Raw genomic sequence first — 115,343 nt, 5'->3', positions numbered from 1 at the left:
TCTTTTTCGCTTTGCTCACCGTATCTTCTGGCGATGATTCTCGCTACTTCGCCTACTTCCTCCGTTAGCATGGCCATATTGGTAAGCTCGTTAAAATATCTTACGCCGATGGTTTTTATCCATTCATCGACCTGTTGTTGCAGTTGAGTGATTTCCATTACTGATAAGCTCCTAGAGTTGGGTTTGTCGTTCTCGGTACATTCACGATATCAAAAGGTACTGTTGCTGCTACTGCTGTATTGCCTTTTCCTATAGCCGGAGATGTGGATTTTACTCTTAAATTCATTTTTGCCGTAAAATAATTGACAAACTGAGGATCCGTATTTTTGATACTTTGCACCACATTGGTATTGTTATCAAAAGGGAAGCCGGCTTCCGATGTCCCTGAATATTTCAGGAGACAGTTCTGAATAAGATACTCAAACTGCTGTCCGGGAGTGGGTTCCACATGTACAGAATTATCTCTGTCCGAATAGATGATACTGTTTTTTATACTAAGCTGCTGTAAAGCCCCCTGTTCCGTTTGTCCCGCATCATTTTTCCATTCATTCGTTGCGAAGATTCCTTTTCTGTCAAAGCTTCCCATTGAGCTTGAATAGTTAGCGATGGTAGCATGTGTATAGCTGTGTTTTCCACCTCTGAAAATACCAATACAGGATAAACCACAGTTATTCATAACAAGATTGCTGGCATTCACTGTAGAACCTACAGCATAAATTCCGTATTCAAAGAAAGTATGAATGAACGAGTTGGTAATAGTAGCATTCGTTTGTCTCATATCCAACCCTCTTGTCCCTCCGAAAAGCCTTGTATGCTTCATATTAAGGGTAGAATTGGCTGCCATTCTGATAGAATTCCAGTTTTTAGAAATAGTATCATAATAAGAATCATTTCTGTCACCCCGAAGAATCACCTGATCGGTCTGTGTGCCGTTAATATTAAGAACAGCTCCGGAAGATACTTTCATTCCGCTGTTTTTGTGAAAATATACTTTCGTTCCCGGATTGATATCCAGGGTAATATTAGGATTGATTGTAAGATCTCCGTAAATGATCTTAGCTTTATTGTTATTCCAGGTCGTAGAGCTGGTGATCACATTAGGATTAGTTGGAGTCTGAATAAAGAACTCAGCATCCTGTACTACAGAGAAAAGAGTAACGTGCTGCTCACCGGCAGGACCTGAGAACAGTATCTTATCTTCAGCAATAGCTTCCGGGCCGGTTGCCTCCGGTGAAATTTCAACAAATATATAAAGACTGTCTTTCTTTCTTAAAGGAACATTCTTGAAATCATATCCAGGCTTTCCATCTACATTGATTCTATATAATGAAGAACCGCCTTTCTCAAGATTTACTCTTGGAATAAGAATGTCTTTGTCCTCATTATTATATACTTTTACAACATAGGTTTCTGAACGTACCTGATGATATACGGTATCACAAAATACAGTGTCTCTTGAAAAACTTAGCTGCTGCGAAGGACTGTCAAATGTGATATCATCCTTATTACATGATACTGCTGCAAGTAATATCCAGAAAGAAAAAGCCAGTAATAATTTGAATTTCATTGAAATTAAAGTTTAAGTAATTTCCAAATTTAACGAAAATACTTTAATTTTCTTATCAATAAAAAAAATTGAATTCAGTATTTGGAAATTAGAAAAAATGTTGTACTTTTGCAACCTAAAATTAGCAGAGAAATATCCATTACTATTTCGAAAGCAAACCTTAAAATTTTTTTAAAAATAGTATTATGAAAAACGGAATCCACCCAGAAAATTATAGACTTGTTGTTTTCAAAGATATGAGTAACGACGAGGTGTTTCTTTGCAAGTCTACTGCAGAAACAAAAGACACTATCGAGTACGAAGGAAAGGAGTATCCTCTGATCAAAATGGAAATCTCTTCAAGTTCTCACCCATTCTACACTGGTAAAGTAAAACTAGTTGACACTGCAGGTAGAGTTGATAAGTTCATGAACAAATACAAAAAATTCGCTAAGTAATTTTTGTATAACTAAAATATGAAAGTCTTCCAATAATTTGGGAGACTTTTTTTATGATTTTATTTTCAGAGCTTTAGTCCTGTTTGGGAGCTTCATCCCGCTATCCACTCATACTCCTCGCGCCACACTTTTCCCTCTTCAAACCCTCCAAATTGCCATCTTTGCTGCGGGGTAACCGTTACTATCGGGGCTAAGGAGATCGATGATCAATACATTTTGTAACATAAAAATATGATCAGCGAAAGTGATTCTTTTGCAAACCTATATTTCCTTACTTTCTTAAGGTAAAACCTCAGCATCACTTACTCTTTACATTCTAAAAAAATTATTCAATGGTATTGTTCAGGATTTACTGAACCTTGACGTCTTGGTTTTTAATATTACCTCTCTATCCTGACTTCTCACATCTTTTCGTATTTTTGTTCAGATAGAATTAAAATCTGAAAATTCACCCCGGACGAAAAACTCCACTGGAACTTTCAGCATGTAATGCCTAACCTTTAATCTCTAATTTCTAAAAAATGCAATTAGTATTTTCAGACGCACAATATTGGGAAGACTTTCTTCCGCTTACTTTTACCCGCCCGGTGGCTGCCATGCGATGCGGAATCCTTACCTTCTCCGAGAGATGGCAGAAAATTCTGGAAAACACAGAAGTATCTTATTTCACGGAAATGTACCTTCAGGATAAATTTAAAAGCCCTGAGGATAAAGAAAGCCTTTTTCTGGTTCCGAATTTCCTTCCTACAGAAACTGTTATTCAGCAGATCAAAGACCTTAAACCGGGAGAAGCATTGGTTTATGAAGATGAACTGATCGCAGCTAAAATCAATATGAAAGGTTTTTCTCTGAATCAGATTGAAAAAATGACAGACATCAAAGAGGAGCTTATTTTCTTTAAAAAGCCAAAAGATCTATTTACATACAACATTCATGCAGTGGATTTTGATTTTGACCTGGTTACCAAAGGACGCACTTCACAGGAGCTGTCTTCAACCAATGGTTTTCTGGGAGATAAGAAAGATCTGTTTATAGAGGAAGGTGCGGAGATTGAGTTTTCAACATTGAATACCAAAACCGGAAAAATCTATATTGGTAAAAATGCTGAAGTAATGGAAGGCTGCCATCTTCGGGGACCTATTACCCTTGGAGAAGATTCTAAATTTAATCTGGGATCTAAAATCTATGGAGCAACTACTATCGGCCCTCACTGTAAAGTAGGAGGAGAGGTTAATAATATTATTATTTTTGGATATACAAGTAAAGGGCACGAAGGGTTTATCGGGAATTCTGTCATAGGAGAATGGTGTAATTTCGGTGCTGATACCAACTCTTCCAATCTTAAAAATAATTACAGCCACGTTAAACTCTGGAACTACAGAACAAAAGTTTTCGAAGATACAGGGTTACAGTTTGCAGGGCTGATCATGGGAGACCATTCGAAAACAGCAATCAATACACAATTGAATACCGGAACTGTGATTGGAGTAGCCTCTAATGTTTTCAAGCCAGGTTTTCCCCCAAATCTTGTGGAAAACTTTTCATGGGGAGGATTGAAAGATGATGAAAGATTCAAGCTTGATAAAGCTTATGAAGTGGCAGAGCGAGCCATGGCAAGAAGAAAAGTGGCTTTAACAGATCAGGATAAGGCTATTCTGAAACATATTTTTGATACGTATTAATCTATATAAAACAAAAACTTCAATTTTTTTTTGAAGTTTTTTTATTTTTGATGTAATAGATTGGAAACGGCAGTTGTCTTACCTATAAGAAACAAAACTCATGACCCACGAAACTTTCAAGGATACGGTGTTTATTCTCAAAGACGAGATGTATCGTTTTGCGAAGCGATTCGTCATGAGCAGTGATGAAGCGGAAGATGTAGTACAGGATCTCATGATGAAGTTTTGGCAAAAGAGAGATGAGCTTGGGCAGTTTGGGAATTTTAAGTCCTATGCGCTGAAGTCCGTCCGGAACGAATGCCTGAACCGGCTGAAGCATCACGATGTAAAGATCGGTTTTGCGGATATGCAGCTGCATCGCTCGGAGCTCTACAGTATGGAAGTTGATAACCTTAAGGAACATATTGTAGGATTTATCAATCAGCTCCCGGAAAAACAGAAAATGGTTATCCATTTGAAAGATGTAGAAGAGTATGATATTTCTGAAATTTCTGAAATGCTGGAAATGGAAGAAAATGCGGTAAGGGTAAACCTTATGCGGGCAAGACAAAAAGTAAAAGAACAAATCTCACAACTGATGAGCTATGAAAAAAGATCAATTACAAGATAAATACGACCAGATCTTCCAGAATATAAAGGAAGAAAAAATGGACTGGAGCTTTGAAGATTTTCTTCAAAAGGCAGAAGGTGAAGAAACGGATAAGAATGCCGCCCCGATTATTCCTCTGGAAGAAAAGAAAAAACCTTCTTTCCCCAAATGGTTCTGGATGGCAGCCAGTGTAATGCTGCTCTTTGGTATCGGATTTTTCCTTAATAATAAAGATTCCTATACAGGTGTTCAGGACAAAGAAAAGTTGGTGAAAGATGAAATCTTAAAGCAAAAGTCCGGATTTATAGAAGAAAACAGAGATCATCAGGAGCAGGTAGCAGTAAACCATACTGATTCTATTTCCGGCGTAAAAAAAGATTCTCTTTTTCAGGATAATCAGGTAGCGGAAAAAGATGTGATGGATCAGATTCTGCCAAAACGGGGAAGGCTGAAAAAGGAAGCTAAACCGCGGTATGTGAGCAATTCTTCGTACAACAACAAAAAAATAAGTGATTCTACAGCTTACAATGACTCGTATGTTACGGTAAACGGTAAAAGGATCAGCAGTGAAAAAGAAGCTATAGATGTTGCCAAATATTCCTTTATGAAACTGGGAAATGAATTCAAAAAAACGGTAGCTTCTTCTCAGAAAAACGAAAACATTGACAGTGAATACTAAAAATCAGATCAATCTCATGAAAAAAATATTTTTTATAATAGCCATAATTCTGAACAGTTTTGCAACTTATTCTGCACAGACTGATAAACTGAACCAGCTTTTTCAGGATTTTGAGAAAAATGGCGGAGTTACTTCTATCAATATTAAAAAGCCGATGTTTAAGCTTTTGAATACTATTGATGTTAACGATGCATATGTTGGGAAAATAAAACCTATCCTAAACGAAGTGGATGGTCTTAAGATTCTGATCATTCCCAAAGCGACCTTTCCGGACGGTTTGAAAGGAGAAAACGCTGAGAATATAAAGCTCAACGAACAGAGATCAGAGAAAGTTAACAGAGCATTGAAATCGCTGAATTTCAATGAGCTGATGTCAATGAACAGCGATGGAACTTCCATGAAGTTTCTGGCTGAAGACGAAAAAGATAACTATCTAGAAAATCTGGTTTTTAACGTTGATTCTAAAGAAGAGAATATTATTTTTATCCTCAACGGAAAAATGAAGATGTCCGATGTTAACAAGATTATTAACTCAAGTGATATTACAGCGAGTTCTGTGAAAACTTCTTTGACGAATGATCTGACTTCAGACAATACTTCTTCTTACCTGAATGGAGACAGCCGAAATGTAGGAGAATTCTCAAAAATAGATGTGAGTGTTGGGGTGAATGTGATTTATAAACAGGAAAATACAAAAAGCGTAAAAGTCATTGCTGATGCTGATAAGCTTCAGAATGTCATCACTAAAGTAGAAAACGGAGTTTTAAAGATTTATGTAGACAACAAAGGAGCACGAAATCTTAGGTTTAAAAATCTGAATGTCAATGTTTCTTCACCTAATCTGAATGGAATTAAAACATCTTCAGGAAGTACTTTCACAGCTATTAATTCTGTTGAAGAAAATAACATGCTGATTGAAGCAGAATCGGGATCTATTGTTAAAGGAAAATTTGATATCAGAAACGCAGTATCAGTTACCGTAAATTCTGGTTCAGTAGTGAAGGCTGAAGTGATAGTTCCGAAATTAGCATTGGATATCTCCAGTGGAGCAAGCGTTAATTTATCAGGGCAGGCAGCATCTGCGGTCATTGATATTAACAGTGGTGCTTCCTGTAAAGCAGATGATCTCAGAATTGGGACAGCAGTGGCTGAATCCACCTCAGGAGCAAGTCTTTCTTTGCTTGTGACAGATAAACTGAAGGTAAATGTCTCTTCAGGAGCTTCTGTGAAGCTAAAAGGTGATCCGGAACTGGATGCTAAAGTAGATAAAGTTTCAGGAGGGAGCTTTAAGCAAACCAAATAAAACCAAAGCCAATGAAAACTCTTAAAAACATTTTCCTTATTATATTGACCATAGGGGTGCTTCAATCCTGTGTTGTCTCAGAAAAACCGAATATAGATTTCTTCACGAATTCGAAATATGATTTCAAAGGAGTTAAATTTATGAGTATCAATGTTCCGACGGCTCTGGCCAAATCTTATATCAAGAAAGCTTTAAAAGAGGATCGCGAAAATGAAGAAACTATCAATCTGGTAAAAAAAGCCTCCAAAATTAAGGTTCTTACTGTAGCCAACGGAAGCGAGAAAATGATTAATGATTATAACCAATATCTAAGTGATAATCATTACGAAGAATGGGCTACCATTAAACACGAAGGCGATAATATCAATATTCGCGTAAAACAGGATGGTGAAACAATAAAAAATATGTTGATTACCGTAGGCTCAAAGCAAAAAGAATTGGTATTTGTGGATGTGAAAGGAAACTTTACCACCAGCGATATTTCAAAAATGATCAATTCTGTTTCTGTAAACAACTGATTAAAGCCTCCCCATAACGATAACAAGTAGTTTCGAATATATTAACTTTATTTTGTGATGAACCGTTCTTTTTAAAAGAACGGTTTTTTCGATTTAAGTTATTGATTATTAATTTTTATTTAAACTATTGAAAAGGATTTTTATATCTCGTCAAAATAACCTAATTTTGCAAAGAAAGTAAAGATGTCTATTCATAACAAAATTGTAGAGACAGCCATCACTTTCGATGACGTTCTTCTAGTCCCTTCTTATTCAGAAGTTTTACCTAACCAGGTATCATTAAAATCAAGACTTACCGACAAAATCACGCTGAATGTTCCGATAGTTTCCGCTGCTATGGACACCGTTACAGAAGCTGATCTGGCTATTGCATTAGCAAGAGTTGGAGGTTTAGGTTTTATCCACAAAAATATGACGATTGCTGAGCAGGCTGCACAAGTTAATCGTGTAAAGCGTTCCGAGAACGGAATGATCTCTGATCCTGTCACTCTTTCAAAAGATCATACTTTAGCTGAAGCTAAGGAAACAATGGCCAAATATAAAATTTCTGGTCTTCCTGTAGTAGATACTGATAATGTACTGATCGGGATCATTACCAACAGAGATGTAAAATATCAGGAAAACCTTGAAATGAAGGTTGAGGAGATCATGACGAAAGAAAATCTGATCACTTCTGATAAAAATACGAACCTTGAGAAAGCAAAGGAAATTCTTCTTAAAAGCAGAGTTGAAAAACTTCCGATTGTAGATCAGAATAACAAACTTGTAGGTTTAATCACGATTAAAGATATTGACAATCAGCTGGAGTATCCCAATTCAAATAAAGATCAAAAAGGTCGTCTTATCGTAGGAGCCGGAGTAGGTGTAGGAGAAGATACTATGGACAGAATTGCGGCGCTAGTGAATGCTGGTGTTGATATTGTGGCTATTGATTCTGCTCACGGACATTCTAAAGGGGTTTTGGATAAAATTTCAGAAATCAGAAGAACATATCCCGATCTGGATATTGTGGGAGGAAATATTGTAACGGCAGAAGCAGCAAAAGATCTAATTGAAGCAGGAGCTAATGTTCTAAAAGTAGGTGTGGGGCCAGGTTCTATCTGTACAACCCGTGTGGTTGCAGGAGTGGGAGTTCCTCAGTTATCTGCTATTTATAACGTTTATGAGTATGCTAAATCTCAAAATGTAACCGTGATTGCTGATGGAGGAATTAAACTTTCCGGAGATATTGTAAAAGCTATCGCTAGTGGAGCAGGAGCAGTAATGCTAGGTTCACTGTTAGCAGGTACAGATGAAGCCCCGGGAGAAGAAATTATTTTCCAGGGAAGAAAATTCAAATCTTATCAGGGAATGGGAAGCCTTTCTGCAATGAAAAGAGGTGGAAAAGAAAGATACTTCCAGAGTGAAGCTAAGAAATTCGTTCCGGAAGGAATTGAAGGAAGAGTGCCTCATAAAGGAAAATTAGAAGATGTGATTTTCCAGTTAACAGGAGGTTTAAGAGCGGGTATGGGATATTGTGGAGCTAAAGATATTGAAGTTTTACAAAAAGATTCCAAATTGGTAATGATCACAGGAAGCGGATTGAAAGAATCTCACCCGCATGATGTAATTATTACACAGGAAGCTCCAAACTATTCTTTATAAGAATTAAAAAATTAAAATATAAATGGGACTGTCTTAAAGTTAAGACAGTCCCATTTTTTATATTAATATTCAGTAGTAAAAAAGCTTCCGGAAATTCCGAAAGCTTACTGTAGTTTATTTGCTTAATAGGTTTTATTTTTTAAGAAATTTAAATTCATGCTGCTGAAGATTTTTGGTGGTAATCCTTAATATATAGACTCCGGAAGTAAGTTGTGAAACATCAATCTTCGAATCAAAGATTTCAGATTTCACAAGACGTCCGTCCACATTATAGATTTCAAGTGTCCGTCCGTTATTTATCCCTGAAATACGGATGAAATCAGAAACGGGGTTCGGAAAGATCTGTATTTTATTTTGGGTGAATTCTGAAGTTGCCAATGTTGTAGTTTGTACGTCACCTGTCATAGTAGAATTGGCAGCTGTAAGACTCCCTCCACATACTCCGGTAGTTACCGTAGTATTTTCAATCCATGTTCCAACACTGTTGTTTGGAGGTAAGGGAAGAGAATTATTTGATGTAGAGTTATAATAAATTAAATAAGGACTGGTAAATGTTCCGTTTCCTTCATCTGCAAGAAACTCCCATCTTGTAAGGGTATTGTTCCATTGAATTTTAAATTCGCAGGTTCCCAATCCACCACAAGGCTGCTGTCCGTCAATAGGCGTTGTTATATAGATGTTCTTGTTAAAAGCATCCACTCCGGTTTTATTAAAAACAAAGTTTTGATCATCAAACAGATTATGGCAGCCGTTAAAATTTATAGTCTGCGCAAAAACTGTATTTCCGATGATAAGACCCGCAAGGTAAAGAAGTTTCATAACGTTTAATTTTGTACTGGGTAAACTCCGGTCAATGAAATAATACATTTCAGAGTAATAAACGGAGGTCTGTTTTCATGAGGCTGGTTTCCTCCCGTGTTGCTTAGCATGGTACTTTTCATAGTAGTATCAGTTGGTGCATCAGAATATTCCTTATCAAGTACTTTGGTATTGGCAGGGAGACTGCCCGTAGGTACGTTTTGATTTCCTTCTGCTGTTACAGCATTTACAGTATGGTTGTGTGCCGGCATCTGTGTTATATTTAAAGTTACACTTTCAGTTCCTCCGGTCTGTCCCATTGTATAAGTTGTAGGCCCTCCGGGAGCCTGGCCATTATGAACAAGCATTCTTCCTCTCATATCAGGTAAGGCAAATGTAGTAGTGCCATTTCCTCCATAGGTGGTACCTAAGAGCGAAAATAGAGCTGTATTTTGAGAAATTGGAAGTAACTGTCCATTACATTCTGCCCAGTTTTTTGGAACAAACATATAGGGTACAAAAGCAATCTGACCTAAAAATGGTTCTGATGCCTGAGCTTTTAAGGAAGGAGCAAGTATACTGCATACCAGCAAGGTACATGCAAAAAATAAGTGTTTCATGATAAAAGAATTTATTTATGTAAAATTAGAAAATATTTTACATAAATAGTTTATTAAAAGAAAAAACCTTTCAAATATGATGAAAGGTTAGATTTTATTAATTAAAATTCGAAACTTTATAGATTTTTTCTCTAAACCTATTTAGGGGTCGTTTGCAATGATTCGCTAATTTTTTAAATTGTCTTTAAAATCTTCAATTCGGTGATCAGTCAAAGCATTTCCTTTTTCAATCTTTTCCTTTGCATACAGCTTGAAGTCATTTTCTGTTTTTTCTAAAAGATAATCATAAGGCCCTACATGAGAAATTAGTTTTACCAAAACGGGAGAGATCTCAAGACAGATAAAAAGTCCCATAATAAAGGTGGCAGCCAATCCTATTATTGCAGAATTTTTACCAAGCTCATCCAATGCCTGAAGCCTAGCCGCAAATCCATTGAATTTATCTTCAAATGTTTCTGTAGACTTTCTCTCTGTTTCCAGATTGGTGTATACCTTCGAAATTTCCCTATCTAAATATTCAAGCCTTGGTGCTGCCTGTTTCTGATAATTCTCAAGATCTTGTCTGCGTTGTTCTTTTAATTCCTGTTTACGTTTAGCGTTCGGCCCGTAACCTTCTTTTCCACTGGTTAGCCCGGACTGTTTTCCTAATATTTCCTTTTCAAGTTCTACTGATGCAGAGTCATATGACTTCTGATACTGTGCTATCTTTCCGGATATCTGTTCTTTCTCAGTCTCAAAAGGGCCGCTCTGTTGTAGAATTCTTCCGCTCATTTCACCTTGCAGCTGCTTTTTATTCCGTTGGATAATGGTATTCAGCTGTTTATTGACTTCCTTTTCAAAGATTTTAAGCTCTAAAGGCTTAGAAATGATAATTCCTAAGAATGTAGCTAAAATTAAGCGGGGGATGGCCATGAGAATTTGATTCCACCATGTTCCTGTCTTTTTTATAGAAGAAACAATGTACCGGTCAAGATTAAAAATCATTAATCCCCACAGAACTCCAAAACCAGCTGCAATCCAGATATCATCAAATACAGTATACATAGCATAACCTGCCGACAGTGTAGCAAACACTGCTGTGAAAAGTACAATTCCTCCAATTCCTGCAAATTTATTCCATTCACTCGGAGTCTTTCTTAAAATATGGATGTTCCCGCCGGAACACACCATGAGAAACTTTTGGAACCAATTTATTCTGTGAGTTCCTTGATTTATAGTTTGTTGGTTTGTTTTCATACCTGAAAATTTATACAAATGTACTACTAAAAATCATACCAATGTAAAAGATAGTATTATGTTTTGCCAAGTAATTGTTTCCCAGTATTTATTTTCTTTCTAAAATATGAGTGTTTTACTATATTTTCTTTGAAAAAAGTAAGTGAAGGATTAGAAGGTGTTACAGATTTATCAATATAAATTTATCCAAAGACAAGAGTGAGCAATTGAAAATGAGACTTTAAAGAAAAAGTCAACCCCAAAATCAAATAGAATTTTCCACATATGATTGTGGTGTATTGCAGATAAGATCCATCGCAATTGAGGTGGGTCTTATCTTTTATAAAGCAATATTACTTTTCTTTATATAATTTTAAAATTTTTTTTTATTTCAATCTATCCGGATTCTGCTTCAGAAAGCTATCCCATCCGGAATACGACTTGGTATCAGCTATGGTTCCGGAATTAAAATGATGACATACCGCAACGGCAAGTCCATCGGAAGCATCTAAATATTTGGTGGGAAATTCTTTTAGATTAAGAAGATTTTTAAGCATTCCTGCAACCTGTTCTTTACTGGCATTTCCGTTTCCGGTGATGGCCATTTTGATCTTCTTTGGAGAATATTCTGTAATGGGAACATTTCTATAAAGACTGGCAGCCATAGCAACTCCCTGAGCACGTCCAAGCTTTAGCATACTCTGAACGTTTTTTCCAAAGAAGGGCGCTTCTAAAGCAACTTCATCGGGATGGAACTCATCAATTAAAGATAAAGTTCTTTCAAAAATATATTTGAGCTTTGTTTCGTGGTTGGGGTATTTCTTTAAGATCAGTTCATGGATGGATACCATCTCCATTTTACCTTTTTTAACGGAGATAATACCAAATCCCATGATCGTTGTTCCCGGGTCAATACCTAAAATTATTTTCTCTGAAATCATTGCCTCAAAGATAGGGCTTTCTAAGTTTTTTAAGAATGAAAAAATATAGGAAATACTTTTCACCCTTATTCAGTAAATTATAAATAGGCTAAAACCTTTTATGCTAGTCAATTGTATTTTTATGATAGCTCCAGTTTTTTCTCTGCAATGGAAATCCATTTTCCATCGTGGCGTAAAAGAGAAATCTTATCAACTATAAATTTAGTTTTGTATTCTTTGAATTTGTATTTTTCCCACGCCTTAAGGTAGTGTTCCCATGTGAGATCCCTATATCCTACGGTAATGTGTGGATGAAAAGAATAGGTAATGAAATTGAATTGTTGGTTTACCCGATGATACAGTTCTGTTAAATTCAGGTTATTCTGTGGCTCTACAAAAATCACGGGATTTTTTGGATTAGGAAAACTGCCAAAGCCATTTAGTTCAACTTCAAAAGGAAGAACTCCGGTATTGATTTTTTGAAATGCTGTCAGAACATCATCTTCAAGTTCAAATTCTCTTGAAAAAGGAGGGAATAGAGTAATATGGGCATCATTTTTCAAAGCTTTGGAGTTTCCATATTCCATTGCAAGGTCTTTTTTAAAGACTTTTATTTCTTCAATAATTTCCTCGGGAGGATAAATCGCTATGAAATAGAGCTTTTTCATATAACAATTTAAAAATTTTTAAACTAATTTTTAATACATAAGAAAATTATGCATATGTTTGCAATGTATTAAAATCATTTCATGAAAAAGAATAGTCTTTATAAAGGTACTTTACAGAATATTATTTTGAAATTGCTTTCAAAAGAGGCGAAGATGTACGGATACCAGATTACACAAAGAGCAAAAGAACTTACGGAAGGGGAACTTGAAATGACGGAAGGAGCATTGTATCCGTTATTGCACAAACTGGAGGGTGACGGAATAATTACTTCGGAAATACAAAAGATCAATGGCCGTGACCGTAAATATTATCTGTTGACTGAAAAAGGTAAAAAACAACAGGCAGAACAGGAGAGTGAAATGAAAAGTTATCTTGTCAATCTGCAAACCATCTTTAGCATATGATCAGCGAAGTACAGGAAGGGAGAATTACAGATTATCTTGTTTCTCAAAATCTTTCACTCGATATTCTCATAGAGATCAGAGATCATATGATTCAGCAGATCATAGACGTCCAGATTGAACTTAATCTTAATTTTGAGGAAGCCTTTACGAGAGTAAAAGAGTCCTGGAGCGGAGAGTTTAAAATGGTCAGTTATCAATTGTTTTTCCCGATGAAGATTCCATTATTGGCCAGGAGAATTATAAAAGAAAAATATAATACTTTTCTTAAAAAATCCTTAATGATCGCGTTGCTGTCGTTTGGGGTTAATCTGATGCTGATTTCTATGGCCAAAAGTGAATATGAGTATACGATTTTTTTCAGACTGCTTAATGGTGCCTTTTTATTGGCTGCAGGAAGTGCATGGATCTTAAATTTTAAGATCTGGAAATACATGAGAGCCGATTTTAAATATAAAGGGAAATGCTTTTATACCATGTATCAGCAGAATATAAGCTTAATGGTTATTTGCAGCCTTTCTATGATGCAGGTTGAAATGAAGAATGGCAATTACGTGTATCAGTTCTTTAAAGAACATAATCACAGTGAAATTTTACCGGTACTGCTCACTTTACTTATCCCTTTTATATTACAGGCAGGAGTTGTTTTTACCCTGTTCAATTTTTCTGAGCACAAAAAGAATCTGGTGAAAATGCAGAATTTTCTGACATCATCCGCTCAATAACAATAAGCAATACATTCAAATATAATTATATCAAAAATTATTATTCCATGATAACTACACTACAAGAAAAAGAGATAGTACATTATCTTTTATCCAAGAATTTAAGCAGAGATTTATTTTTTGAGATTAAAGATCATTTTTCAGAACAGATCTCAGGTCTTATTGATGACGGGCAGGTGGGATTTCAGGAAGCTTTCCTAAAAACCAAACTGAGCTGGAATCAGGAGCTTGAAATGGTAAGAGCAGACTTGCTTTCGTTCAGGAAAATAACCAGACTGGAAAAAGAAATACTTCAGAAAAGGTTTAGGAATATTACATGGTATGCACTTGTTTTTTCGTTAATTTTTTCAAGCGTTATCTTTATCCGTCCGGATATGTTTATGTATTTCCAGGTTTCTTTACTAGTAATAATGACAGGCTTGCTTGGGTATAATTTTATTTTCAGAAAAATGAGGCTGTTTGATTATATGCAGTTAAGTTTTCATCCATTGATTCTTAAAAATACAGCCGCCGGTATTATAATTTTTTCTTCGCTATACCTTTTTTACAATGATTTAACATTAGTAGGAAGTGAAGTGATGAAAATTTTCTTTTTATATGCTATCGCTGTTAAGATCCAGCTTCTTTATTTCAAAGCAAGAAAAACTAATGTCCTGATTTAAGCTGAGCCAGAATATTTTCAAGATTATCCGTAATCTTCTTTACTTCAATATGCGGTTTAAAAACCAGCCCTTTGCCTTTTCCTTCATCCGAGATATTAGACAGGATTATCACCGAAGTCTTCGTGTCAGGATAATAAATGTTTAAAGAAGGAGATCCTTTTACATATCCGCTGTGAAAGTAAGAATTGGGCTTGCCGATGTTAAGCATAATTCCATAAGCATAGCCCATTTTTCCAAAGATCGCATGACGTCTTTCTGCACTTTTTGCCATAAACTGCTGAAGCGTTTCAGGCTTTAAAATTTTTCCGCCATAAAGAGCGTTGTTCCATGTATGAAGGTCCTGAATGGTAGATAAGACCCCTCCTGCAGGGGTTCCAATGTCTTTTCCACCCAGTCTTTTGGGCATGTTCGGAACTTCCTGAAAATTGAAGGCAGTACCAAGGTAGGCACTGGCAAAATGAGTTCCTTTAAAAATATCTCCCGTCGAAGAATGAGTCATACCCGCTTTTTTAAAAAGTTCCAGAATATTGTCATCATATGATTTCCCGGAGGCTTTTTCGACAATCTTACCAAGTGTATTAAATCCGTCATTGGAATAAAAGAAATCGGAACCGCTTTTAAACATTAATTTTCCACCCGTCATATTAAGCCCTGAAGTATGGTTAAGGAGCTGATGAATCGTGATGTTTTCATATTCTTTGATCTGAAACTCCTTTATATATTTTGACACCTTATCTGTAACATTAAGTTTTCCCTGCTCCATCTGAAGTAAAACGAGTACAGCTGTGAATTGTTTGCTTATAGATCCGATAGCAAAAACCGTATTGCTGTCAATTTTTATTTTTCTTTTAAAATCAGAATAACCGTTTTCTTTTCTGTAAAGCGGCAATGAATCTTTAAAAACAGCAATGCTTCCATTGAAATTATATTTTTTAAATACAGAATCGATTTGCTGTTCCAAAAGTGTTTTTTGGAAGGCTGTTATGGTAGAATCAATAATCGCTTTTTTGTCAACCGGAGGCTGAGGGACTTCAGTTTTACAGGAAAACAAAAAAAGAAAAAGGGTGAGGAATACTAAATTTTTGATCACGGGTGTTTTATTTTTAATATTGTAATTCGTACTCTTAAATATATGAAATATTCAAGAGCCTTACAGGATGCAAAATGTATGCTAAGAAGCATAATTATTTCTCTTTTAAATCCGTTTAATGGCTGTTTCAGAAGTGTTCAACAGTAATAGATGTACTGGAAAGGATAAAAGAATATTCGAAAAAAAAGGTCGTATACATTGGTTATCTGATTGATAAGACAAGGGATGACTCTGAAAAATCAGATCAATTTAGCAAAGTTAGTGGCTCAATATTTTTATGCTGCGGATGCATGAATAAAAAGGAATCATGCATCCGTGATAAAAAAATAAGAGGTGATTTATTTAAAATGATGAAGGGTTACTTTGAAATAAGATCACAGAACCAGAAAATATATTCGTTATCTTCCTCTGCAGCTTCAGTTTTTGGTTTCGGATATGTTTTTTTTACAGTATCTCCGATTTCAAACTGAATAGGATTTTTAAAAATAGGTCCGTCAAAGGTGAATGTGTGAAACTCTCCGTTTTCTCCACATGGATCTACGTTTTCAGGAAGGTCATCAAGGAATTGCTGGTTAATAATCCTTCCTGCAAAGCTTTTATCAAGATAGCTGCCATTTACACAGGTTACGATAGTTTTAAAACCAAGACTCAAAAATTCACGAATGAGATATGATGTATTTTGTTTCCAAAGCGGAAATACAGCGTGCATACCAATTCTGCTTAACTGATCTTCTCTGTATTGACGAAGATCGTCGAGAAAGATATCTCCAAAAATAGAATGAGTGACACCCTGAGCTTGAACCTTAGCCATAGTTCCAGTCATAATATCCTGATATTCCTCCATAGAAGGTTCTTTGGGAAGTTCCATTTTAACCAAAGGAATTCCAAGAGCAGAAGCCTGCTGCTCCAGAAGAGATATATGTACGCCATGCATGGAAATCCTTTGAAATTCCTGATTGATGCTGGTGAGTAGGGTAGTGACCTCGTACTGATCTTCTTTTAGTGTTTTGTAAAGGGTAAGGGCGGAATCTTTTCCACTGCTCCAGTTGAATAGGGCTTTTGGTTTCATATAAAAATAAAAATCTCCCAAAAATAAGGAGTTTTCAAATGTTTTTTGATTGGAAGTTCTTTTTTCATGCTTATCAGTTTTTAATAATTTCAACTCTTGTCAAGGTTTTTGAATCTTGGCAACGGCTGAATAAAAATACAAAAAACCTCAAAGAAAACTCCTTGAGGTTGTTAATTTATATTTTTCCCGTCGTGAAACGGTTTATTTTTCAAATTGCCTGTCCGGCTATGGACTACATATTTCTTCTGTACTTACCACCCACTTCAAATAAAGCATTGGTGATCTGCCCAAGAGAACAATACTTCACCGCATCCATCATCACACCGAATAGGTTTTGTTGATTGATTGCAGCATATTGCAGTTTTCTAAGGGCTTCCTCAGATTTATTTTCATTAGATTTCTGGAAATTATGAAGCGTCTCAATCTGAACCTGCTTTTCTTCTTCAGTAGAACGGATAACCTCTCCCGGACGAACCGTTGGAGAACCGTCTTTCCCAAGGAAAGTGTTAACCCCGATAATAGGATATTCGCCTGTATGCTTCAGCCATTCATAATGCATAGATTCTTCCTGGATTTTAGAGCGCTGGTACATGGTTTCCATGGCTCCGAGAACACCGCCTCTTTCTGTAATTCTGTCGAATTCTGTATAAACAGCTTCCTCCACAAGATCCGTTAATTCTTCAATAATAAATGAACCTTGTAATGGATTTTCATTTTTAGCTAATCCTAATTCTTTATTGATAATCAACTGAATGGCCATTGCTCTTCTTACAGACTGCTCTGTAGGTGTGGTAATAGCTTCATCGTAAGCATTTGTATGAAGAGAATTACAGTTGTCGTAGATCGCATAAAGTGCCTGAAGCGTTGTTCTGATATCATTGAAATCAATTTCCTGAGCGTGTAGAGAACGTCCGGAAGTCTGGATGTGGTATTTCAACATCTGGCTTCTTTCGTCTGCTCCGTATTTTAACTTCATTGCTTTTGCCCAGATTCTTCTTGCTACACGTCCGATTACTGAATATTCAGGATCAATACCGTTGGAGAAGAAGAATGATAGGTTGGGTGCAAAATCATTGATATCCATTCCTCTTGATAAATAATATTCCACATAGGTGAAACCATTGGCCAGAGTAAATGCTAACTGAGAAACCGGGTTGGCTCCTGCTTCTGCAATGTGATATCCGGAAATAGAAACCGAGTAGAAGTTTCTTACTTTTTCTGTAATGAAATATTCCTGAACATCCCCCATAAGCCTTAGGGCGAATTCAGTAGAGAAAATACAGGTATTCTGAGCCTGGTCTTCTTTTAAAATATCAGCCTGAACGGTACCACGAACTGTCGCAATCGTTTTAGCCTTAATTTCAGCATAAGCTTCCGCAGGAATTACCTCATCTCCTGTAATTCCTAATAGTTTTAATCCTAAACCATTATTGGACGGAGGAAGTTCACCATTGTATTTTGGTCTCTCTAATCCTTTATCATCAAATTTTGCTTTTAAAACAGCTTCAACTTTAGATTCCAGCCCATGTTCAGCAATATATTTCTCAACATTCTGGTCGATGGCTGCATTCATGAAGAAAGCCAGAAGCATTGGGGCAGGTCCGTTGATGGTCATTGAAACTGAAGTCAATGCATTCACCAGATCAAATCCGGAATACAGTTTTTTGGCATCATCCAGTGTTGCAATAGAGACTCCTGCATTTCCGATTTTTCCATAAATATCCGGTGGTAAAGCGGGATCCTGACCATATAAAGTAACAGAGTCAAAAGCAGTAGATAAACGTTTTGCAGGCATTTCTGCAGAAACATAATGGAATCTCCTGTTGGTTCTTTCCGGACCTCCTTCTCCGGCAAACATCCTTGTAGGATCTTCACCTGTTCTTTTGAAAGGATAAATTCCTGCTGTAAAAGGGAATCCTCCCGGAAGGTTTTCCTGGCCTTTCCATTTGATCAGATCACCCCAATCTGTATATTTTGGTAAAGCAATTTTTGGAATTCTTAAATGGGATAATGATTCTGTAGAGGTCTCAACTTTAATTTCTTTTCCACGAACGAAATAAGAATAAAACTCTTCATGAAAGGCTTTTTTCGTATCGTCCCACGTTTTCAGGAAGTCAATATTTTCCTGTTGAAGATCTTTTTCTGCTTTTTGATATTCAGCATCTAAAATTTCATTGGAAAGGATATTCTTTACCCCTTCAATATGATACATTTTTCTAGCCAATTCAGCCTGTTTTTCAACAGTTGCATCATATATTCTGTTGTTTTCAACAATTTCGGACAGATAACGAACTCTTTTTGGAGGAATAATTGTTACTTCCTCAGTAATTTCCTGTTCAACAAATGTTTTTAGATTTAAATCGGAAAATTTATCGTTTACTTTTGAAATTAATCTGTTGTATAATTCTGTCGTTCCATGATCATTAAACTGAGATGCTTTTGTTGCATAAACAGGCATATCATCCAATGGGCTTTCCCATAATAAATGGTTTCTCTGGAACTGCTTTCTTACGGCCTGAAGAGCATCAAGAGCGCCACGTTTGTCAGATTTATTTAAAGCAACTAAATCAGCATAATCCAACATATCAATTTTTTCCAGCTGAGTGGAAGCTCCATATTCAGGAGTCATTACATACATGGAAACATCAGCAAAATCAGAAACCTCTGAACCTGATTGTCCAATACCTGAAGTTTCAAGAATAATTACATCAGGATGAGCCAGCTTAAGGACATTTAATGCTGAATGAATAAACGGAGAAACAGAAACATTGTTTTCTCTGGTTGCCATTGAACGCATATAAACTCTTGAATCATTGATCGCGTTCATACGAATTCTGTCACCTAAGAGGGCACCTCCTGTTTTCTTTTTAGAAGGGTCAATGGAGATGATAGCGATTTTCTTATCAGTATTGGAACGTAAAAAGCGTCTTACCAACTCGTCTGTTAAAGATGATTTTCCCGCTCCACCGGTACCTGTGATACCAATAATGGGAATATTTAAATCTTTTGATTTTTCGTCAATAGCCTTTACTAAATCAGGTTTTTCTTCTGAAAAGTTTTCAACAGCAGAAATGATTTTGGCAATACTTGTAGAGTTTTCAAAGCTGATGGAGTCCAGATCACCTGCTGTAACGTCTTTTCCTGTTGCAAAATCTGATCTTTTTACCAGATCATCAATCATTCCCTGCAGGCCAAGCTCACGGCCGTCATCCGGAGAATAAATTCTGTCGATCCCGTAATCCATCAGATCCTTAATCTCTTCGGGAAGAATTACACCGCCGCCGCCGCCAAAGATTTTAATCTGTGGTGAGTTTTTCTCTCTCAGCAGGTCGTAGATGTATTTGAAATATTCATTGTGACCTCCCTGATATGATGTCAGTGCAATAGCATTAGCATCTTCCTGGATCGCAGTATTCACAACTTCCTCTGCAGACTTATCATGTCCCAGGTGGATCACTTCGCATCCTGTTCCCTGAATGACACGACGCATAATATTGATTGCAGCATCATGCCCATCAAATAATGAGGCAGCTGTTACAATTCTTACCTTGTTGGTTGGAGTATATTTTTGGGTTTCCATAAAAATTCTAGAAAGTTTCTAAGTTCTCAAATATAATAATAAAAAAAGAACCTTGTGTTTGAATATATCGTATTGATTTTCATTTGTTTGTTTAAGCCTATTTAATTATATCTCCCCTTTTTTCGGTTTGAGAGTTCTGAGGTTTCAGAATTTAAAAGTCTCAGAGCTGCAGGGCACAATGAATCGCACCGTTTTTTTCCAATTTATCCTATCTTAAAATTCTAGAATTAATTTCTCTACTTTTGCAAAATATTTTACAGATATGCAAAAAGCTTTGATGTATTTCGGATTAGGAACTGTAGTAAGCTTCCTTATCAATTATTTCTTTTTAAGTTCGGAAAATATCGGACTGGATTTTTATTATGCCATTGCCTTCGGTTCTGCCTGGGGGACTGCTTATTATTTAGATTCTCCGGACTTTACACTGCCTCAGAAGCTAGGGTTGTCATTTGTAGCCATGGGAATTCTAGTCCTTGTTGGAACTTTAATTTTTAAGCTTGAATTGGCGATTCCGTCTATTCTTAAGTTTTCTACTGTTTTTGTCGCTTATTATTTATTTGCCAGCTTCAGAGGAAGCAAGTCCTTAAGAAAATAAAAAAGAGGATGTTTAAAAAACAGCTTTGTTGTATATTTTAATGAATCATCAGGAAGCTTATCAGAGCAAGCCCTACAACTAAAACCATAAAGGTAAAGAAATTAAGGGCAAACAGCATACTTCCAATGAAAAAGCTCACTATACCATGGGCATGGTAAACTCTTCGGTGTGCGATGAAGAAATAGGCTATAATGTATAGCAGCAGAGCAGACAATAGTACATATAGAAGAAGATTGATAAATCCAATATTTGACAGGCTGATCAGTTTAGCAATAAGGAATATGAGTAAAATATTCATTAAAAGGAATGAGAAATAATGGAGCGTAAAAATTCCATGATCGAAATACCACCACTTTTTCTTACTGTGGAAAATCCATAAAAAGAATGCAAACAGAGGGAGGTATATAAAAAGAGCCTTGGGTAAATTATGAAATGATTTTTCCATCATATTTTTGAGAATCTCCTCTTTTGTTATTCCCTTTTCTTTCAGTTCAAAGAACTTATGAGCGATCGGGACCTGAATAAAATCAAAAAATGAGGGACTTTTAGCTGTTGCAGAATCATAAGACTTCCTTGTTTTGTATGCCCCATAACCCATATTGTCATCAATTTTTTTGTCCATTTCGAACGTCTCTTGCAAATTCTCTATTTTAGCAGAATCTGGAAGGGCACTTATGCCTTTAATAGTCAGGGAGTCTTCTGCGGTCAGATTTTTTTTTGCTTTTATACTATCCAGCATTTGCTGAGTATCAATAGATGTTATTTTTTCGATAAACTTTCCTTTGCTGGAAGCTACGTCGTCTCTGTTGCCAAAGTTAACGTTGACCATTGGAAAAAGAGCAAATACAAAAAAGGTAACGAAACTGACAAAAATATATAGCTTTACCGGAGGTACAAATTTCTGTCTCTTACCTTCCAGATAAACATTGGTAAGCTTCCCCGGTTTAAACAGTAGATTTTTTACGGTTCCCCAAAACTGTCCGTCATAATGGGTGAAATCTTCAACGAAGTGGGTGAAAAGAAAATGGAAAGGCTGGCGTCTTTCGATATTTTCCTGTCCACACGCCGGGCAGTATCTTTCTTCGACCTGATGCCCGCAGTTTAAGCAGGTTTTATCTTCTCTGATTTTTCCGTGGCTCATAGTTCTGGGTTTGGCGCAAATATAATTATTTAATGAATAAATAAATTATATCAACAAACTTTTACGAAAATCTTTAAAGTAAAATTAATAAAAGAAAGAGCCGAGGGAATAAACTCTTTGCTTTATCATTTGTGTTTTTAGAATCTGTTAACGTTTTTTTTTCATCGGCACAACTATTTACAAGATGTATGCCAAAGGAATAAATAAGCTTAATATCTATTGATAGAGAGTCGGATAGCAGATATTATATAGATTAAATAAAATATGTTTTTGGGTTACAAAAATAAATTGTACCTTTGCACACCCTTTTAGGGGTAAATTATGTTTAATCTTTAACTAAAACGTGTGAATACATTAAGTTACAAAACTGTTTCAGCGAACAAAGCTACTGCTAATAAAGAATGGGTTGTGGTAGACGCTGAAGGACAGCCGTTAGGAAGACTAGCTTCTACGGTTGCAAAGATTTTGAGAGGTAAGCACAAAACGAATTTTACACCTCACGTAGATTGTGGTGATAACGTAATCGTTTTGAATGCTGGGAAAATTACACTTTCCGGAAACAAGTGGGCTGATAAGACTTATATCTGGCATACAGGATACCCTGGTGGACAGAAGTCTATGACTGCGGCTGAACTTCAAAAGAAAGATTCTTTAAAAGTATTAGAAAAGTCTGTAAAAGGTATGTTACCAAAAAACAGATTAGGATCTGCTATTCTTAAGAACCTTTATTTATATGAAGGAACTGAGCACAAACATGAAGCTCAACAGCCGAAAACAATTAATGTTAACGAATTTAAATAATTAATTATGTCTATAGTTCACAAAATCGGAAGAAGAAAAACTTCTGTAGCAAGAGTTTATGTAAGACCAGGTTCTGGAAACATTACAGTAAACGGTAAAGATGCTAAAGAATATTTCTCTACAGACGTGATGGTTTACAAATTAAACCAGCCGTTCATCCTTTCTGAGACTGTTGGTCAGTATGACGTTACCGTAAACGTATTCGGTGGTGGAAATACAGGTCAGGCAGAGGCTATCAGATTAGGTATTTCAAGAGCTTTATGCGAAATTAACGCAGAGTTCAGATTAGCATTGAAGCCAGCTGGTTTACTTACAAGAGACGCAAGAATGGTGGAAAGAAAGAAGCCAGGTCAGAAAAAAGCAAGAAAGAGATTCCAATTCTCAAAACGTTAATTTTCAGACTTCAGATTCAAGATCTCAAATTTCAGAATTTATTCAATTTGTTATCTTGTCTCTAAATCTATTGATCAAAACAAAAAAATTGCCCGTTACGTTTAGCATCCAAACGCTTCTCCCATCTAAAGAAGTTGTTGATTGTTTAAAAGACGGAAAGTAAACTAACAAAAACAGAAAACATGGCAAAAGCAAATGTAAAAGACCTTTTAGAGGCTGGCGTACACTTCGGTCACATGACTAGAAAGTGGAATCCAAATATGGCTCCATACATTTTTATGGAGAAAAACGGTATTCACATTGTAGACTTACATAAAACAGCAGTTAAATTGGATGAGGCGTGCAGCGCTTTAGAAAAATTAACTTCTGCAGGTAAAAAAGTTCTTTTCGTAGCTACTAAAAAGCAAGCGAAAGAAGTAGTTGCAAAACACGCTTCTGAACTTAATATGCCTTATATTACAGAAAGATGGCCGGGAGGTATGTTAACGAATTTCGTTACTATCAGAAAGGCTGTAAAGAAGATGAACTCTATCGACAAAATGAAAAAAGACGGTACGTTCGAAACTTTATCTAAAAAAGAAAGATTACAAGTTGACAGACAAAGAGCTAACTTAGAGAAGAACTTAGGTTCTATTTCTGACATGGTTAGACTTCCATCTGCTGTATTTGTAGTTGATATCTTAAGAGAACACATCGCGGTAACTGAAGCTAAGAAATTAGGTATTCCAGTTTTCGGTATCGTTGATACAAACTCTGACCCTAGAAAAGTTGACTTCGTTATCCCAGGAAACGATGATGCTTCTAAGTCTATTGATATGATCCTTAGCGTAGTTTCTGAATCTATCAAAGAAGGTCAGTCTCAAAGAAAAGCTGATAAAGAAAAATCTAAAGAAGAAGGAGAAAAGGTGTCTGCTGATACAGATGCTGATTTCGATGCAGAATAATTAAAGATTTTCTTTAATATAGGAAAAACGCTGGATTTAGGTCCAGCGTTTTTTTGTTGATATATACATAAGAACAAAAGTATTTTAAGGGATCAGGTGCAAAAGTTGGGGGCTAAGCAAAAAGGTTGGTTAATCTGAATAAAAAAAATGATCTGTCCTTCACCCCTCTGAGCTGCACCCTGAAGTTCTTGATTTTCGCGTTGAAAGATTCAGCCGCTGCGTTAGTGCTTCTTTTATCAAAATAATTTAGAATATCTCTGTAATGGTGCATTATGGTCTTTCTTAAGGTGGAAAAAGAGGTAAAACCTGCTTCTTCAACCTTTCTAAACCAATGCGCAAGTTTAGTCATAGCCACAGATTTTGTAATAGGCTGATTATAGATCTTTCTAAGGCCATCGGTTAATCCATACGCTTTTTCCAGATCAGGATATTGAGCAAAAAGGATGGAAGCTCTTTGCCTCTGGGACAGCGTCCATTTTTCCCGGCTCTTGTAAAGCAGATACCTGCTTCTTGCCAGAAGCTGTTTTCGGGAATCTCCATTTTCAAATACTTCTGTCTTTAAAATTTGCTCTTCAGAGGCTTCTTCAAGAGTCTTATTTTCCATTTCAAGGGCTTCCCAACGATGTTTGATCCTGATTTCCTGAAGGGCTTCCAGAGCAAGCTTTTGAACATGAAAGCGGTCGATCACCTGTACTGCATTAGGAAAGCATCTTTTAGCAATACGCTTCATGGAGCCCGCCATATCCAAAGTTATTTCCTTTACCTTCATCCGAAGTCTCCTGCTGATTTTTAAAAGATGCGCGATGACAAAATCACTCTGAGTCCCTTTTATAATTGCAACAATACTTCCTTTTCTCCCTTTGGCTCTTTTGGAGGTAAGAACGGTATACAGTTCTCCATCAGATAAAGCAACTTCGTCTAAGGACAGGGATGCTGAGAGATTTTCAGGATAAATGATCCAGTCTTCTGCGTGAGGTTTTTGTTCCCAGCTATAATATTCGCTGAGTTTATTCTTGTATTGTCTCTGGAAGGTCTTACCCTTGATACCAAAAAATTCTGCTATAACTTTGAGAGGAAGAGCTTTAGTGTCTGCTAATTTTTTTTAAGAAGACCGCAAATTCATTTGTCATGCGCGTTCCCTTAGCTACAACCTGCCAGTTTCTTTGAAGGATTTCTCCTGAAGACTTATCGGTCCATCTTCTTCTTTTCACGTGAAGCTTTACGATTTTACCCCTTAACGGGTAATCATCTACAATAATTTCAGGTAAAAAGCCTTTTGATTCCAGCAGTCTTTCTTTAAATTCCTCGGGAATACTGCTTTTTTCTTCAAAATAAATATGAAGTTCACCAGAATATTCTTCTGCTTTGAGGATATCAAAGTGTTCAACTAGAAATTCTGGAAGTAAAAATTTAAGAAGGTCGTAATCGCTTAGCATAAGACAAAGATACAACCACTAAACATTCCCCCCAACTTTTGAGACTGATCCATTTTAAGCCCTTATTGGGTCCTGATAATTTGTAATTTGAATATAACAGTTATAAAATAATAAAACCGCAGAATTCTGCGGTTTTATTTAGTTTGAAAGGGATATTGAATAGGAACTTGTTATATACTTTGTAGATTGATAAGTAGAATTACAAAGCATTCCGGATAATCTGTAATTTTGGTTTTTAGGAACCATTGTATATCCTATTTTTCCTGCTCCAATCGGAATCTTCTTGAAAAAATTGTTCCCGCTTATAGTGAGTACCATATTGCAGGGAGATTTATTGGTTACTGAAACAGAAGTTTTAGAATTACTTGGATCGTCACTATTAAAAAGATCAGTAAGAACTTCTGCAGTCTCAGGTTTGTAGGTTTTTATCAATTCGCTGTATTCTCTTTCTGTATTCGCCGGGCTGCCGGAATTATAAACAGGATATCTGTTCCTTACCGGATAACTTCCATAGTTGGCGTTACAGCTGATAAGAACATATGAAATTCCGGTAAGAACTAATAGCTTCTTCATACCTCTTTTATTTTTGTGATTTTATTTTCAATGATTTTCCAGATCTGAAAGCTTTGAAGTGCGTTCGATGTTTACCGGGATTATCTTTTATCAGTTTATTTTAAATTTGATATAAGTAATGGTTTTTCCTTTAGCGGAGAACAGTTCCTCATAATACGTCCTGATATCCCTTAAATGCTCTGTATTAGGATCATATTCCGGGGCTCCATAGATATCGTGGTGAGCGCTGACAATTTCGTATCCTGCTCCCTGTAAATATCCAAGAGTATAGCCATGCAGGAACTCTGAGTCGGTTTTTAAATGAACAATACCTCCAGGTTTCAGGAACTTTTTATAACGTGCTAAAAAGTCAGGATGTGTTAGTCTGTGTTTCGTTCTTTTATATTTGATTTGTGGATCCGGAAAGGTAATCCAGATTTCGTCTACTTCATTTTCTGCGAAGAAATAATCAACAAGTTCGATCTGTGTTCTTAGAAAGGCAACATTATTCATATTGTTGTCGACTGCTTCTTTAGCTCCAAACCAGAATCTTGCCCCTTTGATATCAATTCCGACAAAGTTCTTTTCAGGAAATGTTTTTGCAAGTCCTACAGAATATTCTCCTTTACCACAACCTAATTCCAGAACAATAGGATTGTTATTTTTAAAGAAATTTTCTCTCCATTTTCCTTTGAGTTCAAAGCCGTTTAAGGCGTCTTCTCTGGTAGGTTGGATTACATTTGGTAATACTTTGTTTTCTGCAAATCTTGCTAATTTATTCTTGCCCATTGAGTTATAAAATGAGTGCAAAAATAGTGAAAATTTATGGAGAATCTCTGCCTTTTGGAGGTAAAAGACAGATAACTAATTCGTTTATGATTGAGGCTATTGGCTTCCTAAAGCTACCATAATGGCTCTTTGTATCGTTTTTTGTGAGGCATATTGTGCTCCGCATACCAAACTGGAGAAAAGATACTGGCCTTTTTCTATAACAATGGAACCTTCACCCTGAGCAGGTACTGCCAGCCTGTATTTGGTAGTACCTACACCTTCCATTCTTACAATGATATTACAGTCTGATTTATTTTGAATCATGACAATGCACTCTTTGGCATTAGGATCATTATCAAATAAAGAATTGAGGATTTTTACTGTTTTGTTTTTATGTTCTACGGGAGAGACAGCCATGAGCATGTTGAATTCTTCTGCTTCAGCATTAGGAATTGCAGAATTTGCAGCAGTGTTTACAACAAATGTATTCTGGGCAGTACTTGGGGTATAAACAGGATTGTATTGTTTAGCTGCCAGCTCTGCTTTATATCTCGCAATCTGCTTCTGTTTGATAATCGCATTCATTTCCTCAAAAGAAATTTTTGTGGATGGTCTTCTTCTTAGTAAGGCAAGCATTTCCTGCATGTCTTTTACTTTCTGATCTGCCGGATGGGCATTCTTAATGTATTCTTTCATCATATCCATTACCCTGGGCTTCAGTACAGATCTCCGTGGATCATCCGGGTGGGCATCTCTTAAAAAAGCATTGATTTCGTAAATATTGTTGCTCTTCAGAATGTTACTGTAATCTTTTCCTTTTTTTTGGGCAGAAATGATAAAAAACAAAACCGAACAAAGTAATAAAAGTATTTTTTTCATTAATTAATATTAAGTTAGAATTGGTGTTTCTCATTTAATTTACGTTTTGCACTGGTTAGTTTTTATTAGGATAACGAAAGATAAGTATTTTTATTTTAAACACTTATTAGTGAGATAAATTTAATATATTTTTGAATATTATAGATATATATGCTGTAAAAATTGAATAATATATTTTTTTATGAATTGTAGTAAAGATCTGGGCTGAATTTTTATTGTTTCATAAAAAAAAATCCATGCGCGAAACATGGATTATTGTATAGTATGATTTACTTTTTATCGGAATTTTTAATTACTGCTTACAACTTCCTGAAGATGTGAGCTTCTAAGTCTCTTCTGATAGATCGGCAGATATTTTTCAATAGGAATCTTTACTGCTTCAAAGTTTCCTGCCAATACATAAGGTTGAATATTTTCTGAGGTGTAAACAAACTGAAGGAAATTATCAATTAAATTCTCAGGAATTTTAAATCTTAAAAAGTAATCCTTCCCTAAATAATTTTTAATCTGGGTGACAGAACTATTCATGTTTTCATAAGCTTTAAAACGCTGTTTTTTCTTTCTTTCCCCGGAAAGAAGATCATAGATGCTTTCCAGACTGAAGGTAAGTCCACCATCCCTAAATCCGGCAACAGGAAGCTCTGTAGGAGTTCCGTCTCCTTTAGGTTCAGGAAGTCCGATTACTTTTTTAAGGGCATATGCCTTATCTTCTTTTCGGAGTGAGTTTACATCATACCGAAGATTTCCGGTGGGTTTGAATCTGCTGAGTACAATTTCCTGAATTTCATAATAGGCAATCTTAAGCTCTACCAGGTTTTTCTGTGCAAGAAGCTGGGGAGTCATTTTAATGTCTTTTCTTTCAGTAACGATAGAGGTAAAACGAATTACATCTCCCGGATTGGCTGGAACATTAAAATTACCGTTAAAATCCGTAAGAACGGTTTTCTGAGTATTCAAATTGGTAACATATACCTGATTCAGGTATAAAATCGAATTATCTCTTAGAAATACCTCTCCGGAGTATGTTTGAGCATTAATTTTTGCCAGAAAAATCAATAGCAGTATAGTAAACAGTTTCTTCATATAATTTGGCAAAATTACATAGAAATAAAGCAATTTTTCAATAGTAAGATAATGAATTCAGGTTAAAGTTATATTAAACTTTAGGATTAAACTGTTAAGGAGTGTTATAAGTTTAATTTTTTTATGTAACTCTCCCCTGAAACAGCAATGCAATAGGAAGAAAAGAGCTTAAATAGGTTGAAAATCATTTTTGAAATCATTTAATTAAAAAATTATAAATAAACTGCCGATCCCTAAAAATCTATTTTTATTATTGTTTCAACTTTATGAATTTTTTCTTTCCATTTTTTCTTTTATCTGTGCTTTACCAACAGCCAGCTTGAATATTTTACTGAAAGGGAAGATCCATATTCTGTCCAGGTAATAAAATACCAGTAAGTAGCAGTAGGTACATAGCGTCCGCCTATTCTCCCATCCCATGTATATTGATTTTCAGGAGTCCCTCTGAATACTTCCGCCCCATATCTGTCAAAAATCCGGAATACAAGATTATCATTAGCCATCAAAGCTGAGTAATTAATAACTTCATTATATCCGTCCCCATTAGGAGTGATGGTGTTAATCAGGTTAATGATAGCAAATGGTTTTTTTACTTCTTCACACAGTTTAGAATCTCTTACAAATACATTATGAGGCCCTCTTGGCACATTGTAGAATACATTTGAACTTTGCCATACTACGCCGTCAAGAGAGTATTCATAAGGTGGTGTACCGCCGCTTGCTCCAACTTTTACAGTGGTGCCGTCAATCTCAATAGAAGTAATCATCGGACTCGGTAATTCTGTGACATTTACGTACTGCTTATAAACACAGCCGTTTGATGTCAGTTCTACCCAATAACTTCCTGCGGGAACATTTGTGATAGAAGGGGTTGTTTCTCCGGTACTCCATAAGTATCTTTCAAATCCAGGTCCTGCATCCAGTGTAGTATAGGTTTTTGGACAGATCGCCTGATCTTTTAGCAGGTCAGATTTTTTAGGAATTTTAATATTAATTTTTATAGAAGCTACTTCCGGACAGACTCCACTTTTTTCAAAACGAATATAATAGGTCTGGGAAGTTGTAATATTGACTGCTGCCGGAATGGCATTTACATTATTCTGAGCATCTGACAAGGTAGAATGAAATGTGTACGTGACATTCGGATCTAACGTAAACTGAGGAATAAACTGCGTCAGATTTACTGTTTTTATTCCATCCAGATCATCATCACATACGCTATCTGTAACCGTTTGCGTTAATAGTTGTATTCTTGCTCCAATACTGAATAGCAAAGGCTTAATAACTGAAGCACATCCATCAGGAGAATCAACTCTGATATAAATGGTAGTCGTAGCAGTATAGCTCCAGTTATTAGGAAGTGTGTTGGTATTTCCGGCGGTGGCATCCGCAAGATTTGCATAATATCTTACATTGGTAAAATAAGCAGGATTATTAAGGATAATACCGGTAATATTGGGCAGCACGATATTAACGGTTCCATCCAGATTATCATCACAAAAAATGCCATTATAGTTGTCCTGGATAATTGCTTTGTTGAATAAAGATAGGGTGATTTGAGCAATACTTTTACAGCCAATACTATTTTTTACAACAGCATATATGATGGTTCCATTAGGTGCTGTATAATTGTTTGGGGAAGTAATTAAGGCTGTCGGGTTTTCAGTCTGGGCATTTGCTAATGTCGGGTAATAGGAAATGGTAACTGGATTATTATTAGTTACATTGGCCGTGGTCAGATTAAATGTTCCCTGCCCGTTTATATCACACGCATTTAGTGTTACATTGGTTACAGTGAGTGCCTGGATCGTAATGTTCACTGTTATTGTTTCACAATCCGGGAAATCAGGATCGTTTCCGCAGAATGTATAAGTGAATGTATCATTTCCGGATGTACCGGGATTGGTAACAGTATAAGTAATAATTCCTGTCGCAGGGTTGATAACTGCTGTCCCCAGTGCAGGGGGAGTAGAAATGGCCACAGTAGCGGGAAGCGGGGTCTGGGATGAACTGCTGAATGCAGGAGTTATAACCTGTGTATTACAAACATTATAAGCGGCTGTGGTTAGCTTTGTACAATTCAGAACCTTGAATTGATCAGTAACTAAAGGTGCACAGGTTCCCATTGTAACTGAGCAAGTATAATAGCCGGATTGAGTTGGTGTTAAAGAAGAAGATGTGGCCCCATTGACAAGGATTCCGTTTCTGTACCATTGATAGGTATCATAAATAATAGGGTCTACTGTGAGAACTATTCCCGGAATACAGTCTCCACCTGATTTTAAAATCACAGGCTGTGTAGGAAATCCGGCGAAAAAGCCTCCATATCCCACAGCATCACTTCCGGCAGTGATTCCGGCAGTAATAGCTTTATCTGATACGATAGTGATTGTTCCGGTAACATTGGGAATTCCATAGGTAACCCAGTTATTGGTTCCTGTCATATCATAAGGTCCATATGCTGCAAGCGGCGTTGAACCGTTTACAGTAACATTCGCTCCTCTTTGTGTAATAAGATTAAGTTTTGTCGGAATATTGAGAATTCCGGTAGGGTTTCCATTTGAAAGAACAAAGTTTTCATCGATGAATCCAAGCTCGTTAATTTGTTTTGGAAGGTAGCAGTTCAGAGCTGGAATAAAATTGAATCCTCCGGTGGCTACCTCATTTCCTGTATTTGAGTCTCCTGCTAAAATCTGATAAACATAAGCATTTTTAGATGTTTTAATATATAGATTGTAATGTGATGTTCCGTGCAGACTGTATTTGGTATCAGGAATTACAAAGTATTTTCCAGTGTTGATAGTCGCTACAGGCAGTGGCTCGTTATTGACATAAATTTGAGTATTATCTTCCGTAGCAATTACGACGGCTCCTTCCATATTGGAGCCAATACTGCCGTTCCCTTTTACCAATGCAAATTCATTTCCGAGCCGGTTGACGGGAACCGCCTGATCCATCAAAATATCAGAGCTCGAGCTATAGTTGCCCGCATATTGTCCGTTAAAATTTCCGTTGGTGACATTCACCGGTTTGGTTGCTGTAATTTTTGCACCAATGAATCCGTCAAAATTTCCTGTAATATTTCCTATTCCATCAATGATATAAGACTGTCCTTTATTCAAAGTAAAAGTCATCGTCGGATTTGTAGTTCCGGTAGTCCCGTTGGAAAACTGAACGTTGGGGCTATATCCGGAAATAGTCACTGTAGTATTATCTTCTGTGGCCAAAACACTGGTCATAAAGTCCAGAATAGTATTACTTACCGTGATGGGTGCGGATGCAGCATAGAAATTTTTTCCGGTAGAAGGAATTCCTTTGGAAGTAATAATTTCTGCGTGGTTGTATACTGAAAATCTAAAATTGGCATAAAATGGGAATTCTGCCTTCAGATATAACCCTTTTGTAGTAGGAGTGAATAAGTCTGCCTGCTGGGTAGTAATGATATAATTTCTTAGTACATCGAATTTCTGTGGATTATTTTTGCTGATATTCACAGTTCCGATTAAAACATTGTTGTTATATATACTTACAGGGAAGGGGGTTGTTCTGCTTGTTGATAAATACAGCTTCTGGAAGGGGCTGGGAGCACCGCTTCTGTCTACCATCGGTGCAAACCAATGTTCTCTGTCTAATTGGGCGAAAAGAGAAGAGAAAATATAAAATATAAATAAAAAAGATAGAGTTTTCTTCATTCAGTATTAGTATTTGTCACAAATTTAATAATAAAAAGCATTAAATACTTGAAAATATAATAAAAAAACCACGATTTCAAAATCGTGGTTTTTAAAATGTATATTTAAAATATTAGTCTCTGTTTTTTACGAGAATCCAGCCTGTATACTTTATTGGAGTTTTGTCTTTATTGGACTCATTCCAGTTGATATGATACCAATAAGTTCCTGTTACAAGTTTTTTGTCGAAATGTTTTCCATCCCATCTGTAGTTGTTGAATTTATTTCCGGTAAATACCATATTTCCATATCTGTCATATACTACAAACGAAAGATTTTCTTTATAAGCCAACTCGCTGTAATCTATAAAGTCATTTACATTATCTCCGTTAGGAGTGATTGCATTTACAAGATTAGGAATTGTAATTTCTACAGAAGTAGGATTACAGTTGTAAGCATCTTTCACATAGAAGGTATGTTGTCCTCTTGATAATCCTGTAAAAGTATTTGAATCTTGCCAGTTAGCTGTTCCATCTACTGCATACTTGTAAGGTGGCTTACCTCCGCTTATAATTACTGTTGCACTATTATTGTTGATCTCGATTGTTTGAATTACCGGATCTTCAACTTTCTTAACTTTTACTACCTGCGTAAGGAAACATCCGTTTTTACCAAGAATTACAGAGTATTCTCCAACTCCGATATTTCTGATGCCCTGCGTGGTTGCCCCTGTGCTCCATTCATATGAATCATACCCAGAACCGGCATCCAGATCAGTCTTAGCATCCATACAGATATACTGATCTACCAGAATTGGTGATTTTTTGATTGGAAGTGGAACTAAAGTAATTTTTGCATTTGCAGTACATCCTTCGGCAGTGGTAACTTTCACATATACTACTCCGCCCGTTGCAGGGAAGTTGTCAGGTGTTGTTATTTCATTTATCCCGGCAGTCAGGTCATTTAATGTACGGTAGTATTTTTTTACCACTGCATTATAGTCAGTAACCTTAGCTTTGGTAAGATCGAAATAAGCATAAGGAGCTACATCATACCAGCAGGCTTTAATCGTCACATCCTGTACAATAAATGGTACTACAGTAAGGGTTAAAGTTACCTGTTCGCAATCTGTGAATAAAGGATCATTTCCACAGAATTTATAAACAATCTTATCTGATCCCAGGTATCCTGCATTTGGATTGTAAGTGATTGTACCATTTGGATTCACTACAGCTGTACCTTTAGTGGGAGGGGTTACAATCACTACAGTAGTTGCTACCGGAGTCTGAGTAGATGAAGTAAACGCCGGTGTAATAATTTTTGTAGAGCAGGCATTAAGTGCTTGCGTTGTTTCTTTTAAACAAGTTTGTACATTATAGATTGGAGTAGTAACAGGAGGACATGATCCCATTGTTACTTTTACCGTATAATTTCCAGATTGGGTTGGAGTGTAAGTGTAAGAAGTAGCTCCCGGAATAGCAACTCCGTTACGATACCATTGGTATGTTTCGTAGCTGTCATCTACTTCCAGAATAATACCAGGAACACATTCTCCTGTTTTTTTAGAAATTACAGGAATTGATGAAAATCCTGCAAAGTACCCTCCGTATCCTGCTGAACTATACCCTCCATTAATACCTGCTGTTACAGCTTTTGTAGAAGTAATGGTAAGGTTTCCGGTAACTCCGGTTAATGCATAAGTTACCCAGTTGGTATTTCCTGTCAGGGGATAAGGTCCCTGATCAGCTGTAGGAGGGGTATTATTTACCAATACAGTAGCACCTGCTTCGGTTAGAATATTTAATTTTATAATTAAATCACTTTGTGTAATACTTGCCCCATTGGTACCGAGAGGCATTTCGTTGATCTTTCCGATTTCATCAATTTTTCTGGGAAGAAAACAGTTTAAAGGCGGAATATAGTTAAATCCGTTGGTTGCTGCATTACTTAATATTCCGATAAATTGATACAGATACACATTCTTGGTTGTTGAGATAAACATATTAGAATGGTTTCCGGTACCGGCCTGAGTTACATAGCTTGTTTCATTAATTCTGTACCATTGGCCTGCATTCAGGGTTTGAACCGGCGTTGTTCCACCGTTTAAATAGATTTCTGTATTGTCCTCTGTAGCAATAATAAGACCTCCTTCCATATTTAAAGTAGGCTGAGTAGATCTGGTTTTAACCATTGCAAAGGTGTTCCCAAGCCTGTCAACCGGAACGGACTGGTCAAGAATTGGATCTGTTCCTGATGTTGTTGCTGAAAAATTACCGTTACAGCTACCATTGGTAAGGGTTACTGGTTTATCGGCAACTACCTTCGCACCAATAAATCCGGATTTATTAGCTGATACAGACCCTAATCCTGCAAATAGAAAAGATTGCCCCTTTTGTAAAGTAAAAGAATGGGTATTACCGGTAGGGTTTCCATTGATAAAGGTGACCCCGGCAGTAGCATTCCATGATACAGTTACGTTGGTATTATCTTCAGTAGCAAGAATACCTGCTGTGAAGTTATAAACACTATTGGTATCTGTATTTGGGCTGGTAGCAACATAAAACATTTTCCCGATTCCAGCTTTCCCTTTACTGGTAATAACCTCTCCATGGATATCCTGAGCAAGCCTCAGACTGCAGTAAAAAGGTTTAGCCCCTTTTAAGTAAAGTCCTTTATTACCAATAACAAAGGCATCTGTTGTGGTACCTGTAGAGATCAGGTTATTAGCTACTTTGTAGGTTTGTGGGCTGCCCTTACTGATGGTAACGGTTGTAATTATATTACCATTGTTGTAAATGGTAACGTCAAAAGGGGTTGCCGAATCAGTGGACAGGTATATCATATTGGCATAACCTCCGTAACTGTCGTAGTAAGGAGCAATCCAATGCTCGGTATCCCTTTGCGCAAAGAGAGTATTAATTGTAAAAAAAATTAATACCAAACTGAGTAGAAATCTTTTCATGTGTATGGAATTAGGATTTGCACAAAATTAAAATAAAAATTCAAATACTTTTAATAAAATGTAAATAAATGTTAAATATTACTCTCTATTTTTAATTAAAAGCCATCCTGAATATGAAACTGGTAATTGAGTGTCTGGCTCAGTCCATTTGATTACATACCAGTATGTTCCGGTAGGCAGGTTTCTGCCATTAGATTTTCCGTCCCACATATAGTTTTTCTCAGATGATTTATATACCGAAGCTCCATATCGGTCCGCCACTTCTATGCTGACATTCTTCTTTATTCTTAACTCAGAATAGTTAAGAACATCATTAATCCCATCGCCGTTTGGAGTAATAGTATTAATAAGATTGATGACCAAAAATTCTTTTGTTACATGATGGCATCCGTCTGAACCTAATACATACATTGTGTGAAGTCCTCTTGATAATCCGGTGAAAACATTCGAAGCCTGGTAATCAAAACCATTTAATGAGTACTTATAAGGAGGAGTTCCACCAGTCACCGAAACTGTTGCTGTAGTTCCTATAACATCTATTTTGGCAATAATAGGAGCCTGTGATGTGGTTACATTCACATATTGACGGTACACACACCCGTTGAACCCAAGATCTACGTAATAATTTCCTGCTCCTGCAGATATTGATTGGCTGGTAGCCCCGGTGCTCCATAAATAAGATGAAAAACCTGGCCCTGCATCTAAGACTATTTTATCATTTGAACAGATAACCTGATCGTGAAGTCTCTCAGATTTCTTCGGAGATTTTAGAGCAAGGGTTAAAACGGCTGTATTAGGACAAGCTGTACTGCTCTGGAATCTAACGTAAAAAGTACCTGCTGAAGTAAGTGTTTGTGATGCTGAAATGGGATTTATTCCAGCCTGCGCATTAGCCAGTGAAGTGTAAAATGATAAAATAACAGTTGGGTCTGTGGTAAATAAGCCTTTATAATCATTAAGGTTTACTACTTCTGAACCATTCAGGTCATTGTCACAGATATCAACTTTTGCGGTACCTGTAATCAAAGAAACTTTATTTCCTATGGTAAAATTGATCTGTCCAAAAGCTGCTGGACATTCTCCGACAAGGCCAGTTACATTTATATATACTGTAGTGTTAGCTGTAAATGTCCAGTTAGCAGGAAGAGTATTGTTATTTCCTGCATTGGCATCAGCCTGAGTAAGATAATATCTGACAAGGAAGTTGGCGGGATTGGTTACTATCTGCGGAGTAACGTTGGCAAAATTAACACTTACAATTCCATCAAAATTATCATCACATATATTCGCATTGAAGTTATTGGTGTTGATATTTGGAGTAGGATAAGTAGTTAATGTTATCGTAGCAACTTTAGAGCATCCATATGCTGTTACATTCGCATACACTGTTCCTGAAGGTCCTGTATAAGAAGCTGGTGTTGCTATTGGCCCTGTTAAGTTAGCATTGGTGAAATAGGTTACAGTAGTATTTGGAGTCGAAGTTACATTGGCTGTTGTCAGGTTGAAAGTCCCATTGCCATTAGTAGTAGAGCAAGTAGTTAAAGAAGCGTTAGTCGTTTGAAGAATATGCGTATTCACGATAATCTTAAAATATTCAAATGAAGCCGGATTTCCAGTTCCCTGAATATAATAGGTAAATGTATCTGTAATATCAGTAGTAATCCCTGCATTCGGAGTGTAAGTAATTTGCCCTGTTGTAGGGTTTACAAAGACTGTTCCGTTGGTAGGATGTACAATAATACTTGTATTGGAAGGATCAACAGCCTGAGGAGAATTAGTAAATACAGGAGTAATTACTTTCGTATTACATGATCCAATATCATAAGTTGTAGTTGTAATAGGAGGACATGCTGTATAGTCAAAATCTGCAGTAAGCCTTGATTCACAGTTGTTTTTAGTAATATAACAGGTGTATATTCCGGTCCCATACAAATCCGGGTTGATAGAAGGAGAGGTTGCTCCAGTAATAAGAGTTCCGTTCAGGTACCATTGGTAGGCATCAAAACCTGTCTCTACTGAAAGAAGCACTCCATTATAGCAGTCTCCTGTTTTGGTAATTACCGGTACAGAAGAGAATCCCGCAAAATAGCCTCCATATCCTACTGCTCCGTTTCCTGCCGCAATTCCTGCGGTAACAGGTTTTGTAGAGTTCACGGTAATATTTCCCGTCACACTTGGAATAGAGTAAGTAACCCAGTTAGAATTTCCTGCTACCGGGGCAGGACCATTACCCGCGGCAATTGGTGCACCATTCACTGTCACAGCAGCACCTGCCTGAGTAATGATATTAAGTCTTGTATTAAACGTATCATTTCCTATTTTATTAATGGAGCCAATCTCATTAATCTCTTTAGGTAAAAAACAGCTTAAAGGGGGAATAAAATTCATTCCTCCTGTAGCATAAATATTACCTGTGGCAGTTCCTGCAAGTAACTGGTATACATATACATTGTTGTTGGCGGAAATACTCATGTTGAAGTTTCCGGTTCCCTGATTGATGTAATTTGTACCCTGAACAACATAGTATTGTCCGGCATTTAGAGTTACAGCATTTAAGAGAGTTCCATTGACAGTAAGCTTGGTGTTGTTCACTGTGGCAACTACTACAGCAGCTTCCATTCCTGAATTGGCCGGTCCATTTCCTTTTACCATTATAAAATCTTTTCCTAATCTTTCAACAGGAACTGACTGGTCCATCAGCACATCTACGTTAGTATTGTTTTGAGTAGTATAAATACTGTTGAAATTTCCGTTAGTTACAGATATTGGTTTAGTGGCCGTTATTTTTGCTCCTACCAATCCTGTTAAGTTGTTGGGATTAAGATTACTCTGTGCTTCAAGAATATATGACTTACCTTTATTAATGGTAAAAGTTCTTGACGGAGCTGAAATACCATCAGAGAAAACAACAGCAGGGTTATAGCCTGATATGGTTACTGTGGTATTGTCTTCTGTAGCAGTAACGCCAATTGTTGAGTTTACATAGGGCTTGGCAGTGGTATTAGGAGCCATACCTACAAAAAATGTTTTGCCTAGTCCTGCAGATCCTTTGGAAGTAATAAATTCAGCCTGATCTGAAACTGTAAATCTGTAGCTGGCAAAGAATTTTTTATTTCCTTTTACATACAGTCCCATTGAAGTTTGATTGAAAAGTCCGGATGGAATAGAGGCGATCATCATGTTATTGGCGATGGTGACCTGTGCGGGGTTTCCTTTACTTACCTGAACAGTAGTGATGACATTGTTATTGTTGTAAACCTGTACAGGGAAAGGGGTGATTTCGTTAGTCGAAAGATACAGGTAACCTTTTGGCGTTCCCTGAAGATTGCTTGCCGACATAGGAGCAAACCAGTGCTCAGTATCCAATTGTGCATTAACTAATAAACAAAGAAAAGCACAAATAGCTAGTAGAAATTTTTTCATGCGTTATTATAAGGGGCCGCAAATTTAAGCATTAATAATCTATTTTTTATACAAAAAAAACTTTGAAAATGTGATTATTATGTAAATGTTGAATATTTAAAATACACGTCATATTCTGTTAATAATTGCAACTTTTATTCATGAAAAAATCCCGGTGAAAATTCACCGGGATTCAATATTTTTTGAAAGATTGATTAAGCTAAGCTTACTCTTACAAATCCTGTTACCTTTAGGTCTCCGTTTACAGATTTTACATAATCAGCAACTGAGATACTTCCGTCTTTAATGAAAGACTGGTGTACCAATGTGTTGTCTTTGTAGAATCTCTGCATTTTACCCTTAAGGATATTGTCGATAATGTTTTCTGGCTTACCTTCTTTGATAAGTAGTTCTCTTTCGATCTCTAATTCTTTATCAATAGTTTCCTGAGAAACCTGAGTTTCATCCAAAGCGATTGGATTCATAGCAGCAACCTGCATAGAAACAGCTTTAGCAGCTTCGTCAGCTCCGTCTACTTTAGCAGAAAGAGAAGTGATAGCAGCAATTTTGTTTCCAGCGTGGATGTAAGCTCCTAAGAAATTCCCCTGGATTCTTTCGAAAGAACCGATCTCGATTTTTTCACCGATAACTCCTGTTTGCTCAATTAATTTTTCAGCAACAGTTAACCCGTGGAAATCAGTAGCTAAAAGTTCTTCTTTAGTTGCAGCGAAAATTGCCATTTCAGCTAATTCGTAAGCTAACTCGATGAACGCTTCGTTTTTAGCAACAAAGTCAGTTTCGCAGTTTAGAGAGATTACAACACCTAAAGTATTGTCTTCGTTTACTCTTGCGATTACAGCTCCTTCACTAGACTCTCTGTCCGCTCTGTTAGCCGCAACTTTTTGTCCTTTCTTTCTAAGGATATCTACTGCTTTTTCGAAGTCTCCTTCAGCTTCAACTAGAGCTTTCTTGCAGTCCATCATACCTGCACCTGTTTGGTTTCTTAATTTCGCTACGTCTGCAGCAACTGGTGTATAAGACATAATATCTATTATTTTTTATTTAAGATTAGTATTAATTTTTAGCTTAAATTTAGAGCAGTGCAAAGATAATGATTTTAATGATAAACTAAAAAATGACTTTTCACGTTATTAATATATTTAATACTATTTTAAAGATTTGATTAATGAAAAAAATCTTCTTTCTCCTGTTTATATGCATTTTCTCTCTTGGTTTTTCCCAAAAAAAGAAAAAAACAAAATCTAAAGCTGTTGTTGAAAAAGAAACAGTGATCATTTATACCGAGCAGGATGCAGAGTCCTCAAAAGAAGCCCGGGTTATTGCCGGTTTCCTGAAACAGAATCCGGGACATGCTAAGGCTGATTATTTTAAAAGAAAGCTGATCGATATGATTATGGCCAATAATTCTCCTGAAGCAAAACCTACGATTAAGCCCATCAGTAAAGATAAAATAGAAAATATTGTTAAAAATAATGAACTGAACAGCGGGAGAACAGTTGCTGTAAATAAACCGGCTGCTACCAACGGTAAAGCTGCCGTTAATAATAACACAGCAGCAGCTATAGAAGCTTTAAAAGAAGAAAGAAGAACAAGCTATGCTGCGGTAGGATCTGCAAAAAGCGCTGGGGTTAGTAAATCTGAGCCGAGTGAAGAAGCCAAAAGAACAGCGGCTATGCTTACGCATATGTTTAATAATGATGCTAATAAGAATGAAGCCTATATTAATATTAAAAACCGTTCTTCCTGTAATCTGGTTGTAAAAATAAGCGGTAAAAAATATTATAATCTGAGTGTACCCGCGAAAGGACAAAACTTTATATTGATAGATAAAGGAGAATATGTAATGACAACGATGGTATGTGATGCAAAATATTCTTCTGTAAAAAGAATTGATCAGGATATTGAGATTGCACTTAATGTAGCTGATTAGGAAAGAAGATTACTAAAATAAAAAAAGGTTAAGAAGAAATTCTTAACCTTTTTTATTTTTATCCTTTTGTCTAGTCCTGAAATAGCGATACATAAAAACAAATCGTTATGGAAGAACAATTAAAATCTGTGTACATCAAACGTACACAAAAAGATTACAGTTTAAGTTTAAAACTTCAAATAGTAAAAGAAGTTGAATCTGGAGCATCTACCATTACCGCTAGTCGCAAGAAGTATGGTATACAATCCCACGGGACTATTTTAAATTGGCTGAGAAAATATGGTAACTTTGATTGGGAAAACCAAAGACCTTATGCTATGGAAAAGACACCTGAACAACGTATTATGGAATTAGAAGCAGAAGTTAAGCTTCTTGAAAAACAGAAAGCCTTCTTGGAAAAACAGGCTTATATTGCTGATAAAAAAGTGATATTTTTTGATATGATGATTCAACTTGCAGAGAAAGAATATCACATTGATATTCGAAAAAATTCACCACCCGAACAATCGATTACTTCCGCAGTAAAGAAAAAGAAACTTTGATTTTTACTTGTGGATTGTTAGGGTTAAATAGACAAATCTATTATAGAAGTATCAAGCGTACAAAAGTCTGTAGGAACAGGGCTTCAGAGGTTGTAGATCTTGTGGAGGGTATTCGTATTAAAATGCCCAGATTAGGAGCAAGGAAACTATATTTTATTTTAAAAGAATCACTAAGTTCTATCAAAGTAGGAAGAGATAAATTTTTTGACATCCTAAGAGCGAATCATTTATTGATTATACCCAAGAAAAATTACCATGTTACTACCAACTCCCATCATCGTTTCAGAAAGCATAAAAATTTGATCCTAGACTATCAGATAACAAAACCCAATCAGGTTTGGGTTGCAGATATTACTTATATTGGGAACAGGAAAAATCCAAGTTATTTAAGTTTAATAACCGATGCATATTCCAAGAAAATAGTGGGACATTTTGTAGCAGATAATTTAAATACAGAGAGTAGTCTTGTAGCATTGAAAAGAGCTTTAAAGAAACACAAAGGTATGGCAGGCTCATTAATCCATCATTCTGATCGTGGCTTACAATACTGCTCGAATGAATATCAGAAAGTTTTGCAAAAACATCAATTAAAATGCAGTATGACACAAAACTCTGATCCTTATGAAAATGCAGTAGCAGAAAGGATTAATGGTATTTTAAAGCAGGAATTTAATATTGACAGGAATTCTATAAACAATGCTTTAAGAAGAAAATTAGTGGATGAATCCATTGAAATTTACAATGGTCTGCGTCCTCATTTTTCGAATTATTATTTAACACCAAATCAGATGCATACACAGTCGAAAATTAAAATGAGAACTTATAAAAATAAAAACCAAAGCAAAAGAAAATTTGCTCTGGTTTAATTATTTATTTTTGTCTTATAATCTGTATCAGATTTTCAGGACTAGTCATTTATACTGACCCATCGCAATGAATTTATCCTGCCTTTGGGTTTCAAGCTCATGTCCTGTAAATTTGGAGAAAGCTTTGATATTTTGTAAAATAGAATTTTTCAGGTTTAAGTAAGTTGTCTCCTGATCATACTGAGCACCTCCAAGTGGTTCTTCTATGATTCCGTCGATAAACTTTTCTCTTAAAGCATCCTGTGGAGTAAGGTTAAGTGCATTGGCTGCATCCTCCTTGTGATCCCAGTTTCTCCATAAGATAGAAGAGCAGCTTTCTGGTGCGATTACCGTATACCATGTATTTTCCAACATATATACTTTATTTCCTACCCCTATTCCTAATGCTCCACCACTGGCTCCTTCTCCAATGATATAAGTGAAGATCGGAGTTTTTAGCTGAACCATTTCAAAAATGTTTCTTGCAATAGCTTCTCCCTGTCCTCTCTCTTCAGCTTCCAATCCTGGATAAGCCCCCGGGGTATCTACTAAAGTTACTACAGGGATATTGAATTTTTCAGCAAGCTTCATTAGTCGTAACGCTTTTCTGTATCCTTCAGGATTTGGCATTCCAAATCTTCTGTACTGTCTCTCTTTAGTTGTTCTTCCTTTTTGAGTACCTATGATCATTACTTTCTGACCATCAAGGGTAATCAATCCTCCAATCATTGCCGGATCATCAGCGAAATTTCTGTCTCCGTGAAGTTCTAAGAAACTGCCCTTGTCTGCCATTCCTTTAATGTAGTCCAGTGTATAAGGACGATCCGGATGGCGGGACAGTTGTACTCTTTGCCAAGGTGTAAGATTTCCATAGATTTCTTTTTTCTTTTCTAAAATCTTGTCCTCAATCTGGCTGCATGCTAATTTTACATCAACACCACTTTCCTCTCCTACTAAAGAACACGTCTGGTATTGATCCATCAATTCTTTGATAGGAAGTTCGAAACTTAAATATTCCATTTCTTGAAGTAAATTAAATCTTTCAAATGTATGAAAAATATGGTAATTTTATTTAAAATTATTTATTGCATTGTTTATTCTGGAGGTAGTTTCCTCTTTACCAATGGTTTCCATGATATCCGGAACGTCTGGTCCCTTTAGTTCTCCTACTAAAGATAATCGCAGAGGCATCATTACTTTCCCCATTCCTAAACCTTTCTTTTCAGCAAAATCATGCATAGCCTGCTTCAATGTCTCAGCAGCGAAGTCTGTAGACTCAAAAATTGAAGCTAGCTCACCCAAGATAGCGGAGGTTTCATTATTCCAAGCTTTTTTTGATGCTTTTTCATCATAAGAAATTGGCGCTTCAAAGAAAAATTTTCCGTTTTCATAGATATCTTTTGGGAAAGTTGCTCTTTCTTTCATCAGGTGAATTACCTTTAAAAGCTTTTCGTCTGAAGCATTGGAAAGATCAACATCGGTATTTCTCATGATCTGAAGAATTTCCTCATCAGATTTCAACTGAATATATTGATGGTTAAACCATTCAGATTTCTCTTTACTGAATCTTGCTCCTGCCTTGTGTACTTTATGAAGATCAAATTCTTTGATCATCTCTTCTAAAGGAAGAATTTCTTTATCATCAGCAGGAGACCATCCTAATAGGGCAACCATATTGATAAAAGCATCAGGAAGATATCCGTTTTCTCTATATCCTTTAGAAATGATTCCTGTCACAGGATCTTTAAAATCAAGAGGGAATACTGGGAACCCGAACTTATCACCGTCTCTTTTGCTCAATTTTCCTTTTCCTTCAGGTTTTAAAATTAAAGAAAGGTGTGCAAATTGTGGTGCTTCCCACTTCATTGCTTCATATAATAAAGTGTGTAAACCTAAAGATGGAAGCCATTCTTCACCACGGATAACGTGAGATATTTCCATTTCGTGGTCATCAACGATGTTGGCAAAATGATAAGTCGGCATTCCGTCATTTTTTACCAAAACCTTATCATCTAATGTATTTGTATTGACAGAGAATTTACCGCGGATAATATCTTCAAGGTTCAATACTCTGTCTACAGGCATTTTGAAACGTATAACATAGGGTGTTTTTTCATCCAGTAACTTCTGAACTTCTTCCTCAGAAAGAGCAAGGCTGTTTCTGAGTCTGTTTCTGGTTTTATTATCATATGAGAAAACATCACCTTTAGCTTCAAACTCTGCACGCATAGCATCCAGCTCTTCAGGCGTATCAAATGCCAGGTAAGCATAATCTGTTTTCAGGATCTGCTCTACATATCTGTCATAGATGTCTCTTCTTTCAGATTGTCTGTAAGGAGCAAATTTCCCTCCTTTTTTAGGACTTTCATCAGGGATGATTCCGCACCATTCCAATGCTTCTTCAATATATTCTTCAGCTCCTTCCACATATCTTGCAGTATCTGTATCTTCAATTCTTAATACAAATTCTCCGCCTTGATTTTTCGCAAAAAGATAATCATATAATGCGGTTCTTACGCCTCCCAAATGTAAAGGTCCGGTAGGACTTGGAGCAAAACGTACTCTTACTTTCTCCATTTCAATTAAAATTTTGGTGCAAATTTACTTAAAATTATGCGGTTAAGTGACGATTTGTGATTGGGTATTATCTTTTTAATTCTGATTATTATTTTTTAAACAGGTGAAATTATGAGAATAGTGTTTAAATATTGGTGAGAAACTTTTGTAATGGGGAGGTATTAAAAAGTCCTGCTTTTTTCAGGTAAATGAGGATCTTAAAAATGATTTATAACCAGATGTTGGCTTTTTTGAACTTAATTTCTAAATTTGTACCCGTTAAGACAGATAATAATATACTGGAAATTAGGAATAGATATTGAGGAAATATTTTATATTGGCAGATGAATCTATCTACACATTAAAAAAAAATGGATGAATAATAATATTTCGCTTTTAATCGGACTGAAAAATAATCTTGAATATTCAAAGAGTTGTTATTATTCAATAAGAGAAAATTATCCTGATACTGAAATTGTTCTTGTAAGCTATGGAAGTTCAGACGGAACTCACATATGGCTTGATTCTTTACAAGATGAAAATCTTGTCTGTTTTTTTAGTGAAGAAGAAAAAACACTTTCAGATACTTATAACAAAGCAATAGAAATTTCTACCAAAGATTATATTTGTTTTTTACATAATGATATGGTTATTGGCCGAGATTTTTTGTCCTCGCTTGAGAAAGCTTTATCAAAAAATAAAGTGGTATATTACAAAGTAATTGAACCGCCTGTTTTTGCTTCAGATAAAAGGCTGTGGAAAGAAATTAAGGATTTTGGAAGCGACTTTGAAACCTTTCAGTTTGATCGTTTTTTTCAATTTGAAAATAATAGGATAAAACAAAAAGGAGAATATACTAATGATGTAAGCTTCTTTCTGGCAGCAAAAAAAGATGTTCTGGTAAAAATAAATGGACTAGATCCTCTTTTTAAACCCATGTTTTGTGAAGATGATGATTTAATTCTGAGGCTGAAGATGTCAGGAGAAAAAACCTTTGTATGTCCAGATGCTATTGTTTATCATTTTGTAAGTAAGACCTCTCGGTTTTCTGAGGAATTTCAGAACAAAACCAAAAAGATCGAAGAAAACTCTTTACGTAATTTTATACGGAAATGGGGATTTACTAATCAGTCTAAAACTAAAAAGAAACTGCAGTATGGTTTGATTTTGGATAACCCTACTGATGAAACAGTCAGAGAACTGGAGATATTTGTTGATCATATTTATTCGGACTATAACGCTTCGAAGTATATAGAAAATGAACAAAATAATACCAAATTTAATTTAAATGGCAAATTTAAAGGTAAAAACACTCCAGTTACTGATGATATTATCATAAAATTCGATGCTAAAAAACTTTCTGATAAAAACCGATCTACCTTCAGGAATCTTGCAGATTGTATTGAAGACAAAAAGAATTCGGAAAAGAATATTTTTCAGAAGTTTTTTGGAAAACCAAATTGTTTTAAAATTAATAATCTTAGGGTAGAGTTAAAGCAGCATAAGTCTTATGAACAACAACTTATAATCAGAAAAAATGTTTGATTTTTTTAAACCGATAACGATTACTTACGGAATTACAGTTTGTAATGAATACCAAGAGCTAAAGCTGCTTTTAGATGTGCTGTTTCCACTAATTGATAAAAATGACGAGATTCTTATCTTACGGGATGTAACTAATCCAGATCAGAAAGTCGGGGAGCTGCTGGAAGCTTATCGCTCCAAAGTAAATGTTATAGAAGCTAAGCTAAATGGTGATTTTGCAACCTTTAAAAATACGCTTATTAAAAATGCAAAGTCCCGGTATCTTTTTCAGATAGACGCTGATGAATACCCGAAAGAAAAACTGATTAAAGATCTCAAATGGTTTTTATTTAGAAACAGAAAGGCGGATTGTTTTCTTATTCCAAGGGTAAATATTGTCAATGGTATTACCAATGAATATCTTGAAAAATGGAACTGGAAAAAAGATAAGAATAATTATATTAACTTTCCGGACTTTCAAACCAGACTGTTTAAACTAAATAAAAATATCTGTTGGCAGAATAAAATTCATGAAGTATTGATTAACTATACCAGAAAGAAAGAACTGCCAACCGAAAATGATGATTATTGTCTGGTTCATATCAAAGAAATGGAAAGACAAAAAAAGCAAAATGCTTTTTATGATACTTTATAATTATAACACTAGAGAAATATATAATATTTCATGAAGATAAAACTTATTTTTGACGTTGAAGTTATTGGGAATGCCTATAAGATTAATCAAACCGGAATATTCAGAGTGGCTTATGAATTGTTTAGGCGCTTTGTTTCCCAGAAAGAAATAGAACTTTTTTATTCCAATTTTAACTTTAATAATCATAAAGAAACTCACTCTAAAATTGATCGTTTTCTTTCTGATCATCAGCTGGTGCTTAAGAAAGCCAATAATTGTGAAAGAATTAAGTTTATACCCTTTAGAAAAGAAAAACCTTTCAGAAAATTATACAATAAATTAGGAATATTTGATTATAAAATAAGTTATAATCAAGACATTCACGAAGCTCAGATTTATCATTCTTTATATTATCCTATTCATAAGAGCTTAGAAGAATTTCCTCACCTTAGAAAAATTGTTACAATTCATGATTTGATTCCGATTTTATTTCCTGAGTATAATGACAACACACAGCTTTTGAAAAATACGATTGAGAGTATCGGAAGAAATAATTATGCCATATGCGTTTCTGAAAATACAAGAAAAGATTTACTGGAGTTTGCTCCCTATTTAGACCCTAAAAAAGTTTTTGTGAGTAGGCTTGCTGCTTCTCCGGATATATTTTATCCATCTCTAGATAAAGAAAATAATACTTTAATAAAGGAAAAATATAATCTTCCTGAAAAATATATATTAAGTTTAAGTACATTAGAACCGCGTAAGAATATAGATCATTTAATCAGATCATTTGTTAAGATGATTACCAAGTATGATGTCAAAGACTTGTGTCTGGTATTAGTAGGTTCGAAAGGCTGGCAGTATGATAAAATCTTTGAAGAATATGAAAATGCCAAAGAACTAAAAGAACGAATTATCATTACAGGAAGAATTCCTGATGAAGATTTGGCCGCGGTATACAGCCAGGCTAATTCCTTTTATTATATGTCGCTTTACGAAGGATTTGGGCTTCCTCCGCTTGAAGCAATGCAGTGTGGTGTAGCAACAGTTACCTCCAATACTTCTTCTCTTCCTGAAGTGGTAGGAGAAGCTGGCATACTACTTGATCCAAAAGATGAAGATGCTTTATCGGAAGTGATCTGGACATTATACAACAATGATGAATACAGGGTAGAGTATGCCCGGAAAGCTATTTTGAGGGCTAAAGAGTTTTCCTGGGAAAAAGCAGTGGAAGAGCATATTAATATTTATAATGAGATATTGCAATAGAAAATTAAGAAGATATTGAAAAAGAAACTTTTGTATTTTATGCCTGATAATCCAATATCCGGAAAAGCAGGAAATACGACTAGACTCAATCAGATGCTTTCTTATTTTAATAATTTTGAGAGTGTTGCAGTAACATTTGTATCATTAAGAGACTGGGGGATGTGGAAAAAAGAAGAAGTGAAAATTTTTTCTGAAAAATACCCTAATGTTGAATTAATCCTTTTAGATAAAAAGTATAAACACGAATTTTTTAAATATTTTTTCCTTTACAAATTACCTTATTTTTTCAAGAAAAATCCAATTGATTTGACAAGTTGGATTTTGAGGAAAGAATTCGCAGAAATTGTTAATCCCCGTCATTATGATAATATAATCATCAGCTATGCCACTTGGGGAGAGATTATCAGTAATGTACAGCCCGAATCAAACTTTATTATTGATACCCATGACTTTATTACTGCTCAAAATAGTAATAAATGTAATAAAATTGGGAAATTATTTCAGTATGAAATTAATATTTTAAAGAAGTATGATGAGATCTGGACCTATTCTAAAGAAGAAGAATATATATTCGGACAATTTACCAATAAAAAGGTAGAATATTTACCAATTCCTTTTCCTCAAAAACCACTTACTCCTTTAAAGCACGATTACAAATATGACGTTGTGTATGTAGCGAGTAACAATCCACATAATGTTAATAGCATTCATTGGTTTTTAGAAAATGTTTTGCACTATTTAAAAGACAATATTAAAATTCATATTATTGGAAAAGTAGGAAAGGAAATTAAGAAAGAATACCCTAATGTAGTTATCTATGGAATGGTTGATGACTTGCAGGAATTTTATGAGAATGCAAGAATAACAATTTGTCCAATGCTGAGTGGAACAGGCGTTAAAATTAAAGTGCTGGAATCTTTGAGCAATAATTTACCTGTTGTGACCAATACCCGCGGAGTGGATGGTCTTTCACAGAAAAATGATAATGGCTGTCTGGTAACAGACGATGCCAAAGAATTCGCTGAATATATTGAAAAGCTTTTGGCGAATGATGAATTATATGATGCTTTAAGGTATAAAGCACATGAGTTTATTAAGAATAACCACAGTCTTGAAAAAGAAATCGTTTTCTTTAAAAACAAATTTTCCTAAACTTTCTCCGTTATTATTATATGGCAAAAATCTTAATTGATCTTGAACGTCTTAGATATCCCAACTCAGGGATTGCAAATGTATTTCGAAATCTGGCCAAAGGCTTACAAGAAAATAATTCTAAATTTGAAATATCTTATTTCGGAGAAAAGGAGCAGCTTGAGAGGTTCAAATCTAAAAATAATTATGTTTTCTGGAGTAAAACACACCGTTTCTTTGAACGTTTCAGTGGAGGGTTTGATCTGATCCATGTAAGTCATCAGCTTTCTTCTTATTTCCACAGGAATTATAAGAGAACTATAAAAGTTGTGACACTTCATGACCTTAACTTTTTACATGAAAACCTAACCGATCTGAAAAAGAAAAAAATGCTTGGAAAGGTTAAAAACAATGTGAAAAACGCAGACTATATTGTTTGTATCTCAGAGTATGCGAAGCAGAATTTAATTCAGAATAAAGACCTTTTTACCTTCACTAAGCTTAAAGATATAGTCGTGATCCATAACGGAATTGATCTTCCGGAAAACAGAGAATACCATTTAGGCAAATACAGCTTTTTAAAAGATAAAAAATATATTCTGAATATTGGGGTGCTTTTCAATAAGAAGAATCAGCTGACGCTGGTTGAAATGCTGCCTTATATTGAAGATGATCTGGTTCTTATAGCTTCTGACGAAAAACAACCTTATGCAGATGAAGTTCACGGAAGAATTCGGGAATTAGGACTTGAGAAGAGAGTTCATTTCATGAAAGATCTTTCTGAAGAAGAAAAATATGCAGTTATCCAGCATGCGGATGCCATGTGTCATCCTTCTATTGCAGAAGGTTTTGGGATTCCACCTATTGAGGCAATGGCTTTTGGAAAACCTGTTTTTCTTTCAAAGTACACAAGCCTTCCGGAGATTGGAGGAGATCATGCATTCTATTTTGACAGTTTTGAGCCAAAAGAAATGGCTGATTTATTTAAAGAGAAAATGCTTCTGTACAATAACCATCAGGAAGAAATGAGTCTGGAAATAAAAAATTGGACAAAACAGTATAGTTATACCGAAATGTCCAATAATTATCTTAAGTTTTATGAAAAAGTTCTTGGAAGAAATTAATTTTTATATTCCACGAATGTTTTCTCAATAATTTTTACACAATCAAGAAGTTGTTCTTCAGTGATTACCAATGGTGGTGCCAGCCTGATAATATTACCATGGGTTGGTTTTGCCAGTAGACCATGCTCTTTCAGCTGTAGACAAAGATTCCATGCAGTAGAACTGTCAGGAGTATCATTGATAAGAATTGCATTTAAAAGACCTTTTCCTCTTACTTTAGTGATAAGGGCTGTTTTATCCATTAATTTTTCGATTTCCGCTCTGAACAGCTGTCCAAGCTCTTCTGCTCTTTCAGACAATTTTTCTTCAGCTACAACATCCAGGGCAGCTACTGCTACTGCACAGGCAATTGGGTTTCCTCCGAAGGTAGAACCATGTTGTCCCGGCTTGATCACATTCATGATGTTGTCATTGGCTAATACTGCAGATACAGGATACATCCCTCCGGAAAGTGCTTTTCCGAGAATTAAAATATCCGGCTGAACATCTTCATGGTGGCAGGCAATTAATCTACCGGTTCTTGCAATACCTGTTTGTACTTCATCAGCAATGAAAAGCACATTATGTTTTTTGCAAAGTTCAGAAGCGTTTTTAAGGAAGTTCTCATCCGGTACATATACTCCGGCTTCTCCCTGGATAGGTTCTACTAAAAATGCCGCAATATTTCCTGCTTCTCTGTTCAGCACTTCTTCCAATGCTGCAACATCATTATAAGGAATCTTAATAAATCCTGGTGTAAAAGGTCCATAGTTTTGGTTAGCGTCAGGATCGTTGGAGAAAGAAACGATTGTAGTTGTTCTTCCGTGGAAGTTATTTTCACAAACGATAATTTTTGCTGCGTTCTCTGAAATTCCTTTTACTTCGTAGCTCCATTTTCTGGCTAATTTTACTGCCGTTTCCACAGCTTCCGCTCCGGAATTCATGGGTAAAACTTTATCAAACCCAAAAAGAGTTGTAATCTTTTCTTCGTATTCTCCCAGTTTTGAGTTGTAGAAAGCTCTTGATGTTAGCGCCAGTTTTTTAGCCTGCTCCACTAATGCTTCTACAATTTTAGGGTGGGAGTGTCCCTGATTCACAGCAGAATATGCTGAAAGAAAATCATAATACTTTTTGCCTTCTACATCCCAAACGAAAACACCTTCTCCACGATCCAAAACTACTGGAAGAGGGTGATAATTGTGCGCTCCATGTTTGTCTTCAAGGTCAATAAAATACTGTGAGTTTTTTGTTTTTTCTGCTGTTGACATATACTTTGGTTTTTTACAAATTTACGCAATATTAATTAGATGCCTGAACAAAAACGTAATGCAGTAGACGGGTGTCATTAAAGTGTATTTTAAGGTTGTGCTATACCGTTGTAGAAAATATTCCTTGAGCATCTCAGGGATGTAGGTTTTATATCTTTACAACTTAATTTTTTGTTTTTAATTATAAATTTTATTGGGAAAGAAGATTCTTTTTAATTTTCTCCTGAGTAGCCCTGTCAATATTCAGCCCTTTTTCAAAATAATTTTCTATTGAACCATAATTGTTCTGAACAGCTGTAAAAGCAGCATCAAGGTATTCTTTTTTCACGCCCAAAACATCAAGGATAATATTTTCTTCTCCGCCAGCGGATACAAAATCTTCGATTTCTTTCTTGTATGCAGGAACTAAGTAGGTATTTGAATCTAAATAATTGCTGTAAATCTGATCTTTGGGAGTTCCTAGGAGGCTCAAAAGAGAGGCTGCAGCCCAACCTGTTCTGTCTTTTCCAGCCGTGCAGTGAAAAAGAGCAGGTAGATTTTTTCCATTGGCTAGGGAAAGGAAAAAATCATGATAGGCTTTTTTAGCACTTGGCAGCACTATAAGGTCCAAATAAATCTGTTTAAATAACTCAACGGCCTTGCCGTTACCCAGAGCCTTATTAACTTCTACAGGATTTTGTAATGTTTTTCCTAATGTGGCAGCACCTACAGTACTGGCATCTGCCAGAACATCCAGCCAGACTTCTTTTACACTTCCGGGAATTTGATCCGGAGATTCTGATCTTTCTGCAGCCGTCCTTAAATCGTAAACGGTTTTTAAATGCAGGGCATCTATTTTCGATTCATCTTCTGTTGAAATCGGATTCAGCTGGTTGGAACGGTATAACAGGCCAGTTTTTATTTTTTTGCCGTCTGCTGTATCGTAGCCACCTAAATCTCTGAGATTAGGGATAGACGGGATATTAAGATTAGCTCCTGCACTGAGGGTATGCATGGATTCTGTTTTTACTGTTTTGTTGCAGCCTAAAATTGGGGTCATCATTAATAATACAATAGTTTTTTTAATACGGTTTCTTTTTATCATATTGTTTTTAAAAGCAGAGTTTGATTCGTTTACTCACATTCCATTTTTCTCTTTCTATACCAACGAATTTACAATATTATGGGCGAGAATCAAGTGCTTTTAAATCATTTACATTATATTATTGAAAATGGTTTATAATTTACTTTCATTGTTTCAAAAAGAAAAAACAAAAGAATGTAAATAGATTCCCTTTTCATCTTTGTTTCAGGAGAAAGCAGAGAGTTTTATTTTTATTATAAGGATTATTTAAATTTTAGAGCATCAAAAGTTGAGGTTTCATATAATGGTATTTTGGCTTTTATATCAGATATATCTCTTTTAAATTTTGAATAAGATTATTCACTTATGATTTTTATAACAGAAATTTCACCTACAATATTAATCAGGGTCTGTCTTTCTCAGCCAGGTACAAATAAAGTGCAGAAAATGAATATCTTATATAGTGTTTTCTTCATTTTGAAGATGAAAATGGGCTGTCTAAGTGAAGATAATGAATAATTTTATGATTTATAAAGCAAACAGGCGGTTCAATGAACCGCCTGTTGTTATCTGGATGATGTAATCTTAATGATTATCATATTTTTTATCCATTACAAAATCTTCCATGAATTTTGTAGTATAGTTTCCTGCAAGATAATCTTCATTATCCATCAGCTGTCTGTGGAAAGGAATAGTAGTTTTTACTCCTTCAATATAGAATTCCTCAAGGGCACGTCTCATTTTTGCAATAGCTTCCTCACGGGTTTGTGCCGTAGTGATGATCTTAGCAATCATAGAGTCATAGTTGGAAGGGATTGTATATCCTGAATACACGTGAGTATCTACTCTTATTCCGTGTCCGCCCGGGATATTTAATCCTGTGATTTTCCCTGGAGACGGTCTGAAGTCTGCATAAGGATCTTCCGCATTGATTCTACATTCAATAGAGTGCAGTTTCGGGTAATAGTTGATTCCTGAAATAGGAGTTCCCGCAGCAAGAAGAATTTGTTCTCTGATCAGGTCATAATCAATTACCTGTTCAGTGATAGGGTGTTCTACCTGGATTCTTGTATTCATTTCCATGAAATAGAAATTTCTGTGTTTGTCTACAAGGAATTCGATAGTTCCCACACCTTCATATCCAATGAATTCAGCAGCTTTTACAGCAGCATCACCCATTTTTTCACGAAGTTCATCTGTCATGAAAGGAGAAGGAGTTTCTTCAGTTAATTTCTGATTTCTTCTCTGTACAGAACAGTCTCTTTCAGAAAGGTGGCAAGCTTTACCATATTGGTCTCCGGCAACCTGAATTTCGATGTGTCTAGGCTCTTCAATCAGTTTTTCCATATACATACCTCCGTTTCCGAAGGCAGCTACCGCTTCCTGAATTGCAGATTCCCAGTGCTCTTTAAGGTCTTCCGCTTTCCAAACAGCTCTCATCCCTTTACCTCCACCACCTGCAGTCGCTTTGATCATTACCGGGTATCCTGTTTCTTCAGCAACCTTTACAGCATGCTCGTAAGATTCAATCAAACCGTCAGAACCTGGTACACAAGGTACACCTGCTGCTTTCATGGTAGCCTTAGCGTTCGCTTTGTCTCCCATTTTCTCAATCTGTTCAGGAGAAGCACCAATAAATTTGATACCGTTCTTCTGGCAGATTCTTGAGAAGTTAGCATTTTCAGATAAGAATCCATAACCTGGGTGAATTGCATCAGCATTGGTAATTTCTGCAGCGGCAATAATGTTAGGTATTTTAAGGTATGAGTCTTTGCTCATAGCAGGGCCAATACAAACTGCTTCATCCGCAAATCTTACGTGAAGACTGTCTTTATCAGCAGTAGAGTATACTGCAACGGTTTTGATCCCCATTTCTTTACAAGTACGTAAAATACGCATTGCAATTTCGCCACGATTGGCTATTAATATTTTTTTGAACATCTTCTTCAATTTGAAAATTAGATAATTTGAAAATCAGATAATGTTATTTCAATGTAGAATTTAATCTAACACCTAACGTCTAACATCTAACATCTAAATTAAGATGGATCTACTAAGAATAATGGTTGGTCGTATTCTACAGGAGTAGCATCATCCACTAGGATCTTAACGATTTTTCCGCTGATCTCAGATTCAATCTGGTTGAATAATTTCATTGCTTCAATTACACAAACAACTTTACCTACAGAAACATCATCACCTACATTTGCAAATACATCTTTGTCCGGAGATGGTTTTCTATAGAATGTTCCGATCATTGGAGATTTGATAGTTACATATTTGCTGTCATCAGAAGCGGCTTCAGCTTTCTCAGCAGCAGGAGCAACTGGAGCTGCAGCAGGTGCAGGAGCAGCTACCGCTTGAGGAGCTGTATGGTATACTGCAGGTTGTGCATATACAGCATCGCTTCCAGCTAATGGAGTTTTAATAGTGATTTCGAAATCTTTAGTCTTGTACTTTACTTCAGAAACTTCAGCTTTAGATACAAACTTAATAAGATTTTGTATGTCTTTAATGTCCATAAATTTGATATTTGATTTTGGGTCAAAGATACCAAAAAAACGTAAAAAACAACAAAAAACCGCCAAATTTTATCAAAATTGGGCGGTTTTTGTATTAAAATGAGGCTTTTTCAGTGAAAAGCGACTCTTAGTTTTCTTCAGTAGTAGCTACTTCTTTTTCCAATACTACTTTACCTCTGTAGTAAAGTTTTCCTTCATGCCAGTGAGCTCTGTGGTATAGGTGAAGCTCTCCTGTTGTTGCATCTTTAGCTAATTGAGGAACTACAGCTTTGTAGTGAGTTCTTCTCTTATCTCTTCTTGTAGACGACTGTCTTCTCTTTGGATGTGCCATTTTCTAATAACTTTTTTAATTGATGAGCGATGAGATTCATCATCTCATCATATTTAAATTATTCTATTTAATTATTGTCTCTTAATTTTCTTAAAGCGTCCCATCTCGGATCATTTTCATGTTCCTCCTCTTCAGCTTCTTCAACGTCTTTCGGACCGAACTGATCAAGAATCTCCAGATCTTCATCATTTATATTCGGTGAAATCTTTTTCATGGGGATGGAAAGCATTACATTTTCATAAATCAAATGTGCTACATTGAAAGCATGCTCGCCGGTAGGAATGGTAATGACATCTTCATTGCTGTCATCATATTCTTCTCCGAAATTCACCAGAATTTTGATTTCATTCTCGATAGGATAGTCGAAATCTTCATTTGTGATATCACAAACCAACTCTACTAAACCTTTTATCTTAATCACAAACTCTAAAAAAGTAGTGTGCTTATCTAATAAAGCAATTACTTCTATTCTAGGAGTTGTAAATTCCTGTTCAGTGTCAAATAATTGAAAGAACGTTTTATCGATCTCAAACTTGAACTCGTGGCTTCCGTTTTTAAGTCCGGAAAAGCTTACGTCATAGTTTCTTAACTTGTCCATAAAATGAGTGTGCAAAAATATGCATTTTTTTTATAATAACAAATAAAATTCAAAACAAATTAATTTAAAATTTGTTTTAATGATTTATCCTTCAGTTTCCTCAGGAAGATCCTCGTCTATTCCATTGTCAACAACCATTTTTCTAGGCTGTAGACGATTTTCCATCAGTTCACCGTATTCACATCTGTTCTTGAAAATTTTAATCGCAGTAAAAATAGCTTCTGTAAAACTCTGCTCATCGGCAACGTTCTTTCCTGCAATATCATAGGCCACTCCATGGTCCGGAGAAGTCCTGATAAAAGGAAGCCCTGCTGTATAATTCACTCCTTCTTCATAAGCTAGTGTCTTAAAGGGAGCAAGCCCCTGATCATGATACATGGCTAAAACCGCATCAAAATTTTTATATTTATTGGGTTGGAAGAAGCTGTCTGCCGGGAAAGGCCCGAATGTCAGTATTCCATTATCAGAAAGTTCTTTAATAGCTGGAGCAATGATTTCAATTTCTTCTGTGCCAATCACGCCGCCATCTCCGGCATGAGGATTTAATCCTAATACGGCAATTTTAGGCTTCTGGATACAGAAATCCTCAATCAGGGTCTGGTTTAATACTCTGATCTGTTTCTTTATTTTTTCTTTAGAAATATTCTCTGCAATCTGCGCAATAGGAATATGGTGAGTAGATACAGCTACTTTAAGATCTTCAGTAACCAGGAACATTAATCCTTTTTTATTGAATTTCTCTTCAAAATAGCCGGTGTGCCCGGCATGTTTAAAGCCCATTTTTACCATTTCATCCTTATTGATAGGAGCTGTTACCAGAACATCAATGTCACCTTTTATTAAAGCTTCAGTTGCTGCTTCCAAAGAATCAATAGCCATTCTGGTAGATTCTTCAGTGGGAACTCCCAATTCTACATTCACATTTTCTTTGGTAAGGTTTACCATATTAAGTTTTCCTGCCTGGGCCTGTGAAGCTTCATTAACGTAGTTGAAATTAAGATTCAGCTTAAAAATATTTTTCTGATAAGTGAATAATTTTCCCGACCCAAAAATTACAGGAGTGAAAAAATCTGTAATGGTTTTGTCTTTCAGCGACTTCATAATGATCTCCGGACCGATGCCATTGAAATCACCGATTGAAATTCCTACTCGTACTTTATGGTTTTTTGGGCTCATTTTGATTATCTTTGAAGATTATAATTTACAAATTTAGCAAAAAATAATATGTTCACAGGAATTATTGAAGCAGTTGGTGTTATTGAAAAGATTGAAGAAAAAGGAAGTAACATAGATTTCACCCTGACATGCCCTTTTACAAGCGAGCTTAAAATTGATCAAAGTCTGGCACACAACGGTTGCTGCCTTACTGTGGTTGAGATTAAAGATAGCCAATATGTAGTAACAGCCATCAATGAAACATTAGAAAAGACGAATCTTGGAAAATGGGAATTAGGAACTGTTGTGAATCTGGAGCGATGCATGAAGATGGACGGAAGATTAGACGGCCATATCGTTCAGGGGCACGTTGACAAAACCGGTGAGGTTGTAGGGATTGAAAATAAAGACGGAAGCTACTTTATTACCATGAAATATGAAGAAGACGGAAACTTTGTGACGGTTCCTCAGGGCTCAATTACTGTTAACGGAATCAGTCTTACCGTTGCAAAAAGTGAAGACGCACAGTTCTCTGTAGCTATTATTCCTTACACATGGGAATTTACAAATATGCAGCATCTGAAAATTGGTGATAAAGTAAATCTGGAATTTGACATCATTGGTAAGTATATTGCTAGGTTAATTAAAAGGTAAGATGTCGATTAATAAATATAAAGGATATAGCTTAAGAAACCGTGTTTTTTTCGGTTTCTTACTGGTATGTTTTTTAAGCGTTGTGGCAACTTCACTGGTTCCTTATTTTGTTCTAAGGAACAATTCCCTGCAGCAGAGTAATATTGATATGCAGGAGAAAACCAATGCTGTAATGAGGTATCTGGATTATGCAGTAAGCCGTACATTGGTAGAAACAAAAGACCTTCCGAAGGTTCTGGGGAATAAGATCTTTGAAATAGCAGATATCAACCAGCACGATATTGTTATTTATGATCTCAAAGGAAATTATTTGCTTTCAAATAAAGATGAAAGTCTGATAGAGCAGAAAACCCTTCCCATAGATATTATTAACAAGATTTTATCCACAGATGCAAGAGTGGATCTGACAAGATATGATGCCGCCAAAGATGCCAAGCTTACTTCTTCCTATCTTCTTTTGAAAAATAATGAGCTGGAGCCGATAGGTGTTGTTTATATTCCTTTATATCATAACGAATCTGCATATCTTGATGTCCTTCATCAGTATGTTAAATATATTCTTTTAGTTGATATATTCCTTATTCTATTCAGTATATGGATCAGCTGGGTAACGTCTAACAGTCTTGCGAAAACCATTACAAAATTCTCTGATATGATTACACGTATTACATTGTTTGAAAATGAAATGCGTCCTATCAGGTACTATAAGAACGATGAGCTTAATGCTTTGGCTAGAGCGTATAACAGAATGATTCTGCAAATTCAGGATCAAAAAGAGAGATTGCGTTTTAAAGCTTCTGAAGAAGCTTGGAGGGAAATGGCAAAGCAGGTTGCTCATGAGGTTAAAAATCCTTTGACTCCCATGAAGCTTACTATTCAGAATTTCGAAAGAAAATTTGATCCGGCAGATCCCAATATCAAAGAAAGAGTAAAGCAGATGAGCAAGACGATGGTAGATCAGATAGACCTGATTGCCACTGTAGCATCGGCTTTTTCAGAATTTGCAAAACTCCCTGAAAAAAATAATGAAGTTATCAATCTGAATACAGAAGTGGAAGATATTCTTCGTGTATTCAATGATGACAGCATCTTTATGCATGCCAACAAAAGTAATATTATGATCAATATGGATAGAATTTATTTATCCAGGATTATAACAAACCTTGTCACTAATGCTAAACAGGCCGAAAGTGATGAAAGGAAACTTATCATCAATGTAGATGTAGAGCAGCATCAAAGGAGAGTGATCGTGTCCGTTCAGGATAATGGAATCGGAATTCCTGAAAATATGTACGAAAGGATTTTTGAACCTAATTTTACCTCCAAAAGTAGTGGAATGGGGCTTGGATTATCCATGGTAAGAAAAATGATTGAGGATTATAAAGGGGAGATCTCTGTGAAATCAGAAGTAGGAAAGGGGTCGACTTTCATTATTACACTGCCTACCAATTTATAGTGAAGCCTTTTAAGTTTAAACAATTTGAAATTCAGCAATCTAAAGACGTCTTCCGTGTGGGAACAGACGGGGTTCTTCTTGGAGCTTTGGCAAAGGTTGAGACCAGGTTTTGTGTTTTGGAAATAGGAACAGGAACCGGCCTTATTTCATTAATGCTGGCTCAAAGAAATAATCAGGCTTCTTTTTTAGGATTAGATATTAATGAAGAGGCTGCCGCACTTACAACGCTCAATTTCGAAAATTCTCCTTTTCGGTCAAGATTGAAAAATAAACATCAGGATTTTAAAACTTTTGAAACCCAGGAGAAATTTGATCTTATTGTTTCAAACCCTCCTTATTTTGAAGAATCCGGATCTGAGAAAGATAAAATTGCCCGTCAAACAGTTGAATTAAATTTCAGGCAGCTGATCACCAATGCTGCTCATATTCTATCTGAAAACGGACTTCTGTCTGTTATTATTCCAGTTGAAGCTGGAGATGTTTTCATTTCAATTGCAGAAGAAAATAACTTGTTTCTGAGCAATAGACTGAATATTAAAGGTATTGAGAATTCAAAAACAAAAAGACTGATTCTTGAGTTTTCTTTAGAGAAAAAAGAAATGACCGAATCTGAATTTATTATAGAAAAAAGTCCGAGAATGTACTCGGACCAATATCTTGAACTCACCAGTGAGTTTCATATTTTTAAAGATAAAAATTAGAAGTTTCTAGATCTTTTAATTCTTATTCAAATAATTCTGCAGTATCTAGTACAGAAACTTTTCCGTCTTCACATCTGATAGCTTCTCCCGGGAAGTTTTGAATCATATGATAATCATGGGTTGCCATTACTACTGCCGCACCGTTTTCAAGGGCTACCTGCTTCAATAGGGTCATGATTTCGTTAGATGTTTCAGGGTCTAGATTACCAGTCGGCTCATCCGCTAAAATAAGATCCGGGTGGTTAAGAAGGGCTCTTGCGATGGCAATACGCTGCTGCTCACCTCCGGAAAGTTCGTGTGGCATTTTGTGCTTTTTGCTTTTCATGTTCACGCTTCCCAGTACCTCATTGATTCGGTCTTCCATTTTTACTTTATCATTCCATCCGGTTGCTTCAAGGACGAATTTTAAGTTTTTCTCAACGGTTCTGTCAGAAAGCAATTGGAAATCCTGAAATACAATACCCAGTTTTCTTCTTAGATTAGGAATATCAGAAGGTTTTAACTTTGCCAGATCAAATCCTACAACAGCTCCGTGTCCTGATGCTAAAGGAATATGTCCGTAAAGCGTCTTTAAAAGTGAGCTTTTTCCGGAACCTGTTTTTCCGATAAGATAGCAGAATCTGCCTTTTTTAATGTTAAGATTTACATCAGAAAGAACAGTGAAGTTTTTTTGGGCAATCTTTGCGTGTTGTAAACTTATGATGTTGTCTCCGGAGATATTAGTATGTGGCATAATTAAATTTTAAAGGCTGTTTCTGATAAAAAATTTTCAACTTTTAAAAATAGAAAAAAGAAGTTAATATCGACTAAATTTTAGTAAATTTTAACAACAAAAAATGCCTGAAAAGCAACTTCTCAAGCATGATTTGTATATGATAATAAAAAGATTATCTCTTAGCGCGTGCAGCACTTACAGTTAAACTCTTTCTGCCTTTAGCTCTTCTCGCAGCCAAAACTCTTCTTCCATTTGGCGTAGACATTCTTTCTCTGAAACCGTGTTTGTTTCTCTTTTTTCTTTCTGATGGCTGGAATGTTCTTTTACTCATTACTATATGTTTAAATCGTAATTAATCTATTAATTTTCAGGTTGCAAAGATATATAAATTTTTATAAGTTACAAACTTTAATTATTTTTTTTTGAAATTAAATGAGATGTTTTTCAATCAAAGTTTTATAAACCCCGATAAGAAACCCAATTCCCGGTGCAAAAATAATATTTAAATGATTTATATAAAAGCTCTATCTTTGAAAACTTTAATTTTAACGAAAATAAACACCAGATGTTTACACCAGCAGAACTTTTAGATATTAATACATTACTAACACCTGAAAACAAAATAGTTATCCTGACGCACTACAATCCGGATGGTGATGCTATTGGTTCCAGCCTGGGATTGAAACATTATTTAAAGGCAAAAGGAATCCATGCCGAGGTTATTGTACCTAATGATTTTCCGAAATTTCTGAAATGGATGCCGGAAGCCAAAAAAGTGATTATCGCAGAATATAAAAGAAAACTGGCTTCTGATATGATTGCCGGAGCAGATGTTATCTTCTGTCTGGATTTTAATTCTCCGTCAAGAATAGGATTACTGGGAGACTGGTTGGTAAAAGCCGAAGGCAAGAAAATTCTTATCGACCACCACCAACAGCCTGAACCATTTGATTTTGTGTACTCAGATACAGTGATTCCCGCAACTTCACAGATGATTTATCATTTTATAGAAGTGATGGAAGATGAGAAGTTGGTGAACCAGGATATGGCAGAATGTCTTTATACAGGGATTATGACAGATACCGGAGGTTTTCGTTTTCGTTCAACCAGTGCTACAACGCACAGAATCATTGCAAACTTAATAGAAAAAGGAGCGGATCCTGCTATGATTACTTCCAATACCTGGGATACCAACACGGTTTCCCGTCTTCATTTGCTGGCTTTGGTGCTGGGAAGAATAGAAGTGGTAAATGAAGGTACAGTAGCTGTTTTGAGCCTTACAAGAAATGAGCTTAAAGAGTTTGGCTTCCAGAAAGGAGATACCGAAGGTTTTGTAAACTATGGTTTAAGTATTGCCGGAGTAAAAATGTCAGCCTTTTTCATGGAAGACCTTTACGAAGATTTTGTGAAAATTTCTTTCAGAAGTAAAGATGACGTAGACGTGAACCAATTCTCCAGAAAATATTTCAACGGAGGAGGGCATATTAATGCTGCAGGTGGAAAATCTAATGACTCGCTGCCTGGTACTATTGAAACTTTCAAAACCAGATTGGCAGAAGAAAACCTATAAGAGAAACTTATTCAAGTTTTTTATATCCCTTTTCCTCAAGCTCCTGACAAGTGTATTCATACATCTGCTGAAACATTTCATCCATATATTTCTTGCTAAAAAGACTGTACTTAGTCATTTTAGGAGGGTCCAGGAAGATATCACAGTGTTTCACCTTAGAATATACAGATTTGGCAATAGCCAGGTGGAGGATTCTGTCGAATTCTTTCAGCAGGCTCATTTTGTTCAATTCATCATAGCTGAGCGAATTAACATGGGAGGCAATAAGGAAATCACACTTGTCAATAATAGGTTCGATTGGAAGGTTGTCTAAAACACCGCCATCTACGTAAATTTTGTCCCCAATTCTTACCGGAGGAAGAATGAACGGAACACTTGATGAAGCCAGTAATGGACCAAAAAGCGGTCCTTCAGAAAAGAAATCAACAATGCCATGTGTCATTTCTGTGGCAGCAACATATACCGGGATTTCCAGAATATTGAAATTATCTTCAGGGAAATAGTCGGTAAGAAGTTTTAAAATGAAATTAGAGCTGAAAATCCCGTTTTTTGATAGTTTTAATGAAGATCTGGAGAAAAAAGAAGTCTGTCTTACAATTTCCATCATCTCATCGGGTGTTTTTCCAAAAGAATAAAAAGCACCAATGATGGAGCCTGCGCTTGTCCCTGAAATAATGTGGGGTTTCAGATCGTATTCTTCCAAAGCCTTCAGAACGGCAATATGGGCAATTCCACGCATTCCTCCGCCTGAAAGTGTAAGTCCAATAATCGGTGGTTTCTTTTTTTTGAACGAAAATAACGCCATTATAAAAATTATCCTCTACTAAGATACAGGATTTTTTTGTAATTACAGACTTAAGCTTCTTTCATATTTGAATGTTATAAAATAAGATTTTTCGGAAGATTATGAAGAAGTTCGGTGTTGATTATTTCTGCACAGATCACTGGTTTCTCCCAATGTCCGTTATGCCCGCAGTCCAGTATATAAGATTTTATATTGGTTCTGTCCGGAAGGTTTTTGATCATGATATCTGTTTTTACAGCATTATCATGTTTTCCTGCCAATACTAAGATTTTGGCTTCCAGATTTTGAATAATATGCTTCTTGTCCGTTCTCTCCACCATCCCTTTTACACAGGCCAGAGCCCCAAGATTATTAGTGGCAAGTGCTGTTTCCAGCGCCGTTTCAATTTTTCCTTCCAGAATATCTCTTTCATTAGGATTGAATAGATTAGGTACTCCCACTCTGGCATAATGGGCAAAAGCATCCCTGATGATTCTGTAGCTTTTAACGCGCTGTTGTTTTTTCTCTTCATCATCTGCAAAATAAGTAGAGAAAAATAACGTCAAGCTTTTTAAAGAATCAGGATACTTTTCAGCAAATGCCAATGAAGTATAGCCGCCCATGGAATGTCCCAGAAGATGTATATTCTTTACATTCTGGTTATCCAAAACTTTTTTTACTTCATCTGCCATAAGTTCCATAGTGTGAACTTCGCCTAGGGTTTCGGACTGCCCATGACCTGGAAGATCAATTTTTAACAATGAAAAATCTTTAGAAAGATGGGGCTCCATATCATTCCAGATAGACAGGTTTTCCATAAAACCGTGAAGTAGTACCAGAGTTTCTTTTCCATTTCCTTTTCTCTCAAAGTTCAGCATGATTCCAAATTATAGAAGGTTAAAATAAAGCAGCAATAATCAAGAAATTAATTCCTGATCGATTGCCTATTCAAATTTAAACAAAAAAGAGGAATATTTGGCCACCCGTAATCTATTTGAAATGATAATCTTTTTTATGATTATCAAAAGCTTCAAGACTATCAGCAGCATCAGAATTGTCTGTTGAATTATTCCCGATGAATATCTTAAACTGCATCAAAAAGGCTGTCTCATTACTGAAACAGCCTTCTCTTTATTGAACTAACTCTTTATAAATTTTTGTTTCCCAGGGCTTGATGTCAGTAACACCATAGCGCTCTTTTTTAGCAATAGCGAGATTATCCAGCATATCTACAAAGTTTTTGTAGTTGGCTTCATCTGTCGGCTTCACGATCACCGTGAAGTTTTCAGGACTCGGAGCGTTTTTATAAGCTTCAGAAATGATTTTTGAAATTTTTATTCCACTAAAATCAGTTTCTTTTAGGTTGCCTGCGTTCAGGTCTTTCTGGTTGCTTTGATGATAAAACACCCTGTTGTCTTTACCAAGAATGAAGGTAACTTGATTTTTATCCCCAATCACTGGTGTTTTTCTGGGATTGGGATTAGGGTCTTTTGCCGGTAGTCCAAGGTCCATTACATTAGGTTTTGTAAAATTGGTCGTGAACATGAAGAAAGTGATAAGCAGAAATCCTAAATCTACCATAGGAGTCATATCTACTCTGATCAATTTTTTCTTTTGCTTGCCGCTCTGTTTTTCTTGTGCGATTACTTCAGCCATAATTAATACTTTAAAATGTTAAACGGTATTTGATGAAAACTTTAAAAAGCCGATCGGTGTTTTGATGAATTGATACAAAGTTTATACCTAAACATGTAAATTGATAATAAATTTCAAATTTAATTATTGTATTTTACTTAAATCCTGTTAAAATCAATGTATTAAAAAAGCCTTATCAATTTACTGATAAGGCTGAAATTATATTGATTACAATCTATTTATTATTCTTGAAGTAATTAACTCCGCATTCCAGGAATTTCTTAAAATCCTCTTTTGGCATATAGCCTGAAACAGGGTTGTTGATTACCTTACCGTCAGGAGTAATTAAAACATAATGAGGCTGCGAATTATTGTTAAAGTTAACCTGCTGGAATAAGCTCCATCTGTCACCTATTGTTTTTACTTTTTTTACCTGCCCTTCTCCAAGGTCAATTTTAGTTTTTTGATCCTCAGGAAGCTCTTCTTTATCGTCTACATAAAGCGATGCCAGTACAACATCATTCTGGAGAATAGGTAAAATATCCGGCTCACTCCATACGAACTCTTCCATTTTTCTACAGTTTTCACATCCATATCCTGTAAAGTCAATTAAGATAGGTTTGTTCTCCTTTTTCGCAATTTCTATGGCTTTGAAAAAATCATGTTCAGGATGCATTCCCAAAATTCCGTCTTTTTCATCATGAAAATAACTTACATTAAGTGGAGGTAAAATACCACTTAAAAGCTGAAGCTTCGGACGTTCAGATGGAATCAAACCCTGTATAAGATACACCACAAAACCGATTCCCAATACCCCTAATATTTTTCTTGACATAGAAATTTTAGGCTTCTTATCATCATGCGGGAATCTGATAAATCCTAATAGATATAAAGCTAATCCCAGTGCGATAATAATCCAGATCGCAATGAAAAGCTCTCGTTTTAACAAGAATGTCTTAGATACAAGATCTGCCTTAGATAAGAATTTTAATGCTAAAGCCAATTCTACGAACCCTAAAACTACTTTCACGGTATTCATCCAGCCTCCAGATTTCGGAAGACTTTGTAATGCCTGAGGGAATAAAGCTAATAATCCGAAAACAATAGCCCATGCCAATCCAAACCCAGCCAGTGCAAATGTTAATAACATAGGAACATTGGATGATCCTGTTACTGCACTTCCTAATAAACTTCCTAAAATAGGACCCGTACATGAGAAAGATACAATTACCAGAGTAAGTGCCATGAAGAATATACCAATGATACCACCGGCTTCTTCAGCTCTTGAAGACTTATTGGCAATAGAGCTTGGTAAGGTAATATCATAATACCCAAAGAAGCTTCCTGCAAAGAAGATGAATATAATAAAGAATGCAATATTAAGCCATACACTTGTAGAAATTTCGTTGAAGATATTTCCTGCAATTCCGTCAATAATATGGAAAGGAATACTTAGTAAGATGAAAATAAGAAGGATGAAAAATCCATATATAATAGCATCTCGCTTTCCTTTTGCTTTGTTTTTGTTACCCTTTGTGAAAAATGAAACCGTTAAAGGGATCATTGGAAAAACACAAGGTGTCAGTAAAGCAATTAAGCCGCCAATAAATCCTAAAAACAGATACGTCCAGTAGTTTTCATCCATTTTAGGTGTTGCAATTCCACAGTCTGTTAATGGATTTTTGAAATCTAATGTTTTAATTTTTAACTGCTTAGGATCCAGCATTGACGTTTCGGCAATGGTCATTTCTTTCTTAGAAGGCGTTTCGCTAACCATTTCTACAGATTTTGCTGAATCTTTTGCCATTTTTTCAGGGGCAACTTCTTCTTCTGTTGCTCCTTTTGGAGTCACTTTTTGATTGAACTCTAAAGTATTTGGGGCAAGGCAAACTCTGTCGTCGCAAGTCTGATAGGTAATTTCAGAAATAACATCAGCAGGTTTTGTTGGATCTTTTAATTTGAATTTTTGCTTAAACCCAGCTGTATTGGAGTAGAAAACAATGGTTCCTCCAAAAGCTTCGGAAAACTCTTCATGCTTTTTACCCGTTTCCGTAAACTTTCCGATCAGTTCAATATTTTTTCCTGAAACCTTATATTCGGTTGGAATTCCCGTATCTTCCGGTAAGTCCTTAGAGTAAATATGCCAGCCGCTTTCCATGGTAGCATTCAAAACCGCTTCGTATTGGTTGTTACCAAGATCGTTGACAGTAAATTTAAACTTTACAGGATTTTTTATCTGTGCATTAATTCCTGTTGCTAAAAATAGTAGAATTAATAAAAACCAATTTCTAAATTTCATTGTTCATTTTATTAAAAATTTTAAGACTCCATTTGGTCTTTTCATTTGTTGCATATCTTCTGTCTTGTCTGAAAGGAATGATTCCAAGTACGGAATTGTTACTGTCAGTCAGTATCCAAGTTTTTTGCCTCGCTAAAATAGATAATTTTTCGTCCCTAAAAAACTTAGAAACTTTCTTTTTCCCCGAAAACCCCATCGGATAAAATTCATCACCGTCTTCTTGCTTTCTCAAACTAAGTGGGAAATGAAGTTTTTCAGCATCAAACTCCCATTCAAAAGCCTTATTGATTCCATCAATGTTTCCAATAGTATCTACGAAATTGATACTCATCCGGTTTTGTTTGAAATCAAAATGGTCAATCACGATCTCTTTGGTGCCGATAGCCTGCTTTTTACTTCTATCAATGAATATTAACTCATCACGATTAACGGTCAGTTGGTATTCTTTTGAAAAAAAAGAACTGTTATTCTCAGCTTTAAAAATTTTAGGGATCTCTTCTTCCTGGGTGAAACCGTATTTTTTTAAAATTTCAAACTTTACAAAATCGCTTTCCTGATCCAGCTTTTCCTTTGATAAGATTTTATACTCCGGGTTAAATAGTGTAAGCGTATTTTCTATTTTCTCAATCTGTTGTTGAACAAAATCCTTAGCCTGATTCAGGTAAAAAGAACTCTTTTTGAAGTTCTCGAGAAAATGGTCATTGGTTTCCATCAATGTGGGAACAATTTCATTTCTGATTTTATTTCTTAAATAGTCGCTTTTTTTATTCGAAAGATCTTCCCGGAATTCAATATTGTTTTCCTCAGCAAACCGGTAAATTTCTTTTTTTGAAAATGATAAAAGCGGACGCAAGGTGTTATTATCATTGGAAGGAATGCCACTCAGCCCATTGATGCCTGCTGCTTTAGAAAGATTAATGATAAAGGTTTCCAATTGATCATTCAGATGATGAGCAGTAACAAGAAACTTAAGTTTTTCTTTTTCCTGAATCTCTCTAAAGAATCGATAACGCAGCTCTCTTGCCCAAAGCTGAATAGAATTTTCAGGTTTTTGATCCTTTTCCGAAACTTCATACAGGTGGAATTTTATATGATTTTTCTCACAAAAATCCTGTACGACTTTCTGATCCAGATCTGAATCATTGCCTCGCAGTTTGTAGTTAATGTGAGCGATCTGGAATTCCGGTTCCAAATCCTGTGAAAAGTCTCTTAAATCGCTGAATAAACTGGCTAAGACCATAGAGTCTGCCCCTCCGCTCACTGCCAAAAGATAAGTGTGAGTGCCAGGCTGATAGACGAGATTTTCTAATTGGTAGATGAAGGTTGATTTTTTCAACATATTTGTTGAGAATTTCTTTTATGCAAAGATAACCGATATAATTCAATTGAATTTCCCTAACTTTGAGTTCTTTAAAAAAGTTTACTTATGAAGATTTTAAAAATTTTAGCAGTTTCTGCAATGGCACTGGGAATGACGTCTTGTATCAGCAAGAAGCAGTACGATGCTTTAAGCACAAACTATAAGCAGTGTATTGAAAATATTGGTGAAAGACAAAGAGAAATTCAGGATTTAAAATCTCAAAACTCTGCATTGACAGGTGAGAACAATCTATTGAAAAGCCAGCATGATGCTTTGAAGTCATCACTTGATGCGTGTCTGTCCAATACAGGTAAGAGCTCTTCTAATATTGATAAACTGGTAGGTGAGATCAATGCATCCAATTCATATATTAAGCAGTTGATTTCAAACAACGCTAAAAATGACAGTCTGAACCTTGCATTATCTAATAAGCTGAAAAGATCTTTGGATAATATGTCAGATCAGGATGTACAGGTAAAAGTATTGAAAGGAGTAGTAATGATCTCTCTTTCTGATAAAATGTTATACAAAACAGGTGATTACAACATCTTGCCAGCTGCTCAGGAAGTACTTGGTAAAGTGGCTAAAGTAATCAATGATTATGATAAGTATTCAGTATTGATCGAAGGTAATACAGATAATGCTCCATTAAGTTCTCCTAATCTGCCAAGAGATAACTGGGATCTTTCAGCATTAAGAGGAACTTCGGTAGCTAAAGTTCTTCAGACTCAGTTTGGAGTGGACCCTGCAAGAATTACAGCAGGTGGACGTTCTGAATATAACCCTAAAGCGACTAATATGAGCGTTTCAGGAAGAGCAGAAAACAGAAGAACAGAAATCATCATTATGCCTAAACTGGATGAGTTTATGAAATTGATGGATATCGCTCCAAAAAAATAATCATCGAATTATATAAATAACAAAAACTGTCTCAGAGATGAGGCAGTTTTTTTGTTTCCGGCAGTGAAGACAGGAAGTTTTTATGTTCATATTTCGTGCTGTATTTTTTTATGGGCTAAAGTAAGGTCAATTCAATGTCCCCATTATTTAAGAATATATCAAATTACTTTACCTATTTCAGAAACAAGATAAGTAATGAAGAATTTATGTGGATTTGAGCTTTACTGCCCGCCAGAATATTTTTTAGAAAAATTGTTTACCCTTGATGGGCATTAAAATAAAATAAATCCCGAAGGAGGCCGGGACTTATTTTTTAATCAAATTAATTCTTCTTTTTTCAAGAGCGAAATAATTCTTTGTAGAAATGAATTGGATATTTCAGCCTTAGATTTTTTTACAGAAGAATCCGTTTTACTGTTAGGTAGTACGGTTTTTTGATTCTCATGGTTAGTTTGTGTCTCTCCTGTAATCATTTTACTTTCTCTTAGTGTTTTTACCCGTTATTCTCTTTGCAAACATATAACTAATCTCTAGAAAATAGTATCCGTATTTTTCCGGTATTTTATATGGGCTTTTCCCTAGGATTGATCACTATACGGTTTTTTTTAGGTCGAAAAATGACACTCAGAAATCATCAAATTCATTCGGATATTCAGGATTTTAATAGTTGTACAGAGATATTAAATTAGCGTAATGGTGCTTGTTTGGTTCATTTAATCAATGTGTAAGTGGTAAATTATGAATAACTTATAGTAATTCTATTATTTGGGTTAAAAAAATAATTGTATATTTAAATCTCTTTTTAGAGAGATAAATTAAAGAGGTGTCCGAAAATCTTAAAGAGTAGGAAATTAATACTAAACCAAAATAATTATGAAAAATTCTAAAAAACTTTCAAGAGGAGAAATGAAAAATGTAAAAGGTGCAGAAGTGTGGTGTAATCCACAGATAATTTGCCAGAGAACCAGTGATTGCTGTCCGGGATGGGTATGTGGTTCACCAGGACAGTATTGTATAGCCTATTAAATATTTTCTCTGCATCAACATCGAAGACAGAAGATATAAAGACAAAGAGGGATTAATTTCTCTCTTTTTTTTTATCTTATACTCAACGGAAATAAGGGTTTTAAAAAAAGTTTTAAAATTCTTAAATTTGTTTAAATAAAATTTTATGAGTTTTTTTGAAGAAAAGAATCCTGAAATGGACAGATATTTGGAAGCACACGCTTCTTCGGAATCGGAAATTCTGAAAAAACTGAGAAGAGAGACTTATCAGAAAACAACACAGCCTCATATGATATCAGGGTATCAGCAGGGTAGGCTTCTCACTATAATTTCTCAAATGCTGCAGCCAAAGAATGTCCTTGAAATAGGAACTTTTACAGGATATGCCACGCTCTGTCTGGCTTCAGGATTAAGTAAAGAAGGGAAAATTACAACATTGGACGTGAATGAAGATCTCGCTTATCTTCCAAAAAAATATTTTGATACGAGTGAGTATGCTGATCAGATTGATTTCAAACTTCAGGATGCTAAAACATTTTTAAAGGAAACAGATGAGGTTTACGACCTTATTTTTGTAGATGCTGACAAAGAAAATTATGCAGAATATTTCCGACTTATAAAACCTCACACCAGATCAGGATCTGTTGTTATGTTTGACAACGTTCTTTGGTATGGAAAAGTACTGGAAGAAGAACCAAAAATGAAATCTACACAGTCTATTAAAGAATTAAACGATTTAGCCGCAAAAGACGAAGATTTTGAAAATCTTATTTTACCTTTGCGTGACGGGGTGAATTTTCTGAGAAGAAAATAATTAAGAGATATAGAGATTGAAGAAGGCAGCATAATTTCTAAATCTCTAAATGTCCTAATTTCTAAAAGAATAAAATGAATAAAGGAATTTGTATTGTTACAGTAGCGCCAGTCCGTGCAGAAGGTTCTGACAGGGCAGAAATTGTTACAGAAATATTGTTTGGAGAAAGTGCAGATATTTTGGAGGTTAATAAAAACTGGACCAAAATAAAAATGCACTATGACGGCTATGAAGGGTGGATAGATACCAAACAGATCAGAACGGTTACCGATCAGGAACTTGCTAACAGAAAAGTTACGGTCGTAACTGAAGATTTTTCTTCTGTATTGATGAATGATGGGAAAACGTTACTGTCTATAGGTTCCGAAGTAGAATTTTCTGTGGTTGCCTCAAGAAGAAGCCACGATGTACGGGAAAGTATAGCGCTTACGGCAAGAGAATTCCTTAATGTACCTTACCTATGGGGAGGGAAAAGTTTCTTTGCCGTAGACTGTTCAGGTTTTACCCAATTGGTCTATAAAGTTCATGATATAAAGATTCCCAGAGATGCCTCCCAGCAGGCTGAGGTGGGAGAAGCACTTACCTTTATAGAAGAAACGCAGCCTGGAGATCTTGCTTTCTTTGAAAATGAAGAAGGGAAAATTATTCACGTAGGAATTATGCTTGAAAATCAGAAGATCATCCATGCGTCAGGAAAAGTGAGAATAGACACTCTGGACTCTACGGGAATTTTCAATAAAGAATTGAATAAACATACTCACAAACTGAGAGTCCTTAAAAGCGTTATTTAAAACATGAAATTGTCTGGCATACTATTAATTGTAAATACTCTTTTGCTTATAGTAATTTGGGGGTTTACAGGAATTAAATATGCAGGACTACCACATATAATACCCAGCCATTTTGATTTCTATGGAAAAGTAGACGGTGAATCCGAAAAAGCAATGATTTGGATTCTTCCATGTATAGCTGCTTTTATTTCCTTACTCTTTTTCGGGATATCAAGAAACCCAAACTCTCCTTTAGTGAATGTACCCAGAAGTTTCCGTAACAAAGAAAAACTGGAGTTATATATGTTTTCACTGCAGCTTCCTGTGATGCTCTTGTTTTTGGATATCATCGTAGAGAGCGTTCGTATTGCAGAGGGCAAACAAACTGAACTTAGCAGTGCTATCTTCTTTATTTTGGCATTAATGTTCGCTGTGATAGGAGTAGGACTTGTAAAATCTATCAAGGAAGGGATAATAAAGAAATCTGACGATTAAATCAAATTAAAATTGAAACTACTTTACAACATATTTATCAGCCTTCTTACTTTCGGGATGAAAGTTTTTTCTTTGTTTAATGATAAAACTAAAAGAGGAGTTGAAGGAAGAAAGGAATCTTTACATAAAGTAAGGTCTGCATTTTCAAAAACAGATAAAGTGATCTGGATGCATGCGGCAAGCTTAGGTGAATATGAGCAGGGACTGCCTGTTTTAGAAAAACTTAAAGAAAATCTGCCTGATCATAAAATTCTTGTGACTTTCTTTTCGCCGTCCGGTTATGAAAATGTTGTTATAAAGAAGCATATAGCAGATGTTATCTGTTATCTTCCTTTTGATAAAAAAAATACAGTAGAAGACTTTGTCTCATCTTTTGATGTTAAACTATTTTTTACGGTTAAGTATGATTATTGGTATAATCTGCTGAACGAACTGAAAAACAGAAATACCAAGATCTATGTAATTTCTGCACTATTCTACGAAAGACAGTCTTTTTTTACATCATATGGGAAATGGTTTGTAAAACAGCTTCAAAGAAATGTCGACTGGTTCTTTCATCAGACCCCAATTTCTCTTGCCTTAGCTAAAAGTGTAGGGCTTATGCAGTCTTCTGTAACGGGAGATACAAGGTTTGACAGAGTAAAACAGCTTCGGAAACGTGATAATTATGTGGCTAATATTGCTGATTTTATTGGGGAAAATAAAGCCATTGTTTTTGGAAGCTCCTGGCAGGCGGAAGAGAAAATAGCAGAAAGACTTTCACAAAAGAATAATACTCTGAAACTGATCATAGCTCCTCATGACCTGAAAAGGATAGCGCACTTAAAAAATATATTTCCTGAAGCTTTACTTTATAGTGAGATAGAACAAGATCAGCACACCAACTTTGATTCCAGACTTTTAATCATAGATAGCATAGGCTTGTTGTCAAAACTCTATTCTTATGCAGATATTGCAGTAGTAGGAGGAGGTTTTCATGACGCAGGACTGCATAATATTCTTGAAGCTGCCACTTTTGGTGTTCCCGTTATTTTTGGAAATCAGTACAAGAAAAACCCGGAGGCGGATGATCTGATTGCAGCAGCAGGAGGACAGTCTTTCGGTGAAGAATCTGAGGCTGTAGAATTTATTCTGTTTCTGGCGAATAAAGATAATCAGGAGGAACTTACAGAGATGTCCCAAAACGCTTACCGATTCGTTGATGAGAAGCCTGACTCCACAGCCATGATTTTGCAGAAAATTTTATCTTAGGAATCCCTGGCTTTTGATTTCTTTCACAACCTGATCGATATTTTCAGGAATTTTCTCACATTCAAGCCAATTAAAGTCAAGCCCGTTATTGATGCAAAGTTTTTGAAGATAATGATTTTCAAAGATTTTGTTTTGAGTGTCCCGTAGGTATTCATCAATTTCTATCCAGTAATCTTCATCCAGTTTTTTAATTAAAATCAAAGATTTGAATACTTTATTAATGATATAAATATAAAGTTTGTATACATTATCAAAACGTTGTCTGCTGAGGTCATCGTTGTACTCCAGAATCCTGTTGATCAGAATAAGTGTCAGTGATACTTCCCCGAATTTATCCGTAGTTATTTTTACATGTTCTGTAATTTCGGCACTTATACCCCTAATGGTACTAAGGAAATATTGGGTATTTCCAATATACTTTGAGGCTAAAAGAATTTTTTCCTCTACCTGCTCTTCCATTGCATTTCTTTTATCATCGGTTGTTTCAGGATCGATAAGTTCGAAATACAGCTTTTTGGACAATAACTTGTCTTTTCTAAGCAGTCTGAAAATAAGCTTATCTTTATCATTACTTGAAAAAGCGCTTAAGGCTGCTTTAAATTCTTTTGAATACTCCATTAATTGAAAATTTTTGAATATTTCAGAAATCCGTTTAACGCCCAGTTGGCTGTGTAATACAGTGACGTAACTGTTGAAAATCCCATGAAATCCTTATACACAAGATACTGGTCCTTGATGATATTTTTTTTGTTTCTTGAAACACTGTTTTCCCGCATTCTGTACTTTGCCAAGGTCTTATTTAAAGGTATTCCTTCAGGAATTACTTTTAAAAGATTCAACCACATGACATGATCTTCACGTTTGCTTTTTACAGGAAATAGAAATTTACCTGCTCTTTTAGTATCATACATTGTAGATACGGGTGCCAGGCGGCAGGTTTTTAACAGATTGGAAAAGGTAACTACCTTGTCAGCCAAAAAGTCTTTCAATATCGGTTGAAGCTCCTCATTACATCTTGAATAATTACAGTAAACAAGCTCTGCATTATTTTCCTGCATATAACCGGTCATGGTTTCAATATATTCGGGATACCAAAAGTCATCAGAGTCAAGAAAAGCGATATACCTTCCCTGTGCTCTTTCAAGACTGTTGTTTCTAGCATTTCCAGCGCCTCCGTTTTTCTCCAGAACCTGTAATTTTATTCTCGGATCACTATATTTTCTAATGATTTCTACAGTGTTGTCTTTAGAAAGGTCGTCAGTGATCAGCCATTCCCAGTTTTCGTAGGTTTGGTTAAGAACAGATTGTATTGTTTCCTCTATAAATTCTGCAGAATTATAGCAGGGTGTGATGATGGAGACCAGATCTTTCATTTGTGTAATTAATATCTGTAAATTTATAAAAATCTTTTTTCATAAAGATGCCATGAGGAAATTCCAACCCCAATTACTACGAACATACAAACCAGACTCATCACATAAGGATTGTAATCTTCAAACAGCCCTAAAGTCTGAAATACCCTTATGATAGGGAAATGGAATATATAAATTCCGTAGGTGAAATCTCCATATTTTCCAAAATTATTCAGAAACTTAAAAGAATAAGCAATATATAAAACGATGATGCTTATCATGATAGGGGAGAATAGTTTTATTTTGAAAAAAAGATCTATCCATACCGTAATCATGGCGATAATGAAAAGCTGATTTTTGTACTTGATGAATTTATCAAAATTAAAGTAAAGCAACATTCCGCCAATGAAATAACATAATGATCCGGGTAACTGTCTTGAAATAGCAGCCCTGCCGGTCATTTCAAAATAATTAAGGAAAACCAGCGAAAGGAAGTACAGTACAATCAGACTGATGTTTCTGTATTTATTGTTTTTTCCAAACAGTAAAAAGATCAGAGGAACAGCAAAGTAAAAACACATTTCTATTTTTAGTGTCCACAAAGCTCCATTTACAGCCTGATTACCAAATACGCCAGGAAGCCAGGGAGCTTTGAAATTCATGAAAATTGAATTCCAGAACCAATATTTATAAACCTCAGTGTTGCCAAAATATTCTGAAAATGAGAGGGTGCTGACCAGGCTCAGCAGTATAGTGCAGAGAAATACAACCAATAAATAAGCAGGAAGAATCCTGTTGAATCTTTTTTTAGCATAGCTCTTTAAACTGGAAGACCTTTCATAGCTTCTCGCAATTAAAAAACCACTTACAATGAAAAACGCAAAAACAGCAACCTCTACCGGACTGTATGTTAATATATGAAGCTGGTCAGATTGACTTAGCGCTCCCAGGTGTCCTACAAACACAATGAAAGCAAGGAGAACACGTATGAAATCAAAATTGTTTTTCGTTATATCCTGCATTTGTATTTTTCTTACAAAAATAGCTTTTTTAATAGAATAGAGATAATTCCGGGCGCTCAATATTTGTTAAATAAGAGGAATATTAAGCCCTGACGTTTCAAAATATGTATAAATAATGATTGATAAAATAATTTTTCACAAAAAATAGTAATATAAATCAAAAAAATTATAATTTTAGCGCTTGAAAAAAATGATCTATGAAGAAATTAGCATTACTATTTGCAGGATTGTCATTGTTTGCAGCTACAGGATGTACTGTTGAGAGTGATACTGTCAGAGAATCTCCGTTAGTTGGGTCGTGGCGACCATTAAAAGAAGTGGTTACTACTGTGGAGGTTGGCGAAGATCCGGTTTCTAATACAATTACGTATACAGACTGCCAAAAGCAATCCAGATGGTGGTTCAGCGTAGAATCCAAAGGGACAAGAACAAACTGGGGAGATACTGCTACACCTGGACAGTGTGCTATTTTATCAGATATAAAATTCAACTATACTTATGACAAGGACGCAAAAACCGTTCAGATGAAAATTCAGGGTGTGGTAGAGCCAGTAAATGCAAAGGTTGTAACGTTAGATGATACCACTCTTAACCTTGCTGTAAGAGAAGAAACTCAGGATCCTACTATATTTCAGACAAGAACTTATACTTTCCAGAGAATTACTCAGTAATAGCAGGATACTTCACGATAAAAAACAGATCTCATCTCCGGATGAGATTTTTTTGTTGTGCAGAGATTTACAATTCATTGTAAATTAAATTTTTATTTGCTTTAAAATCATTATTTTTGTGAATCTTGTTAAAAAGAAAAGAATTATTGAATATTTAAAGTCTAACATATAACCTATACAAAAGTGTTTTACGATCATCAGCAGATAGAAAAAAAGTGGCAGAAGTACTGGGAGGAAAATCAAACCTATAAAACCTCCGATAACACAGATAAACCCAAGTTTTATGTACTCGATATGTTTCCATATCCATCAGGAGCCGGGCTGCATGTAGGTCACCCACTCGGGTATATTGCATCAGATATCTATGCGAGATACAAAAGACATCAGGGGTTTAATGTGCTTCACCCGGTTGGTTATGACAGTTTCGGACTTCCTGCTGAGCAGTATGCGATCCAGACAGGACAGCATCCGGCAATCACTACAGAACAGAATATCAACAGATACGAGGAGCAATTAAAAAAGATCGGATTCTCATTCGACTGGAGCAGAGAATTGAGAACTTCAGATGCCTCTTACTATAAATGGACACAGTGGATCTTTATCCAGCTGTACCATTCCTGGTATAATAAAGATACAGATAAGGCAGAAGCTATAGATACCCTGATTCAGCATTTTGAAGAAAAAGGAACAGAAGGTTTAAATGCCAATCAGAATGACGAACTTACCTTTACTGCAGAAGAATGGAAAAGTGCTTCAGATCTTGATAAAGAAGATATCCTGTTAAACTATCGTCTTTCTTACAGAGCAGAGACCACCGTGAACTGGTGTCCTGCGTTGGGAACTGTATTGGCAAACGACGAAATAAAAGACGGAAAATCCGAAAGAGGAGGGTTTCCTGTATTTCAGAAGAAAATGATGCAGTGGAGTATGAGAATCTCTGCATACTCTGAAAGACTGCTACAGGGACTTGCTGCATTAGACTGGCCACAGCCGTTGAAAGATTCTCAGGAATACTGGATCGGAAAATCTCAGGGAGCTCAGGTTGAGTTTCAGGTAGATGGCCATGACGAAATCGTAGAAGTCTTCACTACAAGACCTGATACCATTTTTGGAGCAACCTTTATGGTATTGGCTCCTGAAAATCCTTTAGTGGAAACCATTACTACAGACGCTCAGAAAGCAGAAGTAGATACCTATATAGAAGAAACTTCCAAGAAAACAGAAAGAGACAGAATGTCTGACGTGAAAAACGTGAGCGGAGCTTTCACCGGAAGTTATGCAGTTAATCCTTTCAGTGGAGCAAAAATGCCGATCTATATTTCAGATTATGTATTGATGGGGTATGGTACAGGAGCTGTAATGGCTGTTCCTGCACATGATGAACGTGATCACAGATTTGCGAAGAAATTTAATTTAGAAATTAAAAAAGTAGTTGAAACAGAAGAAGACGTTCAGGAAAAAGCTTTTGATTCTAAAGATTCAGTTTGTGTAAACTCAGATTTCCTAAACGGACTGAATTATAATGATGCGAAATCAAAAATGATTTCGGAAATTGAAACTAAAGGAATCGGTCACGGAACAACAAATTACAGACAGCGTGATGCAATTTTCTCAAGACAGCGTTATTGGGGAGAGCCCGTTCCTATATATTATAAGGATGGAATGCCTTACACATTGCCAGTTTCTGCTTTACCATTAGAACTTCCTGAAGTTGAAAAATATTTACCAACAGAAGACGGAGATCCACCATTAGGAAATGCAAAAGTATTTGCGTGGGATGAGGTTAATCAGAAAGTGGTTTCTACAGATTTAATTGATGATCAAACAGTCTTCCCGTTAGAACTATCTACAATGCCAGGATGGGCTGGAAGCTCATGGTATTTCCTTAGATATATGGACCCTCATAATAATGGAGAATTCTGTGCAAAGAACATTTCAGATTATTGGGGACAGGTAGATCTTTATATCGGGGGAAGCGAGCATGCAACCGGCCACCTGTTATATTCCCGTTTCTGGAATATGTTTATGAAAGACCGTGGCTATATTAATCATGACGAGCCTTTCCAGAAGTTGATCAACCAAGGGATGATTTTAGGAATGAGTGCATTTGTATACAGAGTTGAAGGTACCAATAAATATGTGTCTAAAAACTTAGCAAGCGAATACAAGACTCAGCAGATTCATGTAGATGTATCCTTATTAAAAGGAACCTCAGATGAATTGGATACTGAAGCATTCAAAGCATGGAGACCGGATTATGCTGACGCAGAATTTATTTTAGAAGATGATAAATACATCACAGACCGTGAAGTAGAGAAAATGTCCAAGTCCAAATATAATGTAGTCAATCCTGATGTTATCTGTGAAGAATACGGAGCAGACGGTTTAAGACTATATGAAATGTTTCTGGGACCATTGGAGCAATCCAAGCCTTGGAATACTCAGGGATTAAGTGGAGTATATGGTTTCCTTAAAAAATTCTGGAACCTGTATTTCAACGGAGAAGTATTTGAAGTTTCTGATGAAGAACCTACAAAAGCAGAATATAAAGTTTTACATACCTTAATAAAGAAGGTGGTTTATGATATTGAAAATTTCTCTTTCAATACCTCAGTATCATCATTTATGATTGCTGTGAACGAGCTTCAGAAATTAAAATGTAACAAACGCAATATTTTAGAACCACTAGCCGTTATCATCTCTCCGTATGCACCTCATATTTGTGAAGAGCTTTGGAGTATGCTGGGGAACGATACCTCAATTGAGTTTGAGAAATTTCCGGTGTTGAATGAAGATTATCTGATTGAAGACGAAATTGAGTATCCGGTAAGCGTAAATGGCAAAATGAAGTTCAAAATTTCGCTTTCAGCTCAATTCTCAGCCAAGGAAGTAGAGGATTTGGTGATTTCAAGTGAAAAAATGCAGCAGATTTTGGAGGGTAAAACCCCTAAAAAAATCATTGTAGTTCCTCACCGTATTGTGAATATCGTAATTTAAAAGAAAATTAACATTGGGAAATTAAAAAAAATGGGTGTCTTATTTTTTTGATTTTTTAACTCAAATGTTAAATTTGGGAAAAATAAATAAAATATTTTAAAATAATTATTATATCGGAATCGTATTAAAATTTCTTTATCAAAAAAAAGCAAAATGTTTAATTAAGACTCTTGCATTTTAATTAATTTTGCCTTTAATTTACACCCTGTAAAATTTTAAAACAATATAATTTAGTTAAATATGGAAATGAATGTTTCAAAAAATGATGAGCAAGTAGTTGCTAGAAAGGCAGGAGGTTTAAATCCAGCTGTTATTATTCCTATTCTATTTGCTATAGGGATATGTATTTATTTATTCGTTCTTGGTAGCCCAGGAAACTTTAAAGATGCAGATAAACTAGGAAGTGGGTCTGTAGCTTTTTCAGACATTGAAGGAAAAGACATTCATCCAGAATCGTTTTTAGGTATTATCTACAAAGGAGGGGTTATTGTACCAATCTTGATTACTTTCATGATTACTGTAATTGTTTTCTCTTTTGAAAGATATTTCGTTCTTGGTAAAGCTGCCGGAAAAGGAAACTTAGACAACTTCGTTGTACAAGTAAGAAGCTTACTAAACCAAAACAAAATTGACGAAGCTATCGAAGAATGTGACAGACAACAAGGTTCTGTAGGTAACGTAGTAAAAGAAGGTCTTACTACTTACAAAGCACTTTCTCACGATAATACATTAAATAAAGAGCAGAAAATGGTAGCGCTTAACAAAGCTATCGAAGAAGCTACAACTCTTGAGATGCCAATGCTTGAGAAAAACATGATGATCCTTTCTACTCTAGGTACTGTTGCAACATTGATCGCACTACTTGGAACGGTAATCGGGATGATTAAGGCGTTCTTTGCATTAGGTTCAGGAGGTGGTACTCCAGATGCTGCAGCTCTATCTACAGGTATCTCTGAAGCTTTGATTAACACTGCATTAGGTATTGGTACTTCAGCTATCGCTATTATTCTTTATAACTTCTTTACTTCTAAGATTGACGGATTAACTTACAAGATCGACGAGATCTCTATGAGTATCCAGCAGTCTTTCGCTGAATTCAACTAAGAATTAGCAAGGTATTTGCATTAGCAATTAAAAGAAGTTTAATTAAAAATATTTTATAATAATGGCGAGAGTCAAACCTAAAAGACATGGAGTAGTAACGGACATGACCGCAATGTGTGACGTTGCGTTCCTACTTCTTACGTTCTTTATCTTGACCACTCAGTTTAAGAAACCTGACGTGGAGCAGATCAAACCGCCATCTTCAATTTCGGAAAAATTACTTCCTGATGCTAGTTTAATGACTATCAACGCTACTCCGGATGGAAAATTTTATTTCCAACCAGTAGAAAATGCATCAGAAAGAGTTGCTCTTTTGGATAAAATGGGACAAAAGTATGGTATTACTTTTGACAACAACCAAAAAGCTGCTTTCCAGAAAGTTCAGGCAATTGGAGTTCCAATGAACCAGCTTAAAGGTTATTTGGATATGCCTGCAGATGAGCAGAAAAATTATAAGAGTCCTACAGGAATTCCTATGGACAGTACAAATAAGCAGTTAATTGACTGGGTAAAAGAAAGTTTAAGCGTTAATCCTGACTACAAGTTAGCTATTAAAGGTGACGTTACAACTCAGTACCCTAAAGTTAAAGGCCTGTTTGAGGGTTTAAGAGATATTGATTTTCTTAAATTTTGGTTGATTACATCACAAGAAGGTAAACCTAACGAATAATATCGATAGAAATGGCAGAAGTACAAGTACAAGAAAAAGGCGGCAAGGGAGGCAAGGTCCGTTCCAAGAAGCAGAATACCAGGGTCGATATGACTCCGATGGTGGACTTGGGTTTTCTATTGATTACCTTCTTTATGTTCACAACTACATTCAGTAAACCGAATGTGATGGACTTAGGTCTTCCGGCTAAACCAAAACCAGATGCTCCTAAACCTCCACCAACAGAAATTAAACTTTCTAACTCAATTTCTATCTTATTAGGAAAAGACAATAGAGTTTTTTGGCACCAGCAGGATGCAACTTCCTTGAATGACCAAACTTTAATGGAAACTACTCTTGATAGAGAAGGAATTAGAAAAGTAATCCAGCAGGCAAAATCTAGAGCTGCAGATCAAACGAAATTTACCGTGATCATTAAGCCAACTGACGATGCTGTATATAAGAACTTTGTTGATATTCTTGACGAAATGGCAATTACCAAAAGTGAGCAGTACGGTGTTACCGATGTGAAGCCTTGGGAGAAAGCTGTTTATGAGAAAAAAGTAGGAGGTGCTGCTGCACCAGCTGCTGCTACAAAGTAATTTAACCATAAAATTGTTATATCTAATCTATGGCAGATGAAAATGTATACGGTCAGAATCTTACTTTAGACGAAATCGTATTTGAAAATAGAAACAAGGAATATGGTGCCTATGATATTAGACATCAGTATCCGAGACTTTTAACAAAGTCTTTTATCATCGGAACAGCTTTATTCCTTTTGGCAGCTTTATCTCCGTTCATCTATCTTACGATCAAGAATCTTACTGCTCCGCCTAAGCAAGAAGTGAAGGCAGATCTAGTAGACATTCTGGAAGAAGAACCGATTATAGAGCAGCCTAAAGAAGCAGAACCACCTCCACCACCTCCACCTCCAAAAGAAGAGGAGAAAATTGAGGTAATTCAGAACGTAGTTCCTGAGCCTGTAAAAGCTCCGAAAATTGAAACTCCACCACCACCGATTTCTAAGCAGTTGGAAACAACAACTGGTTTGAATAATCAGGAGGGGGTAAAAGCTCCGGCTTATACACCACCGCCACCGCCGCCATCTACAGGTACTAAAGCTAGTACTGTGGAAGTGAAAGCCAATAATCCTAACGAGATCTACAAAGATGTAGACCAGTCTGCAGAATATCCTGGAGGTATGGGCTCATTGAGAAAGTTCTTAGGAGATAACTTCGATACTTCTCTAATGGAAGGAGGTGAAGGTACACTTAAAGCTAAGCTTAAGTTCGTTGTAGAAAAAGACGGAACTGTTTCCAATGTTGTTATTGAAGAGAAATCTCCAAATAGCGACTTTAACAATGAAGCAGCTCGTGTAGTTAAGAAACTTAAAAAATGGACTCCTGCGAAAAGAAACGGGGAGAGCGTTAGATCTTACTATAGCGTACCATTTACTATGAACTTTGAATAATTAAACTTATTTATTCAGAATATAAATAAAAAGAGAAGCATATGCTTCTCTTTTTATTTTTTTTGTATTTTTGTTACATGATGTTCAATTGGTTATCCCTCCTTACGGGATTGTTTTATATCGTTTTAGGAATTGTAGTCATTGTCTACAAATTCTTTTTTACTATTTTGGAACCTGCTATTGCTTATGCATTAGGTGGAGTACTGATCCTATATGGTGTATTTAGGATTTACAGGGCTATCTCCAAAATTAAAAAATCGAGACATGAAGAATAGTTTTAAGATTGCAGTCGTTTTTGTACTAGGAATGATGCTTGCAGGCTGCAAAAAAGAGGAGAAATCCCCATCTTATCATAAAGGTGATCTTACCATTTTTACAGACGAATCTTTTCAAAGCGTTACTGAAGCATTAGCCGATGGCTATATGATCAATTACCCGGAAACCCGTATTAAAGTAGAAACAAAAAAGAAGACTTAGGCCTTCTTGAACTGTTAAGCGGTAATGCCAAGGTGGTGGTAATGTCCAGAAACCTGAAACCTGAGGAAATAAAAACATACGAAGACAGAACCGATTTAAAATTTCTTCCTTCCAAATTTGCTGCTGATGCAGTGGTTTTTGTGGTTCCTAAAGACTCTCCAAAAGAAAGCATTTCTATGGAGGAGATTAGCGATGGACTTCTTTCAGACAATAAAGAATTTATTTTTGACGGAACAAACTCCAGTAATTTGAACTTTGTTGCAGAAAAGCTGAATAAAGAGCCTAAAAGTCTCAAATTTTCCATTATTCCGGGGAACCAGAAGATTATTGAAGAATTAGGAAAATATCCTGATAAAATTGGGGTAATAGGGCTTAATACATTTAGCCGTCCTTATGATAAGACTTCTGAAAAACTTAGAGAAATGGTTAAAGTACTCCCGGTAAAATATAAAGGAAAGTTATATAATGCCGATTTTGAAGGACTTCGTACAATGGAGTATCCATTTACAAGAGTACTTTATTTCCTTATTAATGAAGGTAACTTTAATATTGCCAATGGCTTTATAAGATTTTCATGCACTCATTTGGGACAAAAAATTGTACAAAAAGAAGGGCTACAACCTTATAATGTATATAAAAGAGAGGTTCAAATGCGTTAAAAAACATTAAAATTCACAATTTACCCCTACAGAAAATAGTGTTTTGGTCTGAAAATTGTGTATAATATAACTCAATTATTAGAAAATATAAAATGAAAGATATAATGAATATGAATGTAAAGAAGATTGCTTTTGGAGCAGCCGTGGTATTTTTTACCGGTTTTGCCTCTGCACAAACATTGCAGGATGGTATCAACAGTATAGACAGTGATAAGTTTGCTCAGGCAAAAACAAATTTCACTGATATGATCGCTAAGGAGCCTACTGCTGAAAACTACTTCTATTTAGGAAATACTTTCTTAAAACAAGGAGAACCTGATTATGCGAAAGCAACGGAAAGCTTTAACAAAGGTTTGGCTGCAGACAGCAAAAGTTATCTTAATAAGATCGGTCTTGCTACCGTTAAATTAGGGAAGGGTGACAAAAGCGCTGTTGCAGAAATTCAGAAAGTAGTAAGTGATTCTAGAGAAAAAGATGCTGAAGTATTGTTTAGAGCAGCAGAAGCTTTGACTTTATTTGAAAAGAACAACTCTCCTGATCTTGCTATTCAGTTTTTGAATAAAGCTATTGAAAAAGCGGAGAAAAAAGGAGTTCCTGCACATTACTATTATACATTAGGAGATGCTTACAGATTAAAAAGAGCTCCGGGTGAGGCAATGTCTGCTTATGATAAAGCTTTACCTTTAGCTAAAAATAAAGCGTCCGTTTATACAAGAATGGCAACTTTATGGATGGCCGCTCAGGTATGGCAGAAAGCTAAGGAAAGTGTTGATAAAGCTATTGCTGTAGACCCTACTTACGCTCCTGCTTATAAAGCATTAGCCGGTTATGATATCAGATATCAGCAAAATGCAAAAGCGACACAAGATCTTATCAACTATACAAAATATGCTGATGAAGATCCATATACTCAGTTAGAGATTTCAAAACTATACTTCACAAACGAAGATTATGCGAACTCTAAAGTAGTACTTGATAAAATCTTTGATAAAATTGAAGACCCTATCAAGTTCAAACTAAGAGCTTATCAGTCTTATGCCGATAAGAATTACGCAGATGCAAAACAAAACATGGATACTTTTGTTGCTCAGGCAGAGAAAACAAGAATACAGCCTGCTGACCAAGGTTTACAGGGGCTTATTGCTGCCGGATTAGCAAAAGATGAAAAAGATGCCGCTAAAAAAGCTGCTTTAATGGCAGAATCTCAGCAGAAGGTTGCTATTGCAAAAGCTGCAAAAGATGAAACAATGAAGTGGGATCTTGAACTTGCAAACATTGCAGGGGGAGGAGGTGTTTCTCAGTCAGAAGCAGACAAAGGACCTACTAACCCTACTATTGAAGCATTGAAAAAACAAGTAGCTGCAAATGCTCAGGATTCTGATGCTTTATTCAAGCTTGCAACGGCTTATCAGGATGCTAAAAACTGGAATGGTGCAATTCTTACATGGCAAAAAATGTCAATTCTTCTTCCTGACTGGGCTCCGGCTTATTACAGCCAGGGATATTCTTACCAACAGGCAGGAAACAATGATGCAGCAAAAATTGCTTATGAGAAATTCATCAGTACAGTGAAACCTGCTGATCAGGAGGCTAACAAACAAACTCTTGCATACGCTTATTTTGCAGTAGCTTATATGAGTAAAGACTCAGATGCGGCAAAAGCAAAAGATTATGTAGCAAAATCTTTACAGTTAGATCCTACTTATCAGGATGCTGTAAAATTAAATGCAGAGATCAACAAATAATTTAAATTTTAAATTATAGATATTAAAACTTCCCATTCGTAATGTTTGGGAAGTTTTTATTTTAAACCTTATATTTGAATATATGAAAACAGATATACTTGCTTTTGGAGCACATCCTGATGATGTAGAACTGGGATGTGGAGGAACTATTGCTAAAATGGTTTCTGAAGGAAAAAAATGTGTTGTGGTAGATCTCACGAGAGGAGAGCTCGGGACAAGAGGTACAGATGAGACAAGAAAAGCAGAAGCAGGTGACGCTGCCAAGATTTTAGGGCTTTCCGCAAGAGAGAACCTTGGAATGAAAGATGGCTTTCTTGTCAATTCTGAAGAATACCAAATGAGAATCGTAAAAATGATTCGCAAATACAGGCCAGAAATCGTCTTAGCTAATGCTATTGATGATAGACATCCAGACCATGCAAAAGGAGCGAAATTAGTGTCGGATGCGTGCTTTTTGTCCGGACTGAGAAAAATTGAAACGGTGGAAGAAGGAAAAATTCAGGAAGTGTGGAGACCGAAGCATGTTTTTCATTATATTCAGTGGAAAGATATCAAACCGGAATTTGTAATTGACATTTCGGAACATCTTGATAAAAAACTGGAGGCTTGTATGGCTTACAAAACTCAATTTTATGATCCATCTTCTAAAGAACCGGAAACGCCAATTACCACAAAAGACTTTTATGAAAGCTTAACTTATCGTGCACAGGATTTGGGGAGATTGTCGGGAGTGACTTATGCTGAGGGATTTACGTCTGAAAAGCTAATTTCTTTGAAAAATTTTGACGGAATTGTTTGGTAGTTGAAGAAATTGTCCTATATTTGCACTCAGAAAACGGTGATTGTAGCTCAGTTGGTTAGAGCGTCGGATTGTGGTTCCGAAGGTCGGGGGTTCGAGACCCCTCATTCACCCAAAGAAAGTACACTTTTTTAAAGTGTACTTTTTTATTTTGTCCTATTTCCAGCGGAAATTAGCATCCGGTTTTTCTGCTTTTTCTTAAAGAAATCTCATTCTAATTATTCAAAATTTACGTCTTAATACTTAAAAACGGTTTTCCTAAATCAAATTCTGATAAAAAGGCACTGTATTTCTATATTTGATTTATTCTAATAGATCAGAATATCATTATAAGGCATCATAAAGGGAATGAAGGGTTTGAAAAATAGTTGATTCGAACCTCGAAAGGGTATAATTGAAAATTCATATGGTTTGGATTACCATCCACCCGCCCAAAAAAATAACAAATTTTTGATAGTGATGTATTTAAAATCTATTGAGAAGATTTTTTAAACACAAAGCCTACTTTAAAATAAAACTCCTCACTTTGAACTGCTCTCCAAACAGTAGATTTTTTTTGGAACAGTTTATTTATGATTTAGTATTCAGATTGGAAATAGAGGTATTTCCTCATAATTCTTCTAACCTACTGAGGTAGAAAATCTTTCTACTACATCTTACATTTTAAAAAAAATATACTTTATATTTGCGCCCTATAAAAATATAAAACTAATAATCATTACAAACTTTTATCAAAATGAGGAAGAAAATTACCCTATCCTTACTTTTGATGCTATTTCTCATAGCATCAAAGATTTCAGCCCAGTGCACCACAGGGACCCAGTATCCTGGTGGGATTTATCAAGCGACAGGTGCAGCCGGCACAGGCACGATCAACACTGACGCTAGAACCGGCGAATATGCCTATGTGCATGTTGAACCATCAAGGTATTATACTTTTACCTCGTCTGTATCCACTGATTATTTGACCATTACAAATGATACTGGCACACAAGTACTTGCTTCTGGGGTAACACCTGTAAGTTTTGTTTCAGCTTATAATCAGTCTGTTCGGTATTATATTCATCAGAATGCACAATGTCAAACGACGAATCAGTTTGTACGAACAAGGAAGGTAACTTGGGTTACGGCTCAAGCCTGTATGGATGTGACACCAACAGGTGTTTCGAATATTACACCTATATCATGCACACTTAATTATACTACGCCTTCCGTTGCACCTGCTTTTGGCTACCAAGCGTATGTGAGTACTTCATCTGCCACGCCTGGCGCAACGGTACAAACAAGTTCTTCAAGCACAAACTCAATGTTGGTTACCAATCTAAACCCAGATACGGTCTATCATTATTGGCTTCGTTCTAGATGTGATTATCAATATGGGGGCTGGATTTATGGCGGAACTTTTACAACGATTTCATCATTGCTTTGCAATAGTGCCTATTATGGGATTTATCCTTCAGCTACCGTTACACCCAACTGTACAGGAAGCGATGATTTTTTTGCTACGGATGTAAAAAATGGTAGTTTTTCCAATATAGCTGTTGTTCCAAACACTCAGTATCAGTTTAAAACGAATTATGGTACTGATTTTATTACCATTACCAACGCTTTAGGAACCGTTGTTCTGGCAAGTGGCACAACACCTGTAAATTGGAATTCGGGTTCTACTTCCGGAGTGGTTCGTTTTTATTCTCATGACAATGCACAATGTGGTTACGGTGTTTCTACAGGAAGTTCGCGTAATAAATATGTCAATTGTATTACAACCTCTGTTACCTGTATGCCTCCGTCTGGTTTGTCAGTAGCCAACATTACTTCCAATTCTATAAGAATGTCTTGGGCTGCTCCAACTAGTGTACCAGGTAGTGGTTATGAAATTTATATGGTCACTACAAATACTGCTCCGACAGCAAATAGCACCGCTACCCATACCAATACTACGACCACTAAAGACATTACTGGTTTAACAGCGGGGGTTACCTATTATTATTGGATTCGATCTAATTGTGGTACAGAAAAAAGCAGCTGGGCTTCGGGCGGCTCTTTCACAATGAATCAATCATTAATTTGTAATGGAGCTATTTATGGTTTGTATCCCGATGCCGCTTTTACGCCTTCATGTACTGGGAGTGCGGAGCCAATTACTTCTAGTGCCTTAGCAAGCCAATATTCTAATGTAAATATTACGGCCAACCAACAATATGTGTTCTCTTCTTCTGTGGGGACCGATTTTATAACGATTACCAATAGCGCAGGGACTTCAGTTTTAGCAAGTGGTCAAACACCATTAAGTTGGTCTTCAGGTACAAATACGGGTGGGATACGTTATTATTTACATAGTAATGCTAACTGTGGATCACAAAACACCAACAGAACGAAATATATTCAATGTGCAACCACTGCAAATTGTGGATTACCTTCACAATTGTCGGTTTCTAATATTACGTCAAATTCTTGCAGGTTGAACTGGACGGCACCAGCAACTGCGCCAACAAATTACGATATTTATATTATTACAACTAATACTGCACCAACAAGTACTACAACAGCTTCGGCAACAACTACATCGGCAGGTGTGGGAGCATTGAATGGAATTTCACCAGCGACAACCTATTATTATTGGATAAGATCTAATTGTAATGGAGCCAAAAGTGCCTGGGTGTATGGTGGAAGTTTTACTACACTTGCTGCTTTAACATGTAATGGTGCAACGCATGGTTTATATCCAAATGCTACTTTTACCCCAACCTGTACCGGTAGTCCGCAACAAATTGTTAGCGATGCTTATGCTGGTGAATATTCAAACGTAAATGTAGCTGCGAATACACAGTATACTTTTTTTAGTTCGAATTCCTCAGATTATATTACAGTAACCAATGCTTTAGGAACTACGGTTCTGGCATCAGGTACCACCCCTCTCAACTGGGTGTCGGGTACTTATTCAGGAGTGGTTAGATATCATATCAATACCAATTCCTCTTGTGGGACACAAAATACAAGTAGAATAAGATATATTCAATGTATGGGAATCGCAACTTGTGGAGCGCCTGGTAATTTATCAGTATCTAATGTAACCTCAGATTCTGGCAACCTTACCTGGTCTGCGCCAGCAAGTGCTCCTACCAATTATGAGGTGTATTTATCTACAGTAAGCTCAGCACCTGTAAATGGAACAGCTGGAACTCACTCAACAACCAGTCCTGCAATACTTTTAAATACATTAACCCCTTCAACTACTTATTTTTATTGGGTTCGTTCTAATTGTAATGGAACAAAAAGCGACTGGATTTCGGGAGGAAGTTTTGTAACACTTTCTGCAGGTTGTTGGAAAATGGTTTCTACAGGTATGAGTCATTCGCTTGGAATAAAATCAGACGGAACACTTTGGGCTTGGGGTGCAAATGATTTTGGTCAATTAGGTAATGGAACAAATACCGCAAAAACAGCTCCGGTACAAATTGGAACAGCAAATGACTGGCAAAGTGTAAGCGCAGGCACATTCCATAGTATGGCTATTAAAACCAATGGTACACTTTGGGGATGGGGACTTAACGGAAATAGCCGATTAGGTGACGGAACAACCACCGATCGAATTTTCCCTACTCAGATAACTTCAGATGCGAACTGGCAGAGTGTTTCTGCTGGAGATGTAAATACACTGGCTATAAAAACCAATGGAACCCTTTGGGCTTGGGGCTATAATGGGTATGCTCAACTTGGAGATGGATCAACTAACAACCGACCGACTCCTTATCAAATAGGAACAGCTACTAACTGGCGTAGTGTTGATGCAGGATCTGTACATACGCTGGCTACTAAAACTGATGGAACACTTTGGGCGTGGGGAACCAGTTCATATGGTCAGGTAGGAGATGGCACTACGGCTACTAGATTTAGCCCCTTACAAATAGGAACTGCTACTGATTGGCAAGAGGTTTCTGCCGGAGGTTTTCACTCAGTGGGATTAAAAACTAATGGAATACTTTATACTTGGGGAAACAATTTGTATGGACAGCTTGGTGATGGTACGAATACCTCTAAGTCAGCACCTAATGCAGTGTATGATGGTGTTAAAAGTATTAGTGCAGGTTCTGATCATACGGTAGGAACGACATCTTTTGGAAATATGTGGTTTTGTGGTAGTAATGTTTATGGTCAATTAGGCGATGGAACAACCACTAATAGAAATACGATTACAATGACTAATTCCAGTAATTATCAAAAGGCTGTAACTGGATTTCACCATACTTTATTATTAAATACTGATAGCTCTATTTCCAGCTGTGGGTTAAATGGATCAGGGCAGTTAGGTAATAACTCCACAACGAATAGTTCTTCATGGGTGTCTATTGCATGTCCTGTAAGTAACCTAAGGGTTGATGAAGTTATGTCTGCAGCAGATCATTTAAAAGTTTTCCCAAATCCTGTAAATGATATCTTAAATGTATCTTCTGATAAAAAGATTATCTCGGTAACACTATTCAATACGTCAGGGCAATTGATTTTTACCAAAGTGATCAATGATAAAACAACAACGATTGATGCTTCAAGCTTAGTATCGGGAGTTTATATCTTAAAAATAGATTCAGGTGAAAAAAATGTAAAAACAGTGAAAGTCATTAAAAGATAAATAAGACGATGTATTACATACTTTGATCTTCAGTTTATTATATAGTAAATAAAAACAACCTTCGGGTTGTTTTTATTGTTTAGTGCAGACTGAAAATCGCTTACAAAGAGCCAGGAATTCATCAGGTATATCAGATGTGCTGATGAAAAAAATTAACCGGGCTCTTAGTGTTCAAAATCAGAGTCCGTTCCACAGTCAAGGTTACAATGGAAGAAGATCATCAATTTTTCCTGAGATTTTATTTTTGAAGCTATTTCCCGCTTTTTGTTACAATCTTTTTTTTCAAAAAAAGGATTTTCACTGCAATCGGGGCTAGGAAATTCGTTTATGATTAACAATATGTGGAAAATACCTATTGAGTCAGGAAGAAATATTTCCGTATTTTTAAAATCACATTCTCAAAACATGGAAATAAAGGTCACAGTAAAGCAATTGGGAAAGAAACATCCTGTTCTTTCTGAACAAAAACTCGAAATCTCATACAACGAGTCTCAGATTTCACTTGAAAATCTTTTAAATTTAATCGTCCGGCAGCAAGTAGAAGCATTTAATGCAAAATCATTTGAACTGGATGATGAAGATGATACCAAAATTCCACAGGATAATTATTTAAATATTTTAACAGATACCGGAAAAGTAGGTTTCGGAAGTATCTATAATCTCAAAAAAGCAGATCTGCAAAAAGCACAGGAAAATGCTGTTCAGGCTTTTGAAGATGGTATGTTTGCCGTTTTTTATAATGATGAGCAACTTGAGAGTCTGGCTCAGCCGGTTGATCTAAGTTTGCAGCATTCATTTACTTTCATCAGACTCACTTTTTTGGCGGGAAGCTACTGTTAATTAAAAATACAAATCAATATACTACATGGAAATCACAAAAAAATTAGAATCGAAAAAGCTTATCAAGAATTATTACGAAAAACTAAGGAAAGATTTGGTGGAACAAACTGAAAAAGGTTTATCTACACATGTTTTTCCGGAGAAGCCTATGCTTAAGAAAGAAGTAGCAGAATTAGGCTTATTCTTAATGGGAAAGACCAATTATTATGAGGCAATGACTCTGGGTTCAAAAGAAGCAGAGAAGCTGAAAGAATATATAAAACCTGATATTTGGGAAGATGCAGATTACTATAAACTTCTGGTTTACTATTTTGGAGAGAATGCTGATCTTGTAAAACATGCATGGAACAGAATGCCTTACAAAATGTATCAGACGAGTTATTTCCGTCGTTCGTTTCGTGCGCCTCATAATGAAAGATATGTACTGATGAATCAGGCTAACCTGATGAGGGAACTGGTTCGGGCTCCATCTGTTTACTCTTATGACAGTCATGATCAGAATTATGATTTATCATTGGAAGAGCAGATTGTCTATGATAATGAAGTGTCAAATAATTCAAGCCAGTTCTATGTTTGGTCAGCGGCAATTGATACAGGTAATACAGCCATTTATCAATTAATTGAAGATATTATTTTTAATAAACATACGGAAGGAAAGGTTTCCAGAAACATCGTTAAAGCTTTACTCAACAGTGAAAAGAAGCATTGTTGGGAATTGGTGGAAAAACTTTTACTGGCGGCACAGAGACAAGAAGGCCTAAGACAAACTATATTGGAAGCTTTAGATGAAACCAGTATAGGGGCTTTGGAATATATGACCAACGTGATTGTAGAACATAAGCTTACCCGTTTTTCATCTGTTGTACGGTCTATAGATACCTGGACCGGATTGGGCTGGGAATCAGAAAAAGAATCAGTAGTCAAGAATATTGTATCGTTGGCTCATACATATTTCAGCAATCCGGAACTTGTTCCTGATGCCATTAAAAGCAAAAATAATAATGAAGTCTATATGGGCCTTTGGGTACAGGGGGTATGGGATGTGGATAAAACAGTTCCTTATCTGCATCAGTTGTTTGACAAAGGAAGTGTAGAGAAAAAATGTCTTGCGATAAAATTTGCTACGGAAACCGGTGATCCTTACATTCAAATGCCCTTGTATTATAAGGCCGTACTGGGGGGAATGCAGAGGTACTGGCATTTGCTGGGAGCCACTTGTCAGAATTATTAGGATCCAATACCCATTCTAAATTCTTTATGAATAATGCCGATTATCCGGATTTCTTTGAAAAAATCCACGAACTGACGCAAAAAATAGAGGTAAAGGAAAAGAAATTTGAAGGGAAAATATTCTCATGGCTAAATGCAACCTTCAAAAAAAGTGATTTGTATGCTTCCATGTTTTATCTGGTAGGAGAAGACAGCAATAAGCTGGACATGGTTTTGTCTTATTTTGATCAGTTTGATCTTGCATTGCGTGAATTACTGACCCGAAATATTTTAGGTGAATTTTATTGCTATTCATTTTCCTACGGACTAGGACAGAAGAAAAAAGCAGTGACTCCTTTCCAAAAGGAATTTGCTTTTAAAATTATAAAGGATAGGGGAGAATCCTTAATTGCCTCAGGAATTAATATCTTGCTTCAAAATCCTTTAAACAAAGAAGAGATTATGACTTTCTTTGATATGTTTAAAAGAAAAGGTGGTGTACTCCGTAAGAAACTCATACAACTGGTTACAGAACAAGAAGACGAAGTAGTGGCCCCGTTGGTTGAAGAATTAATGACTAAAGGGGACGTGGAACAGAGAGCTGCATCTCTGGATATCATGCTGCAGCTTCAAAAAGATAAAAGAGCATCTTCTCAGATTATCCGTTGGACACAACAGTATTCTGAAAGATCAAAAATTTCTGAAAGAGAAAAAGGCTTACTGGAGCAGATTAATCCTTCAGGAGAACAGACCATACTTTCCGCTGAAAACGGATTTGGATTTTATGATCCTTCCGTAATTTCAAAGTATGCATTACCCAAGGTAGAGGCAGATTCAATATATGTGCAGGCAACCAAAAATGATAAATATGGTTTCACCCTATCCATTGCCAAGATAAAAGAAGAATTAAAAAAACTTAATGATTTATTTCTGCAGCATAAAGACCATGAATATGAATCAGAGGAGTGGGATAATTCTGTAACCAAAGTATTAATGGGAAATACTTTCCGTACGATTAAAAGAAATACAGAGGGGTTTACTCCTCAGCAGTTAGCCGAAAATTATCCCCTGCATGAAGTATGGGAACAGTGGTTTAAAGATTCAGGAATGCTGCCGAGAGATTTATTTTTGCTGACATTTGCTGAAAATTGCGACCGAAAAGTCTTTAGAAATTTTCTGGAAGATTACGTATTCTATCATAAAGAATTTATCCCTAACCCTACAAAAGGAACTTATTATTGGGAAAACCCTATCAATATGATTCTGGGTTCATTAAAATATAAGTTCGTCTTTGAGGAAGTGATCGATTTTGCAATAGATGCTTGTAGTACACTATTTGCCAACCTTCCTGAAGATGTTATTAACTATAAGGGAAAAGATAGTGGAGATTATTATTACCGGGATCAGGGGAACGGCTGGCAGCAACTAGGCTTTTTTGATGCCTTTTTATTGTCTATCCCTAAGAAGAATCTTACAGATGAACAGCACATCAAGCAATGGAATTTATACCGATGGATGCAGTATAACGGATTGCCGGAAAACATTACAAAGTCTGTTCCTAACTTCTATTTCTTCTGTAAAGCTTACGAATTAAAAGTTATTACAAAAGGAGAGTTGTTTGAGGGAATTCTGACTGCTGATTCAGCGATCAGTGACCTTACAACAATTAAATCCAATTATAATACTGAGAAATATTTAGAATCATTTCCTTTCCTAAAGCCTATGATTGAAGAAATTCAGGATAAGTTTCTGGATATAGAACTGATTCGTGGAGATTCCAATACTTCGGTTTCACACTTTGTACAGCAGTTTCGATCTATTTATGGAGCCCATCGTTTCGTTCAGATCCTGAAAGGATTAGGTAAATCTGGATTATATGCCAATTACATATACAGTTATGGAGACGAAAGTATGACCAAGCAAAAGCTGTTCTCCTGGCTTATTTCTAACTGCTATCCTTTAGAAAGTGATACTCAGAAATCATTTGATGAAATCGTAAAAAAAGAAAATATTACAGAACTTCGTTTAATACAGGCTGCAGTATACGCACCGCAATGGCAGCATTTTGTAAGCAGCTATTTAGGTTGGAAAGGATTAGATTCAGCGATCTGGTGGATGCATGCCCATACCAAAACAGGAGCCTATGAGGCGCAAAATGCAAAACTGGAAAGTGAAGTGGCAAAATATTCATCAGTAGACATTCAGGAATTTAAAGACGGTGCGGTAGATAAAGACTGGTTTACAAAAGCCTATAAGGAGCTGGGAAAAACCCGTTGGGAGATGTTATACGAATCTGCTAAATATATATCAGATGGAAATGGACACCGAAGAGCAAGGCTGTATTCTGATACACTGGCAGGAATTTTAAAGATCAAAGAAGTAACCGCAAAAGTGAAAGATAAACGTGATCAGGATTATCTTCGTGTATATGGACTTGTACCACTGAGTAAAGCAAATCCTGAGAAAGATGTGCTGAGCCGGTATGAATATATCCAGCAGTTCAAAAAAGAAAGTAAAGAGTTCGGTTCCATGAAGCAGGCGAGTGAAGCACTGGCTATTCGCGTAGCTCTGGAAAATCTCGCCCGTAATGCCGGTTATCCGGATCCGATAAGATTAACCTGGGCAATGGAAACCAAACAAATTCAGTCTCTCTTATCAAAAGATACTCAGGTCACCATTGATGGGGTTACAGTAGGTTTGATCATAGAAGATAATGGAAAAGCCGAATTAGTTGTTTTTAGGGATGATAAGCAATTAAAATCTATTCCGCCAAAGATTAAGAAAGATAAAGCAGTAGTGGAGTTGGGGAATAATCGTAAGATCATGCGTGAGCAATGGATTCGCTCCAGAAAAGGACTGGAAGAAGCAATGATAAGAGGTGATGAATTCCTTTTAAAAGAGATCAAGACTCTTTTTGAACATCCTGTTATTGTAAAACATTTAGAAAAGCTTGTATTTATTTCCAATGATAAAAAAATAGGATTCTTTGTCAGTGGAAATCTTGTAAACGCTGATGGTGAGATTCAGGAATTGAATGAAGATAATACTCTGCGTATTGCTCACTGTGTAGATTTGCATCAGCATTCTGTCTGGAGTGATTATCAGCATTATTGTTTTAAAGAAAAACTGGTACAGCCATTTAAACAGATATTTAGGGAACTTTATGTCCCTACGCCAGATGAACTTAAAGAAAGATCTGTGTCACGCCGTTATGCAGGGCATCAGATTCAGCCAAAGCAAGCACTGGCACTTCTAAAAACGAGGGGCTGGAAAGTAGACTATGAAGAAGGATTGCAGAAAGTTTATCATAAAGAAGGATTCCAGGTAAAACTCTATGCTATGGCAGACTGGTTTTCACCTGCTGAGGTAGAAAGTCCAACTCTGGAGACTATAGAATTTCATTCATTAAAGGACTACAAGAATATACCTTTTGAAGAGATCAATTCAAGGTTGTTTTCAGAGGTTATGAGGGATATAGATCTGGTTGTTTCAGTAGCTCATGTTGGAGATGTTGATCCTGAAGCAAGCCATTCATCTATTGAAATGAGAGCTGTATTAATGAAAGAGACAGCCCGTTTATTCAGATTGGATAATGTAAGAATCAATGGCTCCCATGTATTTGTAAAAGGGCAGATGGCAGAATACAGTGTCCATTTGGGAAGTGCTGTAGTACATCAGGTACCGGGGAAATATTTATCAATACTTCCAGTTCATTCACAGCACAGGGGGAGACTATTTCTACCTTTTGCAGATGATGATCCGAGGTCCGCAGAAGTATTGTCTAAAGTATTACTGCTGGCCAAAGACAACGAAATACAGGATCCAACTATATTATCGCAGATAAAGCGTGAGTATGTATAAATAAAAAATGGGGGGGACACTTGCAATAGTGTACCCTTTTTTTATTTTTATGTAATAAGTTGCCTTTCAGACATAAAAAAAGCATCTTTTTCAGATGCTTGTGTTTTTAGATATTCTTTTTTTTAAACTTCGTCGTCAGAATCTATTGTATAAGATTTGCTTTTAAAGTCTTTGTCATGTTTTTCTGAAATTACATCCTCACCCTTTTCGTTAATGATGAAATCTGTGGACTCATTAAACATCTCCTGAAAACTCTTAAAATCTTCCTTGTAAAGGTAAATTTTATGCTTCTCGAATGTAGCTTCTCCATTCTCTCCAAAATTCTTCTTACTCTCTGTAATAGTAAGATAATAATCTCCTGCTTTCGTCTCGCGCACATCAAAGAAATAAGTTCTTCTCCCTGCTTTTAACACCTTCGTGAAAATTTCATTTTCATGGCGTTCCTTGTATTCACTCATTGTTAGATATTTTTTAATCTTGTTAAGAACAAATATAAAAGAATTCTTTTAATCACAAAATTTTTTTTATGATTTATTTAACAATTGAGAACGAAATGGCTAAGCAGTTACAGAATTGGCAATTTCTGTGAGGTTGATGATTTGATCGGCTTTTTGAGCGCTAGACTCTCTGTGCGTGATAATTATGGAGGTAGCATTACTGATTTTTTTATCTATATTTCCGAGAATATTCTGCTCCGTTTCAGTATCTAATGCAGATAGTGAATCGTCGAAAATAATGATTTTTGGATCCTTTATTAAGGCTCTTGCAATACATATTCTTTGCTTTTGTCCTCCCGAAAGCATTACCCCCCGTTCACCGACCAGTGTTTTATATTGATCTTTAAACTCAATAATATTTTTGTGAACATCTGCAATCTGAGCATACTCTACAACCTGTTGATGAGAAGGGTGGTTAATGGCAAAACCAATGTTGTTTTCAATGGAATCTGAGAATAAATAGCTTTCCTGAGGAATATACCCGATGAAGTTTCTGTAATTCTCAATATTATGCTCTTTAAGGTTTTTACCGTCAATTAAGATTTCTCCTTCAGTAGGATCTATAAGCCTGCATAAAAGTAAGGCAATGGTTGATTTTCCGCTTCCGGTTTTACCCATGATCGCCAAAGACTCTCCAGCCTTTACCTTAAAGCTTAAATTATCCAGCGCTTTGATTCCCGTATTGGGATAGATATAAGATACATTTCTGAATTCAATATCTCCTTTAATAGGATAGTTTTCAAAGTTCGTATTCACAATCTCTGATTTTTTATCCATGAATTCATTGATTCTTTGCATAGATGCTTCAGCTCTTTGATTGACAGAAGTTACCCATCCTACCATAGAGAAAGGGAATATCAGGGTATTGATGTACATAAAGAAATCAGCAATCTTACCGATACTTAGCTCTCCTGCAATATATTTAGCCCCTCCAATCCAGATAATAGCAACATTCAGTAATCCTATTACAAATAGAATAATGGTAAAGAAATAAGCCTCTGTTTTAGCAAGATCAAGTGCTTTGTTTTGGTAATCAGTTACTTTTACCCCATAGTTTTTTTCGATGTATTTTTCTCTTGCAAAAAATTTCACCACACGGATTCCCGAAAAACTGTCCTGTACGAAAGTTGAAATAGCAGACTGGCTTTTCTGCATTATCTTAGACTTCTTATTAATAATTGAACTCACCTTATAGATAGCCAAAGATAAAATAGGAAGTGGTAATAACGTCCACAAAGTCATTGAAGCATCCGTTTTTACCATGTAAATGGCTGTGATCACCACAAGAACAATAAGATTGGCAACATACATTACTCCGGGACCTAGATACATTCTTACAGCCACTACATCTTCACTTAATCTGTTCATTAAGTCTCCAATGGTCGTCTGCTTATAATCCGTTAAAGATAAATCCTGATAATGCCTGTAAATTTTATTTTTAAGTTCATATTCGATTCTTCTGGAAGCAACAATGATTGTCTGTCTCATCATGAAGGTGAAAAAACCTGTCAAAAGTGAACAGCCTACAATAATTCCTACATAGATAAGAACCTGATGATTGAAGCCAAGATTTCCATTTTTTGTAAGCTCATCCACAGATTTTCCTACAAACTGAACTTTATATATATTAAAAAAATTACTGGCAATGATGAATAATACCCCCCAAAACAAAAGTATCTTATGTTTCAGAAAATAAGGGTTTAGGGTTTTTAGCGCTTTCATATAGTTTTACAAAATTACAAAAATGTCATCACACTACGAATTTCATCAATTTTAAATTTTGTATCTTTGCACCCATAAAAAAGCTCTTTGAATGTTAGGAAGACGACAAATCCGTGAAAAAGTAGTACAGACCGTGTATTCATACTACCAAAATCCTGTAAAGTTCGATGTTTTAGAGAAAAACATGTTTGCCGGGATAGAAAAAATCTATTATCTATACATCTATCAGCTCAACTTTTTGGTGAGCCTGAAAGAATTGGCAGAAAATCAGATTGAAATTGGTAAGAATAAATACCTTAAAACCGATGCTGATATTAATCCTAACCAAAAATTCATCAACAATCAGGTATTGCATAAACTGGAAGAAAATCCTGAAAGATTATTTTTCACAGGGCAGCACAAACAGCTAAAATGGGATCTGCATGATGATTTATTGGTGAAAACTTTCCAAAGAATTACCGCCGGAAAGCGTTATCAGGATTTTATGAAAGAAGATGGTTATTCTTTTGAAGAAGATCAGAAATTTATCGGCAAATTATTTTTAAGATATATCGCTGAAAATGATGATTTTCATGATTATCTTGGAGATAAGGAACTTTCATGGTATGATGATATCCATATTGCGAACTCTATGGTGCAGAAAACAATTGGTTTCCTGAGAGAGGACGAAGAAAGCAGAACACTGATCAAAATGATCAAAGATGAAGAGGATAAGACATTCGCAGCTAAGTTGTTGAGAGATACTCTGAATAATTGGGAAAGCAATGAAAAGAAACTGGAAGAGAGATTAGAAAACTGGGATCTGGAAAGAGTTTCTTTAATGGATAAAGTTATTTTGTCAACGGCTATTGCAGAACTTGATAATTTTGCTTTAACCCCTTCAAGAGTTATTATTAATGAATATATTGAAATTGCAAAAGTATTTGCTACAGACCGTTCAAATATTTTCGTTAATGGTATTTTAGATAAATATTGTAAAGATCAAAATAGAATATAAAATGAAAAAGACGTTATCAATTATCGCCTTGTCTATTATTGGTTTTGGGTTGGTTTCATGTAAAAAAGAAAACAAAGAAACTCAAAACGCTGAAACTATAGTTACAGATTCTGCCGCAGCAGTTACTCCGGTAATCGGTGATTCTACAGCCCATCCTGCTACAGGTGAAGCAGCTGCAGCTCCGGTTTCAAACGAGCCTTCTACTTCTCTTGCTTTATCTGAAAGCAACTTTGACTTTGGAAAGATCAAAAAAGGAGATAAAGTAGAGCACGTATATGAAGTGACTAACACAGGGAAAAATCCATTGATCATTTCTGAAGTAAAGCCAGGATGTGGATGTACAGCTCCTGATTTCACGAAAGAACCTATTATGCCTGGTAAAAAAGGTAAAATTACATTGCATTTTGACTCTTCAAACTTTGACGGAAACGTTCAGAAGTATGCAGATGTTTTTGCAAATGTAGAAAAAGCTCCAATCAAATTAACGTTCACTGCGAACATTCAACCATAATATTAAAAATATGTTGACATTATTTTTACAGGCCCAGGGATCTTCACCAATGATGCTGATCATGATGGGTGTAATGTTTGTAGGATTTTATTTCCTGATGATAAGGCCTCAGATGAAAAAGCAGAAACAGGAGAAAAACTTCCAGGAAAACCTTAAAGTAGGAACCAGAGTGGTACTTACATCCGGTCTTCACGGAAGAATTGCTCAGGTTCAGGATGATGGTTTTGTAATCGAAACGTTATCTGGAAAGCTGAAGTTTGAAAAAGCGGCTGTTTCAAGAGAAATGACAGAAACCCGTTTCGGAGATAAAGCAAAAACTGCTGACAAATCAGCTGACAAAAAAGAAATAGAAACTGAAGAAAAAAAATAATTCAGTTTTAAAATATTGAGCTGCGGCGGGTGAACTTTGTTCACCCGCCGCAGCTTTTTTTATAGAAACCCTGCTAATCATTTGTGTTGTTTACGGTTTAAATTATCTTTGCTGAATGGATCAAAACACCAACAAAACGGTTCTTATTTTAGGAGCGAATTCAGATGTGGCAAAACAATGTATTAAACAATATATTTCAAAGGGATTTTCTGTAGTCGCAGCTTCCAGAAACACTCAGTCTTTGGAAGATTTTACCCTTGAAAATAATCTGGACCGTTCAAAAGTTACTGTTTTGTATTTTGATGCCGCAGACTTTAATTCTCACCAGAAATTTTATTCCGAACTTCCTGCAAAACCTCATACTGTAGTATATGCTGCAGGTTTTCTTGTAGATAATCATAAAGCCCTGACTGATTTTCAAGGAGCTAAACAAATGATGGAGGTTAATTATATGGGTGGGGTATCCATTCTCAGCATTATTGCAATGGATAAAACTAATAGAAATCTCGAAAGAATTATAGGTCTTTCTTCTCTTTCCGGTGTGAGGGGAAGGAAAAGTAATTTTGTCTATGGTAGTACAAAAGCCGCTTTTACACAATTTCTGGCAGGATTACGACAGGAATTAGCTTCCCGGAAAATAATTGTTAATGCTCTGGTTATAGGATATATCCGTACAAAGATCAATGAAGGATTAGAGCTCAACGAATCTTTAATAATGGAACCCGATTATGTAGCTGGATTTATTGTAAATGCCAGAAATTCCTTTACCATTGTTCCTGGTTTTAAATGGAAAATCATCTATCATATTTTGAGACTTTTACCCGAAGGTTTGGCAGCGAAACTTCCATAACAGTAGGTGCTTATTGTAAAGCTTAATGTGCATTTAAAGAATGATAACCACAGTTCGGTATCTTTTTTGTTATTCTATGAACCAAAATTATTTCTTCTTAGCAGGATTCAATTTCTAAGTGATCATTGAGTAAAGGCGGACCTATCTGTTCTGCTGTTAATCTCTTTTTCATGTATAATATTATTTCTTTAACTCCTGGAGATTAAGGCTGATTTGTTTTTGAAAGCAGAGCTGTTTTCTTTCAATAATCATTCTTAAATTCCTTGAGGCAACGTAAGTTATTCATATAAATATTAAAAATAAGTAGCATAAATGGACGATTTAAAATTGAACAACATTCAACAACATTGGGATACCTTAATCTCTTCAGCAATTTCATGGGCACCGAGAATTTTCACTGCAGTTATTTCTGCATTGCTAATTTATATCATTGGGTCATGGATGATAAGGATGATTAAAAAACTGGTTGCAAAAGGCTTCAGAAAACGTAATATGGAAGCTTCTTTACAGCATTTTCTTCTCAATATAATCAACTGGGGACTTAATATTCTTCTTTTCATTGTAGTAGTCACTCAGCTAGGGGTACAAACCTCTGCATTTGTAGCGATGATTGGTGCCGCAGGTTTGGCAATAGGTCTGGCGTTACAGGGCTCACTGACAAACTTTGCCGGAGGAATCCTTATTTTATTATTGAAACCTTTTAAGATAGGTGACTTTATTTCTACTAATAGTGGGGTTTCAGGAACTGTACAGGCTATAGATATCTTTCATACAAAATTAGTGACTGCCCAAAACCAATTGATTGTTATTCCTAATGGAGTAGTTTCTAATAACAGCATTACTAATTTTAGTCAGCTAGGATCTAGGAGAACATCCATTGATATAGGAGTTGCTTACGATGCTGACCTTAAAAAGACAAAGGAAATCTTAATGAGTATTATTAAGAGCAACGAGTATGTTTTTGCAGATCCTGTGCCGCAGGTAATGGTGACTGAACTTGGAGATAGCGCAGTTAATTTATCCATAAGAGCAACCACTTCTACAGAAAACTTCTGGAAAATGAATGAAGAATTGATTATCAACTGCAAAGAAGCTCTTGATAAAGCCGGAATAGGAATTCCTTTTCCACAGAGGGATGTGCATGTTTTTAGTAAACAGACGATATAATTCATTTTGAAAAATAAAAAACTCCTGCATTATCCTAATGTAGGTTTTTTTGTGGAGCCAAATTTCTTAGCTGGATATTATGTTATATTTGTACATAAATTAAATAACCATGATAAACAGGCTTTTCCTTTTTTTAGGAGTCTTCTGCGCAGTAATATCTGTCGCTGCTCAAAATCAATTTCTTGATCCTACTTTTGGAACGAATGGAGTAGTTACCTACTCTCCGGGGAATACTTTCAATTTTAATTATGAATCAGGAGCTATCACTTCACAGCAGAAGATTATTGTGAGCGGGAGTTATTATAATACCCCTAATAATAATCAGTATCCAACTAATGTTGTTCAGAGACTAAATGCTGACGGCACAATAGATGGTAGTTTTAATACGGTATTTATTCCGGCTTCATTAACTACAAACTCAATTCGTATGTTAAGAATGAATATTCAATCTGATCAGAAAATTTTGTTAGGTGATATTTTGGGTAGAAGGTTGATTCGCTTACATGAAAATGGAACTTATGATACAGGGTTTGGTAATAATGGAGTTGTTAATATTTCTATTTTTGACCCTTATTTCGCTCCTAACGGAATAAGCACATTTAAACTAAGTAATATTCTGCTAACTAATACTAATAAAATTTTAGTATGTATAAAGGTAATAATAAATCAAGAATCAAATTTTATGATTGCACGGCTTAATGAGAATGGTTCTATTGATACAAGCTTTGGAAATAATGGATTATTATTGCAGGTTGCTGAATACGGAAGCTTAATTCTTCAAAACGATTCAAAAATTGTATTTATAGGTCAGAGAGCTGATGAAGTATACATAAAAACACGATATACAGAAAATGGTATTTTAGATAGTACCTATAATAATAATGCACTACAATACACTCCTTTAGCAGGTCATGTAAATGTTTTATTTAATGCTGTAGGTAAGGATAATAATACTTATATATACGGAATTTCTCCTTCCTTAACTTCATTCACTGCTTTTATTAGTTTAATGAAGTTAAATCAAAATGGCGAATTTGATACTAGCTTTGGGGTAAATGGAGTTGTAAATGAGCCTTATTACTATAATAACAATAATTATCTTGTTGATACAAATATTCATTATCCAGGCTTGTTGTTAGATAATAGTAATAATATATTTGTCGTAAATATGACAAGTCCTACAGGAAATGCTGCCAATATGAACCAGTTTATTAAGAAATTTAAAAGTAATGGAACTGTTGATAATGGTTTTGGAAATAGTGGTGTCGTGGATATTGATTTGAATTATAAAGAATTTGTACAATCAGCCATTATTACACCTGATCAGAATATAATGATTTTTGGTAATCACCAGACCCCAAGTAAGGGTATTATTACCAAGGTTTTAAATAATACGAATACAATGGCTGCAAGAGAGGGAATTATTAAAAATGAAGTCATTAGTATTTATCCTAATCCTGTAAAAGATATTCTGAATATAAAGGATGGAAAAGCTAAAGATTTACATATTGAAATAATAGATGCAAGTGGTAGATGTATTTTAAAGACAATGGTTAATGAAAAAAAAGTAGATATAAGCCATCTTGAAAAAGGAATATATTATCTTAATACTGGGAATACTACCCATAAATTTATAAAAGAATAAAAAATAAAGACGGGACTTTATCGTCTTTATTTTTTACATCTATCAATACTGATTAATTTGCAGCAAAATTTTAAAATTGCTTTTTACCAAATGACAATTGTTTTTACAAACCACTTTTATACCTTTATCTTTCCGCACTCTGTGGATAAAACAAAACATGGAAGAGCTTTTTAACTACATTAAAAAATTTGGAATCCTGAACGAACAGGACGAACTTTTGATTGCACAGGGAATTCAGAAAATTAAAGTGCAGAAAGGAGATCCTTTTATAGAAGCGGGAAAGGTAAGCCAAACGATTGCTTTTGTAAAAGAAGGTGTATTTCGTTCCCTATATTACAATAAAGATGGGGATGATTTTACCCGTTATTTCATCTATGAAGGTCGGTTTATTGGCGATTTTCAAGGGTTTACTGATCAGCTTCCGGCTCATGAATATATCGAAGCAATTACAGATGCAGTAGTCCTTGTGATTGATCTTGACCATTTTAAGGTATTAGAGAAAGAAATTAAAATATGGCCGGTTTTATTTGCCAGAATTCATGCATTCGTTGTAGAGAATAAATTGAAAGTAGCAAGCATCATGCTTAATCAGGATGCAAAATCCCGCTATCTCCATTTTTTAAACCACTATCCGGGATTAGCCAATAGAGTTCCGCAATCTATGCTGGCTTCTTATCTTGGAGTTACCCCCTCATCATTAAGCCGTATCAGAAGGAATATAGTATAGGGAGAGGTAAGAGTGTTTGGACGATGTTTATAGTTTATTTTGTGATGTTTAAAATTCTTTATCTTTCATTAATACTTTTACATAATACATTTTACAAAAAGCACTTCCTTTTTGCCAAATGGCAATGGCCTCACTTTCAAACCTTCATAGCTTTGCAGCATAAAATTTAAATATATGGATATCGTATTAGGACTGCAATGGGGAGATGAAGGGAAAGGAAAGTTTATTGACCTTATCAGTGAAAATTATGACATTACAGCTCGCTTTAACGGAGGATCTAATGCTGGACACAGTATAGAGCGAAACGGTAGAAGAATTACGCTTAAAATGGTTCCTTCAGGAATCTTCATGAAGGAAGTTCAGAATGTAATTGGAACGGGAACTGTTTTGGATCCTGTAAGTTTTAAAAAAGAGATTTTGAATCTTAAAGCATTTGACGAAACTGTTCGCCCTGAAGAAAATATTATTATTTCCCGAAAAGCCCATTTGGTTTTGCCTACCCACAAGCTTCTGGATATTTTCATGGAAGATGACCCTGACTATACAACGATTGGAACCACTAAAAATGGTATTGCACAAGCTTATTCAAACAAAATTTTAAGACAGAACGTAAGAATGGGAGATATATATTCTCCGGATTTCAAAAGTAAAGTTCAGCATATTGTAGAAAGAGATTACAAAATGCTTGCAGAGGGGAATATGATTCTACCTTCTCTGGAGGAAATAAACAATGAGTTTTTTGAAGCAGTAGATTTTCTGAAAATATTCAATTGTACAGAAACCGAGATCTATTTGAATAAAGCTTTGTCTGAAGGGAAAAAGATATTGGCGGAGGGTTCTCAGGCCGCAATGCTGGATATTGATCATGGTACCTATCCTTATGTTACATCTTCTTCCACAACGGCATCGGGAGCCAGCAGTGGATTGGGGATTTCACCAAAAAAAATCGAAGAAATATATGGGATTGCTAAGGTATATTGTACAAGAGTAGGGAACGGAGTATTTCCAACAGAACTTTTTAATGAACAAGGTGATGAGATAAGAACGAAGGGAAGGGAATTTGGTTCTAACACCGGACGTCCAAGAAGAACGGGATGGTTAGATTTGCCTGCTTTGAAATACGCGGTGATGATCAATGGGGTAACTCAGTTGGTATTAACAAAATCTGATGTTTTAAGCGGACTGAAATCTGTTGCTATTTGTACTCATTATGAGCTTGAAGATGGTACATTACAAACCGTTTCCGGGGTACTTCCGGAAAATGCGAAACCCGTTCTTAAATGGATGCAGGGCTGGAATGCAGATTTTGCCAATATGAAAAGCAGTTCTGAATTGCCTTCAGAATTAAAAGAGTTTTTATCATTTCTGGAAACGGAGCTGGAAGTTCCGGTTACTTATCTTTCCATAGGGGCTGGAAGAGAGCAGATGCTGAAAATGAAATAAGTTTATATCAAAATACAAAGCGGGAGTTATTTTCCGCTTTGTATTTTGTTTTTTTCGTTTTTTAAAGCTTAAGATCAGATTTATCCTTTATAATCTCGTTCACCCAGGTATTCCTGAAATCTTAAGAGGTATCCGTCCTGATCTTGAATTAATAATTCTTTGACTCCTTCTTCCTGATCATTTATTCTATACCATTGTTCTTTTGGTTCTTTGAAATAGGTAAGATTGTATTCTTTAATTTTTGCTATAATAGTACTTAAACTGCTTACTTCAATCTGAAAATTAACACCTCTTCCCCTTGGGAAAACAGGTACCTCTGTAATCCATGCTTCAGAATGGTCTTGTTCGAGCATAAATTGAGATCCTTCATAAGAAATCAGCATAAATTGGTCTTCCTTTCGTTCATATTCTAGGGTAAAGCCAAGATACTGTATATAAAATAGGTTAGATTGATTGATATCGCTTACCAGTAATTCAGGAGTTAATTTATTAAAATTCATTGTTTTTGTTTTAAGTGAAATTAAATTCTCATCGCTGGTTAAGGTAATAAAAAAAGCGGGGCAACTGCCCCGCTTTAAATTTATGCTTTTAAATCTAACTTTAATTCTAGTTCATCGAGCTGTGCATTAGCAATAGAAGCAGGTGCATCGATCATTACATCTCGCCCTGAATTGTTCTTAGGGAATGCAATATAATCTCTGATTACCTCATTTCCATCAAGGATTGCTACCAAACGGTCAAATCCGAATGCTAAACCACCGTGTGGAGGAGCTCCGTATTTGAAGGCATTCATTAAGAATCCAAACTGAGCTTCAGCTTCCTCTCTTGTGAATCCTAACAGGTCAAACATTTTAGACTGTAGCTCTTTATTGAAAATTCTGATAGATCCTCCTCCAATTTCATTTCCGTTAAGAACCATATCATAAGCATTGGCTCTTGCCTTTCCGGGATCAGTTTCTAATAAGTGTATATCTTCAGGTTTTGGAGAAGTGAAAGGGTGGTGCATTGCGTGATAACGTCCACTTTCTTCATCAAATTCCAATAATGGAAAGTCTACTACCCAAAGTGGTGCAAATACATCTCCTTTTCTTAATCCTAAACGATTTCCAAGCTCCATTCTCAATGCAGAAAGCTGAGCTCTTACTTTGTTTTCGTTTCCGGAAAGGATCAGCATCAGGTCTCCTTCTTTAGCTCCGAATTTTTCAATGATCTTAGCTAGATCTTCTTCGTTGTAGAATTTATTCACCGATGAGGTCTTCACTCCGTCATTCTGGAATTTTGCCCAAACCATTCCTGAAGCTCCTACCTGAGGACGTTTTACCCAATCTACAAGCTCATCAATTTGCTTTCTGGTATATTCTGCACATCCTTCTACATTGATTCCCACAACCAATTCAGCATCGTCAAATATTTTAAAGTCTTTTCCTTTTACCAGCTCATTAAGCTCTACGAATTCCATTCCGAAACGGATGTCCGGTTTGTCATTTCCATATTTTTTCATCGCATCAGCGAAAGTCATTCTTGGGAAATCTCCGAATTCCTGACCTGTAATGTCCTTAATAAGAGTTTTGGTCATTCCTTCAAAAACATTCATGACATCTTCCTGCTCTACAAAAGCCATTTCACAGTCAATCTGTGTAAATTCCGGTTGTCTGTCAGCTCTTAAATCCTCATCACGGAAACATTTTACAATCTGGAAATATTTATCCATTCCACCTACCATCAAAAGCTGCTTGAAAGTTTGTGGAGACTGTGGCAATGCATAGAATTGTCCCGGATTCATTCTGCTTGGTACTACAAAGTCCCTTGCCCCTTCCGGAGTAGATTTGATCAAAACAGGAGTTTCCACTTCAATGAAGCCTTCATCAGATAAATAATTTCTTACTTTCTGTGCCATTTTATGACGGAAGATCAATTTATCCTTTACCGGGTTCCTTCTGATATCCAGATAACGGTATTTCATTCTTAATTCTTCACCACCATCCGTTTCATCTTCAATGGTGAAAGGAGGAAGTTGAGAATCATTCAGAATCGTTAGTTTCTCTACTAAAATTTCAATTTCTCCAGTTGGAATATTTGGATTTTTACTTACTCTTTCAATTACTTTTCCGGTAGCCTGAATCACAAATTCACGTCCTAATTTCTTAGCCTCTTCCATAAGCTGTGCTGAAGAACGGTCCTGATCAAAAACAAGCTGAGTAATTCCGTATCGATCTCGAAGATCTACCCAAATCATAAATCCTTTATCACGGATAGTCTGTACCCATCCGGATAGTGTAACTTCTTCATTCAGATTTTTCAGAGAAAGCTCTCCGTTGGTGTGTGATCGAAACATAATTATTTGTTTAAAGTTCAATGTTTAAGGTTCAGCCCTGAACCTTATTTTTTTCGTTGGCAAAGATAAGATTTTTGCAGGTTTTATAAATAAAAAAAACTTCCGAAATGGAAGTTTTTGGGTATGGTAATAAGATTTTTTAATCTCTTTTTGCTCCTCTTTCAATCAAATATTGCGCGATCTCCACGTTTTTTGAACTTTCTGCAATTTCAAGAGGAGTCTGGTTTTGACATTTTTTATTAATGTTCACTTTACTGTCCAGCAGAAACTTTACGATAGTTTTTTTTGTTGATAATGTACTGAATCCAAGGGGTGTAAAAGATTCGTTACCTATCGTAAAACATTTGTTGTAATCTCCTGGTGTAAATTGTTTTTTGAATTGTGTTACATCATCAGTATAAATGGCTTTCATTTTTTCCTGTGTCATCTTTTGAGCAGAAAACATATTGGCACATAATAACGCTCCAAATAGAAAGGTGGTAGAGATTATTTTTTTCATAAGGATAATTTTTAAGAATATACAAATCTAAATTAAATTTTATTATCAATTGCTAAGTTTTACTAATAATTGGATTTGTATTTTTGGGTTTAAATAAATTATTGATTGTAAAATGATGAAATATGTTGATTTTTTGAAAAAAGCTTTCAGTGGAGAGGATATAGATTTTACCAAGGTGAATATCAGAAGTGCTGTTTTGCTTTTAGCTATTCCGATGATGCTGGAGATGGCTATGGAATCTGTATTTGCACTAGTTGATCTTTATTTTGTGGGGCATTTGAAAGAAAGTGGTTTTGCTATTCAGACAGTAGGGCTTACGGAGTCTGTACTTTCAATTATGTATTCTATTGCGATCGGAATGAGTATGGCTGCTACAGCTTTAGTGGCAAGAAGGATTGGTGAAAAAAATCCTGAACAGGCTTCCAGAAGTGCTGCACAGGTAGTGTTGGTTTCATTTGTTATAACACTTATTTTAAGCTTGCTGGGAGTAATATATGCTGAAAAAATACTGATTCTGATGGGGGCAACACCCGAAGCTGCTGCTTATGGAAAAGACTTTACAAGAATCATGATGGGAAGCAGTACAATTATTATGCTTTTATTTTTAATCAATGGTATTTTCAGAGGTGCAGGAAATGCAATGATTGCCATGAAAAGTTTATGGATAGCGAATATTGCCAATATTATTCTTTGCCCGATCCTGATCAAGGGTTTAGGACCTGTTCCTGCTTTAGGGCTTACCGGAGCAGCATTAGCAACTACTATAGGAAGAAGTATCGGGGTGATCTATCAGCTGTATCATCTTTTAATAGCAGATACACAGATCCGGATTAAGCTGAATTATTTTAAACCCCATTATGATTTAATCAAATCTATTATAAAAATAGCTACTCCGGGAATATTTCAGTTTGTAATTGCTTCATGCAGCTGGATTTTTCTTGCGGAGCTCGTTGCTACTACCGGAGGCGAAAATGCTTCAGCTGGTTACCAGACTGCATTGAGGCTGATGATGTTTTTTATACTTCCGGCCTGGGGATTGAGTAATGCTGCCTCTACTTTGGTCGGACAGAATATGGGGGCTAATGAAATGGGACGGGCAGAGCAGTCTGTTATGAAAACAGTGAAGTATAATGCGGTCTTTATGTTGATAGTGAGCTTAATCTTTGTTTTTATGGGAAATTTCCTGGTAAGTTTTTTCACCCAAGAGGTTGAAATTAAAGAATTTGCTGAAAATGCACTTCATATAATGAGTACAGGCTTTATTTTCTATGGAATCGGGATGGTGATGATCAATGCATTCAACGGGGCAGGTGACACCTGGACACCAACCTGGGTAAACTTTTTTGGATTTTGGTTATTTCAGATCCCTTTGGCTTATTTTCTTTCCAAGCATTGTGAAATGGGCCCAAAAGGAGTGTTTATCTCAATTCCTGCAGCTGAAGCATTGATTACTGTAATTGCCTTTATTTTGTTTAAAAAAGGGAGATGGAAAACGGTGAAGGTTTAGATGGTGTATATGAAAGATCCCAAAAACTAAAAAAACTTTCCGAAGGAAGTTTTTCTAATAGGATGTATTGAAATTTTTTATAAAAGCCATCATCATTTATTTTGAATGGAATTATTTCTTAATAAATTTAGAAAAGAATCTTCCTTCTTTATTTTATATTGTTAAAATGTAATTTCCTTTAATAAGTGATGATACATTTATTCCTTTACTTCCATCTGCATTATCTTTAGAGAGTACCAGCCTTCCTTCGGATGAATAAATATTCATTTTACCGGTTGCGTTGAAATTTAAAATATCATCCTCCCGGATCATTATCCCATAAATATTCTCCGTTTGTAAGAGTTTCTGCTCCTGTTACGGGAAGGCTTCCCGTATGAACTATATTTTGAAAGACCTGTCCCCAATTTCCCTGGCTGTCTTTAAGTCGAATTGTAAAAGTATGAAATCCATTAGCACAAGGAATAAATGATGTATCTTGAAGTATATCTTCTATCACATTATCAAAATTACCGTCCAGGGCTGCTAATGCTATTGTATTTCCTTATCCTGGATCAGTATCCCATTAGTATTCTCTATTAAAATTTTGATTTCCATTTATTTAAAAGAGAAAAGAATAGATATTTTTAATTTAAGTACATTATTTTACAGAAGAGGTTCTCGACTTTGAACAAAATATTTTAGAAACTTTTACGGGTAATTTTTTGATTTTAAATACATATTTTTTAAATTCGTTATAACAACAAAATACTTATTATTATGGGAAAAGGAGACAAGAAGTCCAGAAGAGGAAAAATCAACGCCGGAAGCTATGGGAAAAGAAGACCCAGAAAAGCGTCAAAATCTGTTGTAACTTCTGAAGAAAAAGCTAAAAAGTAAAGTAATAAAAAAGACCGGAGATCATTTCTCTGGTCTTTTTTGTATAAAAATTAAATTAATTATTTTCCAAAAATATTTCCAAGGATACTGCCTAAGCCGCCACTTTGTTGTTGCTGGTTTCCGCTTCCACCAAGTACATTTCCTAGAATATCACTCAGAGGATTTCCTGATGACTGGGATTGTCCATTACCTAAAACACTTCCCAAAATGTCATTTAAAGGACTGGATTGCTGAGTCTGGGCCTGATTCGTGGCATTTCCAAGAATGCCATCTAAAAGTCCTCCTAAACCTCCTGCACCTACATTGTTTTCTTGTTTCTGCTGACCAATATATCCCATAACTACGGGAGCCAGCATCGCTAGGACAGGACCAATTTTATCAATGGAAATTCCTGTATTTTGTGACAGTTGATTTTCTACCGTACTCTTTTGTCCTCCAAAAATATGATCAAGAATAGAACCTCCTTCGGCTTGTCTTGTTTCAATCTGTGAGGCATCATTTAAGATACTTCCATTATGATCTTTATCTAAAGCATTATTTAAAGACTCTGCTTCTTTAGCATCCTGAGACTTGTTTCTAAGATAAGAAATGATCAGAGGGGTAGCTACAGCCAATAGAGCAATTACCTGGTTTCTGCCGATCCCGAATTTGTTTTCAGCCTGTTCAGCAACCTGGTTGCTTGTGTTCCCTGTTAGTAGATCAATTAAACTCATTTTTTGTGTTTATTAAGGATTAAGTAACCCAAAGCTAACAAAAAATATGCCTTACAAAATCTCTGTACTTCATAATTATTGTTAAAGTTTTCTAATCTGTTCGTTTGTATATCCTTTACTTTTTAGAATCTGTATATACTCAACAGCACTTACTGTCATCCAGTGAATAGGTTCAGGAGCTTCTTTTTTATCAAGCGTAAACTCCAGAATTCCAACGTTGTTGTTCATCCATGGAAGTAAGTAATACTCCAGGCCGCCTTTATATTTTTTATAAGTATCGAATTCTTTGCCTTTTTCAGTAGAAGCTACTATAGTGTAACAAAGAATATAGCCCATGGGAATAAAAAGGCAGACCCACGAAAACTTTCGAAAACTAGCATATTTTACGGAAGACAGACCGTAGCCAATAGCAAGTGCAAAGATAATATTGAAAGGAAGGAAGAAAACATAATTATCTGAAACAGCATAGAATGTTGAAAAACCATACACACATACCGCTCCTACAAAAAAAGTGTAAAACATTTTTTTATTGGATTTAAAGAGTAAAATAACTCCTGCAATTCCAAAAAAATAAATATATTAAAGTTGTAAATGAGATAAGCCAATGATACAAAAAAATCTCTTAAATACTGTGATGGCGTTTTTTTAAAGGAATCTTCCACCCAAGTTCCCTGGCTTGAGGAGTAAACAGAACTCACAGAAAGACCTTGTAAGATATTCAGGATAAATAAAAATGAAAACAATCCTACAAAAATAAATAAAGAAGGATAAAAATATTTTTTCTCACTTCTGAAATAAAATAGGAAAATAAAGAAAGCGGGAATTAAAAGAATATTCTGAATATGCACCCAGAGGCTAACTCCTAGAAAGAAAGCACTCCAGATAATATACTTTTTTTTATCCTCTGAAAATACTTTTATCATTGAAAAGAAAAAAAGACTGATCCATAATGTATTGTAAGTATACACTTCTATAATCTCAGCATTTCTCCAAAACGAAAAACTGAACCCAAAAACTATAGCGGTACTTAGTGAAACCCATTCAGTTTTAATCAAACTTTTGAGGATGAGGTAAATAACAGTAACTGTTGCGGCTCCTGAAGTTACAACCAGAAACCGACTGGCATCAATAGCATTAAAGCCCGTAAGGAGTTTAATTAATATTGCTGTATTTACATATAAAAAGTGGCTTGTTGCATCCGCCACTGTTGCCCATTCTTCTTTTTCCACAGACAATACAAAACCAACGCAGTCGGCAAATGGGATTCTTGAGAAACTTCCTATATAATAAATGCCCCAAAATAGTAAGAATAAAAATAGTACAGATAGATATTTATTCATTCCTAATTCTTTATAATAGGAACATTAGAACATGCTTCTCCGAACATAAGTGATTTTACAACAGGTTTCAGCTGCTCTACCAGTTCTATATAAGCATTTTCAGGAATTTCCTTATCAGAGCAGCCTTTTACCAGTACTCTTTTACCTCTCATATCTCCGAAATCATAAGTCTGTATAGCATTGTGCATCAAAATAACCTCAAGATCCTCACGACTTCCAAAAACAATTTTTTTAGAAACGTCTGTAAGCTTTGCTGTCAGTACAAAATATGCCCAAAGTGGAATTATTGTATCTACAGAATTGTAAATGTATATGTATGAGTCTCTATATTCTTCAGTATCGATTGCTTCCACCTTTTCACGGAAATCTTTCTCCTTAAGGATCATTTCCTGAAAAAGAAAATCTTTAAGATCCACCCCCTTTCTTACCCCTTTTGGAAGCAAGGTAGAAAGGTCAAAATTCACAAGGCCGCTTTCGGCAACTTTATTTCTGATTTCAAATTCTTCTGACATTTTTATCATTATCTTTGGACAAATTTACAAATTAAGATCATATTTATTTTAATTTGTTCTCTATCCTTACCATAGAAACCTCATATAATTCGGAATTATCTATGATTATAGACGGCTATGGTTACACAAACAAATAATAAAAGATTTCGAAAGAAATGAAATACTACATTATTGCAGGAGAAGCTTCAGGTGATTTGCATGGAAGCAATTTGATGAAAGCTTTAAAACAAAAGGATCCCTCTGCCGAATTTAGATTCTGGGGTGGAGACCTAATGACAGCTCAGGGAGGAACATTGGTGAAACATTACAGAGATCTCGCTTTTATGGGATTTCTGGAAGTGGTGATGAATCTGCGGACTATTTTGAATAATATAAAATTCTGCAAAGAAGATATTCAGAACAATAGACCGGATGTTCTTATTCTGGTAGATTATCCCGGTTTTA

109 protein-coding genes and 1 tRNA gene (2 of these 110 only partly in view) are annotated in these 115,343 nt (G+C 35.8%); 59 read left to right on the top strand and 51 right to left on the bottom strand.

Annotated features, from left to right (window positions below; translation table 11 throughout):
• A protein-coding gene (locus LF887_RS21620; protein ID WP_099768987.1) for a nucleotide pyrophosphohydrolase crosses the window boundary here: on the bottom strand, positions 1-158 show its start. 169 nt of this gene lie to the left of the window's left edge; 158 of the gene's 327 nt are visible here — the first part of the coding sequence; it begins with the start codon at positions 156-158; its stop codon lies beyond the left edge, outside the window.
• Positions 158-1,567, bottom strand: coding sequence for a hypothetical protein (locus tag LF887_RS21615; protein WP_236856319.1), 1,410 nt, complete (start codon positions 1,565-1,567; stop codon positions 158-160). Before LF887_RS21615 ends, LF887_RS21620 begins: the two co-directional genes overlap by 1 nt.
• Before the next feature lie 185 nt (positions 1,568-1,752).
• Between LF887_RS21615 and LF887_RS21610 the strand changes: the two genes are divergently transcribed.
• The 7 genes from LF887_RS21610 (at position 1,753) to guaB (ending at position 8,419) form a co-directional block, all read left to right on the top strand.
• Positions 1,753-2,004, top strand: a complete 252-nt coding sequence (locus LF887_RS21610; RefSeq protein ID WP_236856318.1) for a type B 50S ribosomal protein L31 — start codon at positions 1,753-1,755, stop codon at positions 2,002-2,004.
• A gap of 521 nt (positions 2,005-2,525) precedes the next feature.
• A complete protein-coding gene (locus tag LF887_RS21605; RefSeq protein WP_236856317.1) occupies positions 2,526-3,686 on the top strand; it encodes a putative sugar nucleotidyl transferase in 1,161 nt (386 codons plus the stop codon).
• A gap of 100 nt (positions 3,687-3,786) precedes the next feature.
• The gene (locus tag LF887_RS21600; protein ID WP_236856316.1) at positions 3,787-4,296 is read left to right on the top strand and encodes an RNA polymerase sigma factor; all 510 of its coding nucleotides are present in this window, start codon (positions 3,787-3,789) and stop codon (positions 4,294-4,296) included.
• Entirely contained in the window at positions 4,271-4,954 is a 684-nt protein-coding gene (locus LF887_RS21595) for a hypothetical protein (protein WP_236856315.1), read from the top strand. Before LF887_RS21600 ends, LF887_RS21595 begins: the two co-directional genes overlap by 26 nt.
• 16 nt (positions 4,955-4,970) lie before the next feature.
• Complete coding sequence (locus LF887_RS21590) at positions 4,971-6,257, top strand: DUF4252 domain-containing protein (protein WP_236856314.1); 1,287 nt, start codon at positions 4,971-4,973, stop codon at positions 6,255-6,257.
• Between the two features lie 11 nt (positions 6,258-6,268).
• Positions 6,269-6,775, top strand: coding sequence for a DUF4252 domain-containing protein (locus tag LF887_RS21585; protein ID WP_236856313.1), 507 nt, complete (start codon positions 6,269-6,271; stop codon positions 6,773-6,775).
• Positions 6,776-6,958: 183 nt separating this feature from the next.
• Entirely contained in the window at positions 6,959-8,419 is a 1,461-nt protein-coding gene (gene guaB / locus LF887_RS21580; RefSeq protein ID WP_236856312.1) for an IMP dehydrogenase, read from the top strand.
• Positions 8,420-8,551: 132 nt separating this feature from the next.
• On the opposite strand, the gene LF887_RS21575 is transcribed toward guaB, so the two are convergent.
• The 5 genes from LF887_RS21575 to LF887_RS21555 all read right to left on the bottom strand — a co-directional run bounded on the left by LF887_RS21575 (position 8,552) and on the right by LF887_RS21555 (position 12,640).
• Positions 8,552-9,238, bottom strand: coding sequence for a T9SS type A sorting domain-containing protein (locus LF887_RS21575; RefSeq protein WP_236856311.1), 687 nt, complete (start codon positions 9,236-9,238; stop codon positions 8,552-8,554).
• Between the two features lie 5 nt (positions 9,239-9,243).
• The gene (locus LF887_RS21570; protein WP_236856310.1) at positions 9,244-9,837 is read right to left on the bottom strand and encodes a phage tail protein; all 594 of its coding nucleotides are present in this window, start codon (positions 9,835-9,837) and stop codon (positions 9,244-9,246) included.
• A gap of 165 nt (positions 9,838-10,002) precedes the next feature.
• Positions 10,003-11,073, bottom strand: coding sequence for a DUF4407 domain-containing protein (locus LF887_RS21565; protein WP_236856309.1), 1,071 nt, complete (start codon positions 11,071-11,073; stop codon positions 10,003-10,005).
• Positions 11,074-11,438: 365 nt separating this feature from the next.
• Complete coding sequence (gene ruvC, locus LF887_RS21560; protein ID WP_236856308.1) at positions 11,439-11,993, bottom strand: crossover junction endodeoxyribonuclease RuvC; 555 nt, start codon at positions 11,991-11,993, stop codon at positions 11,439-11,441.
• A 119-nt stretch (positions 11,994-12,112) separates the two neighbouring features.
• A complete protein-coding gene (locus LF887_RS21555) occupies positions 12,113-12,640 on the bottom strand; it encodes a 2'-5' RNA ligase family protein (protein WP_236856307.1) in 528 nt (175 codons plus the stop codon).
• 81 nt (positions 12,641-12,721) lie between these two features.
• Between LF887_RS21555 and LF887_RS21550 the strand changes: the two genes are divergently transcribed.
• Genes LF887_RS21550 through LF887_RS21540 form a run of 3 tightly spaced genes read left to right on the top strand, consistent with a single transcriptional unit; the run spans position 12,722 to position 14,429 of the window.
• Positions 12,722-13,045 (top strand): PadR family transcriptional regulator, encoded by a 324-nt coding sequence (locus LF887_RS21550; protein ID WP_236856306.1) that lies wholly within the window; start codon positions 12,722-12,724, stop codon positions 13,043-13,045.
• Positions 13,042-13,767 carry a hypothetical protein gene (locus tag LF887_RS21545; RefSeq protein ID WP_236856305.1) on the top strand — a complete coding sequence of 242 codons (726 nt, stop codon included), beginning with the start codon at positions 13,042-13,044 and terminating at the stop codon, positions 13,765-13,767. The genes LF887_RS21550 and LF887_RS21545 overlap by 4 nt, the downstream gene beginning before the upstream one ends.
• Before the next feature lie 47 nt (positions 13,768-13,814).
• Positions 13,815-14,429 (top strand): hypothetical protein, encoded by a 615-nt coding sequence (locus LF887_RS21540; RefSeq protein ID WP_236856304.1) that lies wholly within the window; start codon positions 13,815-13,817, stop codon positions 14,427-14,429.
• Here the strand turns inward: LF887_RS21540 and LF887_RS21535 are convergent.
• The 3 genes from LF887_RS21535 to LF887_RS21525 form a co-directional block, all read right to left on the bottom strand.
• Positions 14,413-15,519 carry a serine hydrolase domain-containing protein gene (locus LF887_RS21535; RefSeq protein WP_236856303.1) on the bottom strand — a complete coding sequence of 369 codons (1,107 nt, stop codon included), beginning with the start codon at positions 15,517-15,519 and terminating at the stop codon, positions 14,413-14,415. The genes LF887_RS21540 and LF887_RS21535 overlap by 17 nt on opposite strands.
• A gap of 358 nt (positions 15,520-15,877) precedes the next feature.
• A complete protein-coding gene (locus LF887_RS21530; protein WP_236859536.1) occupies positions 15,878-16,588 on the bottom strand; it encodes a diphthine--ammonia ligase in 711 nt (236 codons plus the stop codon).
• A 232-nt stretch (positions 16,589-16,820) separates the two neighbouring features.
• Positions 16,821-20,168 (bottom strand): methylmalonyl-CoA mutase family protein, encoded by a 3,348-nt coding sequence (locus LF887_RS21525; RefSeq protein ID WP_236856302.1) that lies wholly within the window; start codon positions 20,166-20,168, stop codon positions 16,821-16,823.
• A 262-nt stretch (positions 20,169-20,430) separates the two neighbouring features.
• On the opposite strand from LF887_RS21525, the gene LF887_RS21520 reads away from it, so the two are divergent.
• Entirely contained in the window at positions 20,431-20,763 is a 333-nt protein-coding gene (locus tag LF887_RS21520) for a hypothetical protein (RefSeq protein ID WP_236856301.1), read from the top strand.
• Positions 20,764-20,800: 37 nt separating this feature from the next.
• Here LF887_RS21520 and LF887_RS21515 read toward each other — a convergent pair whose 3' ends face one another.
• A complete protein-coding gene (locus tag LF887_RS21515) occupies positions 20,801-21,904 on the bottom strand; it encodes a DUF3667 domain-containing protein (protein ID WP_236856300.1) in 1,104 nt (367 codons plus the stop codon).
• A 345-nt stretch (positions 21,905-22,249) separates the two neighbouring features.
• Between LF887_RS21515 and rplM the strand changes: the two genes are divergently transcribed.
• The 3 genes from rplM (at position 22,250) to rpsB (ending at position 24,042) form a co-directional block, all read left to right on the top strand.
• The gene (gene rplM / locus LF887_RS21510; RefSeq protein WP_047385928.1) at positions 22,250-22,705 is read left to right on the top strand and encodes a 50S ribosomal protein L13; all 456 of its coding nucleotides are present in this window, start codon (positions 22,250-22,252) and stop codon (positions 22,703-22,705) included.
• 6 nt (positions 22,706-22,711) lie between these two features.
• Positions 22,712-23,098 carry a 30S ribosomal protein S9 gene (gene rpsI, locus LF887_RS21505; RefSeq protein ID WP_047373582.1) on the top strand — a complete coding sequence of 129 codons (387 nt, stop codon included), beginning with the start codon at positions 22,712-22,714 and terminating at the stop codon, positions 23,096-23,098.
• A gap of 182 nt (positions 23,099-23,280) precedes the next feature.
• On the top strand, positions 23,281-24,042 hold the full coding sequence (rpsB, locus tag LF887_RS21500) for a 30S ribosomal protein S2 (protein WP_047488674.1): 762 nt from the start codon (positions 23,281-23,283) through the stop codon (positions 24,040-24,042).
• A gap of 112 nt (positions 24,043-24,154) precedes the next feature.
• Here the strand turns inward: rpsB and LF887_RS21495 are convergent, their stop codons facing one another.
• From LF887_RS21495 to tsf, 10 genes are all read right to left on the bottom strand, one after another.
• Complete coding sequence (locus LF887_RS21495) at positions 24,155-25,105, bottom strand: transposase (RefSeq protein ID WP_262912558.1); 951 nt, start codon at positions 25,103-25,105, stop codon at positions 24,155-24,157.
• Between the two features lie 19 nt (positions 25,106-25,124).
• Complete coding sequence (locus LF887_RS21490; protein WP_236855726.1) at positions 25,125-25,478, bottom strand: transposase; 354 nt, start codon at positions 25,476-25,478, stop codon at positions 25,125-25,127.
• A 138-nt stretch (positions 25,479-25,616) separates the two neighbouring features.
• Positions 25,617-26,051 (bottom strand): DUF6759 domain-containing protein, encoded by a 435-nt coding sequence (locus LF887_RS21485; RefSeq protein WP_236856299.1) that lies wholly within the window; start codon positions 26,049-26,051, stop codon positions 25,617-25,619.
• A 90-nt stretch (positions 26,052-26,141) separates the two neighbouring features.
• The gene (gene trmB, locus LF887_RS21480) at positions 26,142-26,819 is read right to left on the bottom strand and encodes a tRNA (guanosine(46)-N7)-methyltransferase TrmB (RefSeq protein WP_236856298.1); all 678 of its coding nucleotides are present in this window, start codon (positions 26,817-26,819) and stop codon (positions 26,142-26,144) included.
• A gap of 96 nt (positions 26,820-26,915) precedes the next feature.
• On the bottom strand, positions 26,916-27,680 hold the full coding sequence (locus tag LF887_RS21475) for a DUF6759 domain-containing protein (protein WP_236856297.1): 765 nt from the start codon (positions 27,678-27,680) through the stop codon (positions 26,916-26,918).
• A gap of 288 nt (positions 27,681-27,968) precedes the next feature.
• Entirely contained in the window at positions 27,969-28,763 is a 795-nt protein-coding gene (locus tag LF887_RS21470; protein ID WP_236856296.1) for a hypothetical protein, read from the bottom strand.
• Positions 28,764-29,056: 293 nt separating this feature from the next.
• Positions 29,057-32,455 carry a T9SS type B sorting domain-containing protein gene (locus tag LF887_RS21465; protein WP_236856295.1) on the bottom strand — a complete coding sequence of 1,133 codons (3,399 nt, stop codon included), beginning with the start codon at positions 32,453-32,455 and terminating at the stop codon, positions 29,057-29,059.
• A gap of 112 nt (positions 32,456-32,567) precedes the next feature.
• Positions 32,568-35,396, bottom strand: a complete 2,829-nt coding sequence (locus LF887_RS21460; RefSeq protein ID WP_236856294.1) for a gliding motility-associated C-terminal domain-containing protein — start codon at positions 35,394-35,396, stop codon at positions 32,568-32,570.
• A gap of 78 nt (positions 35,397-35,474) precedes the next feature.
• Positions 35,475-38,819: a T9SS type B sorting domain-containing protein gene (locus tag LF887_RS21455; protein WP_236856293.1), complete on the bottom strand. Its 3,345-nt coding sequence runs from the start codon at positions 38,817-38,819 to the stop codon at positions 35,475-35,477.
• 194 nt (positions 38,820-39,013) lie between these two features.
• Positions 39,014-39,841: a translation elongation factor Ts gene (gene tsf / locus LF887_RS21450; RefSeq protein ID WP_236856292.1), complete on the bottom strand. Its 828-nt coding sequence runs from the start codon at positions 39,839-39,841 to the stop codon at positions 39,014-39,016.
• Between the two features lie 143 nt (positions 39,842-39,984).
• On the opposite strand from tsf, the gene LF887_RS21445 reads away from it, so the two are divergent.
• The 3 genes from LF887_RS21445 to LF887_RS21435 all read left to right on the top strand — a co-directional run bounded on the left by LF887_RS21445 (position 39,985) and on the right by LF887_RS21435 (position 42,157).
• The gene (locus tag LF887_RS21445; protein WP_236856291.1) at positions 39,985-40,749 is read left to right on the top strand and encodes a DUF6759 domain-containing protein; all 765 of its coding nucleotides are present in this window, start codon (positions 39,985-39,987) and stop codon (positions 40,747-40,749) included.
• A gap of 107 nt (positions 40,750-40,856) precedes the next feature.
• Positions 40,857-41,291, top strand: coding sequence for a hypothetical protein (locus tag LF887_RS21440; RefSeq protein ID WP_236855018.1), 435 nt, complete (start codon positions 40,857-40,859; stop codon positions 41,289-41,291).
• Entirely contained in the window at positions 41,288-42,157 is an 870-nt protein-coding gene (locus LF887_RS21435) for an IS3 family transposase (protein ID WP_317207782.1), read from the top strand. The genes LF887_RS21440 and LF887_RS21435 overlap by 4 nt, the downstream gene beginning before the upstream one ends.
• A 45-nt stretch (positions 42,158-42,202) precedes the next feature.
• Here LF887_RS21435 and LF887_RS21430 read toward each other — a convergent pair whose 3' ends face one another.
• Both LF887_RS21430 and gltX read right to left on the bottom strand, forming a co-directional pair.
• Positions 42,203-43,156, bottom strand: coding sequence for an acetyl-CoA carboxylase carboxyltransferase subunit alpha (locus tag LF887_RS21430; RefSeq protein WP_236856290.1), 954 nt, complete (start codon positions 43,154-43,156; stop codon positions 42,203-42,205).
• 48 nt (positions 43,157-43,204) lie between these two features.
• A complete protein-coding gene (gltX, locus tag LF887_RS21425) occupies positions 43,205-44,713 on the bottom strand; it encodes a glutamate--tRNA ligase (RefSeq protein WP_236856289.1) in 1,509 nt (502 codons plus the stop codon).
• Between the two features lie 354 nt (positions 44,714-45,067).
• On the opposite strand from gltX, the gene LF887_RS21420 reads away from it, so the two are divergent.
• The 5 genes from LF887_RS21420 to LF887_RS21400 are packed head-to-tail and all read left to right on the top strand — an operon-like array spanning position 45,068 to position 50,374.
• Positions 45,068-46,237, top strand: coding sequence for a glycosyltransferase family 2 protein (locus LF887_RS21420; protein WP_236856288.1), 1,170 nt, complete (start codon positions 45,068-45,070; stop codon positions 46,235-46,237).
• Positions 46,230-46,871 (top strand): glycosyltransferase, encoded by a 642-nt coding sequence (locus LF887_RS21415; protein WP_236856287.1) that lies wholly within the window; start codon positions 46,230-46,232, stop codon positions 46,869-46,871. The genes LF887_RS21420 and LF887_RS21415 overlap by 8 nt, the downstream gene beginning before the upstream one ends.
• Positions 46,872-46,901: 30 nt before the next feature.
• Complete coding sequence (locus LF887_RS21410) at positions 46,902-48,119, top strand: glycosyltransferase family 4 protein (protein WP_236856286.1); 1,218 nt, start codon at positions 46,902-46,904, stop codon at positions 48,117-48,119.
• 15 nt (positions 48,120-48,134) lie between these two features.
• Entirely contained in the window at positions 48,135-49,271 is a 1,137-nt protein-coding gene (locus LF887_RS21405; protein WP_236856285.1) for a glycosyltransferase, read from the top strand.
• Between the two features lie 20 nt (positions 49,272-49,291).
• Positions 49,292-50,374 carry a glycosyltransferase family 4 protein gene (locus LF887_RS21400; RefSeq protein ID WP_236856284.1) on the top strand — a complete coding sequence of 361 codons (1,083 nt, stop codon included), beginning with the start codon at positions 49,292-49,294 and terminating at the stop codon, positions 50,372-50,374.
• Here LF887_RS21400 and rocD read toward each other — a convergent pair.
• From rocD to pdxA, 7 genes are all read right to left on the bottom strand, one after another.
• Positions 50,371-51,621, bottom strand: a complete 1,251-nt coding sequence (rocD, locus tag LF887_RS21395) for an ornithine--oxo-acid transaminase (RefSeq protein WP_236856283.1) — start codon at positions 51,619-51,621, stop codon at positions 50,371-50,373. The two genes, LF887_RS21400 and rocD, sit on opposite strands and share 4 nt — an antisense overlap.
• A 190-nt stretch (positions 51,622-51,811) precedes the next feature.
• Positions 51,812-52,705: a tyrosine-protein phosphatase gene (locus LF887_RS21390; protein ID WP_236856282.1), complete on the bottom strand. Its 894-nt coding sequence runs from the start codon at positions 52,703-52,705 to the stop codon at positions 51,812-51,814.
• A 564-nt stretch (positions 52,706-53,269) separates the two neighbouring features.
• Entirely contained in the window at positions 53,270-54,625 is a 1,356-nt protein-coding gene (accC, locus tag LF887_RS21385) for an acetyl-CoA carboxylase biotin carboxylase subunit (RefSeq protein ID WP_236856281.1), read from the bottom strand.
• A 98-nt stretch (positions 54,626-54,723) separates the two neighbouring features.
• Entirely contained in the window at positions 54,724-55,206 is a 483-nt protein-coding gene (gene accB / locus LF887_RS21380) for an acetyl-CoA carboxylase biotin carboxyl carrier protein (RefSeq protein WP_236856280.1), read from the bottom strand.
• A 127-nt stretch (positions 55,207-55,333) separates the two neighbouring features.
• Positions 55,334-55,537, bottom strand: coding sequence for a 50S ribosomal protein L32 (rpmF, locus tag LF887_RS21375; RefSeq protein ID WP_007843326.1), 204 nt, complete (start codon positions 55,535-55,537; stop codon positions 55,334-55,336).
• A 67-nt stretch (positions 55,538-55,604) separates the two neighbouring features.
• Positions 55,605-56,135 carry a YceD family protein gene (locus LF887_RS21370; protein ID WP_236856279.1) on the bottom strand — a complete coding sequence of 177 codons (531 nt, stop codon included), beginning with the start codon at positions 56,133-56,135 and terminating at the stop codon, positions 55,605-55,607.
• An 84-nt stretch (positions 56,136-56,219) separates the two neighbouring features.
• Entirely contained in the window at positions 56,220-57,311 is a 1,092-nt protein-coding gene (gene pdxA / locus LF887_RS21365; protein WP_236856278.1) for a 4-hydroxythreonine-4-phosphate dehydrogenase PdxA, read from the bottom strand.
• Between the two features lie 48 nt (positions 57,312-57,359).
• Between pdxA and LF887_RS21360 the strand changes: the two genes are divergently transcribed.
• The 3 genes from LF887_RS21360 to LF887_RS21350 are packed head-to-tail and all read left to right on the top strand — an operon-like array spanning position 57,360 to position 60,101.
• Positions 57,360-57,944: a riboflavin synthase gene (locus tag LF887_RS21360; RefSeq protein ID WP_236856277.1), complete on the top strand. Its 585-nt coding sequence runs from the start codon at positions 57,360-57,362 to the stop codon at positions 57,942-57,944.
• Position 57,945: 1 nt separating this feature from the next.
• On the top strand, positions 57,946-59,400 hold the full coding sequence (locus LF887_RS21355; protein ID WP_236856276.1) for a sensor histidine kinase: 1,455 nt from the start codon (positions 57,946-57,948) through the stop codon (positions 59,398-59,400).
• Positions 59,400-60,101: a tRNA1(Val) (adenine(37)-N6)-methyltransferase gene (locus tag LF887_RS21350; protein WP_236856275.1), complete on the top strand. Its 702-nt coding sequence runs from the start codon at positions 59,400-59,402 to the stop codon at positions 60,099-60,101. The genes LF887_RS21355 and LF887_RS21350 overlap by 1 nt, the downstream gene beginning before the upstream one ends.
• 22 nt (positions 60,102-60,123) lie before the next feature.
• On the opposite strand, the gene LF887_RS21345 is transcribed toward LF887_RS21350, so the two are convergent.
• A complete protein-coding gene (locus tag LF887_RS21345) occupies positions 60,124-60,834 on the bottom strand; it encodes a cell division ATP-binding protein FtsE (RefSeq protein ID WP_101239222.1) in 711 nt (236 codons plus the stop codon).
• Between the two features lie 154 nt (positions 60,835-60,988).
• Positions 60,989-61,147, bottom strand: coding sequence for a 50S ribosomal protein L34 (rpmH, locus tag LF887_RS21340; protein ID WP_034701860.1), 159 nt, complete (start codon positions 61,145-61,147; stop codon positions 60,989-60,991).
• 234 nt (positions 61,148-61,381) lie between these two features.
• Here rpmH and LF887_RS21335 point away from each other — a divergent pair, with 234 nt between their 5' ends.
• Positions 61,382-62,386 (top strand): DHH family phosphoesterase, encoded by a 1,005-nt coding sequence (locus tag LF887_RS21335; protein WP_236856274.1) that lies wholly within the window; start codon positions 61,382-61,384, stop codon positions 62,384-62,386.
• Between the two features lie 7 nt (positions 62,387-62,393).
• On the opposite strand, the gene LF887_RS21330 is transcribed toward LF887_RS21335, so the two are convergent.
• From LF887_RS21330 to tilS, 5 genes are all read right to left on the bottom strand, one after another.
• The gene (locus tag LF887_RS21330; RefSeq protein WP_236856273.1) at positions 62,394-63,191 is read right to left on the bottom strand and encodes a patatin-like phospholipase family protein; all 798 of its coding nucleotides are present in this window, start codon (positions 63,189-63,191) and stop codon (positions 62,394-62,396) included.
• A gap of 74 nt (positions 63,192-63,265) precedes the next feature.
• Positions 63,266-64,048: an alpha/beta fold hydrolase gene (locus LF887_RS21325; RefSeq protein WP_236856272.1), complete on the bottom strand. Its 783-nt coding sequence runs from the start codon at positions 64,046-64,048 to the stop codon at positions 63,266-63,268.
• A gap of 253 nt (positions 64,049-64,301) precedes the next feature.
• Positions 64,302-64,826 (bottom strand): biopolymer transporter ExbD, encoded by a 525-nt coding sequence (locus LF887_RS21320; protein ID WP_236856271.1) that lies wholly within the window; start codon positions 64,824-64,826, stop codon positions 64,302-64,304.
• Positions 64,827-65,040: 214 nt separating this feature from the next.
• On the bottom strand, positions 65,041-67,104 hold the full coding sequence (locus LF887_RS21315; RefSeq protein WP_236856270.1) for a protein-disulfide reductase DsbD family protein: 2,064 nt from the start codon (positions 67,102-67,104) through the stop codon (positions 65,041-65,043).
• Positions 67,094-68,443, bottom strand: a complete 1,350-nt coding sequence (tilS, locus tag LF887_RS21310; protein WP_236856269.1) for a tRNA lysidine(34) synthetase TilS — start codon at positions 68,441-68,443, stop codon at positions 67,094-67,096. The genes LF887_RS21315 and tilS overlap by 11 nt, the downstream gene beginning before the upstream one ends.
• Before the next feature lie 87 nt (positions 68,444-68,530).
• Between tilS and LF887_RS21305 the strand changes: the two genes are divergently transcribed.
• The 6 genes from LF887_RS21305 (at position 68,531) to LF887_RS21280 (ending at position 73,699) form a co-directional block, all read left to right on the top strand.
• Complete coding sequence (locus LF887_RS21305) at positions 68,531-69,364, top strand: OmpA family protein (RefSeq protein WP_236856268.1); 834 nt, start codon at positions 68,531-68,533, stop codon at positions 69,362-69,364.
• A gap of 873 nt (positions 69,365-70,237) precedes the next feature.
• Positions 70,238-70,390, top strand: coding sequence for a CCPGW family putative bacteriocin (locus tag LF887_RS21300; RefSeq protein ID WP_236856267.1), 153 nt, complete (start codon positions 70,238-70,240; stop codon positions 70,388-70,390).
• 145 nt (positions 70,391-70,535) lie between these two features.
• A complete protein-coding gene (locus tag LF887_RS21295; protein WP_236856266.1) occupies positions 70,536-71,183 on the top strand; it encodes an O-methyltransferase in 648 nt (215 codons plus the stop codon).
• Positions 71,184-71,257: 74 nt separating this feature from the next.
• A complete protein-coding gene (locus LF887_RS21290) occupies positions 71,258-71,974 on the top strand; it encodes a C40 family peptidase (protein ID WP_236856265.1) in 717 nt (238 codons plus the stop codon).
• A 3-nt stretch (positions 71,975-71,977) separates the two neighbouring features.
• Positions 71,978-72,448 carry a DUF1648 domain-containing protein gene (locus tag LF887_RS21285; protein WP_236856264.1) on the top strand — a complete coding sequence of 157 codons (471 nt, stop codon included), beginning with the start codon at positions 71,978-71,980 and terminating at the stop codon, positions 72,446-72,448.
• A gap of 12 nt (positions 72,449-72,460) precedes the next feature.
• Positions 72,461-73,699: a 3-deoxy-D-manno-octulosonic acid transferase gene (locus LF887_RS21280; protein ID WP_236856263.1), complete on the top strand. Its 1,239-nt coding sequence runs from the start codon at positions 72,461-72,463 to the stop codon at positions 73,697-73,699.
• Here the strand turns inward: LF887_RS21280 and LF887_RS21275 are convergent.
• Genes LF887_RS21275 through LF887_RS21265 form a run of 3 tightly spaced genes read right to left on the bottom strand, consistent with a single transcriptional unit; the run spans position 73,691 to position 76,073 of the window.
• Entirely contained in the window at positions 73,691-74,317 is a 627-nt protein-coding gene (locus LF887_RS21275) for a deoxyuridine 5'-triphosphate nucleotidohydrolase (RefSeq protein ID WP_236856262.1), read from the bottom strand. The genes LF887_RS21280 and LF887_RS21275 overlap by 9 nt on opposite strands.
• Complete coding sequence (locus tag LF887_RS21270) at positions 74,317-75,072, bottom strand: glycosyltransferase family 2 protein (protein ID WP_236856261.1); 756 nt, start codon at positions 75,070-75,072, stop codon at positions 74,317-74,319. The genes LF887_RS21275 and LF887_RS21270 overlap by 1 nt, the downstream gene beginning before the upstream one ends.
• Before the next feature lie 23 nt (positions 75,073-75,095).
• Positions 75,096-76,073: an acyltransferase family protein gene (locus LF887_RS21265; RefSeq protein ID WP_236856260.1), complete on the bottom strand. Its 978-nt coding sequence runs from the start codon at positions 76,071-76,073 to the stop codon at positions 75,096-75,098.
• Positions 76,074-76,270: 197 nt separating this feature from the next.
• Here LF887_RS21265 and LF887_RS21260 point away from each other — a divergent pair, with 197 nt between their 5' ends.
• From LF887_RS21260 to LF887_RS21190, 16 genes are all read left to right on the top strand, one after another.
• Positions 76,271-76,744 (top strand): lipocalin family protein, encoded by a 474-nt coding sequence (locus tag LF887_RS21260; protein ID WP_236856259.1) that lies wholly within the window; start codon positions 76,271-76,273, stop codon positions 76,742-76,744.
• Between the two features lie 183 nt (positions 76,745-76,927).
• On the top strand, positions 76,928-79,741 hold the full coding sequence (gene leuS, locus LF887_RS21255) for a leucine--tRNA ligase (protein ID WP_236856258.1): 2,814 nt from the start codon (positions 76,928-76,930) through the stop codon (positions 79,739-79,741).
• A 240-nt stretch (positions 79,742-79,981) separates the two neighbouring features.
• Positions 79,982-80,845 carry a MotA/TolQ/ExbB proton channel family protein gene (locus LF887_RS21250; protein WP_236856257.1) on the top strand — a complete coding sequence of 288 codons (864 nt, stop codon included), beginning with the start codon at positions 79,982-79,984 and terminating at the stop codon, positions 80,843-80,845.
• Between the two features lie 61 nt (positions 80,846-80,906).
• The gene (locus tag LF887_RS21245; RefSeq protein WP_047098809.1) at positions 80,907-81,515 is read left to right on the top strand and encodes an ExbD/TolR family protein; all 609 of its coding nucleotides are present in this window, start codon (positions 80,907-80,909) and stop codon (positions 81,513-81,515) included.
• 11 nt (positions 81,516-81,526) lie between these two features.
• On the top strand, positions 81,527-82,096 hold the full coding sequence (locus LF887_RS21240) for an ExbD/TolR family protein (protein WP_236856256.1): 570 nt from the start codon (positions 81,527-81,529) through the stop codon (positions 82,094-82,096).
• A 29-nt stretch (positions 82,097-82,125) separates the two neighbouring features.
• The gene (locus LF887_RS21235) at positions 82,126-82,968 is read left to right on the top strand and encodes an energy transducer TonB (RefSeq protein ID WP_236856255.1); all 843 of its coding nucleotides are present in this window, start codon (positions 82,126-82,128) and stop codon (positions 82,966-82,968) included.
• Between the two features lie 41 nt (positions 82,969-83,009).
• Positions 83,010-83,243: a DUF308 domain-containing protein gene (locus tag LF887_RS21230; protein ID WP_317207781.1), complete on the top strand. Its 234-nt coding sequence runs from the start codon at positions 83,010-83,012 to the stop codon at positions 83,241-83,243.
• Entirely contained in the window at positions 83,233-83,445 is a 213-nt protein-coding gene (locus LF887_RS24345) for a hypothetical protein (protein WP_317207780.1), read from the top strand. The genes LF887_RS21230 and LF887_RS24345 overlap by 11 nt, the downstream gene beginning before the upstream one ends.
• A 41-nt stretch (positions 83,446-83,486) precedes the next feature.
• Positions 83,487-84,104 carry a substrate-binding domain-containing protein gene (locus LF887_RS21225; RefSeq protein ID WP_317207779.1) on the top strand — a complete coding sequence of 206 codons (618 nt, stop codon included), beginning with the start codon at positions 83,487-83,489 and terminating at the stop codon, positions 84,102-84,104.
• A 92-nt stretch (positions 84,105-84,196) separates the two neighbouring features.
• Entirely contained in the window at positions 84,197-85,849 is a 1,653-nt protein-coding gene (locus LF887_RS21220; protein WP_236856254.1) for a tetratricopeptide repeat protein, read from the top strand.
• An 82-nt stretch (positions 85,850-85,931) separates the two neighbouring features.
• The gene (gene bshB1 / locus LF887_RS21215) at positions 85,932-86,651 is read left to right on the top strand and encodes a bacillithiol biosynthesis deacetylase BshB1 (RefSeq protein WP_236856253.1); all 720 of its coding nucleotides are present in this window, start codon (positions 85,932-85,934) and stop codon (positions 86,649-86,651) included.
• Between the two features lie 35 nt (positions 86,652-86,686).
• Positions 86,687-86,762 (top strand) — tRNA-His (locus LF887_RS21210).
• A 793-nt stretch (positions 86,763-87,555) separates the two neighbouring features.
• Positions 87,556-91,278 (top strand): fibronectin type III domain-containing protein, encoded by a 3,723-nt coding sequence (locus LF887_RS21205; protein ID WP_236856252.1) that lies wholly within the window; start codon positions 87,556-87,558, stop codon positions 91,276-91,278.
• A gap of 405 nt (positions 91,279-91,683) precedes the next feature.
• Positions 91,684-92,118 carry a hypothetical protein gene (locus LF887_RS21200; RefSeq protein ID WP_236856251.1) on the top strand — a complete coding sequence of 145 codons (435 nt, stop codon included), beginning with the start codon at positions 91,684-91,686 and terminating at the stop codon, positions 92,116-92,118.
• 25 nt (positions 92,119-92,143) lie between these two features.
• On the top strand, positions 92,144-93,349 hold the full coding sequence (locus tag LF887_RS21195; RefSeq protein WP_236856250.1) for a hypothetical protein: 1,206 nt from the start codon (positions 92,144-92,146) through the stop codon (positions 93,347-93,349).
• Complete coding sequence (locus tag LF887_RS21190; RefSeq protein ID WP_236856249.1) at positions 93,334-97,188, top strand: DUF4132 domain-containing protein; 3,855 nt, start codon at positions 93,334-93,336, stop codon at positions 97,186-97,188. The genes LF887_RS21195 and LF887_RS21190 overlap by 16 nt, the downstream gene beginning before the upstream one ends.
• Positions 97,189-97,310: 122 nt before the next feature.
• Here the strand turns inward: LF887_RS21190 and LF887_RS21185 are convergent, their stop codons facing one another.
• Positions 97,311-97,646, bottom strand: coding sequence for a DUF3276 family protein (locus tag LF887_RS21185; protein ID WP_034679055.1), 336 nt, complete (start codon positions 97,644-97,646; stop codon positions 97,311-97,313).
• Positions 97,647-97,745: 99 nt separating this feature from the next.
• Complete coding sequence (locus LF887_RS21180) at positions 97,746-99,407, bottom strand: ABC transporter ATP-binding protein (protein WP_236856248.1); 1,662 nt, start codon at positions 99,405-99,407, stop codon at positions 97,746-97,748.
• A 91-nt stretch (positions 99,408-99,498) separates the two neighbouring features.
• On the opposite strand from LF887_RS21180, the gene LF887_RS21175 reads away from it, so the two are divergent.
• The 8 genes from LF887_RS21175 (at position 99,499) to LF887_RS21140 (ending at position 107,117) form a co-directional block, all read left to right on the top strand.
• Positions 99,499-100,404 (top strand): transcription antitermination protein NusB, encoded by a 906-nt coding sequence (locus LF887_RS21175; RefSeq protein WP_236856247.1) that lies wholly within the window; start codon positions 99,499-99,501, stop codon positions 100,402-100,404.
• Position 100,405: 1 nt separating this feature from the next.
• Positions 100,406-100,915, top strand: coding sequence for a DUF1573 domain-containing protein (locus LF887_RS21170; protein WP_236856246.1), 510 nt, complete (start codon positions 100,406-100,408; stop codon positions 100,913-100,915).
• A 10-nt stretch (positions 100,916-100,925) separates the two neighbouring features.
• Complete coding sequence (gene yajC, locus LF887_RS21165; protein ID WP_236856245.1) at positions 100,926-101,285, top strand: preprotein translocase subunit YajC; 360 nt, start codon at positions 100,926-100,928, stop codon at positions 101,283-101,285.
• 115 nt (positions 101,286-101,400) lie between these two features.
• Positions 101,401-102,135 (top strand): SDR family NAD(P)-dependent oxidoreductase, encoded by a 735-nt coding sequence (locus LF887_RS21160; RefSeq protein ID WP_236856244.1) that lies wholly within the window; start codon positions 101,401-101,403, stop codon positions 102,133-102,135.
• A gap of 312 nt (positions 102,136-102,447) precedes the next feature.
• Positions 102,448-103,302 carry a mechanosensitive ion channel family protein gene (locus tag LF887_RS21155; RefSeq protein ID WP_236856243.1) on the top strand — a complete coding sequence of 285 codons (855 nt, stop codon included), beginning with the start codon at positions 102,448-102,450 and terminating at the stop codon, positions 103,300-103,302.
• Between the two features lie 109 nt (positions 103,303-103,411).
• Complete coding sequence (locus LF887_RS21150; RefSeq protein ID WP_236856242.1) at positions 103,412-104,947, top strand: T9SS type A sorting domain-containing protein; 1,536 nt, start codon at positions 103,412-103,414, stop codon at positions 104,945-104,947.
• Between the two features lie 157 nt (positions 104,948-105,104).
• Positions 105,105-105,674, top strand: a complete 570-nt coding sequence (locus tag LF887_RS21145; protein ID WP_236856241.1) for a Crp/Fnr family transcriptional regulator — start codon at positions 105,105-105,107, stop codon at positions 105,672-105,674.
• 174 nt (positions 105,675-105,848) lie between these two features.
• Positions 105,849-107,117, top strand: a complete 1,269-nt coding sequence (locus LF887_RS21140; RefSeq protein ID WP_236856240.1) for an adenylosuccinate synthase — start codon at positions 105,849-105,851, stop codon at positions 107,115-107,117.
• Positions 107,118-107,197: 80 nt separating this feature from the next.
• On the opposite strand, the gene LF887_RS21135 is transcribed toward LF887_RS21140, so the two are convergent.
• From LF887_RS21135 to LF887_RS21125, 3 genes are all read right to left on the bottom strand, one after another.
• On the bottom strand, positions 107,198-107,617 hold the full coding sequence (locus LF887_RS21135) for a bleomycin resistance protein (protein ID WP_236856239.1): 420 nt from the start codon (positions 107,615-107,617) through the stop codon (positions 107,198-107,200).
• Between the two features lie 80 nt (positions 107,618-107,697).
• The gene (aspS, locus tag LF887_RS21130) at positions 107,698-109,452 is read right to left on the bottom strand and encodes an aspartate--tRNA ligase (RefSeq protein WP_236856238.1); all 1,755 of its coding nucleotides are present in this window, start codon (positions 109,450-109,452) and stop codon (positions 107,698-107,700) included.
• 139 nt (positions 109,453-109,591) lie between these two features.
• Positions 109,592-109,951 (bottom strand): ankyrin repeat domain-containing protein, encoded by a 360-nt coding sequence (locus tag LF887_RS21125; RefSeq protein ID WP_236856237.1) that lies wholly within the window; start codon positions 109,949-109,951, stop codon positions 109,592-109,594.
• Between the two features lie 112 nt (positions 109,952-110,063).
• On the opposite strand from LF887_RS21125, the gene LF887_RS21120 reads away from it, so the two are divergent.
• On the top strand, positions 110,064-111,458 hold the full coding sequence (locus LF887_RS21120) for an MATE family efflux transporter (protein ID WP_236856236.1): 1,395 nt from the start codon (positions 110,064-110,066) through the stop codon (positions 111,456-111,458).
• A gap of 153 nt (positions 111,459-111,611) precedes the next feature.
• Here LF887_RS21120 and LF887_RS24475 read toward each other — a convergent pair whose 3' ends face one another.
• Positions 111,612-111,770, bottom strand: coding sequence for a T9SS type A sorting domain-containing protein (locus LF887_RS24475; protein ID WP_410680451.1), 159 nt, complete (start codon positions 111,768-111,770; stop codon positions 111,612-111,614).
• Entirely contained in the window at positions 111,754-111,954 is a 201-nt protein-coding gene (locus tag LF887_RS21115; protein WP_236856235.1) for a hypothetical protein, read from the bottom strand. Before LF887_RS21115 ends, LF887_RS24475 begins: the two co-directional genes overlap by 17 nt.
• Before the next feature lie 260 nt (positions 111,955-112,214).
• On the opposite strand from LF887_RS21115, the gene LF887_RS21110 reads away from it, so the two are divergent.
• Positions 112,215-112,334 carry a 30S ribosomal protein THX gene (locus LF887_RS21110; protein WP_236856234.1) on the top strand — a complete coding sequence of 40 codons (120 nt, stop codon included), beginning with the start codon at positions 112,215-112,217 and terminating at the stop codon, positions 112,332-112,334.
• A gap of 59 nt (positions 112,335-112,393) precedes the next feature.
• Here LF887_RS21110 and LF887_RS21105 read toward each other — a convergent pair whose 3' ends face one another.
• The 4 genes from LF887_RS21105 to LF887_RS21090 all read right to left on the bottom strand — a co-directional run bounded on the left by LF887_RS21105 (position 112,394) and on the right by LF887_RS21090 (position 114,899).
• The gene (locus LF887_RS21105) at positions 112,394-113,047 is read right to left on the bottom strand and encodes a DUF937 domain-containing protein (protein WP_236856233.1); all 654 of its coding nucleotides are present in this window, start codon (positions 113,045-113,047) and stop codon (positions 112,394-112,396) included.
• 81 nt (positions 113,048-113,128) lie between these two features.
• The gene (locus LF887_RS21100) at positions 113,129-113,569 is read right to left on the bottom strand and encodes a hypothetical protein (RefSeq protein ID WP_236856232.1); all 441 of its coding nucleotides are present in this window, start codon (positions 113,567-113,569) and stop codon (positions 113,129-113,131) included.
• Positions 113,548-114,387: a protein O-mannosyl-transferase family gene (locus LF887_RS21095; RefSeq protein WP_236856231.1), complete on the bottom strand. Its 840-nt coding sequence runs from the start codon at positions 114,385-114,387 to the stop codon at positions 113,548-113,550. Before LF887_RS21095 ends, LF887_RS21100 begins: the two co-directional genes overlap by 22 nt.
• A gap of 2 nt (positions 114,388-114,389) precedes the next feature.
• Positions 114,390-114,899: a DUF2480 family protein gene (locus tag LF887_RS21090; RefSeq protein WP_236856230.1), complete on the bottom strand. Its 510-nt coding sequence runs from the start codon at positions 114,897-114,899 to the stop codon at positions 114,390-114,392.
• Positions 114,900-115,054: 155 nt separating this feature from the next.
• On the opposite strand from LF887_RS21090, the gene lpxB reads away from it, so the two are divergent.
• Positions 115,055-115,343 carry the beginning of a lipid-A-disaccharide synthase gene (gene lpxB, locus LF887_RS21085; protein WP_236856229.1) on the top strand. Its footprint extends 815 nt past the window's final position, so 289 of the gene's 1,104 nt are visible here — the first part of the coding sequence; the start codon lies at positions 115,055-115,057; its stop codon lies off the right edge, out of view.

Origin of the sequence: Chryseobacterium sp. MEBOG06 (assembly GCF_021869765.1) — a bacterium.
Classification (GTDB): Bacteria; Bacteroidota; Bacteroidia; order Flavobacteriales; family Weeksellaceae; genus Chryseobacterium.
The sequence above is the reverse complement of the archived record's forward strand: the minus strand, read 5'-3'. Positions and strand labels throughout refer to the sequence as shown.

Coding starts and splice junctions, on each gene's coding strand:
- LF887_RS21615 (WP_236856319.1), bottom strand. CDS start 1,567: ATGAAATTCAAATTATTACTGGCTTTTTCTTTCTGGATATTACTTGCA.
- LF887_RS21610 (WP_236856318.1), top strand. CDS start 1,753: ATGAAAAACGGAATCCACCCAGAAAATTATAGACTTGTTGTTTTCAAA.
- LF887_RS21605 (WP_236856317.1), top strand. CDS start 2,526: ATGCAATTAGTATTTTCAGACGCACAATATTGGGAAGACTTTCTTCCG.
- LF887_RS21600 (WP_236856316.1), top strand. CDS start 3,787: ATGACCCACGAAACTTTCAAGGATACGGTGTTTATTCTCAAAGACGAG.
- LF887_RS21595 (WP_236856315.1), top strand. CDS start 4,271: ATGAAAAAAGATCAATTACAAGATAAATACGACCAGATCTTCCAGAAT.
- LF887_RS21590 (WP_236856314.1), top strand. CDS start 4,971: ATGAAAAAAATATTTTTTATAATAGCCATAATTCTGAACAGTTTTGCA.
- LF887_RS21585 (WP_236856313.1), top strand. CDS start 6,269: ATGAAAACTCTTAAAAACATTTTCCTTATTATATTGACCATAGGGGTG.
- guaB (WP_236856312.1), top strand. CDS start 6,959: ATGTCTATTCATAACAAAATTGTAGAGACAGCCATCACTTTCGATGAC.
- LF887_RS21575 (WP_236856311.1), bottom strand. CDS start 9,238: ATGAAACTTCTTTACCTTGCGGGTCTTATCATCGGAAATACAGTTTTT.
- LF887_RS21570 (WP_236856310.1), bottom strand. CDS start 9,837: ATGAAACACTTATTTTTTGCATGTACCTTGCTGGTATGCAGTATACTT.
- LF887_RS21565 (WP_236856309.1), bottom strand. CDS start 11,073: ATGAAAACAAACCAACAAACTATAAATCAAGGAACTCACAGAATAAAT.
- ruvC (WP_236856308.1), bottom strand. CDS start 11,993: ATGATTTCAGAGAAAATAATTTTAGGTATTGACCCGGGAACAACGATC.
- LF887_RS21555 (WP_236856307.1), bottom strand. CDS start 12,640: ATGAAAAAGCTCTATTTCATAGCGATTTATCCTCCCGAGGAAATTATT.
- LF887_RS21550 (WP_236856306.1), top strand. CDS start 12,722: ATGAAAAAGAATAGTCTTTATAAAGGTACTTTACAGAATATTATTTTG.
- LF887_RS21545 (WP_236856305.1), top strand. CDS start 13,042: ATGATCAGCGAAGTACAGGAAGGGAGAATTACAGATTATCTTGTTTCT.
- LF887_RS21540 (WP_236856304.1), top strand. CDS start 13,815: ATGATAACTACACTACAAGAAAAAGAGATAGTACATTATCTTTTATCC.
- LF887_RS21530 (WP_236859536.1), bottom strand. CDS start 16,588: ATGAAACCAAAAGCCCTATTCAACTGGAGCAGTGGAAAAGATTCCGCC.
- LF887_RS21525 (WP_236856302.1), bottom strand. CDS start 20,168: ATGGAAACCCAAAAATATACTCCAACCAACAAGGTAAGAATTGTAACA.
- LF887_RS21520 (WP_236856301.1), top strand. CDS start 20,431: ATGCAAAAAGCTTTGATGTATTTCGGATTAGGAACTGTAGTAAGCTTC.
- LF887_RS21515 (WP_236856300.1), bottom strand. CDS start 21,904: ATGAGCCACGGAAAAATCAGAGAAGATAAAACCTGCTTAAACTGCGGG.
- rpsI (WP_047373582.1), top strand. CDS start 22,712: ATGTCTATAGTTCACAAAATCGGAAGAAGAAAAACTTCTGTAGCAAGA.
- rpsB (WP_047488674.1), top strand. CDS start 23,281: ATGGCAAAAGCAAATGTAAAAGACCTTTTAGAGGCTGGCGTACACTTC.
- LF887_RS21490 (WP_236855726.1), bottom strand. CDS start 25,478: ATGCTAAGCGATTACGACCTTCTTAAATTTTTACTTCCAGAATTTCTA.
- LF887_RS21485 (WP_236856299.1), bottom strand. CDS start 26,051: ATGAAGAAGCTATTAGTTCTTACCGGAATTTCATATGTTCTTATCAGC.
- trmB (WP_236856298.1), bottom strand. CDS start 26,819: ATGGGCAAGAATAAATTAGCAAGATTTGCAGAAAACAAAGTATTACCA.
- LF887_RS21475 (WP_236856297.1), bottom strand. CDS start 27,680: ATGAAAAAAATACTTTTATTACTTTGTTCGGTTTTGTTTTTTATCATT.
- LF887_RS21470 (WP_236856296.1), bottom strand. CDS start 28,763: ATGAAGAAACTGTTTACTATACTGCTATTGATTTTTCTGGCAAAAATT.
- LF887_RS21465 (WP_236856295.1), bottom strand. CDS start 32,455: ATGAAGAAAACTCTATCTTTTTTATTTATATTTTATATTTTCTCTTCT.
- LF887_RS21460 (WP_236856294.1), bottom strand. CDS start 35,396: ATGAAAAGATTTCTACTCAGTTTGGTATTAATTTTTTTTACAATTAAT.
- LF887_RS21455 (WP_236856293.1), bottom strand. CDS start 38,819: ATGAAAAAATTTCTACTAGCTATTTGTGCTTTTCTTTGTTTATTAGTT.
- tsf (WP_236856292.1), bottom strand. CDS start 39,841: ATGTCTTATACACCAGTTGCTGCAGACGTAGCGAAATTAAGAAACCAA.
- LF887_RS21445 (WP_236856291.1), top strand. CDS start 39,985: ATGAAAAAAATCTTCTTTCTCCTGTTTATATGCATTTTCTCTCTTGGT.
- LF887_RS21440 (WP_236855018.1), top strand. CDS start 40,857: ATGGAAGAACAATTAAAATCTGTGTACATCAAACGTACACAAAAAGAT.
- LF887_RS21430 (WP_236856290.1), bottom strand. CDS start 43,156: ATGGAATATTTAAGTTTCGAACTTCCTATCAAAGAATTGATGGATCAA.
- gltX (WP_236856289.1), bottom strand. CDS start 44,713: ATGGAGAAAGTAAGAGTACGTTTTGCTCCAAGTCCTACCGGACCTTTA.
- LF887_RS21420 (WP_236856288.1), top strand. CDS start 45,068: ATGAATAATAATATTTCGCTTTTAATCGGACTGAAAAATAATCTTGAA.
- LF887_RS21415 (WP_236856287.1), top strand. CDS start 46,230: ATGTTTGATTTTTTTAAACCGATAACGATTACTTACGGAATTACAGTT.
- LF887_RS21410 (WP_236856286.1), top strand. CDS start 46,902: ATGAAGATAAAACTTATTTTTGACGTTGAAGTTATTGGGAATGCCTAT.
- LF887_RS21400 (WP_236856284.1), top strand. CDS start 49,292: ATGGCAAAAATCTTAATTGATCTTGAACGTCTTAGATATCCCAACTCA.
- rocD (WP_236856283.1), bottom strand. CDS start 51,621: ATGTCAACAGCAGAAAAAACAAAAAACTCACAGTATTTTATTGACCTT.
- LF887_RS21390 (WP_236856282.1), bottom strand. CDS start 52,705: ATGATAAAAAGAAACCGTATTAAAAAAACTATTGTATTATTAATGATG.
- accC (WP_236856281.1), bottom strand. CDS start 54,625: ATGTTCAAAAAAATATTAATAGCCAATCGTGGCGAAATTGCAATGCGT.
- accB (WP_236856280.1), bottom strand. CDS start 55,206: ATGGACATTAAAGACATACAAAATCTTATTAAGTTTGTATCTAAAGCT.
- rpmF (WP_007843326.1), bottom strand. CDS start 55,537: ATGGCACATCCAAAGAGAAGACAGTCGTCTACAAGAAGAGATAAGAGA.
- LF887_RS21370 (WP_236856279.1), bottom strand. CDS start 56,135: ATGGACAAGTTAAGAAACTATGACGTAAGCTTTTCCGGACTTAAAAAC.
- pdxA (WP_236856278.1), bottom strand. CDS start 57,311: ATGAGCCCAAAAAACCATAAAGTACGAGTAGGAATTTCAATCGGTGAT.
- LF887_RS21360 (WP_236856277.1), top strand. CDS start 57,360: ATGTTCACAGGAATTATTGAAGCAGTTGGTGTTATTGAAAAGATTGAA.
- LF887_RS21355 (WP_236856276.1), top strand. CDS start 57,946: ATGTCGATTAATAAATATAAAGGATATAGCTTAAGAAACCGTGTTTTT.
- LF887_RS21345 (WP_101239222.1), bottom strand. CDS start 60,834: ATGCCACATACTAATATCTCCGGAGACAACATCATAAGTTTACAACAC.
- rpmH (WP_034701860.1), bottom strand. CDS start 61,147: ATGAGTAAAAGAACATTCCAGCCATCAGAAAGAAAAAAGAGAAACAAA.
- LF887_RS21335 (WP_236856274.1), top strand. CDS start 61,382: ATGTTTACACCAGCAGAACTTTTAGATATTAATACATTACTAACACCT.
- LF887_RS21330 (WP_236856273.1), bottom strand. CDS start 63,191: ATGGCGTTATTTTCGTTCAAAAAAAAGAAACCACCGATTATTGGACTT.
- LF887_RS21325 (WP_236856272.1), bottom strand. CDS start 64,048: ATGCTGAACTTTGAGAGAAAAGGAAATGGAAAAGAAACTCTGGTACTA.
- LF887_RS21320 (WP_236856271.1), bottom strand. CDS start 64,826: ATGGCTGAAGTAATCGCACAAGAAAAACAGAGCGGCAAGCAAAAGAAA.
- LF887_RS21315 (WP_236856270.1), bottom strand. CDS start 67,104: ATGAAATTTAGAAATTGGTTTTTATTAATTCTACTATTTTTAGCAACA.
- tilS (WP_236856269.1), bottom strand. CDS start 68,443: ATGTTGAAAAAATCAACCTTCATCTACCAATTAGAAAATCTCGTCTAT.
- LF887_RS21305 (WP_236856268.1), top strand. CDS start 68,531: ATGAAGATTTTAAAAATTTTAGCAGTTTCTGCAATGGCACTGGGAATG.
- LF887_RS21300 (WP_236856267.1), top strand. CDS start 70,238: ATGAAAAATTCTAAAAAACTTTCAAGAGGAGAAATGAAAAATGTAAAA.
- LF887_RS21295 (WP_236856266.1), top strand. CDS start 70,536: ATGAGTTTTTTTGAAGAAAAGAATCCTGAAATGGACAGATATTTGGAA.
- LF887_RS21290 (WP_236856265.1), top strand. CDS start 71,258: ATGAATAAAGGAATTTGTATTGTTACAGTAGCGCCAGTCCGTGCAGAA.
- LF887_RS21285 (WP_236856264.1), top strand. CDS start 71,978: ATGAAATTGTCTGGCATACTATTAATTGTAAATACTCTTTTGCTTATA.
- LF887_RS21275 (WP_236856262.1), bottom strand. CDS start 74,317: ATGGAGTATTCAAAAGAATTTAAAGCAGCCTTAAGCGCTTTTTCAAGT.
- LF887_RS21270 (WP_236856261.1), bottom strand. CDS start 75,072: ATGAAAGATCTGGTCTCCATCATCACACCCTGCTATAATTCTGCAGAA.
- LF887_RS21265 (WP_236856260.1), bottom strand. CDS start 76,073: ATGCAGGATATAACGAAAAACAATTTTGATTTCATACGTGTTCTCCTT.
- LF887_RS21260 (WP_236856259.1), top strand. CDS start 76,271: ATGAAGAAATTAGCATTACTATTTGCAGGATTGTCATTGTTTGCAGCT.
- LF887_RS21250 (WP_236856257.1), top strand. CDS start 79,982: ATGGAAATGAATGTTTCAAAAAATGATGAGCAAGTAGTTGCTAGAAAG.
- LF887_RS21245 (WP_047098809.1), top strand. CDS start 80,907: ATGGCGAGAGTCAAACCTAAAAGACATGGAGTAGTAACGGACATGACC.
- LF887_RS21240 (WP_236856256.1), top strand. CDS start 81,527: ATGGCAGAAGTACAAGTACAAGAAAAAGGCGGCAAGGGAGGCAAGGTC.
- LF887_RS21235 (WP_236856255.1), top strand. CDS start 82,126: ATGGCAGATGAAAATGTATACGGTCAGAATCTTACTTTAGACGAAATC.
- LF887_RS21230 (WP_317207781.1), top strand. CDS start 83,010: ATGCTTCTCTTTTTATTTTTTTTGTATTTTTGTTACATGATGTTCAAT.
- LF887_RS24345 (WP_317207780.1), top strand. CDS start 83,233: ATGAAGAATAGTTTTAAGATTGCAGTCGTTTTTGTACTAGGAATGATG.
- LF887_RS21225 (WP_317207779.1), top strand. CDS start 83,487: ATGTCCAGAAACCTGAAACCTGAGGAAATAAAAACATACGAAGACAGA.
- LF887_RS21220 (WP_236856254.1), top strand. CDS start 84,197: ATGAAAGATATAATGAATATGAATGTAAAGAAGATTGCTTTTGGAGCA.
- bshB1 (WP_236856253.1), top strand. CDS start 85,932: ATGAAAACAGATATACTTGCTTTTGGAGCACATCCTGATGATGTAGAA.
- LF887_RS21200 (WP_236856251.1), top strand. CDS start 91,684: ATGGAAATAAAGGTCACAGTAAAGCAATTGGGAAAGAAACATCCTGTT.
- LF887_RS21195 (WP_236856250.1), top strand. CDS start 92,144: ATGGAAATCACAAAAAAATTAGAATCGAAAAAGCTTATCAAGAATTAT.
- LF887_RS21185 (WP_034679055.1), bottom strand. CDS start 97,646: ATGAGTGAATACAAGGAACGCCATGAAAATGAAATTTTCACGAAGGTG.
- LF887_RS21180 (WP_236856248.1), bottom strand. CDS start 99,407: ATGAAAGCGCTAAAAACCCTAAACCCTTATTTTCTGAAACATAAGATA.
- LF887_RS21175 (WP_236856247.1), top strand. CDS start 99,499: ATGTTAGGAAGACGACAAATCCGTGAAAAAGTAGTACAGACCGTGTAT.
- LF887_RS21170 (WP_236856246.1), top strand. CDS start 100,406: ATGAAAAAGACGTTATCAATTATCGCCTTGTCTATTATTGGTTTTGGG.
- yajC (WP_236856245.1), top strand. CDS start 100,926: ATGTTGACATTATTTTTACAGGCCCAGGGATCTTCACCAATGATGCTG.
- LF887_RS21160 (WP_236856244.1), top strand. CDS start 101,401: ATGGATCAAAACACCAACAAAACGGTTCTTATTTTAGGAGCGAATTCA.
- LF887_RS21155 (WP_236856243.1), top strand. CDS start 102,448: ATGGACGATTTAAAATTGAACAACATTCAACAACATTGGGATACCTTA.
- LF887_RS21150 (WP_236856242.1), top strand. CDS start 103,412: ATGATAAACAGGCTTTTCCTTTTTTTAGGAGTCTTCTGCGCAGTAATA.
- LF887_RS21145 (WP_236856241.1), top strand. CDS start 105,105: ATGGAAGAGCTTTTTAACTACATTAAAAAATTTGGAATCCTGAACGAA.
- LF887_RS21140 (WP_236856240.1), top strand. CDS start 105,849: ATGGATATCGTATTAGGACTGCAATGGGGAGATGAAGGGAAAGGAAAG.
- LF887_RS21135 (WP_236856239.1), bottom strand. CDS start 107,617: ATGAATTTTAATAAATTAACTCCTGAATTACTGGTAAGCGATATCAAT.
- aspS (WP_236856238.1), bottom strand. CDS start 109,452: ATGTTTCGATCACACACCAACGGAGAGCTTTCTCTGAAAAATCTGAAT.
- LF887_RS21125 (WP_236856237.1), bottom strand. CDS start 109,951: ATGAAAAAAATAATCTCTACCACCTTTCTATTTGGAGCGTTATTATGT.
- LF887_RS21120 (WP_236856236.1), top strand. CDS start 110,064: ATGATGAAATATGTTGATTTTTTGAAAAAAGCTTTCAGTGGAGAGGAT.
- LF887_RS24475 (WP_410680451.1), bottom strand. CDS start 111,770: ATGATCCGGGAGGATGATATTTTAAATTTCAACGCAACCGGTAAAATG.
- LF887_RS21110 (WP_236856234.1), top strand. CDS start 112,215: ATGGGAAAAGGAGACAAGAAGTCCAGAAGAGGAAAAATCAACGCCGGA.
- LF887_RS21105 (WP_236856233.1), bottom strand. CDS start 113,047: ATGAGTTTAATTGATCTACTAACAGGGAACACAAGCAACCAGGTTGCT.
- LF887_RS21100 (WP_236856232.1), bottom strand. CDS start 113,569: ATGTTTTACACTTTTTTTGTAGGAGCGGTATGTGTGTATGGTTTTTCA.
- LF887_RS21095 (WP_236856231.1), bottom strand. CDS start 114,387: ATGAATAAATATCTATCTGTACTATTTTTATTCTTACTATTTTGGGGC.
- LF887_RS21090 (WP_236856230.1), bottom strand. CDS start 114,899: ATGTCAGAAGAATTTGAAATCAGAAATAAAGTTGCCGAAAGCGGCCTT.